This window comes from Enterobacter sp. BIDMC 26 (assembly GCF_000534435.1).
Taxonomy (GTDB): domain Bacteria; phylum Pseudomonadota; class Gammaproteobacteria; order Enterobacterales; family Enterobacteriaceae; genus Enterobacter; species Enterobacter ludwigii.
In genome coordinates, this window is the sequence record NZ_KI973182.1 from 4,030,282 (window position 1) to 4,144,909 (window position 114,628).

Annotated in this window: 110 protein-coding genes, 1 tRNA gene, 4 pseudogenes and 1 other annotated feature (2 of these 116 running past the window's edge); of the genes and pseudogenes, 56 read left to right on the top strand and 59 right to left on the bottom strand. The window is 55.1% G+C overall.

The window, feature by feature from the left end; genetic code table 11:
- The 5 genes from L462_RS04525 to L462_RS04505 all read left to right on the top strand — a co-directional run.
- Positions 1–282: the final stretch of a 2-dehydro-3-deoxygalactonokinase gene (locus tag L462_RS04525; protein ID WP_032679290.1), read on the top strand. Its footprint begins 597 nt before the window's first position; the window shows 282 of its 879 coding nt (coding positions 598–879); its start codon lies beyond the left edge, outside the window; it ends in the stop codon at positions 280–282.
- Entirely contained in the window at positions 266–883 is a 618-nt protein-coding gene (locus tag L462_RS04520) for a 2-dehydro-3-deoxy-6-phosphogalactonate aldolase (protein ID WP_014167963.1), read from the top strand. The genes L462_RS04525 and L462_RS04520 overlap by 17 nt, the downstream gene beginning before the upstream one ends.
- Positions 880–2,028 (top strand): galactonate dehydratase, encoded by a 1,149-nt coding sequence (gene dgoD, locus L462_RS04515; RefSeq protein ID WP_014167964.1) that lies wholly within the window; start codon positions 880–882, stop codon positions 2,026–2,028. The genes L462_RS04520 and dgoD overlap by 4 nt, the downstream gene beginning before the upstream one ends.
- 74 nt (positions 2,029–2,102) lie before the next feature.
- Positions 2,103–3,440 carry an MFS transporter gene (locus L462_RS04510; RefSeq protein WP_080271857.1) on the top strand — a complete coding sequence of 446 codons (1,338 nt, stop codon included), beginning with the start codon at positions 2,103–2,105 and terminating at the stop codon, positions 3,438–3,440.
- Positions 3,441–3,491: 51 nt separating this feature from the next.
- Positions 3,492–4,721 carry a DUF3748 domain-containing protein gene (locus L462_RS04505; protein ID WP_172425387.1) on the top strand — a complete coding sequence of 410 codons (1,230 nt, stop codon included), beginning with the start codon at positions 3,492–3,494 and terminating at the stop codon, positions 4,719–4,721.
- 10 nt (positions 4,722–4,731) lie between these two features.
- Here the strand turns inward: L462_RS04505 and L462_RS04500 are convergent, their stop codons facing one another.
- Complete coding sequence (locus tag L462_RS04500) at positions 4,732–5,049, bottom strand: YceK/YidQ family lipoprotein (RefSeq protein WP_025202651.1); 318 nt, start codon at positions 5,047–5,049, stop codon at positions 4,732–4,734.
- A gap of 248 nt (positions 5,050–5,297) precedes the next feature.
- Positions 5,298–5,370 (top strand) — a sequence feature (ROSE (Repression Of Heat Shock gene Expression) occurs in the 5'-region of heat shock genes and acts as an RNA thermometer to modulate expression.).
- Here L462_RS04500 and ibpA point away from each other — a divergent pair.
- The 3 genes from ibpA (at position 5,364) to L462_RS04485 (ending at position 8,153) form a co-directional block, all read left to right on the top strand.
- The gene (gene ibpA / locus L462_RS04495; protein ID WP_008500162.1) at positions 5,364–5,774 is read left to right on the top strand and encodes a small heat shock chaperone IbpA; all 411 of its coding nucleotides are present in this window, start codon (positions 5,364–5,366) and stop codon (positions 5,772–5,774) included. Its footprint overlaps the feature before it by 7 nt.
- Positions 5,775–5,910: 136 nt before the next feature.
- On the top strand, positions 5,911–6,339 hold the full coding sequence (gene ibpB / locus L462_RS04490; protein WP_020882745.1) for a small heat shock chaperone IbpB: 429 nt from the start codon (positions 5,911–5,913) through the stop codon (positions 6,337–6,339).
- 152 nt (positions 6,340–6,491) lie between these two features.
- A complete protein-coding gene (locus L462_RS04485; RefSeq protein WP_020882744.1) occupies positions 6,492–8,153 on the top strand; it encodes a putative transporter in 1,662 nt (553 codons plus the stop codon).
- Here L462_RS04485 and L462_RS04480 read toward each other — a convergent pair.
- Positions 8,121–8,867: a GntR family transcriptional regulator gene (locus L462_RS04480; protein WP_014167973.1), complete on the bottom strand. Its 747-nt coding sequence runs from the start codon at positions 8,865–8,867 to the stop codon at positions 8,121–8,123. The genes L462_RS04485 and L462_RS04480 overlap by 33 nt on opposite strands.
- A gap of 223 nt (positions 8,868–9,090) precedes the next feature.
- Here L462_RS04480 and L462_RS04475 point away from each other — a divergent pair, with 223 nt between their 5' ends.
- From L462_RS04475 to L462_RS04460, 4 genes are all read left to right on the top strand, one after another.
- On the top strand, positions 9,091–10,713 hold the full coding sequence (locus L462_RS04475) for an alpha-glucoside-specific PTS transporter subunit IIBC (RefSeq protein WP_020882743.1): 1,623 nt from the start codon (positions 9,091–9,093) through the stop codon (positions 10,711–10,713).
- Entirely contained in the window at positions 10,710–12,032 is a 1,323-nt protein-coding gene (locus tag L462_RS04470) for a 6-phospho-alpha-glucosidase (protein WP_032679292.1), read from the top strand. Before L462_RS04475 ends, L462_RS04470 begins: the two co-directional genes overlap by 4 nt.
- A 91-nt stretch (positions 12,033–12,123) precedes the next feature.
- The gene (locus L462_RS04465) at positions 12,124–12,471 is read left to right on the top strand and encodes a YidH family protein (RefSeq protein ID WP_020882741.1); all 348 of its coding nucleotides are present in this window, start codon (positions 12,124–12,126) and stop codon (positions 12,469–12,471) included.
- Entirely contained in the window at positions 12,461–12,808 is a 348-nt protein-coding gene (locus L462_RS04460) for a DUF202 domain-containing protein (RefSeq protein ID WP_014167977.1), read from the top strand. The genes L462_RS04465 and L462_RS04460 overlap by 11 nt, the downstream gene beginning before the upstream one ends.
- Here the strand turns inward: L462_RS04460 and dsdA are convergent.
- Together dsdA and dsdX are read right to left on the bottom strand one after the other, a co-directional pair.
- Positions 12,792–14,084, bottom strand: a complete 1,293-nt coding sequence (dsdA, locus tag L462_RS04455) for a D-serine ammonia-lyase (protein WP_032679293.1) — start codon at positions 14,082–14,084, stop codon at positions 12,792–12,794. The genes L462_RS04460 and dsdA overlap by 17 nt on opposite strands.
- Positions 14,085–14,101: 17 nt before the next feature.
- Entirely contained in the window at positions 14,102–15,439 is a 1,338-nt protein-coding gene (gene dsdX, locus L462_RS04450; RefSeq protein ID WP_014167979.1) for a D-serine transporter DsdX, read from the bottom strand.
- Positions 15,440–15,643: 204 nt separating this feature from the next.
- Here dsdX and dsdC point away from each other — a divergent pair, with 204 nt between their 5' ends.
- Positions 15,644–16,570 carry a DNA-binding transcriptional regulator DsdC gene (gene dsdC, locus L462_RS04445; protein WP_025206531.1) on the top strand — a complete coding sequence of 309 codons (927 nt, stop codon included), beginning with the start codon at positions 15,644–15,646 and terminating at the stop codon, positions 16,568–16,570.
- Positions 16,571–16,655: 85 nt separating this feature from the next.
- Complete coding sequence (locus L462_RS04440) at positions 16,656–17,744, top strand: cellulase family glycosylhydrolase (protein WP_032679294.1); 1,089 nt, start codon at positions 16,656–16,658, stop codon at positions 17,742–17,744.
- Here L462_RS04440 and emrD read toward each other — a convergent pair.
- The 4 genes from emrD to tisB all read right to left on the bottom strand — a co-directional run bounded on the left by emrD (position 17,647) and on the right by tisB (position 20,503).
- Positions 17,647–18,831 carry a multidrug efflux MFS transporter EmrD gene (gene emrD / locus L462_RS04435; RefSeq protein ID WP_020882737.1) on the bottom strand — a complete coding sequence of 395 codons (1,185 nt, stop codon included), beginning with the start codon at positions 18,829–18,831 and terminating at the stop codon, positions 17,647–17,649. The genes L462_RS04440 and emrD overlap by 98 nt on opposite strands.
- A 175-nt stretch (positions 18,832–19,006) precedes the next feature.
- A complete protein-coding gene (locus tag L462_RS04430) occupies positions 19,007–19,840 on the bottom strand; it encodes an EamA family transporter (protein ID WP_020882736.1) in 834 nt (277 codons plus the stop codon).
- Between the two features lie 62 nt (positions 19,841–19,902).
- Positions 19,903–20,349: a GNAT family N-acetyltransferase gene (locus L462_RS04425; RefSeq protein WP_014167984.1), complete on the bottom strand. Its 447-nt coding sequence runs from the start codon at positions 20,347–20,349 to the stop codon at positions 19,903–19,905.
- 64 nt (positions 20,350–20,413) lie between these two features.
- Positions 20,414–20,503 carry a type I toxin-antitoxin system toxin TisB gene (gene tisB, locus L462_RS24665; RefSeq protein WP_020684667.1) on the bottom strand — a complete coding sequence of 30 codons (90 nt, stop codon included), beginning with the start codon at positions 20,501–20,503 and terminating at the stop codon, positions 20,414–20,416.
- 525 nt (positions 20,504–21,028) lie between these two features.
- Between tisB and ivbL the strand changes: the two genes are divergently transcribed.
- From ivbL to L462_RS04385, 9 genes are all read left to right on the top strand, one after another.
- Positions 21,029–21,127, top strand: a complete 99-nt coding sequence (ivbL, locus tag L462_RS24670; RefSeq protein WP_071605430.1) for an ilvB operon leader peptide IvbL — start codon at positions 21,029–21,031, stop codon at positions 21,125–21,127.
- Between the two features lie 107 nt (positions 21,128–21,234).
- Positions 21,235–22,923: an acetolactate synthase large subunit gene (gene ilvB, locus L462_RS04420; RefSeq protein WP_020882735.1), complete on the top strand. Its 1,689-nt coding sequence runs from the start codon at positions 21,235–21,237 to the stop codon at positions 22,921–22,923.
- A gap of 3 nt (positions 22,924–22,926) precedes the next feature.
- Positions 22,927–23,214 (top strand): acetolactate synthase small subunit, encoded by a 288-nt coding sequence (gene ilvN / locus L462_RS04415; RefSeq protein WP_014167986.1) that lies wholly within the window; start codon positions 22,927–22,929, stop codon positions 23,212–23,214.
- Positions 23,215–23,287: 73 nt separating this feature from the next.
- Positions 23,288–23,881, top strand: coding sequence for a transcriptional regulator UhpA (gene uhpA, locus L462_RS04410; RefSeq protein ID WP_014167987.1), 594 nt, complete (start codon positions 23,288–23,290; stop codon positions 23,879–23,881).
- Positions 23,878–25,383 (top strand): signal transduction histidine-protein kinase/phosphatase UhpB, encoded by a 1,506-nt coding sequence (gene uhpB, locus L462_RS04405; RefSeq protein ID WP_020882734.1) that lies wholly within the window; start codon positions 23,878–23,880, stop codon positions 25,381–25,383. Before uhpA ends, uhpB begins: the two co-directional genes overlap by 4 nt.
- Positions 25,376–26,695 carry an MFS transporter gene (locus tag L462_RS04400; protein ID WP_032679295.1) on the top strand — a complete coding sequence of 440 codons (1,320 nt, stop codon included), beginning with the start codon at positions 25,376–25,378 and terminating at the stop codon, positions 26,693–26,695. Before uhpB ends, L462_RS04400 begins: the two co-directional genes overlap by 8 nt.
- A gap of 132 nt (positions 26,696–26,827) precedes the next feature.
- Complete coding sequence (gene uhpT, locus L462_RS04395) at positions 26,828–28,219, top strand: hexose-6-phosphate:phosphate antiporter (protein WP_020882733.1); 1,392 nt, start codon at positions 26,828–26,830, stop codon at positions 28,217–28,219.
- A gap of 154 nt (positions 28,220–28,373) precedes the next feature.
- Positions 28,374–29,378, top strand: coding sequence for an alpha/beta fold hydrolase (locus L462_RS04390; protein ID WP_020882732.1), 1,005 nt, complete (start codon positions 28,374–28,376; stop codon positions 29,376–29,378).
- Positions 29,379–29,564: 186 nt separating this feature from the next.
- Positions 29,565–30,017, top strand: a complete 453-nt coding sequence (locus tag L462_RS04385) for a DUF1198 domain-containing protein (protein ID WP_014167992.1) — start codon at positions 29,565–29,567, stop codon at positions 30,015–30,017.
- Here L462_RS04385 and L462_RS04380 read toward each other — a convergent pair.
- Positions 30,014–30,934, bottom strand: coding sequence for a LysR family transcriptional regulator (locus L462_RS04380; RefSeq protein ID WP_014167993.1), 921 nt, complete (start codon positions 30,932–30,934; stop codon positions 30,014–30,016). The two genes, L462_RS04385 and L462_RS04380, sit on opposite strands and share 4 nt — an antisense overlap.
- Before the next feature lie 372 nt (positions 30,935–31,306).
- Here L462_RS04380 and L462_RS04375 point away from each other — a divergent pair, with 372 nt between their 5' ends.
- The 6 genes and pseudogenes from L462_RS04375 to L462_RS25790 form a co-directional block, all read left to right on the top strand.
- On the top strand, positions 31,307–31,525 hold the full coding sequence (locus tag L462_RS04375; RefSeq protein WP_032679296.1) for a hypothetical protein: 219 nt from the start codon (positions 31,307–31,309) through the stop codon (positions 31,523–31,525).
- A gap of 14 nt (positions 31,526–31,539) precedes the next feature.
- Positions 31,540–32,019 carry an HAD family hydrolase gene (locus L462_RS04370; protein ID WP_072031462.1) on the top strand — a complete coding sequence of 160 codons (480 nt, stop codon included), beginning with the start codon at positions 31,540–31,542 and terminating at the stop codon, positions 32,017–32,019.
- A 135-nt stretch (positions 32,020–32,154) separates the two neighbouring features.
- A complete protein-coding gene (locus tag L462_RS04365; RefSeq protein WP_025206519.1) occupies positions 32,155–33,375 on the top strand; it encodes an MFS transporter in 1,221 nt (406 codons plus the stop codon).
- Positions 33,362–33,775 carry a carboxymuconolactone decarboxylase family protein gene (locus L462_RS04360; RefSeq protein ID WP_025206518.1) on the top strand — a complete coding sequence of 138 codons (414 nt, stop codon included), beginning with the start codon at positions 33,362–33,364 and terminating at the stop codon, positions 33,773–33,775. Before L462_RS04365 ends, L462_RS04360 begins: the two co-directional genes overlap by 14 nt.
- Positions 33,772–33,951, top strand: a pseudogene (locus L462_RS04355) (acetyl-CoA acetyltransferase); the annotation flags it as partial. The gene L462_RS04360 and the pseudogene L462_RS04355, both read left to right, overlap by 4 nt.
- Positions 33,945–34,070 (top strand): annotated as a pseudogene (locus tag L462_RS25790) (acetyl-CoA C-acetyltransferase); the annotation flags it as partial. The pseudogenes L462_RS04355 and L462_RS25790, both read left to right, overlap by 7 nt.
- Positions 34,071–34,135: 65 nt before the next feature.
- On the opposite strand, the gene L462_RS04350 reads toward L462_RS25790, so the two are convergent.
- On the bottom strand, positions 34,136–35,134 hold the full coding sequence (locus L462_RS04350) for an aldo/keto reductase (protein ID WP_032679298.1): 999 nt from the start codon (positions 35,132–35,134) through the stop codon (positions 34,136–34,138).
- A 207-nt stretch (positions 35,135–35,341) separates the two neighbouring features.
- Here L462_RS04350 and nepI point away from each other — a divergent pair, with 207 nt between their 5' ends.
- On the top strand, positions 35,342–36,532 hold the full coding sequence (nepI, locus tag L462_RS04345) for a purine ribonucleoside efflux pump NepI (RefSeq protein ID WP_032679299.1): 1,191 nt from the start codon (positions 35,342–35,344) through the stop codon (positions 36,530–36,532).
- A gap of 39 nt (positions 36,533–36,571) precedes the next feature.
- On the opposite strand, the gene L462_RS04340 is transcribed toward nepI, so the two are convergent.
- The 6 genes from L462_RS04340 to L462_RS04315 form a co-directional block, all read right to left on the bottom strand.
- Positions 36,572–37,477 carry a DMT family transporter gene (locus L462_RS04340; RefSeq protein WP_032679300.1) on the bottom strand — a complete coding sequence of 302 codons (906 nt, stop codon included), beginning with the start codon at positions 37,475–37,477 and terminating at the stop codon, positions 36,572–36,574.
- 152 nt (positions 37,478–37,629) lie between these two features.
- Entirely contained in the window at positions 37,630–39,009 is a 1,380-nt protein-coding gene (locus tag L462_RS04335; protein WP_014168005.1) for a carbohydrate porin, read from the bottom strand.
- A gap of 138 nt (positions 39,010–39,147) precedes the next feature.
- Complete coding sequence (locus tag L462_RS04330) at positions 39,148–39,450, bottom strand: PTS lactose/cellobiose transporter subunit IIA (RefSeq protein ID WP_014168006.1); 303 nt, start codon at positions 39,448–39,450, stop codon at positions 39,148–39,150.
- Positions 39,450–40,832 carry a glycoside hydrolase family 1 protein gene (locus L462_RS04325; RefSeq protein ID WP_032679301.1) on the bottom strand — a complete coding sequence of 461 codons (1,383 nt, stop codon included), beginning with the start codon at positions 40,830–40,832 and terminating at the stop codon, positions 39,450–39,452. The genes L462_RS04330 and L462_RS04325 overlap by 1 nt, the downstream gene beginning before the upstream one ends.
- Before the next feature lie 17 nt (positions 40,833–40,849).
- Positions 40,850–42,175, bottom strand: a complete 1,326-nt coding sequence (locus L462_RS04320; protein WP_014168008.1) for a PTS cellobiose transporter subunit IIC — start codon at positions 42,173–42,175, stop codon at positions 40,850–40,852.
- 11 nt (positions 42,176–42,186) lie between these two features.
- Entirely contained in the window at positions 42,187–42,501 is a 315-nt protein-coding gene (locus L462_RS04315; protein WP_014830072.1) for a PTS sugar transporter subunit IIB, read from the bottom strand.
- Between the two features lie 293 nt (positions 42,502–42,794).
- Between L462_RS04315 and L462_RS04310 the strand changes: the two genes are divergently transcribed.
- Entirely contained in the window at positions 42,795–43,745 is a 951-nt protein-coding gene (locus L462_RS04310) for a LacI family DNA-binding transcriptional regulator (protein WP_014168010.1), read from the top strand.
- A 27-nt stretch (positions 43,746–43,772) separates the two neighbouring features.
- On the opposite strand, the gene L462_RS04305 is transcribed toward L462_RS04310, so the two are convergent.
- The 5 genes from L462_RS04305 to L462_RS04285 form a co-directional block, all read right to left on the bottom strand.
- Entirely contained in the window at positions 43,773–44,069 is a 297-nt protein-coding gene (locus tag L462_RS04305) for a YicS family protein (RefSeq protein WP_020882719.1), read from the bottom strand.
- A 149-nt stretch (positions 44,070–44,218) separates the two neighbouring features.
- Positions 44,219–45,583 (bottom strand): efflux transporter outer membrane subunit, encoded by a 1,365-nt coding sequence (locus L462_RS04300; protein WP_032679302.1) that lies wholly within the window; start codon positions 45,581–45,583, stop codon positions 44,219–44,221.
- Entirely contained in the window at positions 45,583–48,693 is a 3,111-nt protein-coding gene (locus L462_RS04295; RefSeq protein WP_032679303.1) for an efflux RND transporter permease subunit, read from the bottom strand. Before L462_RS04295 ends, L462_RS04300 begins: the two co-directional genes overlap by 1 nt.
- Positions 48,693–49,814: an efflux RND transporter periplasmic adaptor subunit gene (locus tag L462_RS04290; RefSeq protein WP_032679304.1), complete on the bottom strand. Its 1,122-nt coding sequence runs from the start codon at positions 49,812–49,814 to the stop codon at positions 48,693–48,695. The genes L462_RS04295 and L462_RS04290 overlap by 1 nt, the downstream gene beginning before the upstream one ends.
- A 146-nt stretch (positions 49,815–49,960) precedes the next feature.
- Positions 49,961–50,530: a TetR/AcrR family transcriptional regulator gene (locus tag L462_RS04285; protein ID WP_014168015.1), complete on the bottom strand. Its 570-nt coding sequence runs from the start codon at positions 50,528–50,530 to the stop codon at positions 49,961–49,963.
- 186 nt (positions 50,531–50,716) lie between these two features.
- On the opposite strand from L462_RS04285, the gene L462_RS04280 reads away from it, so the two are divergent.
- Entirely contained in the window at positions 50,717–51,136 is a 420-nt protein-coding gene (locus tag L462_RS04280) for a GNAT family N-acetyltransferase (RefSeq protein WP_014168016.1), read from the top strand.
- Here the strand turns inward: L462_RS04280 and L462_RS04275 are convergent.
- Entirely contained in the window at positions 51,133–51,780 is a 648-nt protein-coding gene (locus tag L462_RS04275; RefSeq protein ID WP_025206509.1) for a TetR/AcrR family transcriptional regulator, read from the bottom strand. The two genes, L462_RS04280 and L462_RS04275, sit on opposite strands and share 4 nt — an antisense overlap.
- Positions 51,781–51,858: 78 nt before the next feature.
- Here L462_RS04275 and L462_RS04270 point away from each other — a divergent pair, with 78 nt between their 5' ends.
- Positions 51,859–53,376: an MDR family MFS transporter gene (locus tag L462_RS04270; protein ID WP_032679305.1), complete on the top strand. Its 1,518-nt coding sequence runs from the start codon at positions 51,859–51,861 to the stop codon at positions 53,374–53,376.
- Between the two features lie 108 nt (positions 53,377–53,484).
- On the top strand, positions 53,485–54,285 hold the full coding sequence (gene nlpA / locus L462_RS04265; protein ID WP_020882712.1) for a lipoprotein NlpA: 801 nt from the start codon (positions 53,485–53,487) through the stop codon (positions 54,283–54,285).
- A 43-nt stretch (positions 54,286–54,328) separates the two neighbouring features.
- Here nlpA and L462_RS04260 read toward each other — a convergent pair whose 3' ends face one another.
- Positions 54,329–55,357, bottom strand: coding sequence for an alpha/beta hydrolase (locus L462_RS04260; RefSeq protein ID WP_032679306.1), 1,029 nt, complete (start codon positions 55,355–55,357; stop codon positions 54,329–54,331).
- A 2-nt stretch (positions 55,358–55,359) separates the two neighbouring features.
- Complete coding sequence (locus L462_RS04255; protein WP_032679307.1) at positions 55,360–56,556, bottom strand: MFS transporter; 1,197 nt, start codon at positions 56,554–56,556, stop codon at positions 55,360–55,362.
- A gap of 198 nt (positions 56,557–56,754) precedes the next feature.
- Here L462_RS04255 and L462_RS04250 point away from each other — a divergent pair, with 198 nt between their 5' ends.
- The 5 genes and pseudogenes from L462_RS04250 to L462_RS25710 all read left to right on the top strand — a co-directional run.
- Positions 56,755–57,642: a LysR family transcriptional regulator gene (locus tag L462_RS04250; protein WP_020882709.1), complete on the top strand. Its 888-nt coding sequence runs from the start codon at positions 56,755–56,757 to the stop codon at positions 57,640–57,642.
- Positions 57,643–57,736: 94 nt separating this feature from the next.
- Positions 57,737–58,516, top strand: a complete 780-nt coding sequence (locus tag L462_RS04245) for an MBL fold metallo-hydrolase (RefSeq protein WP_032679308.1) — start codon at positions 57,737–57,739, stop codon at positions 58,514–58,516.
- A 26-nt stretch (positions 58,517–58,542) separates the two neighbouring features.
- Positions 58,543–59,496 carry a GlxA family transcriptional regulator gene (locus L462_RS25705; RefSeq protein ID WP_032679309.1) on the top strand — a complete coding sequence of 318 codons (954 nt, stop codon included), beginning with the start codon at positions 58,543–58,545 and terminating at the stop codon, positions 59,494–59,496.
- Positions 59,497–59,501: 5 nt separating this feature from the next.
- Positions 59,502–59,867: pseudogene (locus L462_RS25795) on the top strand (hypothetical protein); the annotation flags it as partial.
- Positions 59,845–60,720, top strand: a pseudogene (locus L462_RS25710) (VENN motif pre-toxin domain-containing protein); the annotation flags it as partial. The pseudogenes L462_RS25795 and L462_RS25710, both read left to right, overlap by 23 nt.
- A 528-nt stretch (positions 60,721–61,248) precedes the next feature.
- On the opposite strand, the gene L462_RS04225 reads toward L462_RS25710, so the two are convergent.
- The 4 genes from L462_RS04225 to L462_RS04210 form a co-directional block, all read right to left on the bottom strand.
- Positions 61,249–62,337, bottom strand: a complete 1,089-nt coding sequence (locus L462_RS04225) for an AAA family ATPase (protein ID WP_032679311.1) — start codon at positions 62,335–62,337, stop codon at positions 61,249–61,251.
- Positions 62,338–62,485: 148 nt separating this feature from the next.
- Positions 62,486–63,445, bottom strand: a complete 960-nt coding sequence (locus L462_RS04220) for a YbgA family protein (protein ID WP_020882705.1) — start codon at positions 63,443–63,445, stop codon at positions 62,486–62,488.
- 102 nt (positions 63,446–63,547) lie between these two features.
- Positions 63,548–63,958, bottom strand: a complete 411-nt coding sequence (gene uraH, locus L462_RS04215) for a hydroxyisourate hydrolase (protein WP_032679312.1) — start codon at positions 63,956–63,958, stop codon at positions 63,548–63,550.
- 99 nt (positions 63,959–64,057) lie between these two features.
- Entirely contained in the window at positions 64,058–64,783 is a 726-nt protein-coding gene (locus L462_RS04210; protein WP_014168030.1) for a MerR family transcriptional regulator, read from the bottom strand.
- 117 nt (positions 64,784–64,900) lie between these two features.
- Here L462_RS04210 and L462_RS04205 point away from each other — a divergent pair, with 117 nt between their 5' ends.
- Both L462_RS04205 and L462_RS04200 read left to right on the top strand, forming a co-directional pair.
- Entirely contained in the window at positions 64,901–65,425 is a 525-nt protein-coding gene (locus L462_RS04205) for a lipocalin family protein (protein ID WP_020882704.1), read from the top strand.
- Positions 65,426–65,502: 77 nt separating this feature from the next.
- Positions 65,503–66,540 (top strand): class I SAM-dependent methyltransferase, encoded by a 1,038-nt coding sequence (locus tag L462_RS04200; protein ID WP_025206501.1) that lies wholly within the window; start codon positions 65,503–65,505, stop codon positions 66,538–66,540.
- Positions 66,541–66,625: 85 nt separating this feature from the next.
- Here L462_RS04200 and L462_RS25225 read toward each other — a convergent pair whose 3' ends face one another.
- Positions 66,626–66,781 carry a hypothetical protein gene (locus L462_RS25225; RefSeq protein WP_155964449.1) on the bottom strand — a complete coding sequence of 52 codons (156 nt, stop codon included), beginning with the start codon at positions 66,779–66,781 and terminating at the stop codon, positions 66,626–66,628.
- Between the two features lie 61 nt (positions 66,782–66,842).
- Between L462_RS25225 and L462_RS04195 the strand changes: the two genes are divergently transcribed.
- The gene (locus L462_RS04195; protein WP_032679313.1) at positions 66,843–67,280 is read left to right on the top strand and encodes a GNAT family N-acetyltransferase; all 438 of its coding nucleotides are present in this window, start codon (positions 66,843–66,845) and stop codon (positions 67,278–67,280) included.
- A gap of 322 nt (positions 67,281–67,602) precedes the next feature.
- On the opposite strand, the gene L462_RS04190 is transcribed toward L462_RS04195, so the two are convergent.
- Positions 67,603–67,697 (bottom strand) — tRNA-Sec (locus L462_RS04190).
- A 287-nt stretch (positions 67,698–67,984) separates the two neighbouring features.
- On the opposite strand from L462_RS04190, the gene L462_RS04185 reads away from it, so the two are divergent.
- Positions 67,985–69,376, top strand: coding sequence for a glycoside-pentoside-hexuronide family transporter (locus tag L462_RS04185; RefSeq protein WP_020882700.1), 1,392 nt, complete (start codon positions 67,985–67,987; stop codon positions 69,374–69,376).
- A 12-nt stretch (positions 69,377–69,388) separates the two neighbouring features.
- Positions 69,389–71,707 (top strand): alpha-xylosidase, encoded by a 2,319-nt coding sequence (yicI, locus tag L462_RS04180; protein ID WP_032679314.1) that lies wholly within the window; start codon positions 69,389–69,391, stop codon positions 71,705–71,707.
- A 59-nt stretch (positions 71,708–71,766) separates the two neighbouring features.
- Here yicI and L462_RS04175 read toward each other — a convergent pair whose 3' ends face one another.
- Complete coding sequence (locus L462_RS04175; protein WP_032679315.1) at positions 71,767–73,470, bottom strand: AsmA family protein; 1,704 nt, start codon at positions 73,468–73,470, stop codon at positions 71,767–71,769.
- Positions 73,471–73,589: 119 nt separating this feature from the next.
- A complete protein-coding gene (xanP, locus tag L462_RS04170; protein ID WP_032679316.1) occupies positions 73,590–74,981 on the bottom strand; it encodes a xanthine/proton symporter XanP in 1,392 nt (463 codons plus the stop codon).
- A 225-nt stretch (positions 74,982–75,206) separates the two neighbouring features.
- Between xanP and gltS the strand changes: the two genes are divergently transcribed.
- Complete coding sequence (gene gltS, locus L462_RS04165) at positions 75,207–76,409, top strand: sodium/glutamate symporter (RefSeq protein ID WP_014168040.1); 1,203 nt, start codon at positions 75,207–75,209, stop codon at positions 76,407–76,409.
- Positions 76,410–76,411: 2 nt separating this feature from the next.
- Here gltS and recG read toward each other — a convergent pair whose 3' ends face one another.
- The 5 genes from recG to gmk are packed head-to-tail and all read right to left on the bottom strand — an operon-like array spanning position 76,412 to position 82,278.
- Positions 76,412–78,493 carry an ATP-dependent DNA helicase RecG gene (gene recG / locus L462_RS04160; RefSeq protein WP_014168041.1) on the bottom strand — a complete coding sequence of 694 codons (2,082 nt, stop codon included), beginning with the start codon at positions 78,491–78,493 and terminating at the stop codon, positions 76,412–76,414.
- Between the two features lie 3 nt (positions 78,494–78,496).
- On the bottom strand, positions 78,497–79,186 hold the full coding sequence (gene trmH, locus L462_RS04155) for a tRNA (guanosine(18)-2'-O)-methyltransferase TrmH (protein WP_014168042.1): 690 nt from the start codon (positions 79,184–79,186) through the stop codon (positions 78,497–78,499).
- Between the two features lie 4 nt (positions 79,187–79,190).
- Positions 79,191–81,305 carry a bifunctional GTP diphosphokinase/guanosine-3',5'-bis pyrophosphate 3'-pyrophosphohydrolase gene (spoT, locus tag L462_RS04150; protein WP_014168043.1) on the bottom strand — a complete coding sequence of 705 codons (2,115 nt, stop codon included), beginning with the start codon at positions 81,303–81,305 and terminating at the stop codon, positions 79,191–79,193.
- 19 nt (positions 81,306–81,324) lie between these two features.
- The gene (rpoZ, locus tag L462_RS04145) at positions 81,325–81,600 is read right to left on the bottom strand and encodes a DNA-directed RNA polymerase subunit omega (RefSeq protein ID WP_000135058.1); all 276 of its coding nucleotides are present in this window, start codon (positions 81,598–81,600) and stop codon (positions 81,325–81,327) included.
- A gap of 54 nt (positions 81,601–81,654) precedes the next feature.
- Positions 81,655–82,278: a guanylate kinase gene (gmk, locus tag L462_RS04140; RefSeq protein ID WP_014168044.1), complete on the bottom strand. Its 624-nt coding sequence runs from the start codon at positions 82,276–82,278 to the stop codon at positions 81,655–81,657.
- Positions 82,279–82,529: 251 nt separating this feature from the next.
- Between gmk and ligB the strand changes: the two genes are divergently transcribed.
- Positions 82,530–84,200 carry an NAD-dependent DNA ligase LigB gene (ligB, locus tag L462_RS04135; protein WP_032679317.1) on the top strand — a complete coding sequence of 557 codons (1,671 nt, stop codon included), beginning with the start codon at positions 82,530–82,532 and terminating at the stop codon, positions 84,198–84,200.
- A 68-nt stretch (positions 84,201–84,268) separates the two neighbouring features.
- Here the strand turns inward: ligB and L462_RS04130 are convergent, their stop codons facing one another.
- Positions 84,269–84,886, bottom strand: a complete 618-nt coding sequence (locus L462_RS04130; RefSeq protein ID WP_020882694.1) for a trimeric intracellular cation channel family protein — start codon at positions 84,884–84,886, stop codon at positions 84,269–84,271.
- A gap of 251 nt (positions 84,887–85,137) precedes the next feature.
- The gene (locus L462_RS04125) at positions 85,138–86,001 is read right to left on the bottom strand and encodes a YicC/YloC family endoribonuclease (protein ID WP_020882693.1); all 864 of its coding nucleotides are present in this window, start codon (positions 85,999–86,001) and stop codon (positions 85,138–85,140) included.
- A gap of 125 nt (positions 86,002–86,126) precedes the next feature.
- Between L462_RS04125 and rph the strand changes: the two genes are divergently transcribed.
- On the top strand, positions 86,127–86,843 hold the full coding sequence (gene rph / locus L462_RS04120; RefSeq protein WP_013094888.1) for a ribonuclease PH: 717 nt from the start codon (positions 86,127–86,129) through the stop codon (positions 86,841–86,843).
- A gap of 68 nt (positions 86,844–86,911) precedes the next feature.
- Positions 86,912–87,553 carry an orotate phosphoribosyltransferase gene (pyrE, locus tag L462_RS04115; RefSeq protein ID WP_014168048.1) on the top strand — a complete coding sequence of 214 codons (642 nt, stop codon included), beginning with the start codon at positions 86,912–86,914 and terminating at the stop codon, positions 87,551–87,553.
- Positions 87,554–87,592: 39 nt separating this feature from the next.
- Here the strand turns inward: pyrE and slmA are convergent, their stop codons facing one another.
- The 3 genes from slmA to coaBC form a co-directional block, all read right to left on the bottom strand.
- The gene (gene slmA, locus L462_RS04110; RefSeq protein ID WP_020882692.1) at positions 87,593–88,189 is read right to left on the bottom strand and encodes a nucleoid occlusion factor SlmA; all 597 of its coding nucleotides are present in this window, start codon (positions 88,187–88,189) and stop codon (positions 87,593–87,595) included.
- Between the two features lie 120 nt (positions 88,190–88,309).
- On the bottom strand, positions 88,310–88,768 hold the full coding sequence (gene dut, locus L462_RS04105) for a dUTP diphosphatase (protein WP_014168052.1): 459 nt from the start codon (positions 88,766–88,768) through the stop codon (positions 88,310–88,312).
- Entirely contained in the window at positions 88,746–89,957 is a 1,212-nt protein-coding gene (coaBC, locus tag L462_RS04100) for a bifunctional phosphopantothenoylcysteine decarboxylase/phosphopantothenate--cysteine ligase CoaBC (protein WP_106504351.1), read from the bottom strand. Before coaBC ends, dut begins: the two co-directional genes overlap by 23 nt.
- 172 nt (positions 89,958–90,129) lie before the next feature.
- Here coaBC and radC point away from each other — a divergent pair, with 172 nt between their 5' ends.
- From radC to mutM, 4 genes are all read left to right on the top strand, one after another.
- On the top strand, positions 90,130–90,795 hold the full coding sequence (gene radC / locus L462_RS04095) for a RadC family protein (RefSeq protein WP_020882690.1): 666 nt from the start codon (positions 90,130–90,132) through the stop codon (positions 90,793–90,795).
- Positions 90,796–91,012: 217 nt separating this feature from the next.
- Positions 91,013–91,249 (top strand): 50S ribosomal protein L28, encoded by a 237-nt coding sequence (gene rpmB / locus L462_RS04090; protein ID WP_002436699.1) that lies wholly within the window; start codon positions 91,013–91,015, stop codon positions 91,247–91,249.
- A 22-nt stretch (positions 91,250–91,271) separates the two neighbouring features.
- Positions 91,272–91,439 carry a 50S ribosomal protein L33 gene (gene rpmG / locus L462_RS04085; protein WP_003024094.1) on the top strand — a complete coding sequence of 56 codons (168 nt, stop codon included), beginning with the start codon at positions 91,272–91,274 and terminating at the stop codon, positions 91,437–91,439.
- A 74-nt stretch (positions 91,440–91,513) separates the two neighbouring features.
- Complete coding sequence (gene mutM, locus L462_RS04080) at positions 91,514–92,323, top strand: bifunctional DNA-formamidopyrimidine glycosylase/DNA-(apurinic or apyrimidinic site) lyase (RefSeq protein ID WP_032679319.1); 810 nt, start codon at positions 91,514–91,516, stop codon at positions 92,321–92,323.
- A 2-nt stretch (positions 92,324–92,325) separates the two neighbouring features.
- Here the strand turns inward: mutM and coaD are convergent, their stop codons facing one another.
- From coaD to rfaQ, 7 genes are all read right to left on the bottom strand, one after another.
- The gene (gene coaD / locus L462_RS04075) at positions 92,326–92,805 is read right to left on the bottom strand and encodes a pantetheine-phosphate adenylyltransferase (protein WP_014168056.1); all 480 of its coding nucleotides are present in this window, start codon (positions 92,803–92,805) and stop codon (positions 92,326–92,328) included.
- A 3-nt stretch (positions 92,806–92,808) separates the two neighbouring features.
- Positions 92,809–93,579: a glycosyltransferase family 2 protein gene (locus L462_RS04070; RefSeq protein ID WP_032679320.1), complete on the bottom strand. Its 771-nt coding sequence runs from the start codon at positions 93,577–93,579 to the stop codon at positions 92,809–92,811.
- Positions 93,579–94,853 (bottom strand): lipid IV(A) 3-deoxy-D-manno-octulosonic acid transferase, encoded by a 1,275-nt coding sequence (waaA, locus tag L462_RS04065; protein ID WP_014168058.1) that lies wholly within the window; start codon positions 94,851–94,853, stop codon positions 93,579–93,581. The genes L462_RS04070 and waaA overlap by 1 nt, the downstream gene beginning before the upstream one ends.
- A 65-nt stretch (positions 94,854–94,918) precedes the next feature.
- On the bottom strand, positions 94,919–95,908 hold the full coding sequence (locus tag L462_RS04060; RefSeq protein ID WP_032679321.1) for a glycosyltransferase: 990 nt from the start codon (positions 95,906–95,908) through the stop codon (positions 94,919–94,921).
- 14 nt (positions 95,909–95,922) lie between these two features.
- On the bottom strand, positions 95,923–97,020 hold the full coding sequence (locus L462_RS04055) for a glycosyltransferase (protein WP_032679322.1): 1,098 nt from the start codon (positions 97,018–97,020) through the stop codon (positions 95,923–95,925).
- 2 nt (positions 97,021–97,022) lie between these two features.
- Positions 97,023–98,150 carry a glycosyltransferase family 4 protein gene (locus L462_RS04050; RefSeq protein ID WP_032679323.1) on the bottom strand — a complete coding sequence of 376 codons (1,128 nt, stop codon included), beginning with the start codon at positions 98,148–98,150 and terminating at the stop codon, positions 97,023–97,025.
- Entirely contained in the window at positions 98,150–99,217 is a 1,068-nt protein-coding gene (rfaQ, locus tag L462_RS04045) for a putative lipopolysaccharide heptosyltransferase III (RefSeq protein ID WP_082209493.1), read from the bottom strand. Before rfaQ ends, L462_RS04050 begins: the two co-directional genes overlap by 1 nt.
- A 150-nt stretch (positions 99,218–99,367) precedes the next feature.
- On the opposite strand from rfaQ, the gene L462_RS04040 reads away from it, so the two are divergent.
- Positions 99,368–100,321 carry a polysaccharide deacetylase family protein gene (locus tag L462_RS04040; RefSeq protein ID WP_032679324.1) on the top strand — a complete coding sequence of 318 codons (954 nt, stop codon included), beginning with the start codon at positions 99,368–99,370 and terminating at the stop codon, positions 100,319–100,321.
- Positions 100,322–100,348: 27 nt separating this feature from the next.
- On the opposite strand, the gene L462_RS04035 is transcribed toward L462_RS04040, so the two are convergent.
- From L462_RS04035 to rfaD, 6 genes are read right to left on the bottom strand one after another with little or no spacing between them, the layout of a single operon-like run.
- Positions 100,349–101,560: an O-antigen ligase family protein gene (locus tag L462_RS04035; protein WP_032679325.1), complete on the bottom strand. Its 1,212-nt coding sequence runs from the start codon at positions 101,558–101,560 to the stop codon at positions 100,349–100,351.
- Positions 101,548–102,456 carry a glycosyltransferase family 2 protein gene (locus L462_RS04030; RefSeq protein ID WP_032679326.1) on the bottom strand — a complete coding sequence of 303 codons (909 nt, stop codon included), beginning with the start codon at positions 102,454–102,456 and terminating at the stop codon, positions 101,548–101,550. Before L462_RS04030 ends, L462_RS04035 begins: the two co-directional genes overlap by 13 nt.
- 5 nt (positions 102,457–102,461) lie before the next feature.
- Positions 102,462–103,571, bottom strand: coding sequence for a glycosyltransferase family 9 protein (locus L462_RS04025; RefSeq protein WP_032679327.1), 1,110 nt, complete (start codon positions 103,569–103,571; stop codon positions 102,462–102,464).
- A gap of 3 nt (positions 103,572–103,574) precedes the next feature.
- Positions 103,575–104,558 carry a lipopolysaccharide heptosyltransferase RfaC gene (gene rfaC, locus L462_RS04020; RefSeq protein ID WP_032679328.1) on the bottom strand — a complete coding sequence of 328 codons (984 nt, stop codon included), beginning with the start codon at positions 104,556–104,558 and terminating at the stop codon, positions 103,575–103,577.
- 3 nt (positions 104,559–104,561) lie between these two features.
- Positions 104,562–105,608, bottom strand: a complete 1,047-nt coding sequence (gene rfaF, locus L462_RS04015; protein WP_020882677.1) for an ADP-heptose--LPS heptosyltransferase RfaF — start codon at positions 105,606–105,608, stop codon at positions 104,562–104,564.
- A gap of 2 nt (positions 105,609–105,610) precedes the next feature.
- Positions 105,611–106,543: an ADP-glyceromanno-heptose 6-epimerase gene (gene rfaD / locus L462_RS04010; protein WP_008502707.1), complete on the bottom strand. Its 933-nt coding sequence runs from the start codon at positions 106,541–106,543 to the stop codon at positions 105,611–105,613.
- 215 nt (positions 106,544–106,758) lie between these two features.
- Here rfaD and kbl point away from each other — a divergent pair, with 215 nt between their 5' ends.
- Both kbl and tdh read left to right on the top strand, forming a co-directional pair.
- Positions 106,759–107,955: a glycine C-acetyltransferase gene (gene kbl, locus L462_RS04005; protein WP_032679329.1), complete on the top strand. Its 1,197-nt coding sequence runs from the start codon at positions 106,759–106,761 to the stop codon at positions 107,953–107,955.
- Between the two features lie 9 nt (positions 107,956–107,964).
- Positions 107,965–108,990, top strand: a complete 1,026-nt coding sequence (tdh, locus tag L462_RS04000) for an L-threonine 3-dehydrogenase (protein ID WP_020882675.1) — start codon at positions 107,965–107,967, stop codon at positions 108,988–108,990.
- Positions 108,991–109,029: 39 nt separating this feature from the next.
- Here tdh and L462_RS03995 read toward each other — a convergent pair whose 3' ends face one another.
- Positions 109,030–110,163: a glycosyltransferase family 9 protein gene (locus L462_RS03995; protein WP_236900326.1), complete on the bottom strand. Its 1,134-nt coding sequence runs from the start codon at positions 110,161–110,163 to the stop codon at positions 109,030–109,032.
- A gap of 324 nt (positions 110,164–110,487) precedes the next feature.
- Between L462_RS03995 and L462_RS03990 the strand changes: the two genes are divergently transcribed.
- Positions 110,488–111,246 carry a glycosyltransferase family 2 protein gene (locus L462_RS03990; protein WP_032679753.1) on the top strand — a complete coding sequence of 253 codons (759 nt, stop codon included), beginning with the start codon at positions 110,488–110,490 and terminating at the stop codon, positions 111,244–111,246.
- Positions 111,247–111,315: 69 nt separating this feature from the next.
- Here the strand turns inward: L462_RS03990 and L462_RS03985 are convergent, their stop codons facing one another.
- The 3 genes in view from L462_RS03985 to gpmM are tightly spaced (at most 33 nt apart) and all read right to left on the bottom strand, a layout consistent with a single transcriptional unit that may run on beyond the window.
- Positions 111,316–112,248, bottom strand: coding sequence for a divergent polysaccharide deacetylase family protein (locus L462_RS03985; protein WP_032679330.1), 933 nt, complete (start codon positions 112,246–112,248; stop codon positions 111,316–111,318).
- A 3-nt stretch (positions 112,249–112,251) separates the two neighbouring features.
- Positions 112,252–113,511, bottom strand: a complete 1,260-nt coding sequence (gene envC / locus L462_RS03980; protein WP_025206449.1) for a murein hydrolase activator EnvC — start codon at positions 113,509–113,511, stop codon at positions 112,252–112,254.
- A 33-nt stretch (positions 113,512–113,544) separates the two neighbouring features.
- On the bottom strand, positions 113,545–114,628 hold the 3' portion of the coding sequence (gene gpmM, locus L462_RS03975; protein WP_032679331.1) for a 2,3-bisphosphoglycerate-independent phosphoglycerate mutase. 461 nt of this gene lie beyond the right edge of the window; the window shows 1,084 of its 1,545 coding nt (coding positions 462–1,545); the start codon falls outside the window, past its right edge; its stop codon occupies positions 113,545–113,547.

Here is a 114,628-nt window from a genome sequence, read left to right on the forward strand (position 1 = left end):
GTTTTGCCGCAACTTTTTGAAGTTCGCGCTTCGCATGTACTGGGCACGCTTCCCCGTACGCAGGTCAGCGAATTTTTATCGGGCCTGTTGATTGGCGCGGAAGTCGCCAGCCTGAGCGAGCAGTTCGCCGGGCAACAGGCCATCACCCTCGTCGCGGGTTCATCGCTGACCTCTCGCTACCGCCAGGCGTTCAATGCCATCGGGCGGGACGTAGCAGCGGTAGAAGGCGACACGGCATTTCAGGCAGGAATAAGGAGCATCGCTCATGCAGTGGCAAACTAATCTTCCCCTCATCGCTATCCTGCGCGGCGTCACGCCCGACGAGGTTTTAGCGCACGTAGGCGCAGCGATCGACGCCGGTTTTGACGCCGTGGAAATACCGCTTAATTCCCCAGAGTGGGAAAAGAGCATCCCGGCGGTCGTGGACGCGTTTGGTGATAAGGCGCTGATTGGCGCTGGCACCGTTCTGCAACCGGAGCAGGTGGACCAGCTTGCGCAGATGGGCTGCAGGCTGATTGTGACGCCGAATATTCACCCTGAGGTGATCCGCCGCGCAGTGGGCTACGGCATGACCGTCTGCCCGGGATGCGCAACGGCAACAGAAGCGTTCGCGGCTCTCGATGCGGGCGCGCAGTCGCTCAAAATTTTCCCGTCATCGGCTTTTGGTCCGGCCTATATCAGCGCGCTGAAAGCGGTATTGCCCGCCAGCGTACCGGTCTTTGCCGTGGGGGGCGTGACGCCAGAAAACCTGGCGCAGTGGATCAACGCAGGTTGTGTCGGGGCGGGTCTGGGCAGCGATCTCTATCGCGCCGGGCAATCCGTCGAACGTACCGCACAGCAGGCGGCCGCATTTGTGAAAGCGTATCGAGAGGCAGTGAAATGAAAATAACCAAACTCACCACGTACCGTTTACCGCCGCGTTGGCTGTTCCTGAAAATCGAAACCGATGAAGGCGTGGTCGGCTGGGGCGAACCGGTCATTGAAGGGCGTGCGCGTACCGTGGAAGCGGCGGTGCATGAGCTGGGCGAGTACCTGACAGGACAAGATCCTGCCCGCATCAACGACCTGTGGCAGGTGATGTACCGCGCGGGTTTCTACCGGGGCGGACCGGTTCTGATGAGCGCCATCGCCGGTATCGACCAGGCGTTATGGGACATCAAAGGCAAAGTGCTGAATGCGCCGGTCTGGCAGCTGATGGGCGGCCTGGTGCGCGACAAAATCAAAGCCTACAGCTGGGTAGGCGGCGACCGTCCCGCGGAAGTGATCGACGGTATCAGGCAGCTGCGCAATATTGGTTTTGACACCTTTAAACTGAACGGCTGCGAAGAGATGGGCGTCATCGACAACGCACGGGCGGTAGACCGCGCGGTAAATACCGTGGCGCAGATCCGTGAAGCGTTCGGTAACGAGATTGAGTTTGGCCTGGACTTCCACGGTCGCGTCAGCGCGCCGATGGCCAAAGTGCTGATTAAAGAGCTGGAGCCGTACCGTCCGCTGTTTATCGAAGAGCCGGTGTTGGCCGAGCAGGCGGAGTACTACCCGAAACTGGCCGCACAGACGCATATCCCGATTGCCGCCGGTGAGCGCATGTTCTCGCGCTTCGAGTTCAAACGCGTGCTGGAAGCTGGCGGCCTGGCGATATTGCAGCCGGATCTATCGCATGCCGGCGGCATCACGGAATGCTACAAAATCGCCGGGATGGCGGAAGCCTACGACGTGGCGCTGGCACCGCATTGTCCGCTGGGGCCGATCGCACTGGCAGCCTGTCTGCACGTCGACTTTGTCTCGCGCAACGCGGTATTCCAGGAACAGAGCATGGGCATTCACTATAACAAGGGCGCGGAACTGCTCGACTTTGTGAAAAACAAAGATGATTTCAGCATGGAAGGCGGTTTCTTTAAACCGTTAACGAAGCCGGGCCTTGGCGTGGATATCGACGAAGCCAAAGTCATTGAGCTGAGTAAAAACGCGCCTGACTGGCGCAACCCGTTATGGCGTCATGAAGATGGCTCTGTCGCTGAGTGGTAATTCAGCCAAAGCACATCGCCACTAAAAAGTAATTTCAACAATAACAAACACACACCCTCTGTAAATTACAGGGCATGGTGAGCGGCTTCGCTATGCCCAAAATCTGGAGACAGATTGCGATGGATATTCCTGTTACTGCTGCAAAAACCGGGCGTCGGCGCTACCTGACGCTGGTCATGATCTTTATTACTGTGGTCATCTGTTACGTTGACCGCGCCAACCTTGCCGTGGCTTCAGCCCATATTCAGGAGGAGTTTGGGATCAGCAAAGCGGAAATGGGCTACGTCTTTTCGGCGTTTGCCTGGCTGTATACGCTGTGCCAGATCCCCGGCGGCTGGTTCCTTGACCGCGTCGGCTCGCGCCTGACCTATTTCATTGCCATCTTCGGCTGGTCTGTGGCGACCCTGTTCCAGGGCTTTGCCACCGGGCTGATGTCGCTGATTGGCCTGCGTGCGATCACCGGGATTTTCGAAGCCCCGGCGTTTCCGACCAATAACCGCATGGTGACCAGCTGGTTCCCGGAGCATGAACGCGCCTCGGCCGTTGGGTTCTACACCTCCGGGCAGTTTGTCGGCCTGGCATTCCTGACGCCGCTGCTGATCTGGATCCAGGAACTGCTGAGCTGGCACTGGGTCTTTATTGTGACCGGGGGGATCGGCATTATCTGGTCGTTGATCTGGTTCAAGGTCTATCAACCGCCGCGTCTCACCAAAAGTATCAGCAAAGCTGAACTGGACTATATCCGCGACGGTGGCGGCCTGGTGGATGGCGATGCGCCGGTGAAAAAAGAGGCGCGTCAGCCGCTGACTAAAGCCGACTGGAAGCTGGTTTTCCATCGCAAGCTGGTGGGGGTTTATCTGGGGCAGTTCGCGGTGACCTCCACGCTGTGGTTCTTCCTGACCTGGTTCCCGAACTATCTGACCCAGGAAAAAGGCATCACCGCGCTGAAGGCGGGCTTTATGACCACCGTACCGTTCCTTGCGGCCTTCTTTGGTGTGCTGCTTTCCGGCTGGCTGGCGGACAGGCTGGTGAAAAAAGGGTTCTCGCTGGGTGTCGCGCGTAAAACGCCTATTATCTGCGGGCTGCTGATCTCCACCTGCATCATGGGCGCAAACTACACCAACGATCCGGTCTGGATTATGACGCTGATGGCGATTGCGTTCTTCGGTAACGGTTTTGCCTCCATCACCTGGTCGCTGGTCTCCTCGCTGGCCCCGATGCGCCTGATTGGTCTGACCGGGGGCGTGTTCAACTTTGTCGGTGGACTGGGGGGGATCACGGTTCCGCTGGTCATCGGTTATCTGGCTCAGGACTATGGCTTTGGCCCGGCACTGATCTATATCTCCGCAGTGGCCTTGCTCGGTGCGCTCTCCTACATCCTGCTGGTGGGTGACGTCAAACGTGTAGGCTAATTCCCCGCAATGTTTTACCCTGATGCGATAACTGCGCATCAGGGTAACGCCATGAAACAAATCACCTTCGCCTCCCATCATCACCAGCTTACCAATATCAATACCTGGACGCCGGACAGCCAGTGGCTGGCCTACGATGTGCGTCCGTCCGGCGCATCGTTTACCGGTGAAACTATTGAGCGGGTCAATGTTATTACGGGTGACGTCGAGGTGATCTATCGCACCAGTCACGGCGCGCATGTTGGCGTGGTGACCGTTCATCCGCAGCAGGACAAATATGTCTTTATCCACGGCCCGGAAAACCCGGATGCAGACTGGCACTACGATTTTCATCATCGTCAGGGCGTGGTTGTACACAACGGTCAGGTGAGTAACCTGGATGCCATGGATATCACGCCGCCTTATACCGCAGGCGCGCTGCGTGGCGGCAGCCACGTGCACGTTTTTAGCCCTGACGGACAGTTCGTGAGCTTTACCTACAACGACCATGTATTGCATGAGCGTGACCCGAAGCTCGATTTACGTAATGTCGGCGTCGCAGTACCTTTTGGCCCGGTGATGCCGCAGGGGACGCATCCACGTGAATATTCCGGCACCTTCTGGAGCGTGCTGGTGAGCCGCACGACGCCCGCGCCTCAGCCCGGCAGCGATGAGATCAACCGAGCCTATGAAGAGGGCTGGGTGGGCAATGACAGGCTGGCGTTTATCGGCGATACCGTGTCTGCGACAGGCGAGAAAGTGCCAGAACTGTTTATTGTGGATCTGCCCAACGACGAGCAGGGATGGAAACGCGCGGGCGATGCGCCGCTGCAGGGGACTCCTGAGACGCTGCCTGCGCCCCCGGCGGGTGTCATGCAGCGCCGGCTGACCTTTACCCACCAGCGGGCATTCCCGGGGCTGGTAAACGTGCCGCGTCACTGGGTGCGCTGTAACCCGCAGGGGACGCAGATTGCGTTTCTGATGCGTGATGATAAGGGCATTGTGCAGCTGTGGCTTATCGCTCCAGAAGGCGGCGAACCACGCCAGTTGACGCATAACGAAAGTGACATTCAGTCGGCATTTACCTGGCACCCAGCCGGTCACCGTCTTGGATTTGTGCTGGAAGAGCGGATTGCCTGCTGTGATGCGCAAACCGGAGAGGTGACGTTTTTGACGTCCGATCACGGCAATCCACCGTCTGGTGATGCGGTCGTGTTTTCCCCGGACGGGCGTTTTATTGCATGGATGGAAGAGACAGAAGGTTTCCGTCAGCTTTGGCTAACGGAAACCGGGCAGCGTTAACGCGTTGGCGTTAAGCGGGCGGAATGACGGAATTGGTGGCCAGATTTTGCTGCTCGCTTTTCTCTACCCGCGAGCGCACGGAGCTGTCCTTACGGAACATATCCCACGGCAGCAAAAGCGTATCGGCCACAGCCGTAAACGGCATATCCAGGATGACCAGGGATTTTGTGCCCCAGTTGGTATCGTCATCGGAGATCATCTCAGCGCTGGCACGCGTCCCCGGATATGTTCCTTCTTTACCGCCGGTGTGAGACATCACGCTCGAACACCCGCAAAGTAAAACAACCCCGCTGAACGTCGTCAGCTTTATCAGAACATTTTTCATCATCACTCAGTCATCGTTAATGGCACTGCATAAACCTGCAACTCAGGGTTATAGCGAGCCTCGTTCAAAATGGATAGCCCGATAACCCCGCACTGTGGCAGCCATCGCAATTTAACCCTTTGTGCTGTTGTCCCAGTCTAAGCGAGATGCACGAAAGTGCAAAAAAAAGTGCGCCCGCTGCGCTTGAAAAGACCGGTTCCAGACCCATTTTAAGAATGTAACCCGATAACGAACACGCCTGCGGGGTGTTCAGGGGCACACTGGCCTGTCCATGGTGGAAGGCTACAATTTCTCGCTGATTTCAGGAGCTTTTATTTATGCGTAACTTCGATCTTTCCCCGCTATACCGTTCTGCAATTGGTTTTGACCGCCTGTTTAACCATTTAGAAAATAACCAAAGCCAGAGCAACGGCTACCCTCCATACAATGTTGAACTGGTGGATGAAAACCACTACCGCATCGCCATTGCCGTCGCCGGTTTTGCAGAGAACGAACTGGAGATCACCGCGCAGGACAACCTGCTGGTGGTGAAAGGTTCACATACGGCTGAGCAGAAAGAACGCACCTACCTTTATCAGGGTATCGCCGAGCGCAACTTTGAACGCAAGTTCCAGTTAGCCGAGAACATTCACGTGAAAGGCGCGAACCTGGTCAACGGCCTGCTGTTTATCGAACTGGAACGGGTGATTCCGGAAGAGAAAAAACCGCGCCGTATCGAGATCAACTGATTATGCGGGTCGCGCGAGCGGCCCACCCAGAATTGCTTGCCGTAATGGGAGCATATGTGAATCCATGAGGATTTGCAGGAACAACTGCGCACAAAAATAAACTGTGCCGAACTCGCTTCTCAGAAGGAGATTTAGTATGCGTAACTACGATTTATCCCCCCTGCTGCGTCAGTGGATTGGTTTTGACAAACTGGCTAATGCCCTGCAAAGCGCCACCGAGCAACAGACGTTTCCGCCGTACAACATCGAAAAAAGCGATGACAACCACTATCGCATCACCCTTGCGCTGGCCGGGTTCCGCCAGGACGATCTGGATATTCAGCTCGAAGGCACGCGCCTGACCGTGAAAGGTACGCCGGAAAAACAAGAAACCGAGACCAAATGGCTGCACCAGGGCCTGGTTAATCAGCCGTTTAGCCTGAGCTTTACTCTGGCTGACCATATGGAAGTGTCCGGTGCGACATTTACCAACGGGCTGCTGCATATCGACCTGACCCGCAACGTGCCGGAAGCCATTGCACCGCAGCGTATCGCCATTAGCGAGCGTCCTGCGCTGAACAGTTAACCCTCTGCGGGTTGTTGCCTCTCCCACAGGGAAAGGATGAAAAGATAACGCCCTGCCCCGGCAGGGCTTTTTTGTGCGCCATCGCCCATACAACCGCGTGCGGCTCTGAGAGAATCCGTAGCATAACTAAGGTTATGCACAGGAAGTGGATCATGAGTGATATCGCGTTAACCGTTAGCGTGTTGGCCCTGGTCGCAGTGGTGGGTCTGTGGATTGGCAATGTTAAAATCCGCGGCGTCGGATTTGGGATAGGCGGGGTGCTGTTCGGCGGGATTTTTGTTGGCCATTTTGCCGACCAGCTTGGGCTGGTGCTCAGCGCCGAAATGCTCCATTTCATCCAGGAATTCGGTCTGATCCTCTTCGTCTACACCATTGGTATTCAGGTGGGGCCTGGCTTTTTCGCTTCCCTTCGGGTCTCCGGATTACGGCTGAACCTGTTTGCCTTCGGCATTGTGGTGATGGGAGGGCTGGTCACCGCCATTCTGCATAAGCTCTTCGATATTCCGCTGCCGGTGGTGCTGGGTATTTTCTCCGGGGCGGTCACCAATACGCCTGCACTGGGTGCAGGGCAGCAAATTTTGCGCGATCTTGGCATCTCTCCCGGTATTGTCGACCAGATGGGGATGAGCTACGCCATGGCCTATCCGTTTGGGATTTGCGGCATTCTGCTCTCCATGTGGCTGGTGCGGGTACTCTTTCGCATTAACGTCGAAAACGAGGCAAAAGACCACGAAACCACGCTCACCAACGGCCATATGCCGATCAAAACCATCAACATTCGCGTCGATAACCCCAACCTTAACAATATGGCGATTCAGGATGTGCCGATCCTGAACAGCGCCAATATTATCTGCTCACGCCTTAAACGTGACGATATGCTGATGGTACCTGCGCCCGGGACCATTATTCAGCAGGGTGACCTGCTGCACCTGGTTGGACAGCCCGGGGATTTAAACAATGCGCGGCTGGTGATTGGTCAGGAGGTGGAGACCTCGCTCTCCACGCGCGGCACCGATATGCGCGTAGAGCGCGTCGTGGTGACCAACGAGCACGTGCTTGGCAAGAAAATACGCGATTTGCAGGTTAAAGAGCGCTATGACGTCGTGATCTCCCGTCTTAACCGTGCTGGGGTGGAACTGGTCGCCAGCCCGGAAGCCAGCCTGCAGTTCGGCGATATCCTGAACCTGGTTGGGCGCCCGTCATCCATTGATGCGGTAGCGGACATGGTGGGTAACGCCCAGCAAAAACTGCAGCAGGTGCAGATGTTGCCGGTCTTTATCGGTATCGGGCTGGGGGTGCTGCTTGGCTCCATTCCGCTGTATGTCCCGGGTTTTCCGGTTGCGCTCAAGCTGGGCCTGGCGGGCGGACCGCTGATTATGGCGCTGATCCTCGGGCGTATCGGCTGTATCGGTAAGCTCTACTGGTTTATGCCACCGAGCGCCAACCTGGCGCTGCGCGAGCTGGGGATTGTGCTGTTTCTGGCGGTGGTCGGCCTGAAATCCGGGGGCGATTTTATCGATACCCTGGTGAAGGGCGAGGGGATGAGCTGGGTCGGTTACGGGATATTTATCACGGCGATTCCGCTCCTGACGATGGGGATCCTGGCGCGGATGTTCGCCAAAATGAACTATCTGACGCTCTGCGGCATGCTCGCCGGATCAATGACTGACCCACCCGCACTGGCCTTTGCCAACAACCTGCACGCCACCAGCGGCGCGGCGGCGCTGTCATACGCCACGGTCTACCCGCTGGTGATGTTCCTGCGCATTATTACCCCGCAGCTACTGGCGGTGCTGTTCTGGGGGATGAGTTAGCAGATCGTCCGGGTGGATGCGCCGCAGATGGTAGTCCACCTGGTAATCACGGGTATTACGGAACATCACGGAATAATTGAGAAATTCGCCGCTGTCGCTGTAGGAAAGAGACGTTATCCGCAGCAGCGGCGTCTGTTCCGGCAGGTTCAGGTAACCGGCGAGCTGTTTATCTGCCAGCACCGGCGTCAGGCTCTCGTAGTTGCCGCTGATGGTTATCCCGCACTCCTTCTCGATGTAATCAAACTTCGACCCCTCCAGATGTGCCAGTGAAAGCGTGCGGAACAGCTTCACGGGCATAAAGCTGTCCTCCAGCATCAGGGGCTTTCCGTCGACATAACGCACCCGGCGCGAGAAGTAGATGCGCTCATCCACCTGAATGCGGAGCTGGCTGGCGATAGCGGGCGGAGCGGGCATCACTTCGAACTGTAGCACCTTGCTCTGCACCTCTTTTCCCTGCTGGCGCAGCACCTCCACCAGCCCGGTCAGATTGGTGGTTTCGTGGTGGACATCTTTACGCGCCACGAATGTCCCGCTACCGTGTCGGCGTTCAACCAGCCCCCAGTTCACCAGCAGATCCAGCGCCTTCCGAATGGTCATCCGCGCCACGCCAAACTCCTGCGCCAGCGCTTTCTCACCCGGCAGCGGACTCCCGATATTGTAGTCCGACGAATTCAGCCGCAGCCGCAACCTGTCAGCGATAGATTTGTAGATCACCAGTAGACCTCTCTTCCCGTATTAACGCGTGGCTTGCGTCCTGACATGTCCATATTAACAACGAAAAGTAGACCTGACTGGTCAAAATAAAACCATGAATGCGATCACGAATCGCAGCGGCACGTCATGTTCGCCCATGGGTAAATTCTTATGCTCACTTCAGGCCCAGCAAAAAATCATAAAGGCCTCTACCCCCTACAGGTTGTTACGTGAGGATTTAAAAATGCTCAGTCAAATACAACGTTTTGGCGGCGCCATGTTTACCCCGGTGTTGTTATTTCCCTTTGCCGGGATCGTGGTCGGGATCGCCATCATGCTTCGCAACCCGCTGTTTGTGGGCGAGGCCTTAACCGCCCCCGATAATCTGTTCGCGCAAATTGTTCACATCATTGAAGAGGGCGGCTGGGCGGTGTTTCGCAATATGCCGCTGATTTTTGCCGTGGGTTTACCGATTGGTCTGGCGAAGCAGGCGCAGGGCCGCGCCTGCCTGGCGGTGCTGATCAGTTTTCTGACCTGGAACTACTTTATCAATGCGATGGGGATGACATGGGGTCATTTCTTTGGCGTCGACTTCGCCGCTGAGCCCACTGCCGGCAGCGGACTGGCCATGATTGCCGGTATCAAAACGCTCGATACCAGCATCATTGGGGCGATTGTGATTTCGGGGATTGTCACCGCCATCCACAACCGCTATTTCGACAAGCAGCTGCCTGTTTTCCTGGGGATTTTTCAGGGCACCTCGTTTGTCGTTATCCTCGCCTTCTTTGTGATGATCCCCTGCGCCTGGCTGACGTTGATGGGCTGGCCGAAAGTGCAGCTCGGCATTGAGTCCCTGCAGGCCTTTTTACGCTCTGCCGGTGCGCTGGGGGTGTGGGTTTATACCTTCCTGGAACGCATTCTGATCCCTACCGGATTACACCACTTTGTCTACGGTCCGTTTATCTTTGGCCCGGCAGCGGTCGAGGGCGGCATCCAGGTTTATTGGGCGCAGCATCTTCAGGAATTTAGCCAAAGCACGTTGCCGCTGAAAACCCTGTTCCCGGAAGGCGGTTTTGCGCTTCACGGCAACGCCAAAGTGTTTGGCTCTGTCGGGATTGCGCTGGCGCTCTGGTACACCGCATCACCGGAAAACCGCGTCAAAGTGGCAGGCCTGCTGATCCCGGCCACGCTGACCGCCGTGCTGGTGGGCATTACCGAGCCGCTGGAATTCACCTTCCTGTTCATTTCGCCGCTGCTGTTTGCCGTCCACGCTGTTCTGGCCGCCACGATGGCGACGGTGATGTACATCTTCGGCGTCGTGGGCAACATGGGCGGCGGACTGCTGGACCAGTTCCTGCCGCAAAACTGGATCCCCATGTTCCACAACCACGCCTCGACGGTATTCACCCAGATGGGTATCGGTCTTTGCTTCACCGGCCTCTATTTCGTGGTCTTCAAAACGCTGATTGAACGGCTGAACCTTAAAACCCCGGGCCGTGAAGAGAGCGAAGTCAAACTTTACAGCAAGGCGGATTATAAAGCGGCACGCGGGCAAACCACCGCACCGGCTGCCGCCAGCCAGCAGGTTGGGCAAGCCGCCGGATTCCTGCAGGCGCTGGGCGGCGCGGCCAATATCGAAAGCATTAATAACTGCGCCACCCGCTTACGTATCGCGCTGGTCGACATGGCGCAAACCCAAAGCGACGACGTCTTTAAGGCCCTGGGCGCACACGGTGTGGTGCGACGCGGCAACGGCATTCAGGTGATTGTTGGACTGCACGTCCCTCAGGTGCGAGACCAGCTTGAATCGCTGATGAAAACCCCTTCAACAAACGAACAAACTACCCTGACAGAGGCTATATCATGAAAAAATTCTCAGTTGTCATTGCAGGCGGCGGCAGTACCTTCACGCCGGGTATCGTCCTGATGCTGTTAGCCAACCGCGACCGTTTTCCGCTGCGCGCGCTGAAATTCTATGACAACGACGGCGCACGTCAGGAGACCATCGCCGAGGCGTGCAAGATCATCCTTAAAGAGCAGGCTCCGGAGATTGAGTTTAGCTACACCACCGATCCTGAAGCGGCCTTTACCGACGTCGATTTTGTGATGGCACATATCCGCGTGGGGAAATACCCGATGCGTGAAAAAGACGAGAAAATCCCCCTGCGTCACGGTGTGCTGGGTCAGGAGACCTGCGGACCCGGCGGGATCGCCTACGGCATGCGCTCTATTGGCGGCGTGCTGGAGCTGGTCGATTACATGACGCAATACTCCCCGAATGCGTGGATGCTGAACTACTCGAACCCGGCGGCCATCGTGGCTGAAGCGACCCGTCGCCTGCGACCCAACGCCAAAATCCTCAACATCTGCGATATGCCCATCGGCATTGAAGGGCGTATGGCGCAGATAGTCGGCCTTAAAGACCGTAAAGAGATGCGCGTGCGTTACTACGGGCTGAACCACTTCGGATGGTGGACATCCATTGAAGATGCAAACGGCAATGATTTAATGCCGAAACTGCGCGAATATGTCGCGAAAAACGGCTATGTACCGCCCTCTGACAATGCTCATACCGAAGCCAGCTGGAACGACACGTTCGCGAAGGCAAAAGATGTGCAGTCGCTGGATCCGGACACCATGCCAAACACCTATCTGAAATATTACTTGTTCCCGGACTACGTGGTCGCGCACTCCAATCCGGAACGCACGCGCGCTAACGAGGTGATGGATCACCGTGAGAAGCATGTGTTCAGCGCCTGCCGGGCGATTATCGAAGCCGGTGTATCGTCCGCCGGGGAGCTGGAAATCGACGAACATGCGTCGTACATCGTCGATCTGGCGACTGCGATTGCCTTCAACACTCAGGAGCGCATGCTGCTGATTGTGCCCAACAACGGTGCCATTCATAACTTTGATGCCGACGCGATGGTAGAAATTCCGTGCCTGGTTGGTCATAACGGGCCGGAGCCGTTAACGGTGGGCGATATTCCACACTTCCAGAAAGGGTTGATGAGCCAACAGGTAGCGGTGGAAAAACTGGTAGTGGATGCCTGGGAGCAGCGCTCGTACCAGAAATTGTGGCAGGCGATTACGCTGTCGAAAACGGTGCCGAGCGCCTCCGTTGCGAAAGCGATTCTGGATGATCTGATCGAGGCCAACAAAGCGTACTGGCCAGCGCTGCATTAATCGTCCTGACCGGCATCGCCCGATGCCGGTCTCCTTGTCCTTGTCGATTTACGCTATGCTGGAACCTGCCTGTAGCAGACAAGGAATCTTCATGAAAATTTCCCGCCTCGGTGAAGCCCCTGACTACCGCTTCTCGCTGGCTAATGAGCGTACGTTCCTCGCATGGATCCGCACCGCGTTGGGCTTTCTCGCCGCGGGTGTGGGGCTTGACCAGCTCGCGCCTGATTTTGCCACGCCGCTGATCCGCGAAGTGCTGGCGTTGCTGCTGTGCCTGTTTGCCGGCGTGCTGGCCATTTACGGCTACCTGCGCTGGCTGCGTAACGAAAAGGCGATGCGGCTCAAGCAGGATCTCCCCTATACGCGTGGGTTACTCATCATCAGCATGATTTTGCTGGCGGTAGCGGGCGTGGTGATGGTGCTGGTGTTGTATGGTGGATAACCGCAAAGCGCGACGCGAAGCCGACCCCGGCCTGCAGCCGGAGCGGACGTCGCTGGCCTGGCTGCGTACGTTACTGGGGTATGGCGCGCTGATTGCCCTCGCCATCAAGCACAACTGGCATCGCACAGGCGTGCCATTCTGGATCTCACTGGTCGTGCTGGCGCTTGTGGCGATCGTTTTGTGGCGCTATACCCGCAGTCGCAACGTAATGGATGTGACGCAGGACGATTTTGTACAGCCGAAGGCGGTGCGCGATAAGTTCCTGATCGCCCTCGCGGTGCTGTCGTTGTCACTGCTGTTTGCGGTCACCCATCTGCAGTTTATTTTTTCCCTTTAGCCAGGTACTTCGCCATCTCGTCTTCCGGCACCATTCCGCCGCCGGTTGCCCAGACCAGATAGGTCGCGTTCGCGGATGCGACAGGAACACGCAGCGGCCCGGCCATGCCCGCCAGCGCCGACGGCTCAAGGCGAATGCCTTCTTCCTGCGCCAGCCAGCCGAGCATGTCGTACATGCTTTGATCGGAAAGGGTATAGAACCCGTCAAGCAGCCGCTCCATCGCCCGGCCCACAAAGCCAGACGCGCGTCCAACCGCCAGCCCGTCGGCGGCCGTCACGTTGTCGATACCCAGATCCTGCACGGCGATGGCATCATGCAGCCCGGTGTAGACCCCCAGCAGCATGCACGGGGAGTGCGTCGGCTCGGCGAAGAAACAGTGTACGTTATCGCCAAAGGCCAGCTTCAGGCCAAACGCCACGCCGCCAGGACCGCCACCGACGCCACAAGGCAAATAGACGTACAGCGGATGTTCCGCATCCACCACGCGGCCCTGCGCGGCAAACTGCGCTTTTAGCCGCTCGCCTGCCACCGCATAGCCGAGGAACAGCGTGCGGGAGTTCTCATCGTCGATAAAGAAACAGTTCGGATCGCTCTCCGCGGCCTTACGTCCTTGCTCCACCGCCACGCCGTAATCCTGCTCATATTCAACGACGATAACACCGTGGCTACGCAGTTTGGCTTTTTTCCACTCACGGGCATCGGCAGACATGTGCACCGTAACCTGAAAGCCGATGCGCGCGCTCATGATGCCAATGGACATCCCGAGGTTGCCGGTGGATCCCACCGCGATACTGTACTGGCTGAAGAACGCTTTAAAACGCGGTTCCAGCAGGATGCTGTAATCGTCTTCGACGCTCAGCAACCCTGCTTCCAGCGCCAGTTTTTCGGCGTGAGTCAGCACTTCATAGATGCCCCCGCGCGCTTTGATGGAGCCAGAGATAGGCAGATGACTGTCTTTTTTCAGCAGCAGCGTGCCGGGAATGGCCACCCCCGATTCGTTCTCCAGCCTTTTCTGCATCGCCGGGATAGCCACCAGCTCGGACTCGATAATCCCCTGCGTGGCCGCCGTTTCGGGGAACGCTTTTGCCAGATACGGCGCAAAGCGGTTAAGGCGTGCATGCGCATCGTCCACATCGGCTTTGCTCAGCCCGACATACGGCAACCCTTCAGCAAGCGAGGTGGTGCGTGGGTTTAGCCAGGTGGTCTCTTTCAGGGCAATCAGATCCTCAATCAGAGGGAACTGTGCGGTTAAGGTGCTGATAGTTGCGTTTTCCATAGTACGTCTCTTCGCGCTCAGATAATGAAAGAAAGCAGGAATGTGCTGCCAAGTGCAAGTACCGAGGCGATAAACGTCGCCGTCGTATAGTACTTCAGGGTCTCGTTCAGGCTGGCACCGCAGTACTGCTTCACCAGCCAGAAGAGGGAATCGGTCACGATCGTGCAGCCAATGGCACCGGAACCGATGGCAATGGTGATGATCTCCGGACTGACGTTGGGATAGAGCGGCAGCATGGGTGCGACGATGGCGGTTGCGCCCATCATCGCCACCGTGGCCGACCCCACCGCCGCGTGCAGAACCAGCGCCACCAGCCACGCGAGCAGGATCGGGTGCATATTCAGGTTCGACAGAATGTGCGCCAGGGTATCGGCCAGGCCGCTGGTTTTGAGGATGGCGTTAAACGCGCCGCCCGCGCCGATAATCAACAGAATGTTGGCGATGGCGCCAAAGCCATGCTCGGTATGGGTCAGCATCGTACCCATCCCCATATGCTGGCGCAGCCCCAGCAGGTAATAGGCGACGAACACGGCGATGAACATGGCGGTGATCGGGTTACCGATAAATTCCAGCAGCGTATACAGCGTGCCTTCTCTTGCCATATTCAGCTCGGCGAGGGTCTTCACCAGCATCAGGCCAATGGGCAGCAGCACGGTAAACAGCGTGGCTCCCAGCGAGGGCAGCGTATGTTCTTCACGAACATTGAGGTCAGAAAATTCAGCCGGGACGGCTTTGAAGGGCAGGCGATCGCCCAGCAATTTCAGGAACAGCGGGCCGCCAACCAGTGAGGCCAGCAGGCCAACCATCAGACCGTAGACGATAACCGTCCCCACGTCCGCCCCCAGCTTATTCGTGACAAACAGGGCAGCCGGGTGCGGCGGAACCACACAGTGCACCGCCATCAGCGCGGTACAGAGGGGAATGGCCAGCTTCAGCAGCGAGGTATGGGTCTTTTTGGCGATGGAGAAGGCCAGCGGGATCAGCAGGACGACGCCGACTTCAACAAACAGCGTAATGCCGCAGATAAGCCCCACCAGTACCATGATGACATCGGCTGACAGCCAGCGGCAACGCTGAAGCGCTATCCCAATGCGTTCTGCCGCACCGGACACCTCCATCATCTTGCCGAGGATGGTGCCAAGCCCAATCACCGCCGCCAGGAAGCCGAGCGTGCCGCCAATACCGCTTTCAATGGCATTTACCATGTCCAGCGGGCGCATTCCCATCATGGCACCGACAAAAAAGCTCGCCAGCAGCAACGCCAGGAACGGGTGAAACTTCAGTTTTACGATAGTTAATACGATTAACGCGATGCTGATGAGCAGCGTCGCCACAACCCAGACCTGAGCACCCATATCTCACCTCACCCTTATGTTATTTACGGGTATTGGACGAAAAATCAGCGGGTGCTGACAAACGATATAAATTGCCTTTCAGATGAGCCAGATTGGATCAAACACGTGACTGGTCTCAAAAAAGTGCACTTAATGCGTATTTGCTTCACATAAATTCAACTTTGAGCGGTATTCTGAGCAGCAAAAGTCCGTGTGAGAAGTGCGATGAATGACGCAAATGAAGGCCGAAACCGGCTGTTAAACGGCTGGCAGCTGTCAAAAATGTATACGTTTGAAGTGGCCGCCCGCCATGAGTCCTTCGCGCTGGCGGCGGAGGAGCTGTCGCTCAGCCCCAGTGCGGTGAGTCACCGTATCAACCTGCTGGAAGAGGAGTTAGGGATAGCGCTGTTTGTCCGCTCCCACCGTAAAGTGGAGCTGACGCAGGAGGGGAAACGCGTCTACTGGACGCTGAAATCGTCGCTGGATACGTTGAACCAGGAGATCCTGGATATCAAGAACCAGGCGCTGTCCGGCACGTTGACGGTTTACTCTCGCCCGTCGATTGCCCAGTGCTGGCTGGTGCCTATGCTCGGAGATTTCACCCGGCGTTATCCCGCGATCTCGCTGACCATCCTGACCGGCAATGAAAACGTCAATATGCAGCGAACCGGTATCGATCTGGCGCTCTATTTCGACGATACGCCGCCAGCCAATTTGACGCATCACTTCCTGATGGACGAGGCGATTTTACCCGTCTGCTCGCCGGCGTATGCCCGGGAACATGACCTGCTGAAAAACCCCGCCCACCTCAGCCACTGTACGCTCCTGCACGATCGCCAGGCCTGGAGCAACGATTCCGGTACCGACGAATGGCTCAGCTGGGCGGCACATTTTGCAGTGAACATGCCATCATCATCGGGCATTGGCTTCGATCGTTCTGATTTAGCGATTGTCGCGGCAATGAACCATGTCGGGGTCGCGATGGGGCGAAAACGGCTGGTACAAAAGCGGCTCGAACGCGGTGAGTTGATTGCACCGTTTGGGGAGAAAACGCTTAAATGCCATCAGCATTACTACATGTCGACCCTGCCAGGACGACAGTGGCCGAAAATAGATGCCTTTATTAGCTGGCTGAGAGAACTGGCTGGCTGAAGAATTATTACGCTTTGGCGCTACACCAAATGTGAAAAAGCGTGCTAAATACAGGTAATGCTTTTGATTTCTCGCAAGGTACACCGTGTTAAAGCCTTTGATTGCCACTGCGTTACTGTTCTCTTCCGGCTGGGTGATTGCCGCTGAGCCACCGCTGACGGCTGTGCTTTATGCGCAAAAGCTGGGCGTGGGGATGGACGTAGACTGGGCGCGCACCGAGCGCGGCATTCGGGAGTTCGATCCGCTGGTGGTTCGCGATTTTCGTGCGAAGGGTATCAGCCATGTGCGTATCCGCGTGGCCGATGAACCGACGGAAGCGCGGCTGATTCATCTGCGTAAGCTGGTGGAAGCCTGCGAGCAATACGGGGTGATCCCGATTATCGCTTATCAGGCCGATGAATATAAAAACGACCCGAAAGCCGAGACGGAAAAAGAGGTGATTAACTGGTGGATTGCCGTGGCGCACTACTTCGGCCAAAGCTATCCCCTGCTGGGTTTTGACCTGATTTATGAACCGGCGGACAAGCTCAACCATAACGCCGCGTCGCTTAACCGGGTTTACGAGAAAACCGTCAAAGACATTCATGCAATTGATGCTAATCGCATGATCTTCATCGCGCCACGTCTGCGGGCTGCGCCAGAGGATCTCTCCAGCCTGAAACTCCCGGCGCACAGCCAAAATTATCTGCTGGCGGAGTGGCACATTTTCCCGTGGGGTCCGCTAAAGAGTAACGGTAAATATCCGTGGACGTCCGGGACGGTGGCGGAGAAAGCGGCTATCCATAATCGCATTGCGACCGCGCTGCACTGGCAGCAAAAAACCGGTCACGTCAGCTGGGTGGGCGGCTGGGGCGTGGGTGAATCAAATCACTTCACCCCAACCGCATCGCAAATGGCGTTTGCCTCGTTTATGGCCTGCGAACTGCAAAAGGCCAAAGTTCCCTACGCTATCAACGCGGATATTCAGTTTTACGACGGGGAAGAGGGCGCCTGGCGTCCAGCGCCAGAGCCGCTACTGCAGGCCATGATCGCGCCTGTTTGTGAAAAGCCCGGCGAGAAGCCGGGCCATCATGCGGTTAAACCGGCTGCTCGTGATGGGGAACACGCGACGCCAGCGGCAGCCAGCACAGTAAAATCAGCAGCCCCATCAGCGTCATCAGCAACCCCAGACTAGCCTGGCCAGTTTGCGGCATCATCGCCGAGAGCCAGGCCAGCGCGCCGGAACCGATGTTCTGCAGTCCCCCCACCAGTGCGCCCGCCGTGCCTGCGAGGAACGGGAACGGCTCCATTGCGCCGCTGGTGGCGAGCGGGAACAGCATCCCCGCGCCGAAGAAGAACAGCGCCGCCGGGATCAGCAGCGTCCAGACGGTCATCACGCCAAACAGCCCCGGGATCCACATCATCAGACCTGCCAGCAGGCAGCTGATCACCGACTGCCACATCAGCGTTGAGAAACGCTTGTTCTGACGGCCGGCAAACCAGGCACCAAAGAACGCGGCCGGGATGGGCAGAATAAACAGGATACTGACCACCATGCTGCTCAGGCCAAGCCCGGCACCCAGCAGCACGCCGGAGCAGGCTTCAAACACGGCAATACCCGCCAGGCCACCAACCAGCATCAGCAGATAACAGGTAAACGCGCCGTTGCCGAACAGCGTTTTATAGCTGGTGATAAGGCGGGTGCGTGGCGCGTCCGTTGGGCGGGTTTCCGGCATCCACCGCGCCATGCTGAAGGTCACAATTACGCACAGCACCAGCAGGAAAGCGTAGCAGGCACGCCAGGACCACATCGTATCGAGCAGGCCACCAATCAGCGGCGCCAGCAGCGGGCTAACCAGAATTCCCATATTTAACAAACTGTTGGCATGGCGGAGCTGGGTGCCCTGATAGAGATCGCGTGGCAGGGTTCGCGCCATCACCCCACCGACGCCGGTGCCGACACCCTGCAGGGCGCTGGCGGCAATCAATATGGTCAGGTTATGGGTGGTAATGGCAATCACCGTCGCCACCATGAAAATGGACATACCCACCAGAATCACCGGGCGACGCCCGACGCGGTCAGACAGCGGTCCATAGAACAGCTGCGAAACGCCATAGGTCAGCAGATAAGCTGCCATTACGCTCTGTACTGCGCCCTCGCGGACGTTAAGTTCCTTTGCCATATCGGCGATCGCCGGAATGTAGATGGTTTGCGCCATCTGACCGACGGCCACCAGTAACACCAGCATCAACAATAAGTTAACGTTCCTGTGTTTTTTCATGTCGCTGAATACTTTTGCCAAAAGAGAGAAATAAAGAATAAGTGACTACGCATTCCCATAAATGCGCGAGGAATCTACCACAGAGAGATGACAAATTAAGCATTCCTGTGATGAATGTCAGAAGGGGTAAAGGCAGGATTTGTAAACAAGATCGGCAACTAATGTTGCCAGTGATTTATGCCAGGCGCAGCAGGATCGCCCCGCCCGCAATTCCCACTGCGGCCGCGATACGCAGGCCCGCAACCTTCTCTTTTAACAGCACAAATGCGATCAGCGCCCCGAAGAGGATGGATGTTTCACGCAGGGCGGCGACCACGGCCAGCGGAGCCTGGGTCATCGCCCAGAGCGCCAGCCCGTAAGAGCCCATGGTGCCGATACCCCCGAGCAGCCCTTTTTTCCAGTGCGTACGCAGGTATCTGGAAGCTTCGCGTCGGCGTGCCATCATCGCCCAGAAGAGCAGGCAGAAACCATTCATAAAGAAGGTCCATAGCGTATAGCCCAGCGCGGTGTCTGATAACCGCACGCCGGTGCCGTCGACCAGCGTATACCCGGCGATAAAGCAGGCGTTGAGCAGTGCAAGCCAGACCCCCTTACGCGACGTCATGCGGCCGTTCATGGCCATAGCCAGAATCGACAGGCAGATCACGGCGATGCCGGACCACGCGAGCCATGACAGGCTATCTCCCAGCACCAGCACGCTTATCAATGCCACCAGCAGCGGTGCCGTACCGCGCATCAGCGGATAGGTCTGGCTCATATCGGAGACCTGGTAGGTCTTTGCAACCAGCACCGTGTACACCACCTGCAGCGCGCAGGAGACCCCTAAAAACGGCCAGCTGGCAGCAGACGGCTGTGGGGAGAAGGGCAGTAATACCAGGGCGATAAACGCAGCGGAACCGCTAACGCTGATTGCTGAATAGAGCTTGTCTGTACCGGCTTTAACAATGGCGTTCCAGCTGGCATGCAGCAGCGCGGCGAACAGTAAAATGCAGAAGACGGTAATGGTCATGGCGTATCTGGCGGTGAATTGTCACTCAACTGTAACATTCACCACCTGATGCTGCCAGCCGGTCACACCGCGCAAAACAGACGGTGTGTGACCCGTGGTTCATCCGAGACCAGCGTAAAGCCCGCCTGATGATAAAACCCGTATGCAGCGTCCGGCGCGTGGGTATTGAGAAAATCAAACCAGATGCTGGCATCGGCCATTACCACGGTCAGAAGCTGCTTACCAATGCCCAGCCCGCGGCACTTCTCGCTGACGTAGAGATGACGAATGCGGCCGGCGCGCGGTTGCTGGCTGAAGGGATCGCGGTTAAGACCGCATACGCCCACCAGCTTGCCGTTCAAAAAGGCGCCCAGCAGCTTTTCGCCCGGTGCGTTAAAACGGTTTTCACCGCGCTGCCAGTTCTCTTCCAGCCGGCGCAGCATGTTGAAATTCGATGCGATACTTTCGGCCTTTAAGGCGATATAGCCTGGTTCTTCTGGCGTGACAGGCTCAATTAACAGACGCGACATAGCATTCCCTCGTTATTAAAGAGGGGCGGTTGCCCGCCCCTCTCAGGTGCGACTTGAACCTGAATCACCGAAGGTATTTCAGGACAGCATCAAGTAGTTGCAGTACAGCAACAATGAGTTTGAGGATAAGTATCACCATATCCACTACGCTCATACGCGTCTCCTTTTGGTTAAAAGGAGCACGATGCTGGCGTACCTTTCCGCCGCCTGTGACCAGCACCTGGATTGACGTAACACAGTGTGCTCACTTCAGGGGGTTAAGGCACTGACGGCACCACCCGTTTCAGCCAGGACTTCGTTGCGCCGGTAGAACTGCGGCCCCCTCGCTCACTGCGAACACCCTCAGTATAGATAAATACTGTATGCATGAACAGTATTTTTTGGACAAAATTCAGAAGGCGGTCCATACTCAAAAACGTCAAAATCCGTGCCTGAATTGCGCGTTCGTCTTCGATCGCGTATACTTTTTGCGTTGACGTAACACAGTGTGTTCTGCGGCGACCAACCGCAAAACCTCTGAAAAAAAACCTCGCTCAGGCGAGGTTTTTTGTTTTCCGCACGCAACAAACGAAACGTGATCTTCGACGCATTTTTGCGCAGATGAAAATATTTCCATTGTCATGCCCGAAAAGCTGTGTTTGTATAAATTCTATCAATAGATTCCAAACACAGGTCCCCAATGACAGCATCCATGTTCACCTCGACCCTACTAGCAACTGCGCAACCAGCCGCAGTGGTCGTCGTGCGTGTGGTGGTGGTCGTCGGCAATGCGCCGTAGGGACTGGATCAACACACGAATCCAAAACCCCGCCGGCGCAAACCGGGCGGGGTTTTTCGTTTAAGGACCCTCCCCGGAAAGTCGGCCCAGAAGAAAAGGACTGGAGCATGGCAAGTTCGGGCACAACATCCACCAAAACGCGTTTCACGGGCGCGCAGTTAATCGTTCATTTGCTGGAACGACAGGGCATCACCACGGTTGCGGGGATCCCGGGCGGCACGGTGCTGCCGCTGTATGATGCGTTAAGCCAAAGCACGCAGATTCGTCACGTTCTGGCGCGTCACGAGCAGGGCGCGGGTTTCATCGCTCAGGGCATGGCGCGTACGCAGGGCAAACCCGCGGTCTGTATGGCCTGCAGTGGCCCGGGTGCGACTAACCTGGTCACCGCTATCGCCGACGCGCGCCTGGACTCAATTCCACTGATCTGCATCACCGGCCAGGTGCCGTCCTCCATGATCGGTACCGATGCGTTTCAGGAAGTGGATACCTACGGCATCTCTATCCCCATCACTAAACATAACTATCTAGTTCGCGATATCGCCGAGCTTCCTCAGGTTATCAGCGATGCGTTTCGTATTGCGCAATCCGGCCGTCCCGGCCCGGTGTGGATAGACATTCCTAAGGATGTTCAGACCGCAGAGATCGAGATTGACGTGCTGCCGGAGCCGGGTGAACGTGCGCCAGCGCCGCAGTTCAGCGCAGAGAGCGTGCAGGCTGCAGCGGCGATGATTAACGCCGCCAGACGCCCGGTGCTTTATCTGGGGGGCGGGGCGATTAATGCCTCCGACGCGGTACGCCAGCTCGCAGAGAAAGCCAGCCTGCCCACCACCATGACCCTGATGGCGCTGGGTATGTTGCCAAAAGCGCACCCGCTGTCGCTGGGTATGCTGGGGATGCACGGCGCGCGCAGCACGAACTACATTCTGCAAGAAGCGGATTTGCTGATTGTTCTGGGTGCACGTTTTGATGACCGGGCGATTGGCAAGACCGAGCAGTTCTGCCCGAACGCCAAAATCATTCATGTGGATATCGACCGTGCCGAGCTGGGTAAAATCAAGCAGCCGCATGTGGCGATTCAGGGTGATGTTGCCGAGGTGCTGGCGCAGTTGATTCCGCAAACGGACGCTTCCGATCGCGCCGACTGGCGTCAGCTGGTTGCCGATCTGCAAAAAGAGTTCCCGGGCGCTATCCCAACCGAGGGGGACCCGCTGAGCCATTATGGGCTGATTAACGCCGTGGCCGCCTGCGTTGATGACAGCGCGATTATCACCACCGACGTGGGCCAGCACCAGATGTGGACCGCCCAGGCCTACCCGCTGAACCGTCCGCGTCAGTGGCTGACCTCGGGTGGGCTGGGGACCATGGGCTTTGGCCTGCCGGCGGCAGTGGGCGCGGCGCTGGCCAATCCCGATCGCAAGGTGATCTGCTTCTCCGGTGACGGTAGCCTGATGATGAATATTCAGGAAATGGCGACGGCAGCCGAAAACCAGTTAGACGTGAAAATCATCCTGATGAACAACCAGGCGCTGGGGCTGGTGCACCAGCAGCAGAGTCTGTTCTATACGCAGGGCGTGTTTGCCGCGACCTATCCAGGAACGATTAACTTTATGCAGATTGCCGCCGGTTTTGGCCTGCATACCTGCGATTTGAACGCCGAAGCGGACCCTCATGCGGCGCTGCAGGCGGCGATTTCTCGTCCTGGCCCGGCGCTGATCCACGTGCGTATCGATCCTGAACAAAAAGTGTACCCGATGGTGCCGCCAGGTGCGGCAAATACTGAGATGGTGGGGGAATAAGCCATGCAGAAACAACATGATAACGTCATTCTGGAACTCACCGTCCGCAACCACCCTGGCGTGATGACGCACGTCTGTGGGCTCTTTGCCCGCCGCGCGTTTAACGTGGAAGGTATCCTTTGTCTGCCCATCCAGGGCAGCGAGCACAGCCGCATCTGGCTACTGGTGAATGACGATCAGCGTCTGGAGCAGATGATTGCGCAGATCGACAAGCTGGAAGATGTCGAGAAAGTGGTGCGCAACCAGTCCGATCCCACCATGTTTAACAAAATTGCGGTGTTCTTCGAGTAAATAGCGCAAAGCTTGAACCCCCACGCGCTTATCGTTAAGGTAAGCGCGTTTTTTAACCCGCCAGGAACGCGCCATGACCACCATCGCCCTTATTGACGACCACCTCATCGTCCGCTCCGGATTTGCCCAGCTGCTGAACCTTGAGCCTGATTTTCAGGTGGTGGCGGAGTTCGGCTCCGGTCGCGAGGCGCTGGCAGGTTTGCCCGGGCGCGGTGTCCAGGTCTGTATCTGCGATATCTCGATGCCGGATCTCTCAGGACTCGAGCTGCTGAGCCAGTTGCCGAAAGGGATGGCGATCGTGATGCTCTCGGTCCATGACAGCCCGGCGCTGGTGGAGCAGGCACTGAACGCAGGCGCACGGGGATTTCTTTCCAAGCGCTGCAGCCCGGACGAACTGATCGCTGCCGTGCGCACGGTCTCCACCGGCGGGTGCTACCTGACGCCGGATATCGCCATCAAGCTGGCGGCAGGGCGACAAGACCCACTCACCCGACGCGAACGTCAGGTGGCAGAAAAACTGGCACAGGGGATGTCGGTGAAAGAGATTGCCGTGGACCTGGGGCTGTCGCCAAAAACCGTTCACGTTCACCGCGCTAATCTGATGGAAAAACTCGGCGTCAGTAATGACGTTGAGCTGGCGCGCCGCATGTTCGACAGCTGGCAATGAACCCGCTGTTTTCACGGCTGATCGCCGTTGCTGCCAGTTTTTCCATTTTCTCCGCCGCCTGGTTCTGCCTGTGGAGTATCAGCCTGCATCTGGTTGAACGCCCGGAGCTGGCGGTGCTGCTTTTCCCGTTTGGCCTGCGTCTGGGGCTGATGCTGCAATGCCCGCGCGGTTTCTGGCCGGTACTGCTGGGCGCCGAATGGCTGATGCTGATCTGGCTGGCGCAGGAGGTGGCGCTGGCGCACTTGCCTTTACTGGTGACGGGCAGCGTACTCACGCTGATCCCGGTGGCGCTGATCTCCCGTTATCGTCACCAGCGCGACTGGCGCACGCTGCTGCGTCAGGGGGCTGCGCTGATTGCCGCCGCGCTGTTGCAGTCCCTGCCCTGGACCGGCGAGGAGGAGATGCTTAACGCCCTTCTGCTGACGCTGACCGGCGGTCTGACGCTGGCTCCCACCTGTCTGGTTATCTGGCACTACCTCACCAGTACCGTCTGGCAGCCGCTCGGACCGGCGCTGGTCTCTCAGCCGGTAAACTGGCGCGCCCGGCATCTTATCTGGTATCTGCTGCTGTTTGCGATCAGCCTGTGGCTGCAGCTTGGCCTGCCCGATGAGCTGTCGCGCTTTACCCCGTTTTGCCTGGCGTTGCCGATTATTGCCCTCGCGTGGCACTACGGCTGGCAGGGCGCGCTGATTGCCACCCTGATGAACGCTATCGCGCTGATTGCCAGCCAGACCTGGCACGATCACCCCGTCGATTTACTGCTCTCCCTGCTGGCCCAGAGCCTGACCGGGCTGCTGCTGGGGGCCGGGATTCAGCGCCTGCGTGAACTTAACCACTCATTACAAACCGAGCTGGCGCGTAATCGCCGTCTGGCAGAACGCCTGCTGGAAACGGAAGAGAGCGTCCGGCAGGAGGTGGCCCGCGAGTTGCACGATGACATCGGCCAGACCATTACCGCCATTCGTACTCAGGCAGGCATCGTTCAGCGTCTGGCGGCCGAAAACGCTGGCGTAAAGCAGGGCGGGGCACATATCGAACAGCTCTCTCTTGGTGTGTATGACTCGGTGCGGCGACTGCTTGGCAGGCTGCGACCGCGCCAGCTGGACGATCTTACGCTTGAGCAGGCGGTACGGTCTCTGATGCGCGAGATGGAGCTGGAAAGCCGCGGGATCGTCAGTCATCTTGACTGGCGCATCAATGAATCTTTGCTGAGCGAGGGCCAGCGCGTCACGCTGTTCCGCGTCTGTCAGGAAGGGCTGAATAATATTGTTAAGCACGCCAGCGCCAGCGCGGTAACGCTGCAGGGATGGCAACAGGATGAACGCCTGATGCTGGTGATTGAAGATGATGGCTGCGGTCTGCCGCCGGGCTCCGGCCAACTGGGTTTTGGCCTGGCGGGCATGCGTGAGCGCGTCAAGGCGTTGGGTGGCACCCTGACGATCTCCTGCACCCACGGCACGCGCGTCAGCGTCAGTTTACCGCTGAGGAGTCAGCATGTTTAAAACCCCGGCGAATGCCGCCCCGCTAAACGATAAACGTGAAATTGACGCCCGCTATCGTTACTGGCGTCGCCATATCCTGATCACCATCTGGCTGGGGTATGCGCTTTTTTACTTTACCCGCAAAAGTTTCAACGCCGCCGCGCCGGAAATCCTAGCCAGCGGGGTGATGACACGCACCGATATTGGCCTGCTGGCGACGCTGTTTTACATCACCTACGGCCTGTCGAAGTTCTTCTCCGGTATCGTCAGCGACCGCTCGAATGCCCGTTATTTTATGGGCTCTGGACTCATTGCCACCGGGGTGGTGAACATTCTGTTTGGCTTCTCCACCTCGCTCTGGGCCTTTGCGCTGCTGTGGGCGTTGAACGCCTTTTTCCAGGGATGGGGCGCGCCGGTGTGTGCCCGTCTGCTCACCGCCTGGTACTCGCGCAACGAGCGTGGCGGCTGGTGGGCTATCTGGAACACGGCGCATAACGTCGGGGGGGCGCTTATTCCGATGGTGGTCGGGGCGGCGGCGCTGCACTACGGCTGGCGCACGGGAATGATGATTGCCGGCGGGCTGGCGATCGTTGCCGGGCTGTTTCTTTGCTGGCGACTGCGTGACAGGCCACAAACCGTGGGCCTGCCCGCGGTAGGCGACTGGCGGCGCGACGAGATGGAAGTCGCTCAACAGCAGGAAGGTGCAGGGCTGACGCGTAAAGAGATCCTCACCAAATATGTGCTGTTAAATCCCTATATCTGGTTACTCTCCCTCTGCTACGTGCTGGTCTACGTGGTGCGTGCGGCGATCAACGACTGGGGCAATCTGTATATGTCCGAAACCCTGGGCGTCGATCTGGTGACCGCCAACTCGGCGGTGACGATGTTCGAGCTGGGCGGCTTTATCGGCGCGCTGGTGGCGGGCTGGGGCTCGGATAAGCTCTTCAACGGTAACCGCGGGCCGATGAACCTGATCTTCGCCGCCGGGATTTTGCTTTCCGTTGGTTCGCTATGGCTGATGCCGTTTGCCAGCTACGTGATGCAGGCGGCGTGTTTCTTCACCACCGGCTTTTTCGTCTTTGGTCCACAGATGCTGATCGGCATGGCGGCGGCGGAGTGTTCGCACAAAGACGCAGCGGGGGCAGCGACGGGCTTTGTCGGGCTGTTTGCTTACCTCGGCGCATCGCTCTCCGGCTGGCCGCTGGCGCGGGTGATCGACGTCTGGCACTGGAGCGGTTTCTTCGCCGTGATCGCCATCGCGGCAGGAATTTCGGCCCTGCTGTTGCTGCCGTTCCTGCATGCGCAGGCGCCGCGCGAGGCACACGAAGCGTGATGTGCTTCACCTTTTCATCCCGAATGGCGCAAAACTAAGAAATTTTCCTGGTTTCACCTGGACGCTGTCTCAGGCGTCGCTCCCGGCTGGTTTTTACAATGCTGCAAAAATCAGCTCAGGAGTAAACCAATCATGCTGGCCTTCTTAAATCAGGTGCGCAAGCCGACCCTGGATCTGCCGCTCGATGTGCGGCGTAAAATGTGGTTCAAACCGTTCATGCAGTCTTACCTGGTGGTCTTTATCGGCTACCTGACCATGTACCTGATCCGCAAAAACTTTAACATCGCGCAGAACGACATGATCTCAACCTACGGGCTGAGCATGACGCAGCTGGGGATGATTGGCCTGGGCTTCTCCATCACTTACGGCGTGGGTAAAACCGTCGTCTCCTACTACGCGGACGGCAAAAACACCAAGCAGTTCCTGCCGTTTATGCTGATCCTCTCCGCCATCTGTATGCTCGGCTTCAGCGCCAGCATGGGCGCGGGCTCCGTCAGCCTGTTCATGATGATCGCCTTCTACGCCCTGAGCGGTTTCTTCCAGAGTACCGGCGGGTCGTGCAGTTACTCCACCATCACCAAATGGACCCCTCGCCGCAAGCGTGGTTCGTACCTCGGCATGTGGAACATCTCCCACAACCTCGGCGGGGCGGGTGCGGCAGGCGTGGCGCTGTTCGGCGCAAACTACCTGTTCGACGGCCACGTGATCGGCATGTTTATCTTCCCGTCGATTATCGCCCTGATTGTCGGCTTTATCGGCCTGCGCTACGGCAGCGACTCCCCGGAATCGTACGGCCTCGGCAAAGCCGAAGAGCTGTTCGGCGAGGAGATCAGCGAAGAGGACAAAGAGACCGAAGAAAACGAGATGTCCAAATGGCAGATCTTTGTTGAGTACGTGCTGAAAAACAAAGTGATCTGGCTGCTCTGTTTCTCCAACATCTTCCTGTACGTGGTGCGTATCGGTATCGACCAGTGGTCCACCGTGTATGCCTTCCAGGAGCTGAAGCTCTCCAAAGAAGTTGCGATTCAGGGCTTCACCCTGTTCGAAGTGGGCGCGCTGGTCGGCACGCTGCTGTGGGGCTGGCTCTCGGACCTCGCCAATGGTCGCCGTGCGCTGGTAGCCTGCGTCGCGCTGGCGCTGATTATCGCCACGCTCGGCGTCTACCAGCACGCCAGCAACCAGTACGTTTACCTGGCGTCCCTGTTCGCGCTCGGCTTCCTGGTGTTTGGTCCACAGCTGCTGATCGGCGTGGCAGCAGTCGGCTTCGTACCGAAAAAAGCGATCGGCGCTGCCGATGGAATTAAAGGCACCTTCGCCTACCTGATCGGTGACAGCTTCGCCAAGCTGGGTCTGGGTATGATCGCCGACGGCACGCCGATTTTCGGCCTCACCGGCTGGGCGGGCACCTTTGCCGCGCTGGATGCCGCCGCCATCGGCTGTATCGTCCTGATGGCGATGGTCGCGGTGCTGGAAGAACGTAAGATCCGCCGTGAAAATCGGATGCAGAAATTAAAAGTAGCCTGAGTGTGCAGGTAACTTCTTTGCCCGGTTGACCGCCGGGCTTTTTTTTACATTCCACCTTTACCCCCCTTTACAGACCCGCTCCCTGCAATGCTCTACATTTTAATTTTGCTGCCGCACCCCGCGGCTTTTGTCCGTTTTGTTATGGAGAGCTTGCATGGTAAACCGACGACTATCCTGTCTTGCGCTATTGGTGGCGCTTGCCTCCCCCGCCCTGGCGGCGGATGCGCCGACGTACGGTGAGAAGCTGGAGGGGTTTGATTACGCCTGGCCGGTTAAGCATTTCACCTTTACCTCGCAACATCAGCCGCTTGATATGGCCTATCTGGACGTTAAGCCAGAAAAACCCAACGGCCGCACCGTGGTGCTGATGCACGGTAAAAACTTCTGCGCCGGAACGTGGGAGGGGACTATCCGCGCACTTTCCGCCAGCGGATACCGCGTGGTGGCACCAGACCAGATTGGTTTTTGTAAATCCACCAAACCCGAGCATTACCAGTACACCTTCCAGCAGCTGGCGGATAACACCCACGCGTTGCTTAAGCAGCTCGGCGTCGATCGCGTGACGGTTATTGGGCACTCGACCGGCGGCATGCTGGCGACCCGCTACGCGCTCATGTGGCCGCAGGAAGTGGAACAGCTGGTGATGGTTAACCCGATTGGTTTAGAAGACTGGAAAGCCCGCGGCGTACCGCATATTACGGTCGATCAGTGGTATCAGCGTGAACTTAAAACCAGCGCCGATGGTATTCGTCAGTACGAGAAAAATACCTACTATGCCGGGGAGTGGAAGCCGGAGTATGAGCGTTGGGTGACGATGCTGGCCGGGCTAAACAATGGGCCGGGCAAAACGCGTGTCGCCTGGAACTCAGCCCTGCTTTACGACATGATTTATACCCAGCCGGTGATCTACGAATTTGGTGAACTGAAGATGCCGGTATTATTGATGATCGGCACCAAAGACAACACCGCCATCGGGAAAGACCTCGCCCCGCCGGCGATCCGCAAGACGCTGGGCAACTATGCAGTACTGGGTAAGGAGACGGAAAAACGTATTCCGCATGCGACGCTGGTTGAGTTTAACGACATGGGCCATGCGCCACAGATGCAGGACCCTCAGCGCTTCCATGACGCGCTGCTGAAAGGGCTGCAGGCACGCTGACCGGTCTAAAGCAACAGCCCCGCAGCCTGTTCTGCGCGGGCTGTCTTCGGCGCACTACACGCCAGCATACCTGGTGCTGCCCTCATAACGGTTTTCCACCTTTTTTCACTGCACTATTATGGCCTTGCCCGCTGTCGACGCCGCGCGTTTCCCGCTATGATGAGCGGCTGACGTAGAGGAGAACGCATGGTCTGGATAATGCTGGCAACGCTTGCCGTGGTGTTTGTGGTGGGATTTCGGGTCCTGACCTCAGATTCACGTCGCGCAATTAAACGCCTGAGCGAGCGGCTGGGGATCACCCCGGTTCCTGTAGAATCGATGATCGATCAGTTCGGTAAAACGCCCGGCAATGAGTTTATCCGCTACCTTGAACGCCCGGACGAAGCGCATCTGCAAAACGCGGCGCAGGTGCTGCTGATCTGGCAGGTCTGCATTGTCGACGGCAGTGAAGAGAATTTGCTTGCCTGGCACCGTATGCTGCGTAAAGCCCGTCTGGCCGCGCCGATCACGGACGCGCAGGTCCGTCTGACGCTGGGTTTTATGCGTGAAATGGAGCCCGATCCGCAGGAGCTAAACGCCTTCCAGTTACGCTATAACCAGCTTTTCCTGCCGGAAGAGGGCGTGTTTTACCTGCATTAAGCCGTTTTCCCGCATAACACATTCTGTGCGTTAAGAATCTCCTCTCTATTTTCATTGAGGCGAGTGGCGGCATAGATATCTATGTTTAACCTTTTTGCCTCGGCGTCCGTGAGTTCACGGTAGCAAAGTCCTTCCTGATTAAAGGTGCATTTCGACTGAGGCAGTAGCGCAAATCCTTTCCCTCTTGCGATACGGCTTAGCATCACAAGGGTATCATCCGGCTCTTTTATCCGCTTCAGCGGCGTTTTCAGCGTATCAAAGTAGCTTTCGCATTTGTCGTAAAATGACGGGTTGGCACTTCTGGAAAACCAGAAAATGGGAAGATCGCTAATATCCTCCAGCGCGACTTTCTCTTTCAGGCTGGCAGGATGTAAAGAGGGCATTGCGATGAGCAACGGTTCCTGGCAGACCCAGCGGTATTGAACAATGTCTTCATGACCCGTTCCTTTTTCACCGGTCAGCACCAGATCCAGCATATTTTTAGACAAGCTTTGCAGCAGTTGGGCTGACGTCAGGTCCGGCGTTTCGACATCATCTCCCGCGTTCATTTTTTGAAGCTGGGTATTCACGGGTTCAATATATTCAAAATTAAGGGTACGCGTGAGTCCAATACGCAGGCTCGTTTCAGAAGAGAGAGGATCTTCTTTTAGGTTACTGATGTCTTTGAGTATTTTTTCAGCCTGAACAACCAGCGCACGGCCTGCTTCTGTGAGGCTAACGTCATGCGTGTTGCGGCTGAACAACTGACGTTTCAGAACCGCTTCAAGGCATTTTATCTGACGCGTCAATGGCGGTTGAGTCATGCGTAGGCGTTCGGCAGCCTTACGGAAGTTCAGTTCATGTGCGACAGCGAGAAAGCATTGTAATTGTTTGATACTGGGCAGGTTATTGCTGATTAAATGTTCTGCTGTGGCCATACGTGGGTCCTGAATGCGAAAAGGTATTTCGTCTTTTTTCCATTTCGATATTACACGCTAAATGCGGGCAGTAAACCCATTTCAACAGTAATACCAAAAATATATTACAAATTTAACAATTCCAATTGTTTCCTATATTGATAAATTTCTACCCGAATCCTCACTCAATCAATATTCGGAGTAATTATGTCGTCTAAATATGTACTGGTATCACGCTTCCCGTTAAAAAATACTTTTACAGAGAAAGATTTTACCTCCTTAAAAAGCAATGAAAACGTTCGCTAGTTTTCCTGTGAAGAAAACGGTGTTAATGAACTGCTGGAACTGCGCGCTTTCAATGACATTAAAGAAATTGCGTGTGCTGAGAGTGAAATGGAATCCATGTTCCATCGTTTCTCTGCTGTTCTTTCTACCGATATTCGTCGCGAACTGATTAAGTTTGTTGAATCCCCAATCGATAATAAAAAGAGTTTACCCGAATCTAATTATATTCAGTTTCGTCACGTTGAGGTGCCCGCCCATAACTATCAGCAGTATCGTCAGGGGCGCGATGAAACCACGCCGCATTTTTTGACGTTGATGAGACGCTAATAAATATTAAAAGCATGTTTGATTTCTATGACTTCTGGTGCAGGGAAAATAATCAAAACGATCGTCTTCAACGCTATATGTCTCGTTTTCGCGTCGACGTAAAAAACGGTGTGCCAAGGGAGACGCTGAACAGAGAGTATTATCGCCAGTTTAAAGGTGTGTCTTGTCGTTATCTGGAAGAAATGGGCGATGAATGGTTCAGGCGTAAGCCAGAAAACGAATTTTTTATTGAGAGTGCCGTTTCAGCACTTAAAAGCCATCAGAGACAGAACATGTACATCGTATTTATATCGGGCTCTATGCTTCCGATTCTGTCACCCATTGCGAAATATCTTGGGGTAACGGACATACTCTGTGCTCCGTTAATAATAAATGACGCAGGCGAGTTGACGGGGGAAATCGGCCTGCCCGAAACAATTGGAGCGGGTAAAAAAGACGCCCTGATGACGTTTTGCCGGGATAAGGAGATTAATCCAGCGGATTGTTATGCCTAAGGTGACGATCTTTCGGATATTCCAATGCTCGAAGCCATTGGGCATCCCGTCTGTGTGGGAGAGCATTCCGCGCTTATCCGATATGCAGCAGAAAAAAATTGGCACATTATTTAAACCATTATTGAGGTAAGTAGTATGACTTCAGAACTCTCTCCGCAAAATATGACGTTAAGGTCATGGCTTGCGTTATTCATTCTGGCTATTTCAACGTTTACTATTGTCACTACCGAACTGGCGCCGGTCGGATTATTAACGCCAATCGCAGAGGGATTACGGTCTTCGGAATCCGCGGTGGGCATGACCGTGTCGCTTTATGCCTGGGTGGGGGCGTTGAGTGCGCTGTTTGCCTCCGTCTTTTTAGGCAATGTGGCTAAGAAGCGGCTTTTACTCGTGCTCACCGTGGTGCTTCTGATCTCTAACGTCATGGCCGCGACGGTTAACACCTACGGAATGCTGCTTAGTGCCCGCGTGCTGGGCGCGCTTGCACACGGTGCATTCTGGGCGATGATCGGCGCAACGGCGGTTGCCATGGTTCCTGCCAGATATATTGGTGCGGCGACGTCAATCGTATTTGGTGGCGTTTCCGCAGCAAGCGTTTTTGGCGTACCGGTTTCCAACTACATTGGTATCCACTTCGGCTGGCGGCAGGCATTTTGGCTGATGGCCGCGCTGAGCGTAATTGCCTTTGTGGGTATTAGCGTGCTTGTTCCCCAGATCGCCAGCAAAAGCGCGCTTGGCCTGGATGCGCTTAAGGGCGTGCTGAAATCGTCTACCCTGTGGAAAATTTACTCAGCAACCCTGCTGGCTGTTACGGCGCACTTTGCCGCCTTTACGTACATTGAACCCTGGCTTCACACGCAGAGTTTACTGTCCACCGCCTTTATTCCCGCCGTGCTTTTTGTTTACGGCATCGCGGGTCTGGCCGGTAATTTCCTGACCGGCGTGATGATTGATAAGTATCTCAAGCTGACGGTTTCGCTGTCTGTACTGCTGATCTGTGCAGTGCTGCTGTTCCTGGGCCTGTCAGGTTCCTCGCTCTCTGCTGCGCTGATATTCACCAGCATGATTATCTGGGGCGTTGCCGTGTCAGGAATATTTGTCGGCTTCCAGACGTGGGTTTTACGTATGGCTGAAGATAAAGCCTTCCCGGCCTCCGCAATCTACGTTTCGTTTTTCAATACCGCCATTGGTATCGGCGCGTCGGTCGGTGCCTGGATGGTTTCATCATTTTCAATGCCGCTCCTGTATATCGTCGCCGGCACGGCTATCGGCCTGTCCGTTCTGCTTGTCGCGGTTATTCCTGCAACCTTGACCGCAAAACAATCCCGTATGGAGAAATCTTATGAGTCAAATTAATGACCGCACGCGCTATGGCAGAGAGATCATGGACCGTCTTGAAGCAGGGCTCGCGGATAAAGTCACCCGCCGCCTGAGCGAACTGGACCCGGGCCTGCCCGCTCTGATAACCGACTATGCGTTCGGGGATGTGGTGGGACGTCCGGGACTGGAGCTCAAAACGCGCGAAATGCTGACTGTCGCCTCGCTTGTGACGCTGGGTAATGCTATGCCGCAGCTGGAACTGCACATGAGAGGCGCGCTCAACACCGGCGTGACGCCGGAAGAGCTGCTTGAAATTGTGATACAGATGGCGGTGTATGCCGGCGTTCCCGCCTGTATGAACGGTCTTACCGCCTACCGCGCGGCAATCGCTGCGACGGGTCATACGTTGCCGGGACTGAAAGGGAGTGACGCATGAGCGAGGTTGTCATTATTGCAGCCCGCCGCACGGCGACGGGCGCATTTCTGGGCGCGCTTGCGGAGCATTCCGCCGCTGACCTGGGAAGCTGGGTCATTCAGGCGCTCCTGAAAGAATCTGGCGTAGAGGCCAGTGATATCTCTCAGGTCATTATGGGTCAGGTTCTTACGGCGGGGCAATCGCGCTTGGGCATGCGATAGGCGCATCCGGCTGCCGGATTTTGATGACGCTGGTTCATGCCCTGGTCCGTAATGACGGCAAGTATGGCGTCGCCGCGCTGAGCGTTTATCGCTAACGGCACGGCGTATCCGATATAAAAAAACCGGGAAAACCCGGTTTTTTTATTTTCATGATGAGGTATCAGGCGTTCACGCCCTTCATACCCTCGGCAGAATAGCGATCGCCTTTAATCGCTATACGGCGATGCAGGTTGTTCAATGATTCAATATCGCTCTTCTCAAGCTCAATGTTGGCAGCGCGCGCGTTCTCGGCCAGATAGCCGGTGTGCTTAGTGCCCGGGATGGGAACCAGCCGATCGTATTGCGCTAACAGCCAGGCAAGGGCAATCTGACCCGCGGTAGAGCCGTATTTCGCCGCCAGCGGGTGGATGACATCGAGCAGCTGGCGATTATGATCGAGGCTGGACTGCATAAAGCGCTCGTTATTTTTACGGAAATCACCCTCTGCAAATTCGCTATTGTTCAGGTATTTTCCCGTCAGGAAGCCTCTGCCAAGAGGCGAGTAGGGCACCAGACCAATGCCTAACGCTTTCACGACCGGCAGAATGCTTTCCTCGATATCGCGTGTCCACAGAGAATATTCCGTTTGCAGCGCGGTGACCGGATGTACCGCATGGGCCCGTTGCAGCGTTGACGCCGACACTTCGCAAAGGCCTATGTGGTTGATCTTGCCCTCTTTCACAAGGGTGCGCAGACAATCCATACTCTCTTCGACCGGGGTGGTGTTACTCAGTCTGTGTAGATAAAAGAGGTCGATTCGCTCCACGCCAAGCCGCTTGAGGGACTCATTACAGCAGCGGATGATATAGTCAGGCGTATTGTTGATGGTGCGGGCATAAGACTCGTCGGGAGAGCGATCGATGCCGCATTTCGTGGCTATTTTGAACTGCTCGCGAGTGCTTTTATCCAGCCCGGCAAGAAAATGACCGATTAGTCTTTCATTATGACCACGGCCATATAAATTTGCGGTATCAATAAACGTCACGTTCAGATCGATGAGGCTATGCAATACCCGCAGCGAGGCGTTGTCATCAGTCTGGCCATAAAATTCACTCAGACCCATGGCACCGTAGCCGACGGCACTGACGGTAAAATTTTGAGATAAATTACGTGTTTTCATAGTTTCTCCTTTTCAGACGCTATGATTGTTTCACCTCAAATGTGGATACTGAATTTTCATTTTCGTTATGCAGAAAAGGTATCAGTCGACGACGCGCTCTCTTCAGGCTCATTAAAAACGACAAAAGTTGTCAAATCGTTAAATCCGTCACACTTTTGATGATAAACTGCGCGACTTTTCCGCACGTTTTTATCTTCAGGTGACGCCATGACAGAACACATTCAGCCCACGCCCAGACCGCAGACCCAGGAGGTCACTCGCCCCAACTGGTCGGCGGTTTTCTCCGTGGCATTTTGCGTTGCCTGCCTGATTACCGTTGAGTTTCTGCCGGTGAGCCTGCTGACACCGATGGCGCAGGATCTGGGCATTTCCGAAGGCGTGGCGGGGCAGTCCGTCACCGTGACCGCTTTTGTGGCGATGTTCGCTAGCCTGTTTATTACCCAGGTGATCGGCACCATCGACCGCCGTAAAGTGGTCATTCTGTTCAGCGTGCTGCTGACGCTCTCCTGCCTGCTGGTCTCTTTTGCCAATAACTTCACCCTGCTGCTGCTGGGTCGCGCCTGTCTGGGGCTGGGATTAGGCGGCTTCTGGGCGATGTCGGCCTCGCTCACCATGCGTCTGGTTCCCGCGCGCACCGTGCCGAAAGCCCTCTCCGTGATCTTTGGTGCTGTTTCGATTGCGCTGGTCATTGCTGCGCCGTTGGGCAGTTTCCTTGGCGGGATCATCGGCTGGCGTAACGTCTTTAACGCTGCCGCGGTGATGGGGGTGCTATGCATTCTCTGGGTCTGGAAAGCGCTGCCGTTCTTACCGGGGGAGGCGGCACACCATAAACAGAATATGTTCAGCCTGCTGAAGCGCCCGGGCGTGCTGGCGGGGATGACCGCCATCTTTATGGCATTTGCCGGACAGTTTGCCTTCTTCACCTATATCCGCCCGGTATTCATGAACATGGCCGGGTTTGATGTGGATGGCCTGACGCTGGTGCTCCTGAGCTTCGGTATCGCCAGCTTTGTCGGCACCTCGCTGTCGTCCGCGTTCCTGAAGCGTTCCCTGAAAGTGGCGCTGGCGGGTGCGCCGCTGGTGCTGGCAATTAGCGCTGCGGTGCTGGTGCTGTGGGGCAGCGATAAGTGGGTTGCGTCGGCAATTGCGATTATCTGGGGCTTTGCTTTTGCGCTGGTGCCGGTGGGCTGGTCGACGTGGATCACCCGCTCGCTCGCCGATCAGGCGGAAAAAGCCGGGTCGATTCAGGTCGCGGTGATCCAGCTGGCGAACACCTGCGGTGCGGCGATTGGCGGCGTTGCGCTGGACCATCTGGGGCTGACGTCACCGCTGGTGATTTCAGGAACCCTGATGCTGCTGACGGCGCTGCTGGTGGCGAGTAAGGTGAAAGCAAAATAAGTAAATCCCCTCTTCCCACAGGGAAGAGGGGATATCAGGCTACGCCGATGTCTGAACCCGTCTTCTCGAATCCATCGAAATCAGCACCACCGACGACACAATCAGCAGCGTGCCCAGCCAGTCCGGCAGCGTAAACGCCACCCCAAGCAAAATCACCGACAGAAGGGCGCTGCTCAGCGGCTCGGCACAGCTCAGAATGCTCGCCTTCGGCCCGCCAATCATCTGCGCGCCTTTCAGATACAGGCTGAACGTCAGCGCCGTGCCAATCACCACCAGATAGAAAAACGCCAGCAGCAGGCTGCCATCAATCACAAAGGTGGTCCCGCGTCCGGCGTAGAACGGCGTCAGCACGACCCCCGCGATTAACATACTCCAGCCAACAATCGGCAGCGTGCCGTAGCGGGCGATCAGCGTCGACGGGTAGGTTGTATAAAACGCGGCAGCAAAGGCCGAGGCGATACCGAAGAACAGGGCGGCAGGGGAGATGGAGAGCGAGGTCGGATCGCCGTGGGTGACCAGCAGGAAGGTGCCGACAAGTGACGTCAAAATGGCGGATAAAACAAACACGCCGGGACGTTTTTTCCTCGCCAGCGCGAACCACGCGACGATGATCGTTGGCGAGAGAAACTGTAGCACGGTGGCCGTCGCCGCGTTGGATTTTTCAATCGTCAGCAGGAAGGTGAGCTGGACGGTGAGCGCACCAACCAGCGAGAAAAACAGCAGGCTGAGGGCGTCTTTACGATGTCTGATGACCGAGAAAATCTTGTCGCCATGCACGAAGGAGAGGGTCAGCAAGATGACGCCGGTAAACAGCAGGCGAATCATCGTCAGGTAAGGGGACGAGATCTGGCTTTTCTCCATGATGTACTGCGCGCAAACCCCTGAGCTGCCCCATAAAACGGCGGCGATCAGAACGTTGAGCATTCCTTTACGTGTGGAACCCATGTTCTCCCCTGTTATGTTGGTTTTTGTGTAGCATAACATGGGTCTTGCCGGGTGCGGTGTGGCCTGATGCCCTCACCCCGGCCCTCTCCCACGGGGAGAGGGTGCAAACACGAAAAACGGCAACGTGCGTTGCCGTTTTGCTTTTATCTTGCTTAGAACCACGCTTCCCACATCGCGCCGACGTTGAAATCATCCAGCGTCTCATCTTTTGTACCGTTCACACGGGCGGTGCGTTCGTTATCCACTTTGCCGCCGGTCACGTAGAAGCGCAGCATTGGGCGGAACTCTGGCCCCATGGCGATAGACATGTTCTGCGACAGGGTCAGCTTCCAGCCTTTGTTATCACCGCCATTGTCGTAATCCACGTGCTGCCAGCCTGCTTCCAGCCAGGTGGAGTGAACGTCGTTCCACCAGTGCATCGGACGCACGATGGCGTTGTAGTTCTTACGGTTGTCGGTCTTGTCGCGGCTGTTGTCATAGTCGTGGAAGGCGAGGATGTACTCCACCTGCGTGGCCTGGGTGAATTTGTACAGCCCTTCGAAGCTGGCGTAGACCGTGGTCAGATCCTCGGTTTTGTTGAATACGCTGTTGTCCGCGTTATCAGAATAACGGGCAATCACCTTATTCACGCCGCTGTCGTTGGTGTGGCTCAGCACCACCCCGCCCTGCCAGGCCTTCAGACGCTCTTCACTCTCAATGGCTTTGGAGTCAAAACCGTAGTTCGCGTACAGCTCCAGATCCAGCGGGCCGACTTTCATGCCGTGGATTTTAGAGGTCGCAGCGTAGTTACCTTTGTCGCCCGTGCCGGAACCGCCGGTACAGGTAATGCGCGACGGGTTCGCCTCATCTTCCATCACTTCCGGGCTACAGGATTCCACCGCGGCCACCGCGGCAACGTCAAACTGCACGCCGCCGATGTCGAAGTTCTTCACCCCGGCACCCTGGCCGTCGTGGTTCATCCAGAAGTAATCGTTGATACCCTGCTGTGGACGCTGGTGGAAGTCACGGCCGGCCCAGAAGTAGGCGTTCGGGTTGGAGGCCATAATGTTGGTCACACCGGCATAGGCTTTTTTCAGGTTAACCTCGTCGCCCCAGTGGTCGATCATCACGTTGATGTCCCAGATGGCACCGTTGTCGCCCTTGAAGGCTTTGGAGAGCTGGAATTCACCGCCGTTGCCTTCGTTACCCAGACGACCGATTGCGGATGCGCCGTTATAGGAACCGTCTACTGCCACGTATTTCTGATCGGCTGCCTGGAAGTGCGCGCCGTAGCGGGCATAGCCGGTAAATTTAACCCCAAACGGAATCGCGAGGTCCGGTGATTGCGCCGCGCTTTGCGGTTCGGTGACCACGTCCGCTTTTTTCGCGACGGCGGCGTCCATTTTGGCCTGACGTTCGGCCAGCGCTTTGTCTACCGCTTTCGCCACGATGGCGTCGATTTGCTCTTGCGTAAATTCTTGTGCGAGTACAGAAATTGGGCAAAGCGCGGCGACAACCGCCATGGTTAATGGAAGTTTTTTAATATAATTCATGGTTATCTCAATATAGTTTAATTTTATTCAGACAATAACCATCCCGCTCCGATCTGACAGAGTTTGTCGCTATCATCAGAACAAGTGGATTTCTATTTTAGGTACAGAGTGATTACATTAACGTTTTTTCGCCATACATTATCTCTGATATAAATGGATTATTTCTTCGGATAATTCACGTGCCAGCAGGGAATTCATTAAATGATCCTGCGCGTGAACCATTATTAAGGTCATCGGCTGGCGGGCTTCGCCCGCATCCTGTTCGATCAATTTGGTCTGCATTTTGTGCGCCTGGCGCGCGTAGCCATCGGCTTCGCGCAGCAGGCTTTTGGCTTCGTCAAGGTTGCCCTGACGCGCCGCGTGCAGGGCTTCAAAGCACAGGCTACGCGACTGACCGGCGTTGACGATAATTTCCATTACGGCTTCTTCTAATGCGATCATTACACTGACTCTCTGTCAAAACTGTTATTTAATGCGGTGGCGGCAAACCACTCGCCGCTTTTCTTGATGGTGCGCTGCTGGGTAGTTAAATCGAGCTGGATAAATCCGTAGCGATTTTTATACGCGTTACACCACGACCAGTTATCAATAAATGTCCACATATGGTAGCCAAGACACTGGCACCCTTCGCTAATACCTTTATGTAGCCAGGCCAAATGTTCGGAAATAAAATCGATGCGGTATTGATCGTTTATCTGACCATTCTCAATAAAGCGCTGTTCATTTTCGACACCCATACCGTTCTCAGAAATAAAACAGCGTGGGTTACCGTAATTGTCGCGCAGGTTAATCAGAATATCGTAAATACCCGGCTCATAAATTTCCCAGCCACGGTATGGATTCATCTTGCGGCCAGGCATTTCGTAATTATCAAAGAACCACTCCGGCATAAACGGTGCCTGTGGGTTCACCGCACTGTCACGGCATTTCACGCGACGCGGCTGATAATAGTTAATGCCGAGCAGGTCGATTTTTCCTTCCGCAATCAGGAAACTGTCTTCCGGTTTGCAGGCGGGGAGCTGATCGTAAGATTTCAGCAACGCCACCAGGTCCGCCGGGTATTCGCCGCGCAGGACGGGGTCAAGGAAGCTGCGGTTAAACATCAGGTCCGCAATGTGTGCCGCTTTGACGTCAGCCGGGTTTTGCGAGCGCGGATAGGACGGCGTCAGGTTCAGTACGATACCGATCTCCCCGGCGTAGTGCCCGGCACGGTAAGCACGTACCGCCTGCGCATGCGCCAGCACGGTGTGATACGCCACGGTGGCCGCACGACGAAAATCCACCACGTTGGGATAGTGGAAATCGTACAGATAGCCGCCTTCCACCGGCACAATCGGCTCGTTGAAGGTAAACCAGTGCAGCACGCGATCGCCAAACAGATCGAAGCAAATCTGCGCATAACGGGCGTAAGCGTCCACCACGTTGCGGTTTTCCCAGCCGCCAATCTCCTGCATCGCCATCGGCATGTCGAAGTGGAACAGGGTGATAAACGGGGTAATACCCTGTTCAATCAGCTCATCAATGACCTGATGATAAAAATCGACCGCTTCCGGGTTCACTTCACCGATACCGTCGGGGATCAGGCGCGCCCAGCTAATCGAGGTGCGAAAGCTGTTGTGGTTCAGCTGCTTTAACAGCTGAATGTCCGTTTTCCAGTGTTGATAAAACGTGGAGGCGTGCTGCGGTCCCACGCCATTATGAAAACGGTTTGGCTCGCGGGCAAACCAGTAATCCCAGGTGGTTTCACCCTCTCGTGTCCCTTCGGTCTGGAGGGCGGAGCTTGCGCTGCCCCACCAGAAATTATCGGGAAATGCGTATTTCATGACCTTTCCTCTTTGACTTAATGACTTGCTGTTTCAGCGGCACCGACGGTTGCCTGGGCTTTCTGCTCTTCGTTTTTCATCAACGTACGCTCGTAAGCACGCAGGAACGGCAGGTACATCAGCGCTGACATCACCATACACACCAGACACATCACCACCGGGCTCAACGCCCAGTTTGCCGCCCACGATGCGCCAATAGGGGCCGGGGTCGTCCACGGGGTTAACGACACCACCTGTGCCAGCCAGCCCATTTTGGTGGCGCCGTACGCCAGGCAGGCGTTCACCAGCGGAACAAACACGAACGGGATAAACAGCATCGGGTTCATGATGATTGGCGCGCCGAACAGAATCGGTTCGTTGATGTTAAAGAAGCTGGGCACAACGCCCATTTTGCCGATGGTGCGCAGGTGTGTGACGCGGCTGCGCAGCAGCAGGAAGGCCAGCGGAAGCGTGGAGCCGACGCCGCCAATCAGCAGGTAGTGGTCCCAGAAACCCTGCAGGTAAACGTGTGGCAGCGCCGCGCCAGCCGCCAGTGCCGCCTGGTTTGCGGACAGGTTGGCCATCCAGAACGGGTTCATGATGCCGGTGACAATCAGCGAGCCGTGGATACCGGCAAACCAGAAGATCTGGCACAGCAGCACGGAGAGCAGAATGGCAGGCAGGGAGTCAGACGCAGAGACCAGCGGTTCCAGCAGGTGCATAATCGCCTGCGGGATAATCATCCCGGTTTGTGCTTCGATAAACAGGTTCAGCGGGTGCAGGGTACCGATCACCACCATGACCGGGATCAGGATCTCAAACGAACGCGCCACACCGGTCGGCACTTCTTTCGGCAGACGGATGGTCACGTTGTTCTGCTTCAGCCACGCATACACGCGGGTGGAGTAGATGGCGGTGATCAGCGCGGTGAAAATCCCCTGGCCGGAGAGGTACTGGGTCGAGATCTTGCCGTCGGCATACGGAGCTGCCACCAGCAGGAAGGCCATAAAGGCCAGCAGACCGGACATCACCGGATCGAGGTTAAACTGACGCCCCAGGCTTGCACCAATCCCCACAGAAATGAAGAACGTCATCACGCCCATGCTGAGGTTGAACGGCAGCATCAGCTGTTCACGGTAAGTCTGGGAGAAATCCAGCCAGCCGCGGGCAAAGCTGTTTGTCGTATCCGCGGAGAAGGGCGGGAAGATGAACACCAGCATAAACGAGCCGATGATCATAAACGGCAGCGCGGCGGTAAAGCCGTCGCGGATGGCAATCACATACTTTTGCTGGCCGAGCTTCGCGGCCAGCGGGGTAATTGACTGCTCAATAACCGCGACCATTGATTGATATAACGAACTCATGTGAACACCTTTTAGTGTGCCGCTTCGATGAGCGACAGAGCATAGTCCAGTACTTTATCGCCACGTTGCATACCGTAATCCATCATGTCGATGGGTTGGACCGGGATGCCCTTTGTAGCCGCCTTGTCTGAGAGTGTCTGTAACATGTACTTCACCTGGGGTCCGAGAAGGACAACCTGGTACTGCGGAAACTGCGTATCAAATTCGGAAACGCCATACGCGTCTATTTTTACTGGCAACCCACGCTCTTTCGCGACATCGACCATTTTGCTGACCAGCAGGCTGGTGGACATCCCGGCAGAGCAACACAGCATAATCTTGAACATCGACAACCATCCTCTAAATGTAAAAAGTTATTGCGAGGATGATTGGACATTATACGGAAACCGGTTTCCATTTATAAAAGACAGAAGTGTGACAACCATCAAGATCCACTACTTATGACGCTAATTAACCAGATGCATGTCACATAATTTGCGCGTTTTGACATCATTTTGAGTTGAAATGGAAAATCGGTTTCCATGAAAAACGGAAAAGGATATACTCCATTCTGGCTATAATATGAGCCGTAGCGGTGATGGAATTTGCAGGTGCGAAGTAAGCCTGCCAGGGGAAAGAGATGTCGACAATCAATGATGTATCACGTCTTGCCGGGGTGTCTAAAGCCACGGTATCGCGAGTGTTGAGTGGGTCGCGTGGCGTAAAGGAAGCCAGCCGCCAGGCCGTTTTAAAAGCGGTTGATGAACTGAACTACCGGCCCAATGTAATTGCGCAGTCGCTGCTGAGCCAGTCGACGGGGTGTATTGGGGTGATTTGCGCGCAGGAGAATATTAACCAGACCACCGGTTATCTTTACGCGCTGGAAAAGCACCTCAGCCAGCATCAAAAACATCTGCTGTTGCGCTTCGCGCATACCAAAGCGGAAGTGATGCACGCCCTGGAAGAACTTTCCTGTGGGTTATGTGATGACATCCTGGTGATTGGCGCGCGTTTCCCGCTGGACGTCGAGATGGACAATGTCATTCTCGTTGACTGTATGGAGTCCGATAATTCCAACAGCATCCAGTTCGATCACGCCTTTGCCGCCGAAACCGCCTGTAACTATCTGACCAGCCAGGGGCGACGCCAGATAGCCCTGATCCATCCGCAAGGCAGCGGTTTCGCCGACCAGGTGTTGCTGGGCTATAAACACGCGCTGGAGAAAAATTTCCTGCCCTTTAATCGCAACCTCGTCTTTATGGATGCCACCTCCTCATCCGTTGCGCTGCAGGAGTTGCTTAACAATGCGAGCACGCTGAATTTTAACGCGCTGCTGGTGGCGGACGAACAGGAAGCTCAGCGGGTGATCCCGCAGCTGCAGGCATTTAATAAATCCGTGCCGGACGACATTATGGTCTTTAGCCTTGCCGGATCGCTGCATCTGCCGGGTATCCCGGTGATCCCGGCCATTGAATACTCGATGGATGCTATGGCGGCACGTATTGTGGGCTGGCTGACGGAGAAAACGCAGATGCTGGGGTCCTATGTTCTGCGCGGGGATTTGATTATTCCGGATGTACGAAAGCGCTAAAAAAAAGCGTGAAGCCCGGCTTCACGCTTAATAATCTTCCATACAATCTACCTGACTGACCGCGTCCCAGTAAGCATCCAGATTGTCGCGCTTCACGGCCGTGATGGCGTTTTTGATCAACAGTTGATTGGCCTCAGACGACAAAATCATCGCCTGCCAGGCTTTATCGCTCTGCTTTTTCTGGGGCGTGCAGGCCTTCTTCACATCTTTAAGGATCTGCTGCTTTATCTGGGCCTCTTTCACGGGATCGTCTTTTTCCTGGGCATGGACAAACGCGGCGAAGAGCAGACAAACGAGCAGGCAAACCAGGTGTGCAGCTTTCATCAAAATCCCCTTTAGACGTCACAGGCTTCCCATGAAATATATCGTTACATTCAGTGTAGCGACGCCAGCCGAAAGTATGAATTTTTGTCTTCCTGCGTATGAGAATCCTGCACCTGCACCTGCACCTGCACCTGCACCTGGACCGGCGGTTATTGAATCCCTCCGCCCAGCGACTGCCACAGCGTAATACGGTTTTCAAAGTCGGTCTGCTGCAGGGCAATCAATGATGCCCGTGCCGACCACAAGGCGCGCTGCGCGGTGAGAACGGTCAGGTAATCACCCGCACCCACCTGATAGCTGCGCGTTGCCACATCCAGCGTTTTTTGCTCTGCCGCCACGTATTCACGTTGCGCATCAAGCTCTTCACTCAGGGTTTCGCGGCGCGCCAGCGCATCGGCTACATCTTTGAATGCGCTCTGGATGGTTTTCTCATAGGTGGCAATCAGCCCTTTTTTCTCCGCTTCGGCATAGCGCAGTTGCGCCATGTTATTGCCGCCACTGAACAGCGGCAGGGAGATGGACGGCGCGAACGACCAGACCTTCATGCCGTGGCTGAACAATGACGAGAGCGAATCGCTGCCGACCCCGGCGCTGGCGGTAAGCGAAATCGTCGGGAAGAAGTTGGCGCGCGCAGCACCGATGTTGGCATTGGCGCTCAACAGGTTATGTTCAGCCTCCTGAATATCCGGGCGACGCAGCAGCGTGGCGGAGCTAACGCCCGCCGGGATCAGGGTGATGGCGTTATCGCTCAGGCTCTCCAGCGTACCGGGTAGCAGGTTTTCCGGTACCGTCTCGCCCGCCAGCAAATTCAGGGCGTTTTTGTCCTGCATCACCAGCGTCTGATAGCTGGCGACGCTGGCGCGGGCCTGCTGATAAACCGCCATTGCTTCGCTGACATCCGTTGCGGCGGCGACCCCAACGTCCTGCTGACGCTGCACAATCTTGAGCGAGTTCGCTGCGCTCTCCTGAGTGGATTTTGCCAGCGCCAGATTGCTGTTATCTGCCGCCAGAGTAATCCAGGCGGTGGTCAGCTCGCTGACCATTGTCAGGCGCGTGTTCTGCGCCGTGAACTCGCTGGCAAGCCAGGTTTCACGCGCGGCGCGCGAGAGGCTCTGGTTACGACCAAACAGATCCAGCTCGAAGCTGGAGACGGCGCCGTTAGCCTCATCGCTGGTGCTCACGCCGCTGGCCAGCGTGCGGCTGCGGGTATGGCTCAGGCTGGCATCCACCGACGGGAACAGAGACGAGCGCGTCTCACCATACTGGGCGCGGGCGGCGTCGATATCAGCAATCGCTTTTTGCACATCGCGGTTGCTGGTGAGTGCCATTGTTACCACCCTGTTCAGGCGGTGATCGTTCATCACCTGCTGCCACTGGCTGACCACGGCGGTGGCTTCGCCGTGGGCGCCCGGCAACGTGGCCGGGACGGGCGCGTCAGGACGCTGATAGGTAGGGTCTAACGAAACACAGCCTGCGCTCAGCAGCGCTAACACTAAAACAGATACACGAAACATTATGCCCTCCGGTTTGCGTGCTTACCGGAGAAGAGACGTTTCACCAGTACGAAGAATAATGGAACAAAGAAGATGGCCAGCAGCGTTGCCGCAAGCGTCCCGCCGATGATGCCGGTCCCAATCGCCACGCGGCTGTTGGCGCCTGCACCGGTGGCGACGGCCAGCGGTGTTACCCCGGCGATAAACGCCAGCGACGTCATGATGATCGGACGCAGTCGCGTCTGAGCCGCACGCAGCGCGGCACGCGTCAGGGAGTAACCTTCCGCGACTTTCGCCTCCGCAAACTCAACGATCAAAATGGCGTTTTTCGACGACAGGCCGATGGTGGTCAGCAGTGCCACCTGGAAATAGACGTCGTTGCTCAGCCCGCGCAGCGAGGCGGCCAGCGCCGCACCCAGCACCCCAAGCGGGATCACCAGAATGACTGAAATCGGCACCGACCAGCTCTCATACAGCGCGGCCAGGCACAGGAATACCACCAGGATGGAGAGGGCATACAAGCTCATCGCCTGACCACTCGCCAGTTTCTCCTGTAACGACAACCCGCTCCACGCCCAGGTTGTGCCGGCCGGCAGGTTGTTCGCCAGCTGTTCCATCCGGGTCATCGCCGTACCGGAGCTGGCACCACTGGCGTTCTCGCCCTGAATTTCATAGGCCGCCGAGCCGTTGTAGCGCACCAGACTCTCCGGGCCATATTCCCAGCGCGTGGTGGCGAAAGCGGAGAACGGCGTCATGGTGCTGTCGCTGCCGCGTACGTACCATTTGTTGAGATCGGAAGGCACGGCGCGGTAATCGCTGTCTCCCTGGATGTAGACCTTTTTCACGCGGCCCCGATCGATAAAGTCATTCACGTAGGTTCCGCCCCAGGCGCTGGAGAGGGTATCGGTGACGTCGCTCAGGGAAAGCCCCAGCGATACGGCTTTGTTGTTGTCGATATCCACCTGCAGCTGCGGCATCTGCGGCAAATCATTGGCGCGAACGGCATGCAGGGAGGTGTCCTGATTCGCCTGGCCGATCAGCTGATTACGCATCTTCAGCAACGTGTCGCGATCGGTGCTGCCGCTGGCCATGAGCTCGAAGGTAAAACCGTTGCTCTGGCCGAGGCCGTCTACGGCCGGGGGCGTCATGGCAAAAACGGTGGCATCGCGAAGGGAGCCGAGTTCCTGAGTGGCGCGCAGGGCAATCGCCTGAGCGGTGTTCTCGTCGCCTTTACGCTCGGACCAGTTTTTCAGGGAGACAAACGCCATCCCGGCATTCTGGCCGCTGCCGCTAAAGCTAAAGCCCTCGACCGTAAAAATCACATCGGTGTTGGCTTTCTCTTTAGTGAGGAACCACTCGCGAACCTGACGACTGATCTCCGCGGTACGTACCGCTGTCGCACCGGCAGGCAGGGTGTACTGCACCATGATTTCACCCTGGTCCTCCGTGGGCAGGAAGCTGCCGGGCAGCTTCAGCATTGCCACGGCCATCGCGCCACAGAGCAGGGCGTAGACCACCAGCATGCCCGCGGAGCGGCGCAGCGCGCGCAGGACTTTATTCTGGTAGCCATGCTCGGTCTTACTGTAGAAGCGGTTAAATGCGCCGAAGAACCCTTTTTTGTGAGGAGGCGTATGGCGCAGTACCGAGCCGCAGAGCGCGGGTGTCAGGGTCAGCGCCACCACCACCGAGAGGATCATCGCTGAGATAATGGTGACCGAAAACTGGCGGTAGATGACGCCGGTTGAGCCGCCGAAGAAGGCCATCGGCAGAAACACGGCGGAAAGCACCAGCGCAATGGCGACCAGCGCACCGGAAATTTCGCCCATCGATTTTTCGGTGGCTTCGCGGGCGGGCAGACCTTCATCGCGCATAATGCGCTCGACGTTTTCCACTACCACGATGGCGTCATCGACCAGCAGACCTATCGCCAGCACCATCGCAAACAGCGTCAGGGTATTAATGGAATAACCGAACAGCGCCAGCACGCCAAAGGTGCCCAACAGAACTACCGGCACCGCCAGCGCGGGGATGAGCGTGGCGCGAATGTTCTGCAGAAACAGATACATCACCACCACCACGAGGATAATGGCCTCAAACAGCGTCTGAATCACATCTTCCACCGAGATCTTAATGAACTCGGTGCTGTCTTTCGGATAGGCCACATCATAGCCTTCCGGCATTGCCCGTTTGAATTCGGCAATTTTATCTTTCACCGCGGTGGCGGTATTGAGCGCATTTGCGCCCGGCGAGAGCATCACCGCCATACCGGCTGCCGGGTGACCATTCAGCCTGGCGGTAGCCGTGTAATCCTCGCTGCCCATCTCCACGCGCGCCACGTCGCCAATACGCACCACTGCGCCGCTGGACTGGCTCTTAACGATGATATTTTTAAACTGATCGACCGTCTGCAGGCGCGACTGGGCACGCACGGTGGCGGTCAACTGCTGGGTACCGGACGCGGGTAACGCGCCGATTTTACCGGCGGAAACCTGCACGTTCTGCGCTTCAATAGCGCTCTGAACGTCGGATGGCATCAGCGAGTACGACGCCAGCTTTGCCGGGTCAAGCCAGATGCGCATGGCGTATTCCGCACCAAACACCTGCAGGCTGCCGACGCCCTCTACGCGTGCCAGCGGATCCTGCATATTACTCACCAGCCAGTCGGCGATATCCGAACTGCTGGCATGGTCGGTTTTATCGTACACGCCCATGATCAGCAGGAAGTTACTCTGCGATTTTTGCACCGTAATGCCGGCCTGCTGTACCTCGGTCGGCAAGCGCGACTCGGCCTGCTGAACCTTGTTCTGCACCTGAACCTGCGCGGTATCCGGGTCGGTTCCCTGTTCGAACGTGACGGTGATGCTTACCGAGCCGTCCGAACTGCTGGTGGAGGTAAAATAGAGCAGGTTATCCAGCCCGGTCAGCTGTTGCTCAATGACCTGGGTGACGCTGTTTTCCAGAGTCTGTGCCGACGCGCCAGTATAGGTGGCAGAGATTTTTATCGACGGCGGAGCGACGTCGGGATACTGCGCGACGGGCAGGGTACGGATCGCCAGCACCCCGGCGAGCATAATCAGAATAGCAATCACCCAGGCAAAAACCGGGCGACGCACGAAGAAGCGGGAAAACATCAGGCGTTTCCTCCCGCGGTTTTCATCTCTTCGGCGTTAACTTGCTGACCGGCGGTCACTTTATCGGTGCCTTCCACAATCAGCTTATCGCCAGCCTTCAGTCCACTCAGCACCAGCCATTTGTCGCCGTAGGTGTCACCCGTTTCCAGCTGACGTTGTTCCACCTTATTGCCGGCCCCCACCACCAGCGCGGTGGCGTTGCCTTTGGCATCACGGGTAATTCCCTGCTGCGGGGCGAGGATGGCCTCGCTCATTACCCCTTCATCCACTCTGGCGCGAACAAACATCCCGGGCAGAAGCTGATGCTGCGGGTTGGGGAAGACGGCGCGCAGTGTGACCGACCCGGTGGATTCGTCCACTGCCACTTCAGTCAGGGCCAGACGGCCTTTTTCCTGATAGGTGCTGCCATCTTCAAGGATCAACGATACGCTCAATGTCTCGCTGTTGCTGGCAAGCGTTTGTTTGCGTAATCGCAGAAGATCGGCGCTGGAGCGGGTTAAATCGACGTACATATTGTCCAGACCGCGAATGGTGGCGAGCGCGGTCTCTTGCTGGGCAGTGACCAGTGCGCCGGGGGTGACCGAAGAGATGCCAATACGTCCGGCAATCGGGGCGGTCACCGTGGTCCAGTTGAGGTTAATGCGCGCGCTTTCCTGGGCTGCTTTTTTCGACTCCACGCTGGCCTTGTCCTGCGCGCAGGTGGACTTTGCATCTTCGGCATCCTGACGCGATACGCCGTCGTCTTTCACCAGTTGTGTATAGCGTTGAGCTTTCTGGCAATCGGCCTGCACCAGCGCCTGCGCCTGTTTCAGGGCCGCGGCGGCTTCATCGTAGGCGGCGCGGTAGCTGGAGGGGTCAATTTGATACAGCGCCTGTCCGGCTTGCACGGTATCGCCTTCGGTAAAGAGCCGTTTCTGAATAATGCCGCCCACCTGAGGACGCACTTCCGCGCTCATGGCGGCCGTGGTGCGTCCGGTCAGTTCACTGACCACGGAAACGGGTTGGCTCAGGAGCGTAACAATCCCCACTTGCGGGAGGGGATGTTGAGGAGCAGATGTTTGTGCATTATCGCACCCCGTCAGGAGGAATAATGCTGCGATGGAGGTTGTTATGGCTTTCATAATTTTTTCCAGGGTGAACGATGCCTGCCCTGTTAATGGCTTAACAAGGAAGGGGGCTATTTAAAGGCACAGCGATACCGCATCTCCGGCAGAGCCGGAAATGTTAATAAGGGAATAACGTCTTCCCGCTAATTATTCACATGCGATTACTTCGCAGAGAAAAGCATATTTAAAATATTTTGATAAAGAGGCTCTAATTGTTCAGAGGGTACGTTTAAGGGGGTGAGTCGGCGGTAAATAGACCCCTCAATCATTACCGCAGTAATCTCCACGCAGCAGCGAATATGATCATCACTCAGGTGGGGAAACTGTTTTTTCAGGTGTGCGCAGGCATTAGCAAACATCCGCTTTTCCGCTTCGACCAGCATGGCCGCCACCTGGGGATTACGCGTGGCTTCAGCCGACATCTCAAGCATCAGCGCATCGTCATCTTCATTCAGGGTCTGTCGCCAGGCGAGCGCCTGAGGCATCCCCTCGACCAGCGTTTTACCCTGAATCTCTTCGATGCGTGAGTCGATGATACGGCGAATCATCTCTTCAATAATCGCATCTTTGTTACTGAAATAACGGTAGATTTGCCCGACGCTGAGCTTTGCCTCACTGGCGATCTGCGACATGCTGGCCGCATGAAAACCGCTGGCGCGAAAGCACTGACGTGCGGCAGCGATAATGTCATCCTGACGCTGCTTTTGGCGTTCTTCCAGTTTTGTGCTCATCGTCGGTTACCCTATAAAAGTGAGAATGATCGTTCTCATTATACGTTTCAGGTGCGTATTGGAAAGACTTTTTTTAAGTACTTATTGAATGAATATTTCAATGTTTAAAGAATGGAGAAAAAAAGGAGTTTTGATGAAGGAAAGGCTGTGCAATATTAAGATTGCACAGAAAATAAGGAGAAAAATATGCATCTGAGCACAACGGATAACGTCACACACGATGAAAAAGAAGAATTATTAACAGGGCTTCGTGCCTACAACGGACAATTTTTAGATCTCTCAAACTTTAGCGGCGACATTGGCGTTTATGTGCGAGACGATAAGGGCGTGATGCTGGGTGGGTTAATTGGCGTGCGCAAAGGCGACTGGCTGAACATCGATTTTCTGTGGGTCAGCGACACCGTGCGGGGATCGGGCGTCGGCAGCCAGCTTATCAAAACGGCAGAAGACGAAGCCCGACGCAAAGGCTGCACCCATGCGCTGGTGGATACGGTCAGCTTCCAGGCACGTCCATTCTATGAAAAGCAGGGCTATCAGCTGCAGATGTCGTTGCCGGATTACCCGTACCCGGGTATGCAAAGGCATTATCTGACCAAATCCCTTTAACCGCCGATGCCGTTGCCCATCACGGCCAGCGCATGACGCACAATGATCTCTGGCGAGAGGGCGTGTAGCCTCTCGTCGTTGCGCATTCTTGAGAACGGCACCAGCACCAGGCTTAGCAGCGTGGTGAACAGCAGTTCTGGCGCGAGTGCCCGGTTCAGTTGCCCTTCCTGCTGCCAGCGTTTAAGGGTGGCGAGCGTTGCCTGGTATTTGTCGTCACCGAACCGCGCGTGCAGATGCGTGCGCAGTACAGGCATCTCCCCGATGACCTCCTGCATCCACAGCGGGGCAAACCAGCGGTGCTGCTCCGCCAGCTCGGCCAGTACCTTCACCATTTGCGTTAATGCGTTGACCGGCGAGTCGGGGTTTTCGGCGAAAATTGCGCCGATCCGATTACGTAAGGGCAGGAAGCGCTCCTCAATCATCGCGTCGAGCAATTGTTCTCGTGAATTGAAGTAGTAATGCAGCATCGCTGGCGTTACGCCCGCTTCTTTGGCGATGGCGTTCAGCGAGGTTTGAGCGATCCCCTGGCGAGAAAAGAGGCTCAACGCAATATCCAGCAGCTGTTCGCGGCTGGCGGTTGCCCGCTTTCCGCCGCGTGGTCGACCGGGGCGGCGCGGTTCAGAATTGTCCTTATGTGCTGGCATAGTCGCAGGATCTCTTGATCTTATTCATCACTTACTTAAATATTAATTATCCAGTTAATTAATTTCAAGCGATCTCTTATGGAGTCCGACGTAATGACTCAACCTGCGCAAAACGCGCCGTCGATAAAGCTGCTGTTCAGCGCGCTGCTGCTGGTGATGCTGCTTTCGGCGCTGGACCAGACGATTGTTTCCACGGCGTTGCCCACCATCGTTGGGGAACTGGGTGGCCTGGATAAGCTCTCCTGGGTGGTGACGGCCTATATCCTCAGCTCGACCATTGTGGTGCCGCTGTACGGAAAATTCGGCGATCTGTTTGGGCGTAAAATCGTCCTTCAAATCGCTATTGTGCTGTTTCTGGCGGGGTCGGTGCTCTGCGGTCTGGCGCAAAACATGACCCAACTGGTGCTGATGCGCGGCCTGCAGGGGCTGGGCGGTGGCGGTCTGATGGTCATCAGTATGGCCGCCGTGGCGGACGTTATTCCGCCTGCGGAGCGTGGCCGCTATCAGGGGCTGTTTGGCGGCGTGTTTGGTCTGGCGACGGTGATCGGGCCGCTTATCGGCGGGTTTATCGTGCAGCATGCCTCCTGGCGCTGGATTTTTTATATCAATCTGCCGCTCGGTCTCTTTGCCCTGATGGTGATAGGCGCGGTGTTCCACGGCAGCGCACGGCGCAACAAGCACGAAATTGATTATCTGGGGGCGATTTACCTCAGTATGGCGCTGCTGTGTATCATCCTGTTTACCACTGAAGGCGGGACGATACGCCAGTGGAACGACCCGCAGCTGTGGTGCATTCTGGCCTTTGGCCTGACGGGTATCGCCGGGTTTATCTATGAGGAGCGTCTGGCCTGGGAGCCAATCATTCCGCTCTCGCTGTTCCGCGATCGCAGCTTTCTGCTCTGCAGCCTGATTGGCTTTATTATCGGGATGTCGCTCTTTGGCTCGGTCACCTTCCTGCCGCTCTATCTGCAGGTAGTGAAAGACGCCACGCCGACTCAGGCCGGTCTGCAGCTGATCCCGCTGATGGGCGGACTGCTGCTGACCTCGATCATCAGCGGGCGGGTTATCAGCCGTACCGGAAAATACCGTCTGTTCCCGATCGCCGGTACGCTGCTTGGCGTGGTGGGCATGGTGCTGCTGACGCGCATCTCGATCCACTCGCCGACCTGGCAGCTGTACATTTTTACCGGCGTGCTGGGGATGGGTCTGGGGCTGGTCATGCAGGTACTGGTGCTGGCCGTGCAGAACAGCGTCTCTGCCGATCAATACGGGGTAGCGACTTCCGGGGTCACGCTGTTTCGTTCCATTGGCGGGGCCATCGGCGTCGCGCTCTTTGGCGCGGTCTTCACCCACGTTTTGCAATCGGGTCTGATGGACCGTTTACCGCAAGGGGCGGAGTTACCGCATGAGCTCAATCCTGCGGCCATTCACCGGCTGCCAGAGGCACTGCGGCTCGATTACCTGGACGCGTTTGGCTCAGCCATTCACGCGGTGTTCCTGCTGGCGGCAAGCATTATGGTGCTGGCGTTTGTACTGTCGTGGTTTTTACGTGAAACGCCGTTACGCCGTGCGGGCATGCTCAGGTCGGATCAATAGCGCCCCCGCACATATAACTTATCCGTCTTATTGATGCTTTTTCGTTTTTTAGCCAGCCGTACCGTTGTCGATATAGTCACTGAAACGTTTATCAAAAGGATATGTCTCGTGAAACTTCGATTGGGTGCTCTGGTTCTCGCGGGCCTGCTGCTGGCAGGTTGCGATCAAGGCGGCAGCGATGCCAAACACATCAAAGTCGGCGTGATTAACGGCGCTGAGCAGGATGTCGCGGAAGTCGCTAAAAAAGTGGCGAAAGAGAAATACGGTCTGGATGTGGAACTGGTGGGGTTCAGCGGCTCGCTGTTGCCCAATGATGCCACCAGTCAGGGCGATCTTGATGCCAATGTCTTCCAGCATCGCCCGTTCCTGGCAGAAGATAACAAGGCGCATCACTACAAGCTGGTTGCTGTGGCGAACACCTTTGTTTTCCCGATGGCCGGCTACTCCCGCAAGATCAAATCCGTGTCTGAGCTGAAGGACGGCGCGACCATCGCCATTCCAAACGATCCGACCAACCTTGGCCGCGCACTGCTGCTGTTGCAAAAAGAGAAGCTGATTACCCTGAAGCCGGACGTTGGCCTGCTGCCGACGGCGCTGGATATCACCGCCAATCCGAAGCATTTGAACATTATGGAGCTGGAAGGGGCGCAACTGCCGCGCGTGCTGGATGATCCGAAAGTGGATGTTGCCATTATCAGCACCACCTATCTCCAGCAAACCGGGCTGTCGCCGGTGCATGACAGCGTGTTTATTGAAGATAAAAACTCGCCGTATGTGAACATCGTGGTGACGCGGGAAGACAACAAAGACGCGGAAAACGTGAAGGAATTTATCCAGTCGTATCAGTCGCCGGAAGTGGCGAAGGCCGCAGAGACCCTCTTTAACGGTGGCGCGGTGCCGGGCTGGTAGTCAGGACAAAGGCGTATAACAGGGTGTTATACGCCTTACCGGGTTATTTCAGGTTGGCTTTAAAGAACGAGGCCAGTTTTGCAAACGGGATCAGATCCGTGCGGTCATACAGGTCAACGTGGCCTGCATTCGGCACGATATACAGCTCTTTCGGTTCACCGGCGCGTTTATAGGCGTCTTCGCTAAACTCTTTCGAATGCGCTTTATCACCCGTGATAAACAGCATCGGACGCGGTGAAATGGTTTCGATATCGTTGAACGGATAGAAGTTCATAAACTTACCGATGCTGCTCATCATCGGTTTCGTCGTCAGCGCCTCTTTCTCGCCCTGTGGCGTGTACCCGCCGCGTTCGGTGCGATAAAAATCGAAGAACTCACGCTGGATAGCCGGCGTAGAATCATCCAGCTTATTTACCGTCCCGGGAATGTAGGCTGTCTCTGCACCCTGATACTCTTTCAGACGCTGCTCAGCGGCAGAGGCAATCATCGCTTTACGCTGTTCAACCGTCACGGAATGGTTGAGGCCGTTGCGGAAGGCGGAGCCCATGTCATACATGCTGACGGTGGCGATCGCTTTCATGCGCGGGTCAATTTTCGCCGCGCTAATAACGAAGCTGCCGCTGCCGCAAATGCCCAGCACCCCGATGCGCTGTGGATCGACAAAAGACTGGGTGCTCAGATAATCCACGGCCGCGCTGAAATCATCGGAATAGATTTCTGGTGAGATCAGATGCCCCGGTTTACCTTCGCTTTCCCCCCAGAATGAGAGATCAATCGCCAGGGTGACAAAGCCCTGTTCCGCGAGCTTTTGCGCATAGAGACTGGCGCTTTGCTCTTTCACCGCGCCCATCGGATGGCCGACCACGATCGCCGGCAGTCTGGCGTTTTTATCCGCCTCTTTTGGCCGATACAGATTGCCGACGACGTTCATCTGATACTGGTTTTTAAAGGTCACCTTCTGCTGCGTAACCTTATCGCTTTTATAGAAATTATCTGCGCCCCGGGACATATCGGCAGCGCTGGCGGCGAAGGCGCTGACTAACAGCCCGAGCGCCATGGTGAATCTTCTCATGATTAACTCCTGTGAAGTGTGTCGTTGTGTGAGGTGTAAAACGTGAACATGGCAGCGGCGATAAGCAGTACACCGCTGAGTGCAAAGGTGCTTTGCCAGCCGCTGTGGTCAAAGGCCAGGCCACCGAGCGTGGAGCCGAGCGCAATGGAGAGCTGCACCATTGCCACCATCAGTCCGCCACCCGCTTCGGCATTTTCAGGAAGCGTTCTGGCAACCCAGGTCCACCAGCCGACGGGGGCGGCCGTCGCGACCAGTCCCCAGAGGCCGAGCAGGGCGGTGACGGCGGCAAGGTGATGGCCGAAGGCCATCAGTGCCGCGGCAATCAGCGCCATCACCACGGGAATGGCGACCAGCGTGGTGTAAAACCCGCGGCGCAGAAACGTGCCGATCAGCAGGGTGCCGATAAAACCCGCCACGCCAATGACCAGCAGGATTAACGATAACTGCGTCGCGCTGGCGAAAGTCACGGTTTCCAGGAACGGACGCACGTAGGTAAACAGCGCGAACTGCCCCATGAAAAAGACGCCGCACGCGACCATTCCTTTTGCCACCAGTGGGTTTTTCAGCAGGCCGAAGGCGCTGGTGGACGACGCGGTGCGCTTTTCCACGGACATGGAAGGCAGGCTGAACCACTGCCAGATAAACGCGAGCAGGCTGACGGGCACCAGGCAGTAAAAGGCACCGCGCCAGCCGATTGTCGCCCCCAGCCAGCTGCCGAGCGGAGCCGCAACGACGGTCGCCAGGGCGTTGCCACCGTTAAAAATGGCCAGCGCACGTTGAACCTGATGCGGTGGCACAAGGCGAATTGCGGTCGCCGCGGAGAGCGACCAGAAGCCGCCAATGGCCACGCCAAGCAGTGCGCGTCCCAGCATATAAAGGGGATAGCTCTCAGCCACGGCGATAATCAGACCGGAGACGGCCATCAATGCCGTCAGGCCCAGCAGCAGCGATTTGCGGTTAATGCCTCCCGCAAGAGAAGAGAGAAACAGGCTGGTCAATACGGCCAGCGCGCCGGATATCGCGATCCCGAGGCCCGCCAGGCCTTCACTGACGGCGAGATCCCGCGAAACGGGCGTCAGCAGACTTACAGGCATAAATTCTGAGGCGACCAGCGTAAAAGCGCAGAGGGTCATTGCCAGCACGCCGCTCCAGCAGGCACGGGACTGGCGCGCTGATGTTTCGTTCACCATAGCGGACATCGTGTTTACCTTGTTATTCGTTCGGCCAGATTCGGACAAGCCGGGGCCGGGCGCTATTCACGGGAATAACGCATGCTGATGAAAGGTTGGAATGTGGTTGACGTCAGGTCACAGTGAAAATTTTACACGGCGGGTGTATTCTGACTAGCTAATCAATGCTTAATGAGCTTATAAGTTTGGCTTATAAATGAGGGTGTGATGAAGCGTAACCTGAACGATCTTTTTGCTTTTGTCACCGTGGCGCGTGAGGGCAGTTTTACCCGTGCCGCGGCACAGTTGGGCGTGACCCAGCCCGCGTTAAGCCAGGCCATAACCGGGCTTGAGAACCGGATGCAGATCCGCCTGCTGACCCGCACCACCCGCAGCGTTTCTCCCACCGCAGCCGGCGAACGCTTGCTCAACGCCATTGGCAACCGTTTCGATGAAATCGAAGCAGAGCTGGACATGTTGACGGAACTTCGCGACAAGCCCGCCGGCACGGTGAGGATCACCTGTGGACCCGATGTGTTATCGCGCACCCTGTTGCCTAAGTTGACGCCGCTTTTGCGGCAATACCCCGACATTCACATCGAGTTCGACGCCAATCACGGTTTTCGCGATATCGTTGCCGACCGCTTTGATGCGGGCGTTCGTATGGGAGATACCATCGATAAAGACATGATCGCGTTGCCGATAGGCCCGCAGTTGCGTATGGCCGCGGTCGCCTCGCCGGACTACTTCGCCCGTCATCCTGTTCCGCAAACGCCGCATGAGCTGACGCAGCACCAGTGTATTAACCAGAGGATGATTAAATCCGGCGGGATTTACGTCTGGGATTTTGATCAGGACGGTGGCGATCTGAACGTGCGCGTGAATGGCCAGCTGACCTTTAATACTTCCTGGCATATTGTCGAAGCTGCCCTAGCGGGATTCGGGATTGCTTTCCTGCCCGAAGACGAGTTTGGCGATCATATTGCTGAAGGCCGGTTAATTCGCGTGCTGGAACCCTGGTGTCTGCCCTTCCCGGGGTATTATCTCTACTACCCGAGCCGAAAGCAGCCGTCGCCGGCCTTTTCGCTGGTGGTGGATGCGCTGCGGATGCGATAACGTTGACCCGATTTCATCGATCATCGCCCTGTGGCCCACATCGTTACGCGCGGCATCGGGCTATTCTCCTCTTCACACTATGAGGAGAATACCCATGAACATCACCCAGATTCGTAATGCTACTCAGCTGATTACCTACGCCGGGAAACGCTTTTTAATCGACCCAATGCTGGCCCCGAAGGGCGCTTATCCGGGCTTCCCCGGCACGGCGCATGCGGAAATCCGCAACCCGATGGTCGAGCTACCCGTTGACGTCAACACGTTGCTGGAGGCGGATGCGGTGATCGTCACCCATACCCATGACGATCACTGGGATCGCGCCGCTGTCGAACTTATCGGCAAAGATAAACCTGTCTTTGTGCAGAACGACAGCGACGCCGCGCTGCTACGCAGCCAGGGATTTACCCACCTGACGGTGATGACCGAGGAGACGGCGTTTGGCGATATCCGGATCGCGAAAACCCGCGGCGGCCAGCACGGTACCGATCGTGCTTACGCCGTGCCGGAGCTGGCGGAACGGCTGGGTGAAGCCTGTGGCGTGGTTTTACGTCATCCTGATGAGAAGACGCTCTACATTGTCGGGGATACCATCTGGCGTGATGAAGTGGCAGCCGACCTGCAAAAGCATCAGCCGGATGTGGTGGTGCTTAACGCGGGCTATGCTCACGTCATCGGGTTTGGGCCGATTATCATGGGCCAGGAAGATGTGCTCAACGTCCACTTCCTGCTGCCGCAGGCGAAAATTGTGGCGACCCATATGGAGGCCATCAACCACTGTCTGTTGACCCGCCATGCGCTGCGTGAGTACGTTGACGCGAACCTGATTGGTGATGCGGTGAGCATTCCCGAGGATGGTGAAACCGTTATATTCTGAGCATCACCAGGGGAAAGGAGAGATACATGGCGCTAATCAACGTCGCGATTGTTGCGGTAGACGGGTTCAGCCCGTTCCACTACTCCGTTCCCTGCATTTTGTTTGGTGATACGGTATCCGGCGAAAAGCGCTTTAGTGTGTTGATCTGCGCCGAAAAACCGGGATTACTGACATCCACAGACGGGTTTGCGCTTAACGCGACTCACGATTTCTCCGCCATCGGCCAGGCAGATATCGTCGTGGTGCCTTACTGGCAGCATGTCCAGCAACGCCCGCCCCAGACGCTTCTCGACAGCCTGGTCCAGGCCAGAGACAACGGGGCGGAGATCGTCGGGCTTTGTCTGGGGTCGTTTGTGCTGGGTTATGCGGGCATTCTCGACGGTAAACGCGCGGCCACGCACTGGGAATTTGAACATCAGTTTCAGACGCTTTTCCCGGACGTAAAGCTGGATATCAATGCGCTCTACGTCGATGACGGCAATATCATCACCTCTGCGGGTACTGCTGCCGCGCTTGACTGCTGCCTGTACATCATCCGCCAGCGCTTTGGCAGCGTGGTCGCCAACCAGATTGCCCGCCGTATGATCGTACCGCCACACCGCGAGGGGGGGCAGGCACAGTTTATTGCCCAGCCGGTACCGAAAGATACCCGTGACGGACGAATCAATTATCTGATTGACTATCTCCAGCAGCACATTGCCGAACCGCATAATCTGGACTCGCTGGCAGAGGTGGTATCGATGAGCCGCCGCACGCTTACCCGCCATTTTGTAAAAGCCACCGGGATGAGCGTGGCCGACTGGCTGACCACCGAGCGCCTGCGGCGCAGCCAGATACTGTTAGAAGCCGGGAATATGCCCATTGAAAGCGTGGCAGAGCTGGTAGGGTTTAACTCTGCTGTGACCTGGCGCCAGCAATTTAAGGCGCATTTTGGCGTGAGTCCGGCAGAGTGGCGTAAGACTTTTCGGCTTCGTCATTAATTTATTACTGCTTCCTCGGCGATGCGGCGTTCGATACCCGCTATGTTTCCAACGTAGTACTCGACCAGACCGATAACCGCTACCTGAACGGTATCGGCTCCGATCTGGATCTGATGGATAACGCCGCGGCGGCGCAGCAGTCGCTGGGCCTGCAGTTTGGCGTCTCGCTGACTGCGGATCAGATTGCTGCGCTCGACCACAGCTTACTGTGGTGGGAGAAGGACGCCGTCAACGGCGAAACGGTGATGGTGCCGAAGCTTTACCTGTCGCCGAAGGACGTTACCGTCAATAACGGCAGCGTGATTGCGGGCAACAACGTCACCCTGAAGGGGGGAAGCATCACCAACAGCAGGCGCTGTGGGGGCGGCATCCGGCGAACTGATTGCGACAGCGATTGCCAGACAGCTCTATCCGGACACAGACCCGTCGACGCTGACGGAAGGGCAGAAGCAGACCGTGAGTACGCTGGCATCTGTTTCAGCGGGCATAGCTGGCGGGCTGGCCGGGGGAAATACGGCTGGTGCGGCGGCCGGGGCCAGTGCAGGGAAGAATAGTGTTGAGAATAATTTATTCGACGGTAGTGAAGAGGCTCAGGCAGCGTGGATACGCCAGCACGGCGTCGATATGGCGACCTGTTCCGATAATCCGAGTGGGGCCGCATGTCAGAAAGCAATGAATGAACGTGATGCCGTAGGGGTGGCGCTTGCAACAGGCAGTGTAGCTCTCTTACCCGGTAGCGCTCAGGTCTTATGGGGATTAGGCGCAGGTGCTAATGCTGGTATCAACTATCTAGCTGATGGAACTATAGACCCAACAACAGCTATTATTGGTGGCTGGGTTAATGTGATCAGTGCCGGAAATGGTATTGGAGGAACAGTTGGCTGGAATGCGGCCGGAGGTGCATTAGGAAACTGGCTTGAAGGTAAAGATCCAATATCTGGTGCGTTAGTAAATGGTGCAGGTTCCGTTGTGGGTTATGGCATTGGCAATGGCCTTAAATGGGGAGTTAACGCTGGTGCGAACTGGTGGAAAGGTGGTTGGGATCCCAAGTTTAACACTGACCTAAGACAGTTTACTGAAGTAAAAGGGGATTATGGTATTTCAAAAGAAATGAAACCAAGCAATGTGCCAAGCTCAATTGGTGACATTGGTGGTAGTATTTCTTCAGAAGTTGGAGGTAAGTATACAGAGTATAAAATGAAGCAAGTAGGAGATGGTAGATGAAAATACTAAAATATACTCTTCCTCTGGTTTTTTTTATAGTATTTAGTATGGTTTCAATTTTTCTGACAGGGATCGTTTTATATGCATGCGGAGAGGTTTTTTTCTTAGTTTATAAAGGAATACCAATATCTTTTTCACCGAGTATTATTTTGTTTTTAGGTAAAATAAGTATATACATTGGTAGTTTTGCTGGAGTAATGTTATTGATCGCTAACGTGCTAAAAAAATGATAAAATTCGGCAAGTTGTAGCAAAAAATAATGGGCTGGATCTGAGGCATAATTACTGTGATACAACATTCCAGTGTCTTGATTACCCATAAAAAATAAAAATACATATGGTATATCTGAGAAAAGAGTAAAACTAAGATCTCGCTTACTGAACCGGGATCTTAGTCATTCACATATCTTTGGCTGGTCAATACTGACGACGCTCAGCCCTTCAGCGCATCCCCGCAGTTCACTGGTGGTTGGTCGAAGGCGTTGTCACTTATTAATCACTCAATTTGATGAAGCAAGAAGACAAAAAACTACCCGAGCCTCTCCACCCTCGTCTCTCCCTCCGCCATCGACAGCTCATACAATGAAAACGACCGCTGTTTCTCAATCAAATTCGCCAGTTCCGGCGAGTGGCTGGTGAGCCAAATTTGTGAGTAGCGGCTGGCCTCGGCGATTAAGCTCGCCAGCGCGGGCAGCATCTGCGGGTGCAGGCTGTTTTCCGGTTCGTTCAACGCGATAAAGGCCGGTGGGCGCGGGCTTAACAGCGCTACCGCCAGGCACAGGAAGCGCAGCGTGCCGTCGGAAAACTCCGCCGGTTCCAGCGGCCTGTTCAGCCCCTCGCGCTGCATCATCATGCGAAAGCGGCCGCCGGTGTTGTCGCTGTAAAACTCGCAGCCGGGGAAGGCCTGATCAAGAATGCGCATCAGCAACATTTCATCGCCAATTTCGACAATGGTCTGAAATGCTGCCGCCAGGTTGGCGCCGTCGCTGGCCAGTACCGGGGAGCGGAAACCGACCTGCGGGGCACGCATCGCCGAGCCGGACGAGACGGAAAATTCATGATAAAAGCGCCAGTTACGCAGGGACTCGCGCATCTGCGACACTTCCGGGTAGAGATGCGGTTCGCCGAGCTGCCCGAACACCGATTCGTTTTCATACAGCGTGCCGCTGTGAGTCACTTTTTCGTGGTGCACGTTGTTGAGAAATACCGCCTGATTCCTGCGCTTCATCAGCTGTGATGAAGGGCGACGGCGCTGACCGGTAAGCCAGATGGACTCTTCTTTAATGACCGGATCGAGCTGAAACTGGGAGGGATAGGGCAGCTGCTCGACAAAGCCCACCTGCAGCTCGTACTCGTAAGTGTCCGTTTCCACCGCGAGGTTCATCCGCCGGAGCTGGTCGCTACGGGTCTTACCTGCCCAGAACACCTTCAGAATACCGCCTTCATTTGCCAGCGCCTGGGAGAACTGCCCCTGCGCCGCGCTGTGCATCAGGTGTATCGCCTTGTAGATATTCGATTTCCCGGTACCGTTGGGGCCGAAGACGATATTGAGCGCTTCCAGCTCCAGCGACATGTCGCGAATCGAGCGGTAGTTTTGGATGTGCAGGCTTTTGATCACAGGCAGGCTCCTTTTTTGCACTGTAGGCCTGTATATAATTACAGTCTTTAAGGTTAAATGCAAAAAAAGAGACGACAGTGAGGGTGTCGTCTAAACGGGGTACTGCTTTGGGCCTCTGAGGGTCAATGGGGCCTTCGCATTTTTATGATCACTTGACTGCCAGACGCAGACCCAAATCATCAGGATAGGGATCAAAGTAGTTTTGCGTCATCAGATACCGGTCAGGGTATTCGGCCAGGTAGTGCTTCAGCAGCGTGATCGGCGCGAGGATGGGCAACTGCCCGTTACGGTAGTGCAGGATCACGTCGCGAAGTTCGCCGCGCTGACGGCTGTTGAGCTGGTTACGGAAATACCCCTGAATATGCATCAGCACGTTGGTGTGGTTCTTCCGCGAAGCCGGTTTTTTCAGGATGGTCATCAGCTTTTCGCGGTACGCCACAAAGAAGGCGTCCAGATCTTCCCACTCGTGCAGCGTGGCAACGAACGGGCCGATTTCACGATAACCCGCCTGATGGTGCGCCAGCAGCTGAAGTTTGTAGCGGCTGTGGAAGTCCAATAGCGCACGGCGCGTCAGACCCTGGGCGCGCAGTGTGTTCAGTTCATGAAGCGCGAAAACACGCTCAACAAAGTTTTCCCGCAACACCGGATCGTGCAGGCGGCCATCTTCTTCCACGGGTAACCACGGCAGGGTTTCAAGGAGGGTGGCAGTGAACAGCCCGACACCCTCCTTGCGGCCCCGGTTGCCGTTTTCATCATACAGCCGCACGCGTTCCATGCCGCAGCTGGGGGATTTTGCACAGACGATAAAACCTGCCAGATCGCCGATTTTAGGCAGATAATCTGCCGTAAAGTCAGCCATCTTTTGCGTAACGTCTTCGTGCGGGGCGTGGCTAAAACGCATCTGGGTTTCACCGCTGTCCGTCACTATAAGACGCAGTGCAGGGCGTGGCGTCGGCAAGCCGATGGCCATCTCAGGGCAGACGGGCCTGAAATTCACCCACTGGGCCAGTTCGTCCATGACAAAGCCCATACGCTTATGTCCGCCGTCGAAGCGAACGGCGGAACCGGTCAAACATCCGCTAATACCGATTACAGGTTTCATTGTCATGGTGTGTGTCTCCAGTTCGTATATCTAAAACTTACACAACATGAGTAATTTGTCCAAGTATTGGCGGAGTTATTTTTTATTATCCTTTAAAATCAATGTTTCTTAACTGCCCTTGTAGGTCGAGTAGCCATACTGGCTCAGCAGAAGCGGGATGTGAAGTTTCTCGTTGGTTCGGGTCACGGTAAATAGCACTGGGATCTCCGGGAAGAAGGTGTCCAGCTTTTTGCCGTGGAAGTAATCAGCGGTTTTAAAGGTCACTTTATACACGCCTGGCTGCATGTCCTGATCCTGCGGATAGAGTGATTTGATACGTCCGTCGTGGTCGGTTTTGCCGCTGGCAATCTGGGTCCATGTGTTCTGCTGCTGCTTCTCCAGCGTGACGGTAACGTCAGATGGCGGCATCCCGGTTTGCTGGTCGAGAATATGTACGCTCAGGGTGCCGGCAGGGGCGCTAAACGCGGCAGGGGTAAAGGCCATGGCGGCCAGCATCAGCAGAGGGGTTATTTTTTTCATTGTGTTTTCCTGTGGGGTTGTCAGTCACAGGAAAACGTTAGCATTTGCGGGACGGAAAAATATTCAACTTTTCGTGAAGTTTACCGCAGGAGAAAATAATCAGAGGATAATCACTTCAAGGGATACCTGCTGCTGCCACTGCGCCACCTGCTTTTTCCGTGCGGCGGTCAGTTTACCGCTGGTCACCAGAAGCCATTTGCGCTCGGGGAAAATCTCAGGCGCCAGTGACGTGGAGGGGGTAGGCAAAATATCGATACGGTGCCCTTGTCCGGTACGCGTCAGGGCCTCGAGCCAGATTTCACACGGGTCATTCAGGTACCAGCCACTAAGCAGGATGTTATCACCCGGCGCTTTTTTGTCGCCTTCAAGGCAGAACGAGGCATAGGCGATGATAATGCCGTCGAGGATCTCGCGCAGGGTCATGGCGGCAGGGATGTTGGCTGACATCTGGCTGCGCAACGGACGCAGCACATTTGCAACCAGCTCTGGCCTGGGGTATTCGCGGCCGGCGTCGTAAATCATCTGGCGCAGGGACTCAATTTTCCCGTCCTGCAGGCGTTGCAGCATGGTCTCAAGCAACGTTTGCCAGTTGTTGGTCCGGCGCGGGACGGGGCGTTCCAGTAGCGGTTTGACCTGGCCGATGGGCACGCCTTTTTTCACCCAGTCGAGGATTTTCAGTGCCTGCTGAACGTCCTCATCACTGTACTGGCGATGGCCGCCCTCCGTGCGCTGTGGCTTCAGTAAACCATAGCGACGCTGCCATGCCCGCAGCGTCGTGGCGGTGATCCCGCTGAGTCTGGCGAATTCGCCGATGGAGTAAGCCATGTCCGTGTCCAGAGTGGAGGAATACTCTCAATATACTACGAATTTTCCCTCACGGGATGAAGCGCCGTAACGGTGCACTACACTTTACTTCCAACCGTGCAAATGAAAGGAATTCTCATGAAACTATGGCCTGTTGTGACGGGTGTCGCCATTGCCCTGACTCTGGTGGCCTGCAAATCCCCTACGCCACCGAAAGGCGTAAAGCCCATTTCAAATTTTGAAGCCAGCCGCTATCTCGGCAAGTGGTATGAAGTTGCCCGCCTGGAAAACCGCTTCGAACGCGGGCTGGAGCAGGTGACCGCCACCTACGGCGAGCGCAGCGACGGTGGCATCAGCGTGCTTAACCGGGGTTTCGACCCGGTCAAAAACAAGTGGAATGAGAGTGAAGGCAAAGCGTACTTTACCGGCGAACCGACGACGGCAGCGCTGAAGGTGTCGTTCTTCGGCCCCTTCTACGGCGGCTATAACGTGATCAAGCTGGACGATAAGTACCAGTATGCGCTGGTGAGCGGGCCGAACCGCGACTATCTGTGGATCCTGTCTCGTACGCCGACGATTCCGGATGCCGTGAAGCAGGACTACCTGAATACCGCACGCAGTCTGGGCTTCAAGGTTGATCAGCTGGTGTGGGTTAAGCAGTGAAGATCGTGCTTTCTTCGTAGGGTTTTACTGGCTCGCCTGGATAGACTTCCGTTAAAAGCTCAACGGGAGACGACGACATGAACTGGCAGCCTTTTCGCGGCGACGCACCGGAAAATATGACCATTTTCAGTGCGTCATTTCCGGATATTAGCGACCAGTGGCCGATGAAGGACGACACTGCCCGTGAGATCAATTCGATTAATCGGGCGTTGAAAGCCGACCCGGCGCTTCGTCCTCCGTTGATTGAATACGAAGAGGGGGGACAGGCCGTGCTTGTCCCACAGAACCGTTATTCCGGGCAAGCCTACCGCAATCGTCCGGCGCTCACCGCGTGGCGTACCCGGCTGGTTCCCTCTGCGCTGGCGCTTTTTGTGGTGCAAAACCCGCTGGAGGAGCGCCTGCCAGACGGAACCCGAATGGACAGCGACAGCCGCCAGTGGTTTATCCATGCGAACGATGCCATTGGTGTGCGCTCCCGTGCAAAAGTACTGGCTGCGATGGTGGATAAATACATCCGCAACGGGAACGATAACAATTGGGTGAGCCTGGCGAGCGGGGCTGCAATTCCCGTGCTGGAGGCGCTGCGCGAGGCGAAGCTCGACGGCCAGCAGGTGTATCTGACGCTGGTGGATAAAGACCCTGTGGCGCTCAGTTGGGCCGAAACCATGGCGGCGCAGGAAGGCATTATCGTGGGTGAACAGCTGACCCTGCTCAGGCGCAACTTGCTCCATACGCTGGTGCGTAACGAAGATTTACTGCATGAGCTGGGCGAGCATCAGGCCGAACTGGTGGATGCGCTGGGGATTTTCGACTATTTCAACGATGCCGATGCGGTGATTTTTCTCCAGCGTGCGCTGCGGCTGATAAAGCCCGGCGGGGCGGTGATTGTCTCGAATATGCTGGCCAGCAGCCCACAAATCGATTTTATTTTGCGCTGTATCGGCTGGGAGGATATTTACCCGCGGACGCTCCGGCAGCTGCAGGATATTCATATCGCGGCAGGCGTGCCGGTGGAAAATGTCACCGTGGTGGTCCCGAAAGACGGGGTGTATGCGGTGATGGAGATTAAGGTGGGGGATGACAAACCGCACGGTCAGTTCCCTCTCCCTGAGTGAGAGAGCTAGGGTGAGGGGGGACAGGGCGCTACAATATTTACTGTTCCTCAGTTGTTCGGTTTACCCGAACAACTACCACGAAGGATTAGCTGGTTTCTTTATTCTCAATGTCTGTTGGGGATTCTTGCTTTTCATGCTCTATCTGCTGACCAGTCTCCTGAACCAACTTCCGGGCCACTTCCTTGATACGCTCTCGACTTTCACAGGTTCGAGAGTTTATTACTTCATTTAAGGTCTTCATTTTATTGCCTCCATGCTTCTGGATACTTGATTTAATCGCTGCGCTCTATAATGATCCCCTCATGAAAATCGAAACCGCACACCCCTCACACTTCGAACGCCTGGTCGCGATCTGGGAGTCTTCCGTTCGTGCCACCCATCACTTTTTACAGGAAAGCGATATTGCGACCCTGCGCCCGTTATTGCTCAATGCCTATCTGCCCAATCTCAAGGTTATGATTGCCCGTGATGAAGCGGGTGTTATTCATGGCTTTTTAGGCGTCGATGAAAACCGCATTGAAATGCTGTTTGTGGATGATGCGTGCCGGGGGAAGGGTGTGGGTAAATTACTGCTGAACTATGCCATTGCGCATTTTGGTGCGAATGAAGTGGATGTAAACGAGCAAAACCCGCAGGGTGTTGCGTTTTATCAGCATATGGGGTTTGTGCCGGTGGGGCGCTCAGAACGCGACGGACAGGGGAATGCGTTTCCGTTGTTGCATATGCGGTTGGGTGAGTGAATGCTAACTTAGCGCAGATATCCTACTCGTTAGATATGAAATGAAACGCGTTTTGCCGTTCAGGAATTATACCTTACGATTAAAGTTAGGCTATTATGATATCCATAATATAACCGAACAAATAAATATCAAGGTAATTAATTAGTTGAAACACATGGGTAAAGTTTAATGCCCGAATATTTGTGGGTGAGAAAACTAAAAAGGATGACTTAAGAATTACTGAAAAGCAGAAGAGTCACATAAAAAATTTTAGTGAATAGATTTAATTATTATTTGGGTTTAATGGTGGAACAAATATGAGAATAATCTCTTCAAAGAATTTTGGCGGAAGATCACAGGAGTCGAACCTGCCCGGGAACGCTGGCGTCCCCAACTGGATTTGAAGTCCAGCCACCTCACCGGAGATGACGATCTTCCGCGCCTGCATTGCTACATGGAGGCGGGGCGCATTATAGCTACTTTCAGGCATTTACCACATACCCCGGCACACTTTTTTCACCTCTCTTTTGACCTTAACACCCCTGTTTCAGTTAATTCCTAAGAAAATCCTCAGGTTAGCATTTCGTGCTCGTCAATATTTACCGCGATCACAAAAAACAAGAAACGTAACCAGCTAACCAGAAAACGCAATACCCGCTCCTGAAACAATGGTTTAAAAATCTGTAACCGGTCTCAGCGCCCCCTACAGCGTGAAGGATAAAAAAATGAGCGACGTATTGTCAGTAAAAGAGAAGATTGGCTACGGCATGGGTGACGCCGCCAGCCACATCATTTTCGATAACGTTATGTTGTACATGATGTTTTTCTATACCGATATCTTCGGCATTCCTGCCGGGTTTGTCGGCACGATGTTCCTGCTGGCACGTGCGCTGGATGCGATTTCGGACCCGTGCATGGGCCTGATCGCCGACCGTACCCGCAGCCGCTGGGGTAAATTCCGGCCGTGGATACTGTTCGGTGCTATCCCGTTCGGCATTGTCTGCGTGCTGGCCTACACCACGCCGGACCTCAGCCTCAACGGCAAAATGATCTATGCCGCCATTACCTACACGCTGCTGACGCTGCTCTATACCGTGGTTAACATTCCTTATTGCGCGCTGGGCGGTGTGATCACCAACGACCCGACGCAGCGTATTTCCCTGCAGTCCTGGCGCTTTGTGCTGGCGACCGCGGGCGGCATGCTCTCGACGGTACTGATGATGCCGCTGGTTAACCTGATTGGTGGCGATGACAAAGCGTTCGGTTTCCAGGGCGGGATCGCCGTGCTGTCGGTGGTCGCGTTCCTGATGCTGGCGTTCTGCTTCTTCACCACCAAAGAGCGCATCCAGGTGCCGCCGAGCACCACCTCCATGCGTGAAGACCTGCGAGATATCTGGCACAACGACCAGTGGCGTATTGTTGGTGTGCTGACCATTCTCAATATCCTCGCCGTCTGCGTGCGTGGTGGCGCGATGATGTACTACTGCACCTGGATCATGGGCTCGCCGGAAATCTTTGTCGCGTTCCTCACCACCTACTGTGTCGGGAACCTGATTGGCTCTGCGCTGGCGAAACCGCTCACCGACTGGAAATGCAAGGTCAGCATCTTCTGGTGGACTAACGCCGCCCTGGCAGTGGTCAGCGTGGCGATGTTCTTCGTTCCCATGCATGCCACGGTGGTGATGTTCACCTTCATCTTTGTGATTGGGGTGTTGCATCAGCTGGTGACGCCGATCCAGTGGGTCATGATGTCCGATACCGTCGACTACGGCGAATGGACCAACGGCAAACGTCTTACCGGCATCAGCTTCGCGGGCACGCTGTTTGTGCTGAAACTCGGCCTGGCGCTGGGCGGGGCGATGATCGGCTGGATGCTGGCAGGAGGTGGTTATGACGCCGCAGCTAAAACCCAGAACAGCGCGACCATCAGCATCATTATCGGCCTGTTCACCCTGGCCCCGGCGGTCTGCTACGTGCTGAGCGCCATCATCGCCAAACGCTACTACACCCTGAAAACGCCTTTCCTGACCAAAATCATGAGCGAGCTGGCACACGGCGCGCGCCGCAATCAGCAGGAGTTTGACAACCTGCCGGTCAGTAAAGAATTACAGAACTAAGAGGACGAGAGTATGAAAATCAGTGATGGAAACTGGCTCATTCAACCGGGCCTGAACGTCACCTGCCCGGTTCAGGTGTTCGATGTAGAGCTGCAGGGCAATGACCTTGTGGTATACGTGGCGCCGCGTGATGTACGAGAACGTACCTGGCAGCTTGATACCCTGATGTTCACCGTCCGTCTTTTCTCCCCGCAGGAAGGGATTGTCGGCGTGCGTATCGAGCACTTCCAGGGCGCGCTGAACAACGGTCCGCACTATCCTCTGAATGTCATCAAAGAGGTGAATGTTGAGATTGAAAACAATGCCGAATTTGCTGAGCTGAAAAGCGGTCACCTCAGCGTACGCGTCACCAAAGGCGAGTGCTGGGCGCTGGATTTTCTGCGCAACGGACAGCGTATTACCGGCAGTCAGCTGAAAAACAACGGTTACGTGCAGGATACCCGTACCGATCGTCATTATGTTTTTGAGCGTCTGGATCTGGGCGTAGGTGAAACGGTCTACGGCCTCGGCGAGCGCTTTACCGCGCTGGTGCGTAACGGCCAGACGGTCGAGACCTGGAACCGCGACGGCGGCACCAGTACCGAGCAGTCATACAAAAATATCCCGTTCTATCTGACCAACCGCGGCTACGGGGTGCTGGTGAACCACCCGGAAAACGTCTCGTTCGAAGTGGGTTCGGAGAAAGTCTCCAAAGTGCAGTTCAGCGTCGAAGGGGAGTATCTGGAGTACTTCGTGATCGACGGCCCGACGCCAAAAGAGGTCCTGAACCGTTATACGCGCTTCACCGGGCGTCCGGCACTGCCCCCGGCGTGGTCCTTCGGCCTGTGGCTGACCACGTCGTTCACCACCAACTACGATGAAGCCACGGTGAACAGCTTTATTGATGGCATGGCGGAGCGCGACCTGCCGCTGCATGTCTTCCACTTCGACTGCTTCTGGATGAAGGCCTTCCAGTGGTGTGATTTTGAGTGGGACCCGGTGACCTTCCCGGATCCGGAAGGGATGATCCGCCGCCTGAAGGAGAAAGGGCTGAAGGTTTGCGTGTGGATTAACCCGTACATCGGCCAGAAGTCGCCGGTATTTCGCGAACTGAAAGAGAAGGGCTACCTGCTCAAGCGCCCGGACGGTTCCCTGTGGCAGTGGGACAAATGGCAGCCGGGCCTCGCGATTTATGACTTCACTAACCCGGACGCGTGTCGGTGGTATGCCGACAAGCTGAAAGGCCTGGTGGATATTGGCGTCGACTGCTTTAAGACCGACTTTGGCGAGCGCATCCCGACGGACGTCCAGTGGTTTGACGGTTCCGATCCGCAGAAGATGCACAACCACTACGCATACCTATATAACGAACTGGTGTGGAACGTACTGAAAGAAACGGTGGGCGCGGATGAGGCGGTGCTGTTTGCCCGCTCGGCGTCGGTAGGTGCGCAACAATTCCCGGTGCACTGGGGTGGCGACTGTTACGCCAACTACGAGTCGATGGCGGAAAGCCTGCGCGGCGGGCTGTCGATTGGTCTGTCCGGCTTTGGCTTCTGGAGCCATGACATCGGTGGATTTGAGAATACCGCGCCGGCACATGTCTACAAACGCTGGTGCGCGTTTGGGCTGTTATCCAGCCACAGCCGCCTGCATGGCAGCAAATCTTATCGCGTACCGTGGGCGTACGATGATGAGTCCTGTGATGTGGTGCGTCACTTCACTCAGCTGAAATGTCAGATGATGCCGTATCTCTATCGCCAGGCTGCCCTGGCTCGCGAGTATGGCACACCGATGCTGCGGGCGATGATGCTGGAGTTCCCGGACGATCCGGCATGCGATTACCTCGACCGTCAGTACATGCTGGGGGAGTCGGTGATGGTAGCCCCGGTGTTTTCTGAGGCCGGTGACGTGCAGTTTTATTTGCCGGAAGGGCGCTGGACCCATCTCTGGCATAACGATGAAATCGAGGGCAGCCGCTGGCATAAACAGCAGCATGATTTCCGCAGCCTGCCGGTCTATGTGCGCGATAACACCCTGCTGGCGTTGGGCAACAATCAACAGAAACCGGACTACGCCTGGAACGAAGGGACAGCATTCCAGCTGTTTAACCTGGGCGATGGCGCGATGGCGGTGAGCGAAGTGCCTGCGGCGGACGGTTCTGTGGCATTTACGCTGAAAGCCACACGCAGCGGCGACACCGTGACCATTACCGGCACAGGTGACGCGCGAAACTGGTCGGTCTGCTTGCGCAACGTGCAGAAACTGAGTGGTGTAAAAGGCGGCTCAGAGGCCGGGAGCGAGTGGGGCGTGGTGGTGAAAGCGGAGGGTAATGAGGTGGTGGTACACCTTTAATTTTCCTCACCCTAACCCTCTCCCCAACGGGGGAGGGAAGGGTTTGCTCCTTCTTCCTTTCAGGGAGAGGGCCGGGGCGAGGATAGTGTCGACACCTCTCCCCCCGTCATCGTCTGTTGCACCTGCTGTTTATCCATATTTACCGCATTCAGTTTCCCGTTAACCGTCGGCTTCAGCGGTGCGTTGGCCTGCACGCTGCCGCTGGCGGTTAGCTGGATATTGCCATCACCGCCAATGGGCAGCGCCGGCCAGCCCCACGCCTGCAGCACGTTGAGCGGCACGCCGCGTCCGTTCAGGCTGATTGTGGTCTGCCGTGGCGGAAGCTGTGAAACCGTCGCCGTGGCTTCCAGAATGCCTTTTTCGGTGAAAGCACTCAGGTCGGTAATGTTTACCGTTGAGGCGTTAGCGTTCAGCGCCAGCGACGGACGACGCACGTCCACGCGGTTAAAGGTCGCCGCCGCGCCGTTCAGCGTTGCACTGCCACCCCATACGCCCCACTGGCGATCTTTCGCCAGCTGCAGGTTCGCACCATAGCCATCAAGAGAGGTGATTTGCCACGGGAAGGCCGGGTCGATATCGATAACCAGGTTGCGGCTCAGGCCGAATTTTTTCAGCGTCAGGCTGTTAAGCCATTCCGGTAACGGCTCCATCCACAGCGTTTTCCAGTTCTGTGGCAGGGTGTATTCCAGCCCGGCGATGGCAACATCATCCAGCACCAGCGCGTTACCCTCGCGCAGCCAGTTGCCGGAAGCACGTACCATGCCGCCCTCCCAGCGGGAGGTAAACTGGCGCAGCGCCACGCCTTGCGGGGAGAACTCCGCATTCATGATCGGGTCGAACAGATGCAGAGAGCCATAAATAAACTCGCTGGCGTTCATGGACAAACGCCCCTCCTGACTTTGCCAGTCGCCTTTGCTGAGTGTCAGGTTGCGCAGGCTTAAATCGAGATCGGTCACCGCCCAGTCCGGCCCCTGCAGGCGTGCGTCAGTCACTTCCAGACGGCCAATCTGCAGCGAGGGAATGGTGGTCAGAGGCGCGAAGAAATCCACCAGTGACTTATCGCTTTGCAGGCGGATCTCATTCAGACGCATAGTGTCGATAATCCAGCTGCCGTCAGCGTTGCGCAGGGCGGACCCGGTGAGCGAACCGCGCGCCATATCGGCACCAATGGTGTTCAGCACCACCTCTTTGCCGTTGAGTTGTCCCTGGATCAGCACGTTGGTGGCCGGCACGCCATTCAGGGTAAGCGAGCCTGCGCTCACCTGGATCTGTGCGTTTTTACCCAGCACATTGCCTGCTTCTGGCTGCCACGGGCTGACGCCGCCCGTCACTTTCTGTGCGCTGAGATCCCATTCCGTATTGGGGCTGTTAAAGGCCATGTTGTTCAACTGCAAACGGTCTGCCTGGAACGGGAGCGGTGCCGTCTGAGGAGAAAGATTAAGCGTGCCATCGAACAGGGTAATGGTGTCCATGTGCAGCGGATCGGTGACCTGTCGGCTACTCAGACCAATATCGACTTTCCTGGCCACCAGCGTAGCGGGTTTACCGTCGCGGCCAAACGTGACGTTTTCCAGAATGATGTGGGAAGGTGACGAAAAGCGGTGATCCATCAGGTCGAAATTGAGTTCGTAATCGGTATTCACCGTTATCCAGTTGCTGGCCTGAGATGCTCCCCAGCGGGTCTGGAGCAGAATATAGAGCGCCAGCACCACAATGAGCAGGGCCACCAGAAGATAGACGAGTACCTTTCCAATAAATTTCATGGTCTTCCATCCCGCGAAACGCACATAAGGGAGTTATGCACGATTTATGCGCAATGCTCAAGGCGGGAATGGTGTAAAGAGATGTCACGGCAGGCGTTGACAGCCTGCCGTAAGGGCGATCAATTTTTCTCAGGCGGGAAAACGAGGTTCAGAACAATCGCGGTGATACCGCCTGCCGCAATGCCGGAAGAGAGCAGGTTTTTCACCCAGTCCGGGGCAAACTGCAGGATTAGCGGTTGCTGTGAAACACCCAGACCCACGGCCAGCGACAGGGCAATGATCATGATGGCGCGGCGGTTCAGCGGTTCGCGGGAGACGATACGTACACCGGAAGCCGCGATGGTCCCGAACATCACCAGCGTTGCGCCGCCCAGCACCGGTTCAGGTATATGCTGCACAAAACCGCTTACCGCCGGGAACAGGCCGAGGACGATCAGCATCAGCGCCACCACAAAACCGACGTAGCGGCTGGCAACGCCAGTCAGCTGGATCACGCCGTTGTTCTGGCCGAAGCAGGAGTTCGGGAAGGTGTTGAAGACCGCAGAGACAAACGAGTTCAGGCCGTTCGCCAGCACGCCGCCTTTCAGGCGTTTCATATACAGCGGGCCGGAGACCGGCTGCTCGGAGACATCAGACGTGGCGGTGATATCGCCAATCGTCTCCAGCGAGGTGATCATAAAGACCAGCATCAGCGGCAGCAGCAGACCCCAGTCTATGCCCAGGCCGTAGTACAGCGGCGTTGGAATGGTGATCAGCGCACTGTTGGTCTGCGGGGTGTTCTCCGGCAGCATACCCAGCGCCCAGGCCAGCAGATAACCTGCCGCCATGGCGATCACCAGCGATGCCACACGCAGATACGGGTTACGCTGACGGTTAAGCAGAATAATGATTGCCAGTACCACGCCGGCCAGCAGCAGGTTTTTCGGTGCACCAAAAGTGTGGTCGCTCATTGCCGCATAACCGCCACCGATGGAGGTCAGGCCAACCTGAATCAGCGACAGGCCAATGATCATCACCACCACGCCGGATACCAGCGGCGTGATCACGCGACGCGCCAGGTGCAGTACCCGGGAGATCACCATCTCGGTGCAGCTGGCCAGCATCAGCGTGCCAAACAGCGCCGCCATCATGGTCGGAACATCCGCACCGCCGGTTTTGAGGGCTGTACCGCCCATGATCAGCGGTGCGACGAAGTTAAAACTGGTGCCCTGGATCGACAACAATCCAGACCCCACCGGGCCCCACGCTTTAATTTGAATAATGGACGCCACGCCGGAGGCAAAGAGGGACATACTGATGATGTGCTGTGTATCCTGAGCCGGTAAACCAAGCGCCTGGCAGATCAGCAGCGCCGGGGTGATCACCGCAACGAACATAGCCAGCAGGTGTTGGCAGGCGGCAAAAAGCGTCTGAGGAAGAGGCGGACGGTCTTCAAGGCGGTAAATCAGTTCGCTATTTTGCTTCTGCGCAATCGGTTGCGCATCGGGAGACTCAAGGGTGTTAACGGACATCGGCGGCAATCCCACGGTGGAAAAGCGGGCATTTTATCTGACCACCTGGTAAAAGCAAACGATTGCCAACAAAAAAAGACAAGAAAATCTGCCGCTGTGAGCAGGTTTTCTACAACCCATGGGGAAAAAAAATTACACTTTTTGCGCCGGCGGCTCATGACGAGCGCAAGCCGGCCCAGGATAACGCCGCGTGTGTATGGAACACGCGCATAACAGGAGCCTTTTATGATTCATCTCGATACGTTGTCGACCCTTGTTGCCGCAACGCTGGTCTTACTGCTTGGCCGTAAGCTCGTACACAGCGTTTCCCTTCTGAAGAAATACACCATTCCTGAACCTGTTGCCGGCGGACTGCTGGTGGCGCTGGCCCTGCTGGTGCTGAAGAAAAGCATGGGCTGGGAAATTGATTTTGATATGTCCCTGAAAGATCCGCTGATGCTGGCCTTCTTTGCCACCATTGGCCTGAATGCCAACCTGGCGAGCCTGCGGACGGGTGGTAAAGTGCTCGGCGTATTTCTGATCGTGGTGGTAGGGCTGCTAGTGATGCAAAACGCCATTGGTATCGGGATGGCCACGCTGTTGGGCCTGGATCCGCTGATGGGGCTGCTGGCCGGATCAATCACCCTCTCTGGTGGCCACGGTACCGGGGCGGCGTGGAGCAAGCTGTTTACTGAGCGCTACGGCTTTGAAAACGCCACCGAAGTGGCGATGGCCTGCGCCACCTTCGGTCTGGTGCTGGGCGGCCTGATCGGTGGGCCGGTGGCGCGGTATCTGGTGAAGCACTCTGGTACGCCAGACGGAAGACCGGACGATGAGCTGGTGCCCACTGCCTTTGAAAAACCCGACGTCGGACGCACCATCACTTCGCTGGTGTTGATTGAAACTATCGCGATGATTGCCATCTGCCTGACGGTGGGCAAAGTGGTTGCGCAATGGCTGGCAGGTTCAGCGTTCGAGCTCCCGACGTTTGTGTGTGTGCTGTTTGTTGGGGTGCTGCTGAGTAACGGTCTGGCGCTGATGGGCTTCTACCGCGTATTTGAACGTGCCGTATCGGTGCTTGGCAACGTCTGCCTGTCACTGTTCCTGGCGATGGCCCTGATGAGCCTCAAGCTCTGGGAGCTGGCCTCGCTGGCGCTGCCGATGGTGGCTATTCTGGCCGTTCAGGCGCTGTTTATGGCGTTCTACGCCATGTTTGTGACCTGGCGCATGATGGGCAAAAACTACGATGCAGCAGTGCTGGCGGCCGGGCATTGTGGGTTTGGTCTGGGGGCAACGCCGACGGCTATCGCCAACATGCAGGCGATCACCGAACGTTTTGGGCCTTCGCATATGGCGTTTCTGGTGGTCCCGATGGTCGGGGCGTTCTTCATTGATATCGTCAACGCGCTGGTGATCAAGCTTTACCTGATGCTGCCGATGTTTGCCTGAGATCAGGCGTTTGAATAGCGTTCGGTTTCCGGCATCCAGCGCTCAATTAACGCTGCCGCCTGTTCGGGGTAGCGCTCATGAATATGGCGTGCAAGGCGCTGAACTTCGGGGATCATGGCCTGATCGCGCAGTAAATCCGCCACTTTGAATTCGGCGTTACCCGTCTGACGCGTGCCCAGCAGTTCGCCTGGGCCGCGGATCTCCAGGTCTTTTTGTGCAATCACAAAACCGTCGTTACTGTCGCGCAGCACCTGCAAACGCATCTGTGCGGTTTTCGAGAGCGGTGCTTTGTAAAGCAGCACGCAGTGAGAGGCGACAGCACCGCGGCCAACGCGGCCGCGCAGCTGATGGAGTTGCGCAAGGCCAAGACGCTCCGGGTTTTCGATGATCATCAGGCTGGAATTGGGCACGTCTACGCCGACTTCAATCACCGTTGTGGCAACCAGCAAATGCAGTTCACCCTGTTTGAACGACTGCATCACCGCCTGTTTCTCAGTAGGCTTCATCCGCCCGTGAACCAGACCCACGTTCAGCTCGGGCAGCGCCAGCTTCAGCTCTTCCCACGTCGCTTCCGCAGCCTGCGCTTCAAGCAGTTCAGACTCTTCAATTAACGTGCAGACCCAGTAGGCCTGACGGCCTTCGTGAGTGCAGGCGTTGCGCACGCGGTCGATGATATCGCTGCGGCGTGTGTCCGGAATGGCGACCGTGGTGACCGGTGTACGGCCCGGCGGCAGTTCGTCGATGGTCGATGTATCGAGATCGGCGTAGGCGGTCATTGCCAGGGTGCGCGGGATAGGTGTGGCAGTCATGATCAGCTGATGCGGGTGGAAGCCCTGCTGCAGCCCTTTCTCCCACAGCGCCAGACGCTGGTGTACGCCGAAGCGGTGTTGTTCGTCGATAATCACCAGGGCAAGACCATTAAACTGCACCTGCTCCTGGAAAATCGCGTGCGTGCCGACAATCATCTGTACCTGACCGCTGGCAATGGCGTCCTGTTGTGCCTGACGCGCTTTACCTTTTTGCTTCCCGGCAAGCCAGCCCACTTCAATCCCAAGCGGGGCAAACCACGCGCGGAAGTTATTAGCGTGCTGTTCAGCCAGCAGTTCAGTGGGGGCCATTAGCGCCACCTGCCTGCCATGGGCAATCGCGCGCAGGGCAGCCAGGGCTGCAACCAGCGTTTTACCGGAACCCACATCCCCCTGAACCAGGCGCATCATGGGCACATCAAGCGCCATATCGCGTTCAATCTCGGCCGTGACGCGTGCCTGTGCACCGGTGGGTTTAAACGGCAGTGAGGCCAGCAGCTTATCTTTGAGTTCATCTCGCGGGCTTAAGGGCTGGGCATGAAAACGCTGCGCGCCCGCCCGTACCGCCAGCATGCTCAGGTTATGAGCCAGTAATTCCTCAAGGATAAGACGCCGTTGAGCGGGGTGTTTGCCGCTTTCCAGGTCGCTAAGCTGCAGGGTTGGCGGCGGGCGGTGCAGGGTGCGCAGCGCCTCGGGCAGACTCATCATGCCCTGAGCCAGCTCAGGCGGCAGTAGCTCGGTAATGGCGCAGGTATCCAGCAGTTCCAGTGCCTGGTCGGTGAGTTTACGCAGCGTTGCCTGCTTGATGCCTTCGGTCGTCGGATAAACCGGGGTCAGGGTCTCCTGCAGCTCCGGCGTGCTCAGATCTCCCTGAACGCGATACTCCGGGTGGATCATCTCTGCGCCGTATTTCCCGCGTTTGGCTTCACCATAGGCCAGCACCCTGCGGCCGGTCGCAAGGCTGTTTTTCATGGCCGCATTGAAGTTGAAAAAGCGCAGGGTGAGAATGCCGGTGCCGTCGCTGATCTGACAGGTCATCATCCGGCGTCCGCCAAAGGTGATATTGCAGTTCAGTACTTCGCCTTCAACGGTGGCGTAAATGGCAGGCAGCAGATCGCCAATCTTATAGAGTTGGGTGCGGTCTTCATAACGCAGGGGGAGATGGAGCAGGAGATCCTGCACGGTGTGCAGGCCAATTTTTGCCAGTTTACTGCTTTGCGCCGCACCTACGCCCGTCAGGCTATTGAGCGGTATGGCATCCAGCAGACGGCCTTTCATCGGTTATCCTGCGTACTGCATGGTGGCCCACCACTCGGCATCGGCTTCAATTTCGCCCTGCGCGTTGACGTGGGGGTACGGCAGTTTTTTCTGTTTCGCGACGCGAGCCAGCACCGGGTAACCACCTTCGAACAGCAGGCGCTGCTGCTCCTCTTCCGGCAGCATGCTGTTGCTGCGCTTGTACATACCCGCGTTCTGACGCTGGCGCTGCGCTTCATAGAGAATGAGCGCAGAGGCCACGGAGACATTGAGAGACTGCACCATGCCGATCATGGGGATGATGATATCCTGATCCGCCAGATCCAGCGCTTCCTGGGTGATCCCGGTTTTCTCCTGACCCATCAAAATACAGGTCGGGCGGGTGTAGTCGATCTCACGAAAATCGACGGCTTTTGCGGACAGGTTAGTGGCCAGGACCTGCATACCGCGACCTTTCAGGTGCGATACGGCTTCGCCAATAGTCTGGTGGGTTTTGACAGACACCCAGCTGTTACTGCCTGCGGCAGTTGAAGCCATGGTTCGCATGCGAGCACCCGGCCAGACGGCGTGCACTTCATGCACGCCTACGGCGTCTGCGGTACGGACAATTGCAGAGACGTTATGAGGTTTGTGGACCTGCTCCATGCAGACCGTCAGGTCAGGCTGACGCCTGGCGAGCATTTCGCAGATACGCTCGTAACGTTTTGAATTCATAAGTCTAGTTTCGGTTACGGGTGACTTTAATCACGTCCGGCATCACGCGGATCTTGCGCATAATGTTCGCCAGATGCACGCGGTCACGGGCGGTCAGACGAATAAAGGCGCTGTAGACGCGGCCATCTTTCTCTTCCGTGTTCAGGCTCTGAATGTTGGAAGAGGCCGTATTGATTGCTGCCGTCAGGTTCGCCAGGGCACCCTGGTGGTTGAACATATCCACCTTAATTTCGGTGATAAATTCCTGTGCCGTCTCTTTATCCCACTCGACTGCCATGAACTTCTCCGCCTCTTTTTGATAGCCGCGGATGTTACGACAGGATTCGTGGTGGATAACCAGCCCTTTACCCGGACTGACGTGCGCAATAATCGGGTCACCCGGGATAGGACGGCAACATTTCGCGAAGGTGATAAGTACGCCGTCCGCGCCTTTGATCGGCAGATGACCGTGGCTTTGCGTCGTCGTCGGGATCGCCGTGGTATCACCCTGCTGCAGGTTCTTCGCCACGACCACGCTCATGGCGTTGCCGAGGCCGATTTCTGCCAGCAGGTCATCAAGCGAGGCGAGCTTCATGCGCTCCAGCTCACGCTGAATGTTCTCTTTCGGGATCTCAGCCAGCTTACGGCTACCACCCAACGCATGGTTGAGCAGACGACGCCCCAGGCTGACAGAATCATCGCGCTTGAGGTTTTTAAGCAACTGGCGGATTTTGGCGCGTGCTTTGGAACTCACGACAAAGTTCAGCCAGGCCGCGTTCGGACGTGCGCCCGGTGCGGTAATAATTTCCACCGTCTGGCCGCTGGAAAGCGGCTGAGAGAGCGGATAAGGCTGCCTGTCGACGCGCGCGCCCACGCAGGCGTGGCCGATATCGGTATGCACGGCGTAAGCAAAGTCGACCGGCGTAGCGCCTGCAGGTAGTTCGACAATGCGGCCTTCTGGGGTGAAAACGTAAATCTCATCCGGGAAGAGATCGGATTTAACGCTCTCGATAAATTCAAACGAGCTACCCGCACTCTGCTGCAGCTCCAGCAGGCTTTGCATCCAGCGCTGGGCGCGGATTTGTGCGGTTGTACTGCTTTCACCACCGTGCTCTTTATAAGCCCAGTGTGCAGCCACACCCATCTCCGCCATCTGGTCCATGTCTTCGGTGCGGATCTGCACTTCAACAGGCACGCCGTGTGGACCGATCATCGAGGTGTGCAAAGATTGATAGCCGTTCGCTTTTGGAATGGCGATGTAATCTTTCATGCGCCCTGGACGCGGTTTGTACAGGCTGTGCATCTGGCCCAGCACGCGGTAGCAGGTATCAGAGTCGTGGACGATCACGCGGAACGCGTAGATATCCATGATCGAATGAAAACGCTGCTCTTTGAGCACCATTTTGCAGTAGATGGAGTACAGATGTTTTTCGCGACCGCTGACGCGGCACGGAATTCCCGCTTCCTGTAAACGTCCTTCAATTTCAGAGAGGATCTTTTGAATCATCTCTTTACGGTTGCCGCGTGCGGCTTTCACCACCTCTTTAATCACGCGATAGCGGTTCGGGTATAACGCTTCAAAACCCAGCTCTTCCAGCTCGGTTTTAATGTGGTGGATACCTAAACGGTGCGCCAGCGGACTGTAGATTTCGAGGGTTTCACGGGCAATGCGGCGACGTTTGTCCGGGCGAAGTGAGCCCAGCGTGCGCATATTGTGGGTACGGTCAGCAAGTTTGATAAGAATGACGCGGATATCCTGCACCATCGCCATAATCATCTTGCGAAAGTTTTCGGCTTGCGCCTCTTTCTTGTCGCGGAATTTCAGCTTATCAAGCTTAGAGACCCCTTCCACCAGCTCGGCAACGCTTTTGCCAAACAGCTGTTCCATATCCTGGTAGGTGGCAGGGGTATCTTCGATCACATCATGCAGCAGGGCAGCCATCAGCGTTTCGTAGTCGAGTTTCATCTCGGCCAGAATACAGGCCACCGCTACCGGGTGCGTGATATAGGGTTCACCGCTTGAACGTGCCTGGCCCTCGTGAGCGTCACGTGCAACGAGATACGCCTGCTGAAGACGCTTAATCTGGTCTTCAGGCAGGTAAGTTTGAATCAGTTGATTCAGGCTTTCAAACAGATACAAGGGCGACCCGCAGGTTTAATTAACGACGACCTTCAGCAATGGCGGTTACGGCCTGCAGTTCTGCGGCTTCCTGCTCTTGCTGCTCCTGGCGCTCACGTACGTCGAGGATCTGATTGTTGATCAGACCTTCTTCGATTTCGCGAAGTGCAATAACGGTAGTTTTATCGTTTTCTTCCGGTACCAGCGGATCTTTACCGCCTACCTGCATCTGACGAGCGCGACGCGCGGCGACCAGCACCAGGTCAAAACGGTTACCAATTTTCTCTACAGCGTCCTGAACAGTTACGCGTGCCATACTTAAAATGCTCCACAGGTGAAGAAATGACTGGGCATGATACTGAAAGTGGGTTCAGTCTGCCAACAGTTTGGTGATTAATGCGTCATGTCGCTGCTTCTGGCGGCTCATACGCAAGCGTTCTGCGCGAAGAATGGTTTTGAGATCGCTCAGCGCGGCATCAAAATCATCATTCACAATAAGGTAATCATATTCCGCGTAATGGCTCATTTCTGCAACTGCCTGCTCCATACGCCGGGCGATCACTTCCTCGCTGTCCTGACCGCGGCCACGCAGTCGGCGATCCAGCTCATCTTTCGATGGCGGTAAAATAAAGATACTGCGTGAATCAGGCATTTTCTTGCGAATCTGCTGTGCGCCCTGCCAGTCGATATCCAGGAACACATTTACGCCCGTGGCCAGAACCTGCTCAATGGTTTCACGCGAAGTGCCGTAGTAGTTACCGAAAACTTCTGCGTGTTCAAGAAACGCGTCTCTGCCAATCATCGCTCTGAATTCATCGTGATCAACAAAGAAATAGTGTTCACCGTGCACTTCACCCGGACGCGGTTTACGCGTGGTGTGAGAAACAGAAACCTGTGTGTCGTACAGCGGTTGGGTTTTTAACAGTGCCTGAATAAGGCTGGATTTACCCGCGCCACTAGGGGCAGAAACAATATAAAGCGTGCCTTGAGCCATGAGAGTCTTTTGTATGTGTTAACGAAGAAGTCCTACATACGGGCTTATTATACACGTCGCCGCTGTGTGACGTAGCCTTTGTCACACTTTTTCCCCTGCATTATTGAATTTTGCGCGCCGTTTTCAGGTTTTACAGCTGTTTTGCAGCAATAAAAATAAACGTCTGACAACGCCTCGCAGAGTGAAAGATGGCCATTAGCACGGTTTTCCGCGTCGGGTTATACCTCCTCCAAAGTAAAGGAGGGGTGGCGATGTGGCGATGGATGAGCGGATTAATGCTGTTGTGGTGCGGCTACGGTGCGGCGGTGTGTCCCGTGTGGTCTCAGGCAAAAGCAGAGAAAGAGATTGCGACATTGAGTGCGCAAGTCAAACGCTGGGATGATGCCTACTGGAAGCAGGGCATGAGCGAGGTGAATGACGACGTCTATGACCAGCTCAATGGCCGTTTAAAGCAGTGGCAGCGCTGCTTCGGCGATATACCTTCTGAGGAGGCCTTACCGGTTCTAACGGGGAGCGTAAGACATCCTGTTGCCCATACGGGAGTGCATAAAGCGGCCAGTAAAGAAGAGCTACGCCAGTGGATGCGTGGTCGTGACACTCTCTGGATGCAGCCAAAAGTCGATGGGGTGGCAGTGACGCTGGTGTATCGCGACGGAAAGTTAACCCAGGCCATCAGTCGTGGTGATGGGCTTAAAGGTGAAGACTGGACTGCACAAGTGTATTTAATTCCCGCAGTGCCCAAAAAAGTGACCGGAGCGCTGACCAACAGCGTCTTACAGGGAGAGCTTTTTTGGTTACGCGACAACCATCTTCAGCGACAGATGGGGGGAATGAACGCACGGGCAAAAGTGGCGGGCGCGATGATGCGGCAAAAGGACAGTCCGCTTCTGAGCCAGACAGGGATATTTATCTGGGCCTGGCCGGATGGGCCGAAAGTGATGTCGAGTGCGCTGTCTGAGTTATCTAAAGCCGGCTTTTCCCTGACGGCGCGTTATACCCTGCCTGTACAGACTGTTGATGCTGTCGAGAAACAGCGCTCGACGTGGCACAACACGGCATTACCCTTTGCCACGGACGGCATTGTGGTGCGGTCCGCGGATGCTCCTCCCGGCGAAAACTGGTTGCCCGGAGAAGGCAGCTGGGTCGTCGCATGGAAATACCCCCCGGTCGCACAGATTGCCGAAGTAAGAGATATTCATTTTGCCGTGGGGCGCACGGGAAAAATCTCGGTCGTGGCGGCGCTGGTCCCTGTCCTGCTGGATGATAAGCAGGTACAACGGGTCAGTCTTGGGTCCGTTGAACGCTGGCAAAGGCTGGATATTGCGACGGGTGATCAGATACAGGTAAGTCTGGCCGGGCAGGGTATCCCGCGGTTCGATAAGGTGGTCTGGCGGGGGGAAGAGAGACAAAAGCCCACACCCCCGGCCTCGCATTATCATGCGCAGAGCTGTTTTTACGCCTCGCCGGCGTGTATGGAGCAGTTCTTTGCCCGCCTGAAGTGGCTCAGTTCAAAGCACGTGCTGAATATTGAAGGAGTCGGTGAGTCAGGCTGGCGGGCGCTGCATCAGGCGCATCATTTTGAACATATCTTCTCATGGCTGACATTAACGCAGGCGCAGCTGCAGTCTACCCCGGGGTTTTCCGCAGCACGCGGGCTGGCGCTCTGGCATCGCTTTAATCTGGTACGTGAGCGACCCTTTATTCGTTGGATCATGGCATTGGGTGTTCCGCTGACGCAGGCCTCGCTAAACGCTATGGGAGACCTGACGTGGCAGAAAATGCGTGAGCGTAACGCAGCAGACTGGCAGGCACTTCCCGGCACAGGAAAGGAGAAAGCCCGGCAGCTCGTTGCGTTTATTCATGATCCCGGCATTGCCGGCCTGGTTGCCTGGCTCGGCAAGCAGGGAGTGCAAGGATTCTGACATGCGCTTGCTGTCGCTTATCGCGGATAAACGCCGCTATCTTATCGGGGAGAATAGATAGCGGCCAGTCAGTGGGTGTCCTGAGTGTAATGAAACACGGGCAGTCCCAGTTTCAAGCGCAGCGCAAGCAAGCGAGCCGTGAAGCCAAATAACAAGGTGGCGATGACCACGACGTCATGGCTGGAAACATAATGCTGTAAAGCGATATACAGAACGGCTGATGCAAAGGATATCCCGGCGTAGAGCTCTTTTTGAAAGACCAGGGGAATGCGTTTGCAGAACATATCGCGCAGTACGCCGCCAAATACGCCCGTCACGACTGCGGCAATAGTGGCAATCACCGGGCTTTCGCCCATATCCAGCGCAATTTGTGCCCCGATGATGGAGAACACGACCAGGCCCAGAGCATCAAGCACTAAAAACAGACGTCGAAGATGGGGCATTACAGGAGCAAGGATAGTGGTCAGCACTGCGGCGACAGCCACGATGATGATGTACTCGGGGTGCTTAACCCAGCCGAGAGGGTAATGCCCCAGCAGGATATCACGTACCGATCCGCCTCCCAGTGCGGTGGCGGTAGCAATAATGATGACCCCAAACGTATCCATACGACGGCGTCCGGCAGCGAGTGCACCGGTCATGGCTTCGGCAGTGATCCCGACGAGATAAAGGATATGTAGCAGCATGTGTTCCCCCGATATTGAGGGCAATAGGGTAGCGTTTTGTGCGGTCTGTCACGATTTATTTTTTCTTGTGTGAGGGTGTTAGCCTTATTTTTGGTAATGACTGAACGTTGTTTGGCTGGGTGTGATGGCGATAAACGGTAATTTTCACATTACAATTACTCATGTTATAGGCGTTTGCCGCCGATAGCCTGTTCCGATAAAAAAATGGCCCCTGAACGGGGCCATGATGAGAAAGCGGCTTGAATAAAGCGTTACTCGATATTCTGGATCTGCTCGCGCATCTGCTCAATCAGCACTTTCAGTTCAATGGCGGAGTTGGTCACTTCAGCATTGATCGACTTAGAGGCCAGGGTGTTCGACTCGCGGTTGAACTCCTGCATCATAAAGTCGAGGCGACGCCCTACAGCTTCTTTCTTCTTCAGGATGTTGTAAGTCTCTTTAACGTGCGCTTCCAGACGATCCAGCTCTTCGGCGACGTCAATGCGCTGTGCCATTAGCACCAGCTCTTGTTCCAGACGGGTATTTTCCAGCTGAACTTCCGCTTCTTCCAGTTTGGCCACCAGGCGCTCACGCTGCCATTGCAGGACCGCAGGCATGTGGGTGCGGACTTTAGCCACTTCGGTGGTCACGCCTTCCAGACGCTGCTCAATCATCGCTTTGAGGGCCTGGCCTTCAGTTTCGCGGGCAATGATAAAGTCATCCAGCGTGCTGTCGAGGGCACTGAGAATTTCTGCGGCAATCGTGTCCAGATCCTGCTCACCGGCGGCCATGACGCCAGGCCAGCGCAGAATATCGACCGGGTTGATTTCCCCTTCATCGCTTTGCATCTTGACCCAGTTCGCTGCAGTAACGAGCTGTTTCGCCAGTTTTTCGTTGAGGATCAGCTCACCCTGGGCGCTGGCATCAGGCTCAAAACGCAGGTTACATTCCACTTTACCGCGCGTCAGACGAGCACGGATACGCTCGCGCACAACAGGTTCAAGGCTGCGGAACTGCTCCGGCATACGGAAATACGTTTCCAGGTAGCGCTGGTTTACCGAGCGCATTTCCCATGTAGCGCTACCCCAGCTACCCTTGATTTCACGCCGGGCGTAGGCGGTCATACTGCGGATCATAGACATTCCCGTTTTTAAAGGAGAGATGGGGGGATTATAGCTTTCGGGGGCTTCTCAGGATAGGAATAAGCGTCCTTTATCCGTATAATGCGCAGCCACATTCGTTTCAAGCCGGAGATTTCATTATGCGTCCAGCAGGTCGTAGCGCCAATCAGGTGCGTCCCGTCACCCTGACCCGTAACTATACAAAACACGCAGAAGGCTCCGTACTGGTTGAGTTTGGTGACACCAAAGTGCTGTGCACCGCGTCCATCGAAGAGGGCGTTCCACGCTTCCTGAAAGGTCAGGGCCAGGGCTGGATCACTGCGGAATATGGCATGTTGCCGCGTGCAACCCATACCCGTAACGCCCGCGAAGCGGCAAAAGGCAAGCAGGGCGGCCGTACCATGGAAATCCAGCGTCTGATCGCACGTGCGCTGCGCGCCGCCGTTGATCTGAAAACTCTGGGTGAATTTACCATTACTCTGGACTGCGACGTCATTCAGGCAGACGGTGGTACGCGTACGGCGTCGATTACCGGTGCATGTGTAGCGCTGGCTGATGCCCTGAATAAGCTGGTTGCAGCCGGTAAGCTGAAAACGAATCCGATGAAAGGGATGGTCGCGGCTGTTTCCGTGGGTATCGTTAACGGTGAAGCGCTTTGCGATCTGGAATACGTCGAAGATTCCGCTGCCGAGACTGACATGAACGTGGTGATGACTGAAGACGGTCGCATCATTGAGGTGCAGGGCACGGCAGAAGGTGAGCCGTTCACCCATGAAGAACTTCTTACCTTGCTGGCGTTGGCCCGAGGGGGAATTGAATCTATCGTAACGACGCAGAAGGCGGCGTTAGAAAATTGATTTTAAAGGCGACTGATGAGTCGCCTTTTTTTTGTTCGTACAAAAGCAAAAGTCGGAGGAGTAAGCCCATGAAATCCTGGCAGCGTGAGTTTATTGAGTTTGCGCTTAACAAGCAGGTCCTGAAATTTGGCGAGTTTACGCTGAAATCCGGGCGTAAGAGCCCCTATTTCTTCAACGCCGGACTGTTTAATACCGGGCGCGATCTGGCATTGTTAGGCCGTTTCTATGCCGAAGCGCTGGTGGACTCCGGCATTGATTTTGACCTGCTGTTTGGCCCGGCCTATAAAGGCATTCCGATTGCCACTACCACTGCGGTTGCGCTGGCGGAACACCACGACCGCGACGTACCGTACTGCTTTAACCGTAAAGAGGCTAAAACCCACGGTGAAGGCGGTAATCTGGTAGGCAGCGCGCTGCAGGGTCGCGTTATGCTGGTGGACGATGTGATCACCGCCGGTACCGCTATTCGCGAATCGATGGAGATTATTCAGGCCAACGGCGCTACGCTTGCTGGCGTGCTGATCTCTTTGGATCGTCAGGAACGCGGGCGTGGCGAAATCTCTGCTATTCAGGAAGTTGAGCGCGATTACGGCTGTAAAGTGACGTCGATCATCACCCTGAAAGACCTGATTGCGTATCTGGAAGAGAAGCCTGAGATGGCGGATCATCTGGCTGCGGTACGTGGGTATCGCGAAGCTTTCGGCGTGTAATATCAAGCCCGGTGGCGTTCTGCTTACCGGGCCTGAAGACTATTGCAGCTGTGCCGCCACTAACGGCCAACGGGCGTCAAAATCGTCCGTTGGACGGTATTTAAACTCGCTGCGAACAAAGCGGGAGAGCATGCCTTCGCAAAACGACAGGATCTGACTTGCCAGCAGCGTTTCATCGGTGCTGTAACCTTCACCCTCACGCATTTTTTTCTCGCGCAGTACCTGGCGCAGTTGTGCTTCAATACGCTCGAAGAGCTGGTTAATACGGCCCTGCAATCGGTCCTGCTCGAACATCAGCGCGTGGCCAGTCAGGATACGGGTTAAGCCCGGATTGCGTTCACCAAAGCCCAGAATGAGCTGCACAATCAGACGCAAACGCGCAGTCGTGTCTTTTTCGTCTTTCAGAATCAGGTTGATGCGAGTGATCAGACTGTCTTCGATAAATTCGATCAGACTGTCAAACATCCGGGTTTTGCTCGGAAAATGACGATACAACGCCGCTTCAGACACGCCCACGGAGGCGGCCAGTTTTGCGGTGGTGATGCGTTGACTACCATCGCTGGATTCAAGCATCAGCGCCAGAGATTGAAGTATTTCTTCGCGACGGTTCCTTTTCGCGGTTTGTTTTTCTGCCATGTTACAAAATACCCCTGAAAATAAGCACTTGCCAGGCTGGCATCCACACAGCGACCGCAAACTGACGTTTGCGGTTTGTTATTGCATTATGGCGCTGTGAGATACGTGTCGGTCGGGCGGTTATTTGCGCCCGGAATGGCCGAAGCCGCCTTCGCCACGGTCGGTGGCGTCAAAGTCTTCCACCAGGTTAAATTCTGCCTGAACCACCGGTACAAAGACCATCTGTGCGATACGCTCGCCCGGTTCAATGGTGAAGCTGTCCTGACCACGGTTCCAGACGGAAACCATCAGTTGACCCTGGTAGTCAGAGTCGATCAGGCCGACCAGGTTACCCAGTACCACTCCATGCTTATGACCCAGACCAGAACGCGGCAGGATCACCGCTGCCAGCGACGGGTCAGCAATGTGGATTGCCAGGCCGGTTGGGATCAGGGTGGTTGCACCCGGAGCCAGCTCTACGGCGTCATCGAGACAGGCGCGCAGGTCAAGACCGGCAGAGCCGGAGGTGGCATAGGTTGGCAGCGCAAATTGCTTACCAACACGCGGGTCCAGAATCTTAACGTCGATTTTTTTCATCATAACGGGTAACGATCTCGTCCAGTAATTGTTGGCCCAGGAGTTCCTTGCGCTCAAGCGGTAAGACTTTATCTCCATCCTGCCAGAAAAGGTGCAGTGCGTTGTTGTCGCTGTTAAATCCTTGCGTGGCCAGCGATACGTCGTTCGCGCAAATCAAATCGAGGTTTTTGCGGGTACGTTTTTGCCGGGCATATTCTTCCACATTATTTGTTTCTGCGGCAAACCCAACAACGTAAGGACGATGGTTTTTCAGTGCGGCGACACCCGCAACAATGTCCGGATTTTTCACCATTTTTAGTGTTAATTCATCGCCTTGCTTTTTAATTTTTGACCCGGAAATGGTTTCGGCACGGTAATCTGCAACAGCCGCACAGCCAATAAAAATCTGCTGGTTCTGCGCATGCGCCTGTACGGCGGCGTCCATCTCCAGGGCGGTGGTGACATCAATACGCTGCACAAATGGCGGTGTCGGTAACGAGACCGGGCCGCTCACCAGCGTGACCTTTGCACCGCGTTTTGCCGCCGCGGCAGCAATGGCAAAGCCCATTTTACCGGAGCTATGGTTGGTAATGTAACGCACCGGGTCCAGCGGCTCGCGCGTTGGACCCGCGGTAATCATGATGTTGAGATGTTGCAGATCGTTGACAGGCGAAAAATGGCCGGCGGCCAGCTCAACGATGGTCAGCGGGTCAAGCATACGACCAGGACCCACATCACCACACGCCTGGCTACCGCTGTCCGGCCCCCAGATGAGCAGGCCGCGTGAGGCCAGCGTCGTCAGATTATGCTGGGTGGCGGCGTTGCGGTACATCTGCTGGTTCATCGCGGGGACGACGGCAACAGGTGCGGGCGTGGCCAGGCAAATGGTCGAGACCAGATCGTTTGCCATGCCGGCTGCTACGCGGGCAATTAAATCTGCTGTGGCGGGGGCAAGGATAACCAGGTCTGCCCATTTTCCCAGCTCAATATGGCCCATCGCGGCTTCGGCGGCCGGATCAAGGAGGCTGTCAGAGACGGGGTACCCTGAAACGGCCTGCAGGCTCAGAGGCGTGATAAAGGCTTTGCCGCCTTCCGTTATCGCGACCCGCACATCCGCCCCGCGCTCGCGCAAACGACGCACCAGCTCCGGCGCTTTATAGGCAGCAATACCGCCGCTCACGCCAAGAACGATTTTTTTACCGGCCAGGCTCATCATGATTCTTTCCTGTTGGGTTTCACCAGAGAGCGGGCATTTTATCACAATCCCAAAAAGGGGGTGATTTTGTCCTTCGGCCAGTTTGCGAGGCGTTACGCAGGAATGAAAAGTGGGCGTCGAGCGCCGGGGGTGGCTGTGGCAGCATGATGGCAAACCGAAGGAGACAGGCATGGAAGAGACTGAACTGCTGCTACCGCGTGAAAAAATGCTGCGCTATGGCGTCACGTTGTTAAAGGACGACGAGTTGCTGGCACTCTTTTTACGCACCGGAACGCCCGGCAAAACGGTATTTACGCTGGCAAAGGAGCTCATCGACCATTTTGGTTCGCTGTATGGCTTATTGACGGCGGATCTGACGGAATTCAGGCACGTCGAAGGAATTGGCGTGGCGAAGTTCGCCCAACTGAGGGGGATTGCTGAACTGGCCCGCCGTTTTTACGACGTCCGTATGGAAGAGGAAGATCCCATACTCACCCCGGATATGACACGCGTATTTCTCCAGAGCCAGCTATCAGATTTGGAGCGCGAGATCTTTATGGTGATCTTTCTTGATAACAGGAACCGGGTACTAAAACATAGCCGTCTTTTTTCCGGAACACTGAGCCACGTTGAGGTTCATCCGCGAGAAATTGTGCGGGAAGCGATAAAAGTGAATGCAGCCGGCGTGATACTCGCGCATAATCACCCCTCTGGCTGTGCAGAACCAAGCAGAGCTGACAAAGAGATGACCGAACGCATTATCAAATGCTGTCAATTCATGGACATTCGTGTGCTCGACCATCTGATAATTGGTCGCGGCGAGTACATTTCTTTTGCAGAACATGGCTGGATTTAGGCTATTTCTCGCGATCCATCGGGATCTTTGTCTGTTCGGGACTTGAGCACACCGCCGAGTCAGCGTATACTACGCCACCTTTGAGAATCTCGGGTTTGGCATTTGGGCCTGGCAATCGAGAGTTCAATAGAACTATGCGATGACCGGGCTGTAAAGCCTGACGAGGCGCCGATACCCCATACGAAGCTCGAGCTAATTTGATTTTTGGAGAATAGACATGTCCCGAGTCTGCCAAGTTACTGGCAAGCGTCCGGTGACCGGTAACAACCGTTCCCACGCACTGAACGCGACTAAACGCCGTTTCCTGCCGAACCTGCACTCTCACCGTTTCTGGGTTGAGAGCGAGAAGCGTTTTGTCACCCTGCGCGTATCTGCTAAAGGTATGCGTGTAATCGATAAGAAAGGCATTGATACAGTTCTGTCCGAACTGCGTGCCCGTGGCGAAAAGTACTAAGTACTTAAAGAGGAAATAAATCATGGCTAAAGGTATTCGCGAGAAAATCAAGCTGGTTTCTTCTGCTGGTACAGGTCACTTCTACACCACCACGAAGAACAAACGTACTAAGCCGGAAAAACTGGAACTGAAAAAATTCGATCCAGTTGTACGCCAGCACGTACTGTACAAAGAAGCTAAAATCAAATAATTTTAGCCTCCTTGTATTGAAAAACCCCGCAACTGCGGGGTTTTTTGCATTCTGCATCTTACTCCGGAGGAACCATGCCTGAATTACCTGAGGTAGAGACCAGCCGCCGCGGTATTGAGCCGCATCTGGTCGGCGCGACTATTCTTCATGCTATCGTTCGCAACGGTCGCCTGCGTTGGCCGGTGTCCGATGAAATCCATGCGTTAAGCGATAAACCGATTCTCAGCGTCCAGCGTCGCGCCAAATATCTGCTGCTGGAGCTGCCCGACGGCTGGATTATCATCCATCTCGGTATGTCCGGTAGTCTGCGCATCCTTACCGAAGAACTGCCCGCGGAAAAGCATGACCATGTCGATCTGGTGATGAGCAACGGTAAAGTGCTGCGTTACACCGACCCACGACGCTTTGGCGCATGGCTGTGGACCAAAGAGCTTGAAGGACACAGCGTTCTGGCGCATCTGGGGCCAGAGCCGCTCTCAGAGGCGTTTAACGCGGAATACCTGAAAGCGAAGTGTGCAAAGAAGAAAACTCCGATCAAACCGTGGCTGATGGACAATAAGCTGGTGGTGGGAGTAGGGAATATTTATGCCAGCGAATCGCTGTTTGCCGCCGGGATCCATCCCGATCGGCTGGCCTCATCGCTGTCATCCCAGGAGTGTGAACTGCTGGTCCGGGTGATTAAAGCGGTGCTGCTGCGTTCGATTGAGCAAGGGGGGACCACCCTGAAGGACTTCCTGCAGAGCGACGGTAAACCCGGCTATTTTGCCCAGGAGCTGCAGGTATATGGCCGTAAGGGTGAGCCGTGCAGAGTCTGTGGGACACCGATTATTGCAACGAAGCACGCTCAGCGCGCCACGTTCTATTGCCGTCAGTGCCAGAAATAGGGCTACTTTAATTTTTCCATCAACGCCTGATGGACGTTAGCCGGCAGGAAATGGGTCACGTCACCGTGATGACGCGCCACCTCTTTGACCAGCGAGGAAGAGATAAACGACCACTCTTTTGAGGGCATCAGGAACACGCTCTCCAGCTCTGGCATCAGGTGGCGGTTCATGTGCGCCAGCTGCATTTCGTATTCGAAGTCAGCCACCGCGCGTAACCCACGGATCAAAATATTAGCCTGCCGGGCACGGGCGAAGTTGGCCATCAGATCGCTGAAGCCCACTACCTCGACGTTTGGCAGATGTGAGATAGCGTCAGTGGCAAGTGCAACGCGCTCATTGAGATCGAACATGGGTTTCTTACTGGGGCTGGCGGCGATCGCCAGAATCACCTTATCAAACATGCATGCCGCACGGGTGATGATGTCAAGATGACCGTTGGTGATGGGATCAAAGGTACCCGGATAAATCGCTTTTGTGCTCATGGCTCACGTTTTCTCTGAGTAGCCGCGGCAAAGCGCCCACAGCTCGGTGTATTTGTTAAAAGTATACTGGGCATTCACCACCGCCAGTAACCACCCCTGTTTACCGTCCAGCACGCCGCCTCGCAGCAGCAGTGTTTTCAGAAATGCCCCCAGCGTGTGGGTGAAAATACCGGTCAGCGTGGCCTTCTTGCCGCGCAGGTGGCGCTCCTGTGCCCATGCGGTGGCATAGTTAAGCTGTTTGCGCTGGAAGCTGGCGAAATCCCGGCAGGTCAGATGCAGCAGATCGCCCGTCAGAGGAATGACGGGGGCACTGTCGCATGCCAGGGATTCATGGACCAGATTATCGTTGTACTGATATCGCTCACGCTCGTAGAGGCGCATTACGCGGTCTGGATACCAGCCGCTGTGGCGCATAAAACGGCCAAGGAAATAGTTGCGACGTGCAATGCTGTATACCGCGCCAGGCTGAGGTGCTGCCAGCACCGCCTGAATGGCCTGGCGGAGCTCTGGTGTAATGCGCTCGTCAGTGTCCAGCATCAGCACGTAATCGCCAGTAGCATAGCGCTGCGCGCGCTGTCGCTGGATGCCGTAGCCTTGCCAGTCGGTATCGATAAAGACCTTTGCACCCGCGGCACGGGCGACATCCACCGTGTTGTCCTCGCTGCCGGAGTCGAGAAGGACAATTTCGTCAGCCCAGGCGACGGAGGCCAGGCAGTCCGGAAGCAGGTCGGCGGCGTTTTTGGCGATCATCACGACCGACAGACGCGTTGACATTAGTGGCTCCGCTGAGGCAGATAAGGTTGCAGAAGTTGCAGCAGACGAGTGAGTGCGCCCTGGTTCTGATGCAGCACTTCGACAGCATGGCGACCATACCAGAGGCGGTAATCTTCGTCGGTCAGAAGGGTTGAGACCTCTTTGACCACCGAGTCCGCGTCGGTCACGGTAATTAACCCGTCGGCTTGCTGCAATTTAGCGCAGATATCTTTGAAGTTAAACGTGTGTGGGCCCATCAGCACCGGAATGGCGTGTGCGGCCGGCTCAAGCGGATTATGGCCGCCGCGCTCCACAAGGCTGCCGCCGACAAAAGCCAGATCGGCAATGCCGTAAAGCAGCATCAGCTCGCCCATTGTATCGCCAATCACCACCTGAGTGCTGCCGGAGGGGATCTCACCGCTGCTGCGCAGGGTAAAGCTGAAGCCGCCTTTCTGCACCATCTCACGCGCATCTTTAAAACGTTCGGGGTGACGGGGGACCAGAATCAGCAGCAAATCGGGGAATTTTTCCAGCAGCTTACGATGGGCCTGCAGGATAATGGCTTCTTCGCCGTCATGGGTACTGGTTGCAATCCACACCTGGCGACGCGGTGCCCACTGGCGACGCAGCGTAATCGCACGGGCGGCGAGTTCAGGCGTGACGGAGATATCGAACTTCAGGCTACCCGTCACCGCAAGCTGGTTGCGTTTCAGGCCCAGAGCGAGAAAGCGCGCCGCGTCTTCTTCATTCTGCGCGGCAATCAGCGTAATTCGGCTGAGCAGGCGGCGCATAAATTTACCTAACTTGCCGTAACCTTTCGCCGAGCGCTCTGAAAGGCGCGCGTTGGCAATCACCAGCGGAATTTTACGGGCATGCAGGGCGGAAATCATATTTGGCCACAGTTCGGTTTCCATGACGATCACCAGTTTCGGGCGAACGGTATTCAGGAAGCGGTTCATGGCGCAAGGCAGGTCGTAAGGCAAATAGACGTGTTGAACGTCTTTACCGAACGCCGATAATGCGCGTTCAGACCCCGTCGGCGTCATGGTCGTGACCGTGATCGGCAGTGACGGATAGCGGTGACGAAGGGCGCGAACCAGCGGGATCGCCGCCAGCGTTTCGCCCACAGAAACGGAATGCAGCAAAATACCGTCCGGCACGACTTTATTGCGGCAGTAACCATAGCGTTCAGCCCAGCGTTTACGATACGCAGGCGCTTTACGGCTACGAAGCAACAGTCGCAGCCACACCAGTGGCTGGATGATGTAGAGCAGGGCGGTATACAACAATTCCAAGCGATTATCCGTTTTTTAGTTTCGGCGGGGAAATTCTAAGCATTTAAGCCGGGTAAAGCTATCTCTTATGCCAGATACCGTTTTAAACGGAAGTAGCGTCGGCCCAGGCGCCAGCGCAAACGGGGGCTTTTGGCACTTTTCCAGATAAGCCTCCAGATACCCGCGTCGAAGAACTCTTTTATTATCATCGACTTCTTCTGCACATCCTTCATATTGTCGAAGGTATGAATGATCCCAAGCCCCTCTTTGGCGATTTGCCAGTGGCAGGCGGGGATATCTTTCACTTTTTCCGGATAACGCTGGTTGATGGCATCCAGCATTTGCAGAATTTTCATGTAATGGCGCGCCGAGCGAATCAGCGTGTCATCATTGTCCGGCATATGGGAAACCGATGCGGAGTGAATGTAATAGTCGTAAAAACGTTCACTGGTGTACTGCACGCGGTCAGCCGCGAGCAAGACTTCGGTAGTCCACGGGATATCCTGATGGCGCAGGCCGGGCTCAAAACGAAAACCGTTCTGACGAATAAAGTCGTGGCGATAGATATTCAGCCAGGTCACATGCAGAAACTTGCGTGAGTCGAGCGCTTTTTTTAACCAGGCCGCACCGGTCATGACGCCTGTCGAGGCCAGCTTGTCTTCCGGGAAAATCGGCCGTGAAGGCTTCTTATTGTTTTCCCAGACGTAGTTTCCGTTGCAGGTGGCGACATCCAGATTCTGCGTGATGGCCATATCAAGCAAGCGCTGATACATGCCGGGCTTAAAGACATCATCAATATCCGGGAATGAGAGATATTGGCCGGTAGCGACGGCCAGACCGGTATTGCGCGCAATGGATACACCCTGATTTTCCTGTTCGATAACCTGCATTTGCGGCAGTTTTTCACGCCAGGTTTCGACTATCTGCATCGAACTGTCCGTGGAGCCATCATTGACGATGATGACTTCCATACTGTCGATCTGTTGATTCGCAAGGCAGGTAAAGAACTGATCCAGGAAAGCTTCGCCGTTATAAACGGCAACCACCACGCTTAATAATGGCGCTGAATTTTGCATAAGAAACCTGATTATTATTGATTGTCTACCAACGCAACATATTGCTGGCAAATGGCATTTATCCCGAACGACGCGATCGTTGCGCTATCAACGACAGGCGGGGAGGTATAGAGATCGGCCAGTGTTTTCGCCAGTGATTCGTCATTCATCTCCGACAGCCCGCGCGCCAGCGTACCCGTGAGGATTTCAGCGGGCCCGCCAGGACAGTTCGTACTGACAGGCGGCGTCTGGCAGATGATGGATTCTACCAGTACGTTACCAAAACCTTCACAGTCAGAACTTAACACTAAAAGCCGTGCGCCTTTAATCCACGGATAAGGGTTAGACTCGAAGGGGCGGAAAATAACCTTGTCTTCGATCCCGAGTTCTTTCGCTAACTGTTTAAGCTGTTGAATTTTGGTGTCAGAACCGTTGCCCATCATCACCAGCGATGCGTCTATTTTGCTCTGCGCATAGGCACGCAGAAGGCGGTCGTGGCGTTTATGTTCATGAAAACGACCCACGTGAATAATGTAATCCTGCCCCTGCATCTCAAAAGGCGCATCCGCCAGACGCTGGATTTCAGGAATATCAAAGGGATTATGGATAACCGCTTTGCGACGAAGGTCGATGGACAGCGTCTCTGAGAGATCTTTCAGCACGGCGGCGGAGACGGCGACAACGTTTCGGTTTTCGTAGGTATGACGAATTTTGTAATGCTTAAACCAGCGTGAAAGGCCGTGGCGATGACGCAGGTAGGAGAATGAGAACATGCCATGCACGCAGAACCAGACCTTATCGCGATCCAGCGCACGACTGTGCGCCACAATACGATCGGTTTTATGCAGGTGCGAGAATATGACGTCGAACTTCCCGCTGCGCTCAGCCTGCTCAATGGCATTGTCCAGCAGTTGCGCCCGGCGCGGGATCTCGGTGAGCTTTCTCCAGGGCTTTTTACACGTATCCTGAATGACCTGATAATCAATGCCTGCCGGGATGGCGTAGTCGCACACCTTTCGCAGGGAGAAAAGGGAGACCTGATGCCCCATTTCTATCAATCCGCTGGAGAGGGTGAGAACCGTTTTTTCGGCTCCTCCACCGGGCAAACCATCAATAATCATTAGGATGCGCATTTTTAATCCAGTAATTTTTGATAAAGCGAAATAAGCTGACTTGATAATTTTTCTGGGGTCGCTTCTTTTACGCGCTCACGCGCTGCCCGCCCCATATCGTTATTCTTATCCAAAGATGGAAGGGTCATGACTGCCTCCTTCAATCTGCTGATATCAAGTGCATCACAGTAAAAGCCATTCTGACCTTGCTCAATAAACTCTGCACCACCGCAACTCACTGAAGTAATGACGGGCAAACCGCAGGCCATCGCTTCAAGAATGACGTTTGGAAAAGGATCATACAGCGTTGGCAGCAGTAATCCATCGGATACCTGGTAAAATGGTAGTGTCTCTTTTTGCATCCCCAGGAAGCGAATTTGCCCCTCACAGCCCAATGAACGGGCGAGGTCACGGTAACGACTTTCTGCTTTATCCTGTCCAACCACAATCAGCCACGCGGGTGTGCCCGCAATAGCGCGGATAGCGCTGGCCAGCCCCTTACGTTCAAAACCTGACCCGACGAAACACCACACCACGGCATCGACAGGCAATCCGAGCTGCTGACGCAGTGCAGCGCGCTGTCCTTCGGTTGCCGGAACGAAGCGGCTGGAATCAATTGAATTATAAATCACATGTATCTTTTTTGCGTCAATATCAAAGTCTTCGATGATTTCGCGTTTGATCATCTCCGCATTGCAGATAACGGCTTTCAATTCAGGAGCCTGATACATTTCACGTTCGGCGTGCATGACGTAGCGATGGTAGCGATCGTGCATCAGAAGTTGTGCACGCCAGGCAGGCAGAATGCGCGCACGCTGCAGCAGCCAACGCCGATGCACGCCATCCCCTGCGCGGTAAATATCGCAGCCAGGAATACGCTCGTGGCTCTGCACAATGTCAAACTGCTGCTGTTCCCACAGCGCACGCGCGGCATGTGCAAACCCGCGTTCGCGACTGATTCGGCCCCATTTACGCGGGTCGCAAATATGGATATGCCAGTCGTCCTGCTTCTCCCCCTGCCACTCACGCGTGATGACGTTGAGTTCCAGGTTTTGGTTGCTCAGTGCGGTAAGTGCGCGGGAAACGAAGCGTTCCGCCCCGCCATCAGGGCGGTATTTTTGGCGAACAATCGCCAGACGATGGTGTTTCATTACAGGTATCTCCTGGCGGCGGAGACCACGACATCAACGGGAATGGCGTCGAGATAGCGTTCAGTTGTTTTGGTATCAATGGCGTCCGGGTCGGGAAGTGGGCCAAAATCGCCAGCCCAGATGACTTCACCGTTGACCTGCCATGGCGACCAGAACACCCGTTTTGACGGGCCGAAGAGAGCAATGCACGGCGTCTGAAGCGCGGCGGCCATGTGCATCGGAACGGAATCGACGCCAATAAAGAGGCGCGCATGATCGATAAGTGATGCCAGCTGGCGCAACGTGAGTTGACCGGCCAGTGAGACTACGCCCGTTTTTGGCGCCGCGGCGAGAATGCGGTCTATCATTGCCAGCTCTTTTTTATCCGGGCCTGCGGTGAGAACTACAGTGTGGCCATCCTGCTGGAGTGCCGAGATGGTTTGCGCCATCTTGCCTTCGTCCCAGCATTTAAAGAACCAGCGTGACGTTGGCTGGATCACCACGTAGTTATCAGCCACACCCTGTTGCGTCAGTAGCTGGCGCGCACGATCCCAGTCCTCTGCGCGGTAGGCCATAGTGACGGCTGGCTGAGCCGGGACGGGCAACGGTGAAAGAATAGAAAGATTTTGTTCAACGGTATGGAGAGACGGGTGATTGGCGACGGAAACCAAATCGGTATGGCAAAAACGCCAGAACGCGTTTTTTCGCTTGTTAAACGCGAACCCGAGGCGTACTGGCGCGCCGGTGAAACGGGTGACAATGGCGCTGCGCCACTGATCGGCAAGGTTAATCACCAGATGATAACGCTGCGCTCTTAAGGCACAGAGTAACTGCCACTCTTTTTGCAGATGTTTCAGGGTGCCGAGCTGCTTCCATTTACGATCTATACCGTAAATGGTGCCGATCGCCGGATGCGCGGCGAGCATATCGCGTGTCTCTTCATAAAGAAGAACATCGATTTGCGCCGTGGGCCATTTTTGACGTAACGAATTAATGACCGGAGTTGTGAGTAACATGTCGCCATGATGTCGAAGTTTGATAAGTAAAATACGTAAATCAGGCGTGTCGAGTAGGTTAATCATCATCATCTTATCAGCGGTATACTGTCAGCAATTCTAATAGACCTGATGGCGACTTGCACTCTTTCTCCATAATGTCAGGAATTTCCCTGGAAGGGTTTACTCCTGCTTCGCAGAGTGCGTAACATAGCCCTCACTCTTACGTCTTACGGACTCATTATGAAAAAACCAGCGTTTATCATCACCATTGATACAGAAGGCGATAATCTCTGGCAAAACCACCGTGTTATCAAAACGGAAAACGCACGCTACCTGGCACGATTTCAGGCGCTATGCGAGCGTTTTGGTTTTAAGCCAGTCTGGCTGACCAACTATGAGATGGCGATCGAACCGGTTTTCATTGAGTTCGCAAAAGATGTGATTGCCCGCCGCCAGGGCGAGGTTGGCATGCATCTTCATGCGTGGAACAGCCCACCTGAACATGACCTCACCGGTGATGACTGGCGCTGGCAACCTTATCTGATTGAGTTTTCAGATGAAATTATGCGCGAGAAAGTGCTTTTTATGACGCACTTACTGGAAGAGACCTTCCAGACCAAAATGCTGAGCCACCGTGCCGGGCGTTGGGCGTTTGATCGTCGCTACGCAAACTTGCTGATAGAGCTGGGTTATCAGGTTGACTGTTCCGTCACCCCACGGGTGAACTGGCGAAATGCCAAAGGGGCGCCGCAGGGTCACGGAGGAACGAATTATCAGCATTTCCCCGACCATGCCTACTTTATCGATACAGAGGATATTTCCCGCCCGGGAAAGAGCCCTTTGCTCGAAGTGCCGATGAGTATTCAGTATAAACACCCGGCCTGGCTAAACACCGTTAAACAGGGCTACGATCGGCTGCGTGGGAAATACCGTTCCCCGTCAGTTAACTGGCTGCGTCCGTCAGGTGGAAATGCGTCTGAGATGATTAAGGTCGCACAACAGTGCTTGTCGCAGGGCAATGATTATGTGGAGTTTATGCTCCATTCTTCAGAATTTATGCCCGGCGGAAGTCCTACGTTCAAAGATGATGCGGCCATTGAAGGGTTGTACCAGGATTTGGAACAGTTGTTTACATGGCTGTCGGACAAGACGGTGGGGATGACGCTGGCGGAGTTTTATCAACACCAGAAATAATAATGCCCGCCAGGCGGGCATTATTTATCATCGTTGTTTTGTCTGAGAGAAAGGTGTACTCAGAGCAAACAGGATCATAAAGAATATCAATGCCTCCGAACTCAACAATATGACGTCTGTCAGGCCATAGAGCAATAATAGAAGCATGGCAGTTAATAGCAGTGCATTTTTATTTCTGATGGCGTAGCCAATCATCGACATGAAGAAAAAGAGCAGTATTGCCAGGCCAGGTATTCCTTGTAATGAATACTTTTCAATAAACTCATTGTGTAGATGAATTCTAATATACCCGAGTGCTGCAGAGAGATGCTGGTGCCCGTCGTTGACATAGCGCGTTGTCCATGCTTCCCGATTTTCAACTGACTGCCCCAATGGATGTGCAAAGCCATTTTGAATTCCAACGGTCCACATGGAAAAACGTGCGCCCAAAGAAGTGCCATCGTATCCTTTCTGATAGTTCTCAAGTTCAATTTGAGTTTGCGTTATCTTCGGTGAAATCAGAGGCTTGTAGCTAACGACTACAATACCCGCCACAATGCATAAAAAAATCAGGGTTGATTTCAGATGAATTTTTCCGAAATGAAGTAGTGTCATTACGATGGCAAGAAGTAAATAGAGCCCCATAGCAACACGCGTTCCGGTTAAAAGAATAATAAAGAACGAGATCAAAATGGTAAAACTGGCAATGATATAGAACTTTACATTTTTCTGGAGGTAAAGACTGTACACAAAGGCAAGTGACAGCACGGAGTAAACATAGGCAGAGACCGTGGCTCGATTGATTGCCATTTCAACACGAGCCATACCTTGTGATGCCTGCCACAATCCATAACCGGTTGCGAGAGCAAATCCTGTCGCAGTCGCTAAAAGAAAATATTTTTTAAAGCTTTCTCTGTCGATATAAGCTTTAAAACGGTCAATATAGAAAACGAGAATACTCGCCAAAAGTAATTTTTTACTTGCGCCGAGATAATCGCTGTACATGTTTAAGCCTTCGTTATGGTACTCATAGACCATATACCAGGCAAAGTTCAGTAATCCGATAAGAAGTATGGGAAGTGCTATTGAAAATGGTTTTAGCGTAATTTTTTTGTACTCAAACGCTAAACCGAGGATAGCGATATAAATTGCAATATAGAAAAACTCACGTTGCTTCCCTGAATTGACTAATGCAAGCATCAAAGAGATGAAACTCAGAAAAAGTGTCAGTTGATAAAGTCGAAGTTTTATTTTTTCCATAATGCCTTAATAACCCTTTTCTTATAACTAAACCGAATATGAGTGTCCATAAAGAACGAAAGCGAATAAAGCTGGCTTACCCGAGTTTTTACTATATGTAAGTGTGGTGTCGAGAGATACTTTTTATGGTTACTGTATATATCAAACCAATGACAATTGATGAGATGTTTAAAACTGCGCGGAAAAGTTTCTTCCATGCGAAGCGTGCAATCAACAAGTGAGGTGATTTTGCTGGCGTCAAGTTCGCTGGATAAGCTTCCATGGCGTTTGATGTAATAATAATGACCCTGACGCTGATAAAATATTTTATGCGCTTGCATAATCATTCCGGGGAACACAGCGAAATCTTCGTAACAGACCATCGAAGGTATAGGGTTAGCTTTATACAGGTCTTTGTGAATAAATTGGCCGATCAGATGTGCCTGAAAGTCTTTATGTCGCAAAAAACGGGAGATCGCGTCTTGTTGCGAGATTGCCACAGGGTCGAAACCCTGCCAGGTTGAGGTGATCTTTTTGATATCACGAATTTCACGTAAGCGCGTCAGTAGCATATCTGGACGCTGTGCTTGCAGAAAATCCACGGCATCCTGAATGCTGCCCGGTTTTAGCCGGTCATCGCTGTCCAGCATCGTAATATAGTCCCCTGATGCCAGCGTAACAGCACTGTTTCGGACCTGACCCACGTTACGGTAATCCACACATCGCGTTGTTGCATGAGGTAATTTTGGTAACCACGCTTCAATAATATCCTGTGTGCCATCATTTGAGCTGTCATTAAAGATGATGATCTCAACAGTATCGCCTGCACTGCCAATCGCATTCTGCAGGCTTTCTAAAGTGGCATGAAGGGTATCTTCGGCATTATGCGCGGCAATAATGATGCTTAGAAAAGCCATAAAAATTAGTTTCCCTGGGCATCAGTGAGAGATGTGATTGTGTTAGCTTTTGGTAATTCGCGAATAAAATCTTTAAGCTCACGTAGTGATTCGTCTGTCACAGCGAAAAGTTCTTCCCGATCTTGGGAGAAATAGTAGCGTGTTTCAAATACATATGAGCAAATATTCTCATCCTTCCCAATCAGCAATACCTTACCAAGCGGACGTTGTTCATAATGGCAGCAAGGGCCAAAGAGCAACACCACCGGGACGGCCACCGCATCGGCAATGTAGATATTCCCTGAGTCTGACGCAATATAACAATCCATTTTTGATATCGCCCACGGCAGCTCTTCAAGCGATATTTTACCAATGAGATTGATAAAATTGGGGATTTCACCGTATTCACGAGTGATATCATCCATCCATGTTTGTTCGTTCGGTGCGCCAAAAACATAAAACTCGCAGGGCAGGTCGGCAAGGTGATCGACAATACGTTTCCAGATAACCGGGGGAACCGTCTTTGCTTTATTGCCTGCAGAAATGCTGATACCAATTCGGATAACCCCGGGTTTATCGAGAATTTGCGGGTAAACCGCAGGCTTGAACAGGGGCTTTGTGGCGTGCTTGGGGGAGTCCTGCCAGGTGAGCGCGCGATCGGCGAGCTTGAGATAGTTAGTGACGGACAGCGTCTTTTTGCCATGCTCAACGGTACCATCAGCCGTGGCATAAAAAATTCCGTGATACCACCTGCGCGTATAAGTGCTTAAAAATTGTTTGTTTTTTGCATTACAGGCTGAGGCGAAAAAGAGATTCACACTGTTGGGCTGCAGCAGATAGACATTGTCGTAGCGATTCATGATCCGGCAGGCGAAGCAGAGCTTACGCCACAGGTTGCGCTTTTGCTGCTCCACAAAAAAGATCTCTTCGATACTGTCGTCATGCTGAGCCAATGCGTTAACGCTGCGGCTGATCAGCACATCGCTTTTTTGCAGATACGCCAGTAGAGGCGTTGCATTGATAAAGTCACCGATTTTGGCTGTCTGAATGACAAGGTTTCTGCCCGTGTCTTTGCGAAACAGCTTCCGGATGAGTTTCACCGGAAAAAGTAAAATCAGCAGAAATACATAACTCATGGGTTAAATATCCCTGTTAGAAAGCCGATGGCTGCCCTGTAAAAACGAAAAAATCGCATCTGCGGTTATGTCTCTCATCTGCTGCGTCGGACTCACCATTTGATGCTGGTTTTTACCGTACCCCCCGATCAGTCCCGGGTCGGTCGGACCGAAGAGGGTGATATTGGGGCGGTCCAGCGCTGCGGTTAAATGGCTTAATCCGGTATCCACGGATACGACGGCGTTGGCGCCTGCCAGTTGCGCGGCAACCTGAGCCAGCGTGAGTTTAGGTAACACTTCCACATTTGAAAAACCCGCGGCCAAACGCTCTGCGCGTTGCCTTTCGTGTTCTGCGCCCCACGGGAGTTTAATATGGATGCCGGTCGGTTGCATTAGCTCAATGAGTCTTCGCCAGTGTGATTCCGGCCAGTGCTTATCATCGCGCGTTGTGGCATGCAGAAAGACCAGATAGGGCGGTGTGTGCGTCTTCGCATCGCGCAAAAAATGTTGCGCAATAGCGTAATCACCCTGCGTGTCCGGTTTTGCATAGCCGAGGCTTTTCGCAAACAGCTCGCGGGTGCGCTCCACGGCGTGCTGCTGTTTCGCGATATGGTGGCGGCGATTATAGAACAGGCTCGCCAGCGGCTCGCGGGCGGTTTGCCAGTCCATACCGTGCTTTACGCCATGTGCCAGACGCGTGACCAGCGCGGCGCTTTTGACCAGACCCTGTGCGTCAATGATGGCATCGTAACGCTGCGCTTGCACCGCATCACGGAAGGCTTGACGTTCAGCCTTAATCGGTGCTGAGAACCACGCTTTACGCCAGCGGCGGATAGCAACCGGGATCACGCGGTCTACTGCTTCATGCCAGGTGGGGATCTGTGCGAAGCCCTCCTCCACCACCCAGTCAAAACGAATGCCGGGAATGGCCTGCATAGCGTCGGTGAGCGACGGCAGAGTATGCAGGACATCGCCCATGGAAGAGGTTTTAACGATCAATACCCGCATCCGTTATCCTTCTTCACTCAACAGCAGCTCGTTGAGCTCTTCAAGGACACGCTCGGGCGTGATGTCGATCAGGCTCTGGTGATAGCCTTCAGCCGCATCGCCTTTTCGCACCTTGTGATAACCGCTGATCAGACGTATGACGCGCGCTTTATGAGAAAGCGGTGGCGTAAAGTCAGGGCTGCTGGGGCCATACAGAGCAACCAGCGGCCGGTTGAGCGCAGCGGCGACGTGCATCAGGCCTGAGTCGTTGGTGACGACGGCTTTACAGGCGGCAAGTAAAACTACCGCCTGTTCCAGCTGGGTTTCCCCTGCCAGATTACGGCACCATGCCTGCTGTTCTGTATTCAGCGAAGCCAGAATTTCGTTACCCGCCTCGTGGTCTTTCGCCGAGCCAAACAACACGACCTGATTACCTTCATCGATCAGCTGTTTTGCCAGCTCAGCGTAATGATAATGCGGCCAGCGTTTTGCCGGGCCGAACTCTGCTCCCGGGCAGAAACCGATCATAGGGCGTTCTGATGAAATTCCAAACGCGTTGCAGGTGTGGGATTTCTCACCGTCGTTGACCTGGAGCTGGGGCCAGAGCAGCGGTTGCGGCAGATCTTTTGCGCTGCGCATCACGCCTTTGTCATAGGCCAGCGCGACGTAGCGCTCGACCATGAGTGGCCAAGCGTCTTTATCAAGCACGCGCGCGTCGTTTAGCAGACCGTAGCGCATTTCTCCACGCCAGCCGGTGCGATGGGGGACGCCCGCAAAGAAGGGTACCAGGGCGGATTTAAAGGAGTTAGGCAGGACATAGGCGCGGTCATAGCGCTTTTCGCGCAGGCTATGGCCGAGCTTGCGACGTTCACCAATTTCCAGCGCGCCGTGGCCGAGCGGCATTGGGATCGCCTCGTTAACTTCCGGCATACGCGATAACAACGGACGGCACCAGGCAGGTGCCATCACGTCAATTATCGCCTGGGGATAACGCGCCTTGAGCGTGCGATAGAGACTTTGCGACATCATCATGTCGCCCACCCATGACGGGCCGATCACCAGAATTTTCATACTTACGCGTCGCGGTTCAGCCAGGCCATATATTCCGTTACGCCTTCGGCAACGGTCTTGAACGGTTTGTCGTAACCCGCCGCACGCAGGTTGGTCAAATCCGCCTGCGTGAAGGCCTGGTAACGACCTTTCAGTTTGTCCGGGAACGGAATGTATTCAATGCTGCCTTTTTTGTGGTACGCCAGGGTGGCGTCCGCCACGGCCTGGAAGGATTCCGCACGGCCTGTCCCCAGGTTAAAGATACCGGAGACGCCGTTTTCCCAGAACCACAGGTTCACTGCCGCCACGTCGCCTACGTAGACGAAATCACGCTTGAAGCCGTCACTGCCTTCAAACAGTTTCGGGCTTTCGCCATTGTTCAGCTGCGTGTTCAGGTGGAACGCGACGCTTGCCATGCTCCCTTTGTGGCCTTCGCGCGGTCCGTACACGTTGAAGTAACGGAAACCCACAATCTGGGAATTGGCTTCAGGCAGAACCTGACGCACGTATTCATCGAACAGGAATTTGGAGTAGCCATAGACGTTCAGCGGCTGCTCATATTCGCGGGATTCGATAAAGTCTGACGTACGGCCACCGTAGGTTGCTGCAGAAGAGGCGTACAGGAACGGAATTTCACGCTCCAGGCAGTAATGCAGGATCTCTTTGGAGTACTGATAGTTATTGTCCATCATGTACTTGCCGTCCCACTCGGTGGTGGAAGAGCATGCACCTTCGTGGAAGATGGCTTCGATCTCGCCGAACTCTTCACCTGCCATAATCTGGATAAGGAAGTCTTCTTTATCCATATAGTCAGCGATGTTCAGATCCACCAGGTTTACAAACTTGGTGCCGTCTTTCAGGTTGTCCACCACCAGAATGTCGGTGATGCCTTTGTCATTGAGGGCCTTAACAATGTTGCTGCCGATAAAGCCCGCGCCGCCGGTAACGATGATCATAACTGTAACCTTTGAAGTGTGGAGTCCGGGGACAATCCCGGACGCTAATGTTCTTATCATATCATTAGTATGGCTGCCCTTCAGCCATTCACCGACATAGCGCAAGGGTACACGTGATTTATGCTGCAAAAACGAGAAGAGATAATGTGTCATCTCGTCATGGCGGCCAGGGTTGGGTAATATGTGCCAAAATTTGCCGAGTCTGGAGAATTGCAATGCGTGGTGATTTTTACAAACAGTTAAACAGCGACCTCGACACCGCACGTGCGGAAGGGTTGTTCAAAGAAGAGCGTATTATCACGTCTGCTCAGCAGGCGGAAATCACCGTTGCCGATGGCAGCCATGTGATCAACTTTTGTGCGAACAACTACTTAGGTCTTGCGAATCACCCTGAGCTGATTGCCGCGGCAAAACAAGGCATGGACACCCACGGTTTCGGTATGGCCTCCGTACGCTTTATCTGCGGTACGCAGGACAGCCATAAGCAGCTTGAGAAAAAGCTGGCGGACTTCCTGGGGATGGAAGATGCGATCCTGTACTCCTCGTGCTTCGACGCCAACGGTGGTCTGTTTGAGACGCTGCTCGGCGCAGAAGATGCGATTATCTCCGACGCCCTGAACCACGCTTCTATCATTGACGGTGTGCGCCTGTGTAAAGCGAAGCGCTTCCGCTACGCCAACAACGACATGGTTGAACTGGAAGCGCGCCTGAAAGAAGCACGTGAAGCAGGTGCCCGCCATGTGCTGATTGCCACAGACGGCGTGTTCTCTATGGATGGCGTGATTGCCAACCTGAAGGGCGTGTGCGACCTGGCAGACAAATACGATGCGCTGGTGATGGTTGATGATTCACACGCCGTCGGTTTTGTTGGTGAGAACGGCCGTGGATCTCACGAATACTGTGACGTAATGGGCCGCGTGGACATTATCACCGGTACGCTGGGTAAAGCGCTCGGCGGCGCGTCAGGGGGTTATACTGCTGCGCGTAAAGAGGTGGTTGAGTGGCTGCGCCAGCGTTCCCGTCCGTACCTGTTCTCCAACTCGCTGGCGCCGGCGATCGTTGCCGCATCCATTAAAGTCCTGGAAATGGTGGAGTCTGGCGCTGAGCTGCGCGACCGTCTGTGGTCAAACGCCCGCCTGTTCCGTGAAAAAATGGGTGCCGCAGGGTTTACGCTCGCCGGTGCCGATCACGCCATTATTCCGGTGATGCTGGGCGATGCGGTTGTGGCGCAGAATTTTGCCCGCGAGCTGCAGAAAGAAGGAATTTACGTTACCGGGTTCTTCTTCCCGGTGGTACCAAAAGGCCAGGCGCGTATCCGCACCCAGATGTCTGCGGCGCATTCGCCTGAACAAATTGAACGTGCGGTGGAAGCCTTTACCCGCATCGGCAAACAGCTGGGCGTAATTGCCTGAGGACGTGTGATGAAAGCGTTATCCAAACTGAAAGCGGAAGAAGGGATTTGGATGACCGACGTGCCGGAGCCGGAAGTCGGTCATAACGATCTGCTGATCAAAATTCGTAAAACCGCCATTTGCGGCACTGACGTTCATATCTATAACTGGGACCAGTGGTCGCAGAAAACCATTCCGGTACCGATGGTCGTGGGCCACGAATATGTCGGCGAAGTGGTGGGCATGGGTCAGGAAGTAAAAGGCTTCAACATTGGCGACCGCGTCTCGGGTGAAGGTCATATTACCTGTGGTCACTGCCGTAACTGCCGCGGTGGACGCACGCACCTGTGCCGTAACACAATCGGCGTGGGCGTGAACCGTCCGGGCTGCTTCGCAGAATACCTGGTGATCCCGGCATTTAACGCGTTCAAAATCCCGGACAACATTTCTGACGATCTGGCCTCTATCTTTGATCCCTTCGGCAACGCAGTACACACGGCGCTCTCTTTCGACCTGGTCGGCGAAGATGTGCTGGTTTCCGGCGCGGGTCCCATCGGGATTATGGCTGCCGCGGTGGCGAAGCATGTTGGTGCCCGCAATGTGGTGATTACCGATGTGAACGAGTATCGCCTGTCGCTGGCGCGCAAAATGGGTGTGACCCGCGCGGTGGATGTCTCTAAAGAGAGCCTAAGCGACGTGATGGAAGAGCTGGGCATGACCGAAGGTTTTGACGTGGGTCTTGAGATGTCCGGCGCACCACCGGCGTTTCGCACCATGCTGGACACCATGAACCACGGCGGACGTATTGCGATGCTGGGCATTCCACCGTCTGATATGTCTATCGACTGGAACAAGGTTATCTTCAAGGGGCTGTTCATCAAAGGTATCTACGGCCGCGAGATGTTCGAAACCTGGTACAAGATGGCGGCACTGATCCAGTCTGGTCTGGACCTGTCTCCGATTATCACCCATCGCTTCTCCATCGATGAGTTCCAGGAAGGCTTTGACGCGATGCGCTCTGGCCAGTCCGGGAAGGTTATCCTGAGCTGGGATTGAGAGTAAAAGCCGGCCGGATTTAAATCCGACCGGCTTTCATCACAGGTATTTATCTTTTTCTTCTATAACGCATTTGCCATCTAAAATATTCTTGGCTTCAGTGGCAATTAAATTTATGTCGATTTTTCTATCGTATTTATTGAAAATAAGCTGTTTTGCATTTTCGCCTATCGGGCCGAATATTTTATTGCCTTCGTAATTCTTATTATGATCAAGAAGCATTGAGTAATATATAGCTACGAGCTTTTTATCTAAAGCGCAGGCAATATGGACAATAGCGGTATCCACTGAAATGACAAGGTCTGCCTGCTTGATTAGCGCAACGGTGTCCCATAATGACGGGAAAATAGATACGGAAACTGCAGGATCCTGAATTTTTAATTTTTCAGTCTTTTTTCTTTCACCAACAATGAAAATATGATTATCTTTTGGTTCTGAAATTTTTGAAATTAGGCTTACTAATTGCTCGCGACTAAGACTTCGCTCATCTACACTGGCAAAGGGGTTGATTACGATCCACTTTTTTCCTTTAAAAGGAAGAAGATACTCATTAATAGTCTCTTCGTGGCTCGGTAACGCTGGTAAAGAGTAAGATAATTGTTTCGTTTGAATATTTAATGCAGTAAGCATCTTTTTCTGTGGATCAGTAATGTGAAAGTCTCCCTCCGCTGGCAGTTGTAAATTGTAGGGCTTATTAAGCCAGCCACCAAAACTCATCGCATATTTATATTGCGTTTTCTGCAGCAGTTGTACACTAAAGAGCTCTTTTCTTTTCATCCATGCATAAGGATTAATGATCAGGTCAGTCTCTATTTGTGGGGTGGAGTTTAACTCATTGATATCAATGATAAAAATCTCATCAATATCAACGATTTTTTCAAATAAAGCCCTGTTTCTTTCTTCTGCCGCGATCTGGACAATATACCCAGCCTTTTTCAGTTCTCTCCACATTCCGGTATGACAAACGGCATCACCAATCCCTAAATCTAAAAAAGGAAAGAGGATCCGTTTTACTGAGGAACTATCGAAAGGTTTGCCTCTTTTATCGGGAATATTTTTAGATAATTTATAGAGTTTAAGCCGACGTTTTAATTCATGAGTCTTATGATTTCGTTGGCGATTAAGTGCTTTAAAATAAAGGATGATTTTTTTCATTTGTTTGACAAACCACATTTTAAACATTCTGCTAACAGTATAAGCATAATGATAAGTAATGTGAACATCTATTTTAATGAGGAATTAATTTTTTGTTTAATAATTTCAAAGGGTTAGGGTGATTGGCGCGCTGTGCAGATCACTCTCTGCTGGTCAAACAGTGCTTTTTAGTGCCTGAATAAAGGTAAAAGTATGTTTACAGGCCTACTTTAAGGAATGAAGAGTATGGAATGGATGTCACAAAAGACGATTTTATTTATTATTTGCTGATTGTTTCGATATTCACTTAAATAGACTTTCCCTGCTACAATTGTGTAGGTCATTTTCGAAAAGAGTAAGGGAATGTTCAAGTTAACTGTTTGTTTACTCACCTGCAATTCAGCCAGGGTTCTTAACCATGTTCTGCCTCCTCTTCTTAAAATTGCAGATGAAATGATTGTTGTTGATTCCGGAAGTAAAGATAACACGCTATCCATTTGTGAAAGTTATAATTTAAGCCCTATCTATAGACAATATACGATGCATGGGGACCAAATGAACTATGCGGTGAGTCTTGCATCTCATGATTGGGTGTTATGCATGGATAGCGATGAAATCCTGGATGACCTGACTGTATCCTTTATTCTGAATCTGAAGAGTGGGGCTGAGCCTCCACCGGATCATGCCTGGCGTATTGCTCGACACTGGTACGTACTCGGAAAAGAAGTTCGTACTATCTATCCAGTATCGTCGCCAGATTTCCCTGTACGTCTTTTTAATCGCACCTGTGCAAGATTTAATCTCCGACCAGTAGATGACAAGGTGGAAGGTGAACTTAATGCTTTCATTATGGCTGGGCATGTACGCCATGATACCTTTTATGACCTGAATGAAGTGTTTAATAAGCTCAATAGCTATACAACAAGGCTGGTCAAATATCAGAAGATCCGCCCTTCAATTGGACGAGGCCTTATTAGTGCCATTGGGGCGTTTTTTAAATGGTATCTTTTCAGTGGTGCCTGGCGGCAGGGGAAAGTGGGCGTCGTGACGGGACTCTATGCAACGCTATACAGTTTTCTCAAATATTTCAAAGCCTGGTATCAGTTTGAGGATAAAAAATAGCCCGCATACAGGAAGTATACGGGCACTCATCTCGTTGCCATGCTCTGCCCGCCTGCGTTGGCGGGCCAATTATGCTTTTTTACCCCAGCCTTGCCATTGATGCTGCATATATTTCACTAAGGAACTCTGGCTGATACTTTCCCCTATCACGGTAAAGAATCGAGTAGCATATACAGGCTCTGGTGACTGCTTAGGCTTGCAAATTTTTACACCCCTGAATGGATTGCGCGGCTGCGTTACCGGTGGCTGTGCATTGCCAGGACGCGACGTATCAACCTGTGGCTCATTCAGCAGATCGCCTGGACGAACCAGCGTAATATCAGAGGGCAATGTCGGCAGCATCTGCTGCAGAACGCGAACGGTAGACGGGTGCGGGTGGCCGATAGCAATAGCCGAGCCATTGCGTCGTGCTAGCTGTACGGCGCGATTGAACTGCCCGCGGATATCCGCGTCGTTCTGGGTGTCATCGAGGAACACCTTGCGCTTTATTACCTTCACGCCTGTACCCTGCGCGGCACGCATCGCCTGGCTGTTGCCGATGGTCATGCTGTCGAGGAAATAGAGGTTATAGCGTTCCAGCGACTGCATCACTTTGAGCATCCCGTACAGGCTGGAGGTCATCGCGCTGCCCATGTGGTTGTTCAGCCCGACGGCGTACGGCACTTTATTGTAAGCATCGCGAATGATGCGATCGATCTCATCGCTGCTCATATCAGGGCGCAAAGTATCTTTTTCCAGCGGCTGCTTGCTGAGCGGTGCCATCGGCAGATGGATGAGAACCTGATGGCCGCTGTTATGCGCTTTGATCGCCATTTCACGCGCGTGCGGCGCATTCGGGAGGATGGCGACAGAGATGGCGGCCGGCATAGCCAGCACCTGATTCTCGGTGTGCGGACGATAACCGAAGTCATCAATCACTATCGCGAGTTTGCCAGCGTAGACCGGTGCTGCCAGCGCCAGTGCACTGGCGAAGGAGAGAACAATTCGACGAAATTGAAGCAAAACTTATCTTCCCAACCACGGCTGTGGATTGACCGCCTGACCCTGGCGACGAATTTCGAAATAGAGTGACGGGCGGCCCTGACCGCCACTGCTGCCCACGAGGGCGATGGGTTGGCCGGCGCGCACCTGAGTACCAACGCTGACCAGTGCGCTCTGGTTGTAGCCGTAAAGGCTCATATCGCCTTTACCGTGTTCCACCACTACCACAAGCCCGTAACCCTGCAGCCAGTCGGCCAGAATCACACGGCCATCGGCGATGGCTTTTACTTCGCTACCTTCAGACGCACCGATAACTATCCCTTTCCAACGTAGTTCACCCTGCAGCTGTTCGCCATAGCGATGCAGAATTGTACCGCGCACGGGCCAGTAAGCCTGACCACGAGGGGAGCCTAAACCGCCGGTACGTGACATCAGGGAGCGTTCGCTTTCGCTTGGCTTGTAGGTCGTACCTTTGCGTGAGGCTTCCTGCTGCTTGTCGCGTACGGCCTGCGCTTCGCGGGCCTCTTTTTCGGCGCGCGCTTTCGCCGCCGCTTCCGCGCGGGCGATACTGTTACGCAGTTTCGATTCGTTGGCGCGCATTTCGCTCAGCTGGCTTTGGCCTTGCTGAATAGAGGACTCGAGACCGGAAAGGGTTTTCTTGCGCTCGTTGCGGGCCTGCTCGAGCTTCGCTTGTTGCGCCTGCTGTTCGTAGAGCAGCGTCTGTTGCTGGCTCTGCTTCTCTTCGAGCTCGGCTTTTTGCGTGGTGACCTCTTCGCGCGTCTGTTTCAGCTGCGCGATAGTCTCCTGACGCGCCTGGTTCAGATAACCAAAGTAGGCCTGCAGACGCTGACCGCGCTGGCTCTCTTCACCGCTGAGGATCAACTGAAGGCCCGTGTGCTCACCCTGGCGGAAAGCAGCATCAAGCTGTGCGGCAAGGTTGCGTTCCTGGGCATCACGCTGGCGTTCCAGTTTGGCAATCGACGCGTTCATTTCGTCGATCTGTTTATTCAACTGGGCGAGGGTGTTTTGCGTTTCACGTAATTTACGTGCGGCAGCGGAGATGGCTTCTTCCTGCTGCTTAAGCTGAGCGAGCAGAGCAGAGCGTTGCTGCTGTTGCTGGCGTACCGCACGCTCTTTCGCGGCGATATCGGCCTGAATGGATTTCAGCTGGTCACGGTCATCCGCGTGGGCGGATGCGGCGCACAGCAATACGCCAGCGCTGAGTGCGCTGGCGCAAAGCAGAGGTCTGACTGATAACCTAAGCGGCTTCACGACCCATGTGATTGAAAAAATCGCCTTTCCCCTCATGGGGAGCGATTATTCCACGATGAACAGCGGCTTACCAGTCATCTCTGCAGGGATCTCCATGCCCATCAGCGACAACATGGTTGGCGCGATGTCGGAAAGCTTGCCGCCTTCCACTGCTTTCAGTGATTTATCACCCACATAAATCAGCGGAACAGGCAGGTTGGTGTGAGCCGTGTGCGCCTGGCCGGTTGCCGGGTCGCGCATCTGTTCTGCGTTACCGTGGTCAGCGGTGATGAGCAGCTGGCCACCAACGGATTCAACCGCTTTCGCGACCTGCTCAACACAGTGATCCAGCGCTTCAACCGCTTTTACGGCGGCTTCCATCACGCCGGTATGACCCACCATGTCGCCGTTCGGGTAGTTACAGATGATGGTGTCGTATTTGCCGCTTTCGATTGCCGCAACCAGTTTTTCAGTCAGCTCGGCAGAGCTCATTTCTGGCTGCAGATCGTAGGTAGCTACTTTGGGTGAGTTAATCAGAATGCGATCTTCGCCTTTGAACGGCTCTTCAACACCGCCGTTAAAGAAGAAGGTGACGTGGGCATATTTCTCGGTTTCGGAGATACGCAACTGTGTCTTGTCGTTCTTCGCCATCCACTCGCCGAAGGTATTGGCCAGTGAAGCGGGTGGATAAGCGCATGGCGCATTGATGTCAGCGGCGTATTCGGTCAGCTGAATAAAGTCGATCTTCACCACTTTCTTACGGGTGAAACCGTCGAAATCACTGTTCACGAACGCACGGGTGATTTCACGCGCGCGGTCAGCACGGAAGTTCATGAAGATCAGCGCATCGCCATCTTCCATGGCGGCATCAGCCTGGCCTTCAGCACGAATGACGGTTGCTTTCACGAATTCATCGTTTTCATCACGCGCGTAAGCGGCTTCCAGACCTTCCACCGCGGTCGCGAACTGGAATTCACCTTTTGCCAGCGTCATCAGGTCATAGGCCTGTTCAACGCGATCCCAACGGTTGTCGCGGTCCATTGCGTAGTAGCGCCCGATGATGGAGGCCACACGTCCTTTGCCAAGCGCGGCGAATTTGTTTTCAAAGGAGGCCAGTGAACCTTTTGCGCTGCGTGGTGGCGTATCACGA

Coding starts and splice junctions, on each gene's coding strand:
- L462_RS04520 (WP_014167963.1), top strand. CDS start 266: ATGCAGTGGCAAACTAATCTTCCCCTCATCGCTATCCTGCGCGGCGTC.
- dgoD (WP_014167964.1), top strand. CDS start 880: ATGAAAATAACCAAACTCACCACGTACCGTTTACCGCCGCGTTGGCTG.
- L462_RS04510 (WP_080271857.1), top strand. CDS start 2,103: ATGGTGAGCGGCTTCGCTATGCCCAAAATCTGGAGACAGATTGCGATG.
- L462_RS04505 (WP_172425387.1), top strand. CDS start 3,492: ATGAAACAAATCACCTTCGCCTCCCATCATCACCAGCTTACCAATATC.
- L462_RS04500 (WP_025202651.1), bottom strand. CDS start 5,049: ATGATGAAAAATGTTCTGATAAAGCTGACGACGTTCAGCGGGGTTGTT.
- ibpA (WP_008500162.1), top strand. CDS start 5,364: ATGCGTAACTTCGATCTTTCCCCGCTATACCGTTCTGCAATTGGTTTT.
- ibpB (WP_020882745.1), top strand. CDS start 5,911: ATGCGTAACTACGATTTATCCCCCCTGCTGCGTCAGTGGATTGGTTTT.
- L462_RS04485 (WP_020882744.1), top strand. CDS start 6,492: ATGAGTGATATCGCGTTAACCGTTAGCGTGTTGGCCCTGGTCGCAGTG.
- L462_RS04475 (WP_020882743.1), top strand. CDS start 9,091: ATGCTCAGTCAAATACAACGTTTTGGCGGCGCCATGTTTACCCCGGTG.
- L462_RS04470 (WP_032679292.1), top strand. CDS start 10,710: ATGAAAAAATTCTCAGTTGTCATTGCAGGCGGCGGCAGTACCTTCACG.
- L462_RS04465 (WP_020882741.1), top strand. CDS start 12,124: ATGAAAATTTCCCGCCTCGGTGAAGCCCCTGACTACCGCTTCTCGCTG.
- L462_RS04460 (WP_014167977.1), top strand. CDS start 12,461: ATGGTGGATAACCGCAAAGCGCGACGCGAAGCCGACCCCGGCCTGCAG.
- dsdA (WP_032679293.1), bottom strand. CDS start 14,084: ATGGAAAACGCAACTATCAGCACCTTAACCGCACAGTTCCCTCTGATT.
- dsdX (WP_014167979.1), bottom strand. CDS start 15,439: ATGGGTGCTCAGGTCTGGGTTGTGGCGACGCTGCTCATCAGCATCGCG.
- dsdC (WP_025206531.1), top strand. CDS start 15,644: ATGAATGACGCAAATGAAGGCCGAAACCGGCTGTTAAACGGCTGGCAG.
- emrD (WP_020882737.1), bottom strand. CDS start 18,831: ATGAAAAAACACAGGAACGTTAACTTATTGTTGATGCTGGTGTTACTG.
- L462_RS04430 (WP_020882736.1), bottom strand. CDS start 19,840: ATGACCATTACCGTCTTCTGCATTTTACTGTTCGCCGCGCTGCTGCAT.
- L462_RS04425 (WP_014167984.1), bottom strand. CDS start 20,349: ATGTCGCGTCTGTTAATTGAGCCTGTCACGCCAGAAGAACCAGGCTAT.
- tisB (WP_020684667.1), bottom strand. CDS start 20,503: ATGAGCGTAGTGGATATGGTGATACTTATCCTCAAACTCATTGTTGCT.
- ivbL (WP_071605430.1), top strand. CDS start 21,029: ATGACAGCATCCATGTTCACCTCGACCCTACTAGCAACTGCGCAACCA.
- ilvB (WP_020882735.1), top strand. CDS start 21,235: ATGGCAAGTTCGGGCACAACATCCACCAAAACGCGTTTCACGGGCGCG.
- ilvN (WP_014167986.1), top strand. CDS start 22,927: ATGCAGAAACAACATGATAACGTCATTCTGGAACTCACCGTCCGCAAC.
- uhpA (WP_014167987.1), top strand. CDS start 23,288: ATGACCACCATCGCCCTTATTGACGACCACCTCATCGTCCGCTCCGGA.
- uhpB (WP_020882734.1), top strand. CDS start 23,878: ATGAACCCGCTGTTTTCACGGCTGATCGCCGTTGCTGCCAGTTTTTCC.
- L462_RS04400 (WP_032679295.1), top strand. CDS start 25,376: ATGTTTAAAACCCCGGCGAATGCCGCCCCGCTAAACGATAAACGTGAA.
- uhpT (WP_020882733.1), top strand. CDS start 26,828: ATGCTGGCCTTCTTAAATCAGGTGCGCAAGCCGACCCTGGATCTGCCG.
- L462_RS04390 (WP_020882732.1), top strand. CDS start 28,374: ATGGTAAACCGACGACTATCCTGTCTTGCGCTATTGGTGGCGCTTGCC.
- L462_RS04385 (WP_014167992.1), top strand. CDS start 29,565: ATGGTCTGGATAATGCTGGCAACGCTTGCCGTGGTGTTTGTGGTGGGA.
- L462_RS04380 (WP_014167993.1), bottom strand. CDS start 30,934: ATGGCCACAGCAGAACATTTAATCAGCAATAACCTGCCCAGTATCAAA.
- L462_RS04375 (WP_032679296.1), top strand. CDS start 31,307: ATGGAATCCATGTTCCATCGTTTCTCTGCTGTTCTTTCTACCGATATT.
- L462_RS04370 (WP_072031462.1), top strand. CDS start 31,540: ATGTTTGATTTCTATGACTTCTGGTGCAGGGAAAATAATCAAAACGAT.
- L462_RS04365 (WP_025206519.1), top strand. CDS start 32,155: ATGACTTCAGAACTCTCTCCGCAAAATATGACGTTAAGGTCATGGCTT.
- L462_RS04360 (WP_025206518.1), top strand. CDS start 33,362: ATGAGTCAAATTAATGACCGCACGCGCTATGGCAGAGAGATCATGGAC.
- L462_RS04350 (WP_032679298.1), bottom strand. CDS start 35,134: ATGAAAACACGTAATTTATCTCAAAATTTTACCGTCAGTGCCGTCGGC.
- nepI (WP_032679299.1), top strand. CDS start 35,342: ATGACAGAACACATTCAGCCCACGCCCAGACCGCAGACCCAGGAGGTC.
- L462_RS04340 (WP_032679300.1), bottom strand. CDS start 37,477: ATGGGTTCCACACGTAAAGGAATGCTCAACGTTCTGATCGCCGCCGTT.
- L462_RS04335 (WP_014168005.1), bottom strand. CDS start 39,009: ATGAATTATATTAAAAAACTTCCATTAACCATGGCGGTTGTCGCCGCG.
- L462_RS04330 (WP_014168006.1), bottom strand. CDS start 39,450: ATGATCGCATTAGAAGAAGCCGTAATGGAAATTATCGTCAACGCCGGT.
- L462_RS04325 (WP_032679301.1), bottom strand. CDS start 40,832: ATGAAATACGCATTTCCCGATAATTTCTGGTGGGGCAGCGCAAGCTCC.
- L462_RS04320 (WP_014168008.1), bottom strand. CDS start 42,175: ATGAGTTCGTTATATCAATCAATGGTCGCGGTTATTGAGCAGTCAATT.
- L462_RS04315 (WP_014830072.1), bottom strand. CDS start 42,501: ATGTTCAAGATTATGCTGTGTTGCTCTGCCGGGATGTCCACCAGCCTG.
- L462_RS04310 (WP_014168010.1), top strand. CDS start 42,795: ATGTCGACAATCAATGATGTATCACGTCTTGCCGGGGTGTCTAAAGCC.
- L462_RS04305 (WP_020882719.1), bottom strand. CDS start 44,069: ATGAAAGCTGCACACCTGGTTTGCCTGCTCGTTTGTCTGCTCTTCGCC.
- L462_RS04300 (WP_032679302.1), bottom strand. CDS start 45,583: ATGTTTCGTGTATCTGTTTTAGTGTTAGCGCTGCTGAGCGCAGGCTGT.
- L462_RS04295 (WP_032679303.1), bottom strand. CDS start 48,693: ATGTTTTCCCGCTTCTTCGTGCGTCGCCCGGTTTTTGCCTGGGTGATT.
- L462_RS04290 (WP_032679304.1), bottom strand. CDS start 49,814: ATGAAAGCCATAACAACCTCCATCGCAGCATTATTCCTCCTGACGGGG.
- L462_RS04285 (WP_014168015.1), bottom strand. CDS start 50,530: ATGAGCACAAAACTGGAAGAACGCCAAAAGCAGCGTCAGGATGACATT.
- L462_RS04280 (WP_014168016.1), top strand. CDS start 50,717: ATGCATCTGAGCACAACGGATAACGTCACACACGATGAAAAAGAAGAA.
- L462_RS04275 (WP_025206509.1), bottom strand. CDS start 51,780: ATGCCAGCACATAAGGACAATTCTGAACCGCGCCGCCCCGGTCGACCA.
- L462_RS04270 (WP_032679305.1), top strand. CDS start 51,859: ATGGAGTCCGACGTAATGACTCAACCTGCGCAAAACGCGCCGTCGATA.
- L462_RS04260 (WP_032679306.1), bottom strand. CDS start 55,357: ATGAGAAGATTCACCATGGCGCTCGGGCTGTTAGTCAGCGCCTTCGCC.
- L462_RS04255 (WP_032679307.1), bottom strand. CDS start 56,556: ATGTCCGCTATGGTGAACGAAACATCAGCGCGCCAGTCCCGTGCCTGC.
- L462_RS04250 (WP_020882709.1), top strand. CDS start 56,755: ATGAAGCGTAACCTGAACGATCTTTTTGCTTTTGTCACCGTGGCGCGT.
- L462_RS04245 (WP_032679308.1), top strand. CDS start 57,737: ATGAACATCACCCAGATTCGTAATGCTACTCAGCTGATTACCTACGCC.
- L462_RS25705 (WP_032679309.1), top strand. CDS start 58,543: ATGGCGCTAATCAACGTCGCGATTGTTGCGGTAGACGGGTTCAGCCCG.
- L462_RS04220 (WP_020882705.1), bottom strand. CDS start 63,445: ATGACAATGAAACCTGTAATCGGTATTAGCGGATGTTTGACCGGTTCC.
- uraH (WP_032679312.1), bottom strand. CDS start 63,958: ATGAAAAAAATAACCCCTCTGCTGATGCTGGCCGCCATGGCCTTTACC.
- L462_RS04210 (WP_014168030.1), bottom strand. CDS start 64,783: ATGGCTTACTCCATCGGCGAATTCGCCAGACTCAGCGGGATCACCGCC.
- L462_RS04205 (WP_020882704.1), top strand. CDS start 64,901: ATGAAACTATGGCCTGTTGTGACGGGTGTCGCCATTGCCCTGACTCTG.
- L462_RS04200 (WP_025206501.1), top strand. CDS start 65,503: ATGAACTGGCAGCCTTTTCGCGGCGACGCACCGGAAAATATGACCATT.
- L462_RS25225 (WP_155964449.1), bottom strand. CDS start 66,781: ATGAAGACCTTAAATGAAGTAATAAACTCTCGAACCTGTGAAAGTCGA.
- L462_RS04195 (WP_032679313.1), top strand. CDS start 66,843: ATGAAAATCGAAACCGCACACCCCTCACACTTCGAACGCCTGGTCGCG.
- L462_RS04185 (WP_020882700.1), top strand. CDS start 67,985: ATGAGCGACGTATTGTCAGTAAAAGAGAAGATTGGCTACGGCATGGGT.
- yicI (WP_032679314.1), top strand. CDS start 69,389: ATGAAAATCAGTGATGGAAACTGGCTCATTCAACCGGGCCTGAACGTC.
- L462_RS04175 (WP_032679315.1), bottom strand. CDS start 73,470: ATGAAATTTATTGGAAAGGTACTCGTCTATCTTCTGGTGGCCCTGCTC.
- xanP (WP_032679316.1), bottom strand. CDS start 74,981: ATGTCCGTTAACACCCTTGAGTCTCCCGATGCGCAACCGATTGCGCAG.
- gltS (WP_014168040.1), top strand. CDS start 75,207: ATGATTCATCTCGATACGTTGTCGACCCTTGTTGCCGCAACGCTGGTC.
- recG (WP_014168041.1), bottom strand. CDS start 78,493: ATGAAAGGCCGTCTGCTGGATGCCATACCGCTCAATAGCCTGACGGGC.
- trmH (WP_014168042.1), bottom strand. CDS start 79,186: ATGAATTCAAAACGTTACGAGCGTATCTGCGAAATGCTCGCCAGGCGT.
- rpoZ (WP_000135058.1), bottom strand. CDS start 81,600: ATGGCACGCGTAACTGTTCAGGACGCTGTAGAGAAAATTGGTAACCGT.
- gmk (WP_014168044.1), bottom strand. CDS start 82,278: ATGGCTCAAGGCACGCTTTATATTGTTTCTGCCCCTAGTGGCGCGGGT.
- ligB (WP_032679317.1), top strand. CDS start 82,530: ATGTGGCGATGGATGAGCGGATTAATGCTGTTGTGGTGCGGCTACGGT.
- L462_RS04130 (WP_020882694.1), bottom strand. CDS start 84,886: ATGCTGCTACATATCCTTTATCTCGTCGGGATCACTGCCGAAGCCATG.
- L462_RS04125 (WP_020882693.1), bottom strand. CDS start 86,001: ATGATCCGCAGTATGACCGCCTACGCCCGGCGTGAAATCAAGGGTAGC.
- rph (WP_013094888.1), top strand. CDS start 86,127: ATGCGTCCAGCAGGTCGTAGCGCCAATCAGGTGCGTCCCGTCACCCTG.
- pyrE (WP_014168048.1), top strand. CDS start 86,912: ATGAAATCCTGGCAGCGTGAGTTTATTGAGTTTGCGCTTAACAAGCAG.
- slmA (WP_020882692.1), bottom strand. CDS start 88,189: ATGGCAGAAAAACAAACCGCGAAAAGGAACCGTCGCGAAGAAATACTT.
- dut (WP_014168052.1), bottom strand. CDS start 88,768: ATGATGAAAAAAATCGACGTTAAGATTCTGGACCCGCGTGTTGGTAAG.
- coaBC (WP_106504351.1), bottom strand. CDS start 89,957: ATGAGCCTGGCCGGTAAAAAAATCGTTCTTGGCGTGAGCGGCGGTATT.
- radC (WP_020882690.1), top strand. CDS start 90,130: ATGGAAGAGACTGAACTGCTGCTACCGCGTGAAAAAATGCTGCGCTAT.
- rpmB (WP_002436699.1), top strand. CDS start 91,013: ATGTCCCGAGTCTGCCAAGTTACTGGCAAGCGTCCGGTGACCGGTAAC.
- rpmG (WP_003024094.1), top strand. CDS start 91,272: ATGGCTAAAGGTATTCGCGAGAAAATCAAGCTGGTTTCTTCTGCTGGT.
- mutM (WP_032679319.1), top strand. CDS start 91,514: ATGCCTGAATTACCTGAGGTAGAGACCAGCCGCCGCGGTATTGAGCCG.
- coaD (WP_014168056.1), bottom strand. CDS start 92,805: ATGAGCACAAAAGCGATTTATCCGGGTACCTTTGATCCCATCACCAAC.
- L462_RS04070 (WP_032679320.1), bottom strand. CDS start 93,579: ATGTCAACGCGTCTGTCGGTCGTGATGATCGCCAAAAACGCCGCCGAC.
- L462_RS04060 (WP_032679321.1), bottom strand. CDS start 95,908: ATGCAAAATTCAGCGCCATTATTAAGCGTGGTGGTTGCCGTTTATAAC.
- L462_RS04055 (WP_032679322.1), bottom strand. CDS start 97,020: ATGCGCATCCTAATGATTATTGATGGTTTGCCCGGTGGAGGAGCCGAA.
- L462_RS04050 (WP_032679323.1), bottom strand. CDS start 98,150: ATGAAACACCATCGTCTGGCGATTGTTCGCCAAAAATACCGCCCTGAT.
- rfaQ (WP_082209493.1), bottom strand. CDS start 99,217: ATGATGATGATTAACCTACTCGACACGCCTGATTTACGTATTTTACTT.
- L462_RS04040 (WP_032679324.1), top strand. CDS start 99,368: ATGAAAAAACCAGCGTTTATCATCACCATTGATACAGAAGGCGATAAT.
- L462_RS04035 (WP_032679325.1), bottom strand. CDS start 101,560: ATGGAAAAAATAAAACTTCGACTTTATCAACTGACACTTTTTCTGAGT.
- L462_RS04030 (WP_032679326.1), bottom strand. CDS start 102,456: ATGGCTTTTCTAAGCATCATTATTGCCGCGCATAATGCCGAAGATACC.
- L462_RS04025 (WP_032679327.1), bottom strand. CDS start 103,571: ATGAGTTATGTATTTCTGCTGATTTTACTTTTTCCGGTGAAACTCATC.
- rfaC (WP_032679328.1), bottom strand. CDS start 104,558: ATGCGGGTATTGATCGTTAAAACCTCTTCCATGGGCGATGTCCTGCAT.
- rfaF (WP_020882677.1), bottom strand. CDS start 105,608: ATGAAAATTCTGGTGATCGGCCCGTCATGGGTGGGCGACATGATGATG.
- rfaD (WP_008502707.1), bottom strand. CDS start 106,543: ATGATCATCGTTACCGGCGGCGCGGGCTTTATCGGCAGCAACATTGTT.
- kbl (WP_032679329.1), top strand. CDS start 106,759: ATGCGTGGTGATTTTTACAAACAGTTAAACAGCGACCTCGACACCGCA.
- tdh (WP_020882675.1), top strand. CDS start 107,965: ATGAAAGCGTTATCCAAACTGAAAGCGGAAGAAGGGATTTGGATGACC.
- L462_RS03995 (WP_236900326.1), bottom strand. CDS start 110,163: ATGTGGTTTGTCAAACAAATGAAAAAAATCATCCTTTATTTTAAAGCA.
- L462_RS03990 (WP_032679753.1), top strand. CDS start 110,488: ATGTTCAAGTTAACTGTTTGTTTACTCACCTGCAATTCAGCCAGGGTT.